General features: G+C 53.1%; 107 protein-coding genes, 1 tRNA gene, 4 pseudogenes, 1 riboswitch and 1 other annotated feature. Of the genes and pseudogenes, 56 read left to right on the top strand and 56 right to left on the bottom strand.

Annotated elements, in window-relative coordinates:
- The first annotated feature begins 68 nt into the window (after positions 1 to 68).
- Positions 69 to 338: a YciN family protein gene (locus DCH402_RS09935; protein ID WP_040000939.1), complete on the top strand. Its 270-nt coding sequence runs from the start codon at positions 69 to 71 to the stop codon at positions 336 to 338.
- A gap of 232 nt (positions 339 to 570) precedes the next feature.
- Here DCH402_RS09935 and sohB read toward each other — a convergent pair whose 3' ends face one another.
- Positions 571 to 1,617 (bottom strand): protease SohB, encoded by a 1,047-nt coding sequence (sohB, locus tag DCH402_RS09930; RefSeq protein ID WP_040003521.1) that lies wholly within the window; start codon positions 1,615 to 1,617, stop codon positions 571 to 573.
- Positions 1,618 to 1,909: 292 nt separating this feature from the next.
- On the opposite strand from sohB, the gene DCH402_RS09925 reads away from it, so the two are divergent.
- Together DCH402_RS09925 and cobO are read left to right on the top strand one after the other, a co-directional pair.
- The gene (locus tag DCH402_RS09925; RefSeq protein WP_040000938.1) at positions 1,910 to 2,671 is read left to right on the top strand and encodes a YciK family oxidoreductase; all 762 of its coding nucleotides are present in this window, start codon (positions 1,910 to 1,912) and stop codon (positions 2,669 to 2,671) included.
- Positions 2,672 to 2,692: 21 nt separating this feature from the next.
- Positions 2,693 to 3,283 carry a cob(I)yrinic acid a,c-diamide adenosyltransferase gene (cobO, locus tag DCH402_RS09920; protein ID WP_040000937.1) on the top strand — a complete coding sequence of 197 codons (591 nt, stop codon included), beginning with the start codon at positions 2,693 to 2,695 and terminating at the stop codon, positions 3,281 to 3,283.
- Positions 3,284 to 3,339: 56 nt separating this feature from the next.
- Here the strand turns inward: cobO and rluB are convergent, their stop codons facing one another.
- From rluB to rnm, 3 genes are all read right to left on the bottom strand, one after another.
- Positions 3,340 to 4,236, bottom strand: coding sequence for a 23S rRNA pseudouridine(2605) synthase RluB (gene rluB / locus DCH402_RS09915; protein WP_040000936.1), 897 nt, complete (start codon positions 4,234 to 4,236; stop codon positions 3,340 to 3,342).
- 208 nt (positions 4,237 to 4,444) lie between these two features.
- On the bottom strand, positions 4,445 to 5,065 hold the full coding sequence (locus DCH402_RS09910; RefSeq protein WP_040000934.1) for an L-threonylcarbamoyladenylate synthase: 621 nt from the start codon (positions 5,063 to 5,065) through the stop codon (positions 4,445 to 4,447).
- A 119-nt stretch (positions 5,066 to 5,184) separates the two neighbouring features.
- A complete protein-coding gene (gene rnm, locus DCH402_RS09905) occupies positions 5,185 to 6,057 on the bottom strand; it encodes an RNase RNM (RefSeq protein WP_040000933.1) in 873 nt (290 codons plus the stop codon).
- Positions 6,058 to 6,307: 250 nt separating this feature from the next.
- Positions 6,308 to 6,407 (top strand) — a sequence feature (Trp leader region).
- 22 nt (positions 6,408 to 6,429) lie between these two features.
- On the opposite strand from rnm, the gene DCH402_RS09900 reads away from it, so the two are divergent.
- From DCH402_RS09900 to DCH402_RS09870, 6 genes and pseudogenes are all read left to right on the top strand, one after another.
- Entirely contained in the window at positions 6,430 to 7,992 is a 1,563-nt protein-coding gene (locus DCH402_RS09900; RefSeq protein WP_040000932.1) for an anthranilate synthase component 1, read from the top strand.
- A pseudogene (gene trpD / locus DCH402_RS22870) lies at positions 7,992 to 9,587 on the top strand (bifunctional anthranilate synthase glutamate amidotransferase component TrpG/anthranilate phosphoribosyltransferase TrpD). Before DCH402_RS09900 ends, trpD begins: the two are co-directional and overlap by 1 nt.
- A gap of 8 nt (positions 9,588 to 9,595) precedes the next feature.
- Positions 9,596 to 10,981 (top strand): bifunctional indole-3-glycerol-phosphate synthase TrpC/phosphoribosylanthranilate isomerase TrpF, encoded by a 1,386-nt coding sequence (gene trpCF, locus DCH402_RS09885; RefSeq protein ID WP_040003520.1) that lies wholly within the window; start codon positions 9,596 to 9,598, stop codon positions 10,979 to 10,981.
- 14 nt (positions 10,982 to 10,995) lie between these two features.
- Entirely contained in the window at positions 10,996 to 12,189 is a 1,194-nt protein-coding gene (gene trpB, locus DCH402_RS09880) for a tryptophan synthase subunit beta (protein WP_200864885.1), read from the top strand.
- The gene (trpA, locus tag DCH402_RS09875) at positions 12,189 to 12,998 is read left to right on the top strand and encodes a tryptophan synthase subunit alpha (RefSeq protein WP_040000929.1); all 810 of its coding nucleotides are present in this window, start codon (positions 12,189 to 12,191) and stop codon (positions 12,996 to 12,998) included. The genes trpB and trpA overlap by 1 nt, the downstream gene beginning before the upstream one ends.
- Positions 12,999 to 13,665: 667 nt before the next feature.
- Positions 13,666 to 14,409 (top strand): oligogalacturonate-specific porin KdgM family protein, encoded by a 744-nt coding sequence (locus DCH402_RS09870; protein ID WP_040000928.1) that lies wholly within the window; start codon positions 13,666 to 13,668, stop codon positions 14,407 to 14,409.
- 117 nt (positions 14,410 to 14,526) lie between these two features.
- Here DCH402_RS09870 and ompW read toward each other — a convergent pair whose 3' ends face one another.
- Positions 14,527 to 15,159: an outer membrane protein OmpW gene (gene ompW / locus DCH402_RS09865; RefSeq protein WP_040000927.1), complete on the bottom strand. Its 633-nt coding sequence runs from the start codon at positions 15,157 to 15,159 to the stop codon at positions 14,527 to 14,529.
- 282 nt (positions 15,160 to 15,441) lie between these two features.
- On the opposite strand from ompW, the gene DCH402_RS21270 reads away from it, so the two are divergent.
- The 4 genes from DCH402_RS21270 to yciA all read left to right on the top strand — a co-directional run bounded on the left by DCH402_RS21270 (position 15,442) and on the right by yciA (position 17,902).
- Entirely contained in the window at positions 15,442 to 15,804 is a 363-nt protein-coding gene (locus DCH402_RS21270; protein WP_071604694.1) for a YkgJ family cysteine cluster protein, read from the top strand.
- Positions 15,805 to 15,918: 114 nt separating this feature from the next.
- A complete protein-coding gene (locus DCH402_RS09860; protein WP_040000926.1) occupies positions 15,919 to 16,671 on the top strand; it encodes a YciC family protein in 753 nt (250 codons plus the stop codon).
- A gap of 195 nt (positions 16,672 to 16,866) precedes the next feature.
- Positions 16,867 to 17,427 carry a septation protein A gene (locus DCH402_RS09855; RefSeq protein ID WP_040000924.1) on the top strand — a complete coding sequence of 187 codons (561 nt, stop codon included), beginning with the start codon at positions 16,867 to 16,869 and terminating at the stop codon, positions 17,425 to 17,427.
- A 52-nt stretch (positions 17,428 to 17,479) separates the two neighbouring features.
- Positions 17,480 to 17,902 (top strand): acyl-CoA thioester hydrolase YciA, encoded by a 423-nt coding sequence (gene yciA, locus DCH402_RS09850; protein WP_027712126.1) that lies wholly within the window; start codon positions 17,480 to 17,482, stop codon positions 17,900 to 17,902.
- A 79-nt stretch (positions 17,903 to 17,981) separates the two neighbouring features.
- On the opposite strand, the gene tonB is transcribed toward yciA, so the two are convergent.
- Entirely contained in the window at positions 17,982 to 18,731 is a 750-nt protein-coding gene (gene tonB / locus DCH402_RS09845; RefSeq protein WP_040000923.1) for a TonB system transport protein TonB, read from the bottom strand.
- Positions 18,732 to 18,933: 202 nt separating this feature from the next.
- Between tonB and DCH402_RS09840 the strand changes: the two genes are divergently transcribed.
- Together DCH402_RS09840 and DCH402_RS09835 are read left to right on the top strand one after the other, a co-directional pair.
- The gene (locus tag DCH402_RS09840; protein ID WP_040000922.1) at positions 18,934 to 19,230 is read left to right on the top strand and encodes a YciI family protein; all 297 of its coding nucleotides are present in this window, start codon (positions 18,934 to 18,936) and stop codon (positions 19,228 to 19,230) included.
- Between the two features lie 129 nt (positions 19,231 to 19,359).
- Positions 19,360 to 21,060, top strand: coding sequence for a methyl-accepting chemotaxis protein (locus DCH402_RS09835; RefSeq protein WP_040000921.1), 1,701 nt, complete (start codon positions 19,360 to 19,362; stop codon positions 21,058 to 21,060).
- Between the two features lie 67 nt (positions 21,061 to 21,127).
- Here DCH402_RS09835 and DCH402_RS22315 read toward each other — a convergent pair whose 3' ends face one another.
- Positions 21,128 to 21,304: a YciY family protein gene (locus tag DCH402_RS22315; RefSeq protein WP_152486910.1), complete on the bottom strand. Its 177-nt coding sequence runs from the start codon at positions 21,302 to 21,304 to the stop codon at positions 21,128 to 21,130.
- A 206-nt stretch (positions 21,305 to 21,510) separates the two neighbouring features.
- Here DCH402_RS22315 and cls point away from each other — a divergent pair, with 206 nt between their 5' ends.
- Both cls and DCH402_RS09825 read left to right on the top strand, forming a co-directional pair.
- Complete coding sequence (gene cls, locus DCH402_RS09830; RefSeq protein WP_040000920.1) at positions 21,511 to 22,971, top strand: cardiolipin synthase; 1,461 nt, start codon at positions 21,511 to 21,513, stop codon at positions 22,969 to 22,971.
- A gap of 53 nt (positions 22,972 to 23,024) precedes the next feature.
- Positions 23,025 to 23,348, top strand: a complete 324-nt coding sequence (locus DCH402_RS09825) for an HI1450 family dsDNA-mimic protein (RefSeq protein ID WP_012769899.1) — start codon at positions 23,025 to 23,027, stop codon at positions 23,346 to 23,348.
- Positions 23,349 to 23,659: 311 nt separating this feature from the next.
- Here DCH402_RS09825 and DCH402_RS09820 read toward each other — a convergent pair whose 3' ends face one another.
- A complete protein-coding gene (locus DCH402_RS09820; protein ID WP_040000919.1) occupies positions 23,660 to 24,172 on the bottom strand; it encodes a winged helix DNA-binding protein in 513 nt (170 codons plus the stop codon).
- Positions 24,173 to 24,354: 182 nt separating this feature from the next.
- Between DCH402_RS09820 and pxpB the strand changes: the two genes are divergently transcribed.
- Genes pxpB through DCH402_RS09795 form a run of 5 tightly spaced genes read left to right on the top strand, consistent with a single transcriptional unit; the run spans position 24,355 to position 28,851 of the window.
- Entirely contained in the window at positions 24,355 to 25,017 is a 663-nt protein-coding gene (gene pxpB, locus DCH402_RS09815) for a 5-oxoprolinase subunit PxpB (protein ID WP_233276346.1), read from the top strand.
- On the top strand, positions 25,010 to 25,954 hold the full coding sequence (locus DCH402_RS09810) for a 5-oxoprolinase subunit C family protein (protein WP_040000916.1): 945 nt from the start codon (positions 25,010 to 25,012) through the stop codon (positions 25,952 to 25,954). Before pxpB ends, DCH402_RS09810 begins: the two co-directional genes overlap by 8 nt.
- Positions 25,955 to 25,967: 13 nt before the next feature.
- Positions 25,968 to 26,723, top strand: a complete 756-nt coding sequence (locus DCH402_RS09805; protein ID WP_040000915.1) for a LamB/YcsF family protein — start codon at positions 25,968 to 25,970, stop codon at positions 26,721 to 26,723.
- A 33-nt stretch (positions 26,724 to 26,756) separates the two neighbouring features.
- Positions 26,757 to 27,998 carry an NRAMP family divalent metal transporter gene (locus tag DCH402_RS09800; RefSeq protein ID WP_040000914.1) on the top strand — a complete coding sequence of 414 codons (1,242 nt, stop codon included), beginning with the start codon at positions 26,757 to 26,759 and terminating at the stop codon, positions 27,996 to 27,998.
- Between the two features lie 49 nt (positions 27,999 to 28,047).
- On the top strand, positions 28,048 to 28,851 hold the full coding sequence (locus DCH402_RS09795) for a putative hydro-lyase (RefSeq protein WP_040000913.1): 804 nt from the start codon (positions 28,048 to 28,050) through the stop codon (positions 28,849 to 28,851).
- A 176-nt stretch (positions 28,852 to 29,027) separates the two neighbouring features.
- On the opposite strand, the gene oppF is transcribed toward DCH402_RS09795, so the two are convergent.
- The 6 genes from oppF to DCH402_RS09765 all read right to left on the bottom strand — a co-directional run bounded on the left by oppF (position 29,028) and on the right by DCH402_RS09765 (position 36,252).
- Positions 29,028 to 30,032, bottom strand: coding sequence for a murein tripeptide/oligopeptide ABC transporter ATP binding protein OppF (oppF, locus tag DCH402_RS09790; RefSeq protein WP_040000912.1), 1,005 nt, complete (start codon positions 30,030 to 30,032; stop codon positions 29,028 to 29,030).
- Complete coding sequence (gene oppD / locus DCH402_RS09785) at positions 30,029 to 31,018, bottom strand: ABC transporter ATP-binding protein (protein WP_040000911.1); 990 nt, start codon at positions 31,016 to 31,018, stop codon at positions 30,029 to 30,031. Before oppD ends, oppF begins: the two co-directional genes overlap by 4 nt.
- A 16-nt stretch (positions 31,019 to 31,034) precedes the next feature.
- A complete protein-coding gene (gene oppC / locus DCH402_RS09780) occupies positions 31,035 to 31,943 on the bottom strand; it encodes an oligopeptide ABC transporter permease OppC (protein WP_040000910.1) in 909 nt (302 codons plus the stop codon).
- Between the two features lie 12 nt (positions 31,944 to 31,955).
- Complete coding sequence (gene oppB, locus DCH402_RS09775; protein ID WP_040000909.1) at positions 31,956 to 32,876, bottom strand: oligopeptide ABC transporter permease OppB; 921 nt, start codon at positions 32,874 to 32,876, stop codon at positions 31,956 to 31,958.
- Between the two features lie 92 nt (positions 32,877 to 32,968).
- The gene (gene oppA, locus DCH402_RS09770; RefSeq protein WP_040000908.1) at positions 32,969 to 34,612 is read right to left on the bottom strand and encodes an oligopeptide ABC transporter substrate-binding protein OppA; all 1,644 of its coding nucleotides are present in this window, start codon (positions 34,610 to 34,612) and stop codon (positions 32,969 to 32,971) included.
- A 995-nt stretch (positions 34,613 to 35,607) separates the two neighbouring features.
- Positions 35,608 to 36,252 (bottom strand): YchE family NAAT transporter, encoded by a 645-nt coding sequence (locus tag DCH402_RS09765; protein ID WP_040000907.1) that lies wholly within the window; start codon positions 36,250 to 36,252, stop codon positions 35,608 to 35,610.
- Between the two features lie 545 nt (positions 36,253 to 36,797).
- On the opposite strand from DCH402_RS09765, the gene adhE reads away from it, so the two are divergent.
- Entirely contained in the window at positions 36,798 to 39,500 is a 2,703-nt protein-coding gene (gene adhE, locus DCH402_RS09760) for a bifunctional acetaldehyde-CoA/alcohol dehydrogenase (RefSeq protein ID WP_040000906.1), read from the top strand.
- Positions 39,501 to 40,103: 603 nt separating this feature from the next.
- Here the strand turns inward: adhE and DCH402_RS09755 are convergent.
- Positions 40,104 to 40,703: a thymidine kinase gene (locus DCH402_RS09755; protein WP_040000905.1), complete on the bottom strand. Its 600-nt coding sequence runs from the start codon at positions 40,701 to 40,703 to the stop codon at positions 40,104 to 40,106.
- A 384-nt stretch (positions 40,704 to 41,087) separates the two neighbouring features.
- Here DCH402_RS09755 and hns point away from each other — a divergent pair, with 384 nt between their 5' ends.
- The gene (gene hns, locus DCH402_RS09750) at positions 41,088 to 41,495 is read left to right on the top strand and encodes a histone-like nucleoid-structuring protein H-NS (RefSeq protein WP_012769908.1); all 408 of its coding nucleotides are present in this window, start codon (positions 41,088 to 41,090) and stop codon (positions 41,493 to 41,495) included.
- 118 nt (positions 41,496 to 41,613) lie between these two features.
- On the opposite strand, the gene galU is transcribed toward hns, so the two are convergent.
- From galU to rssA, 3 genes are all read right to left on the bottom strand, one after another.
- Complete coding sequence (galU, locus tag DCH402_RS09745; protein WP_027712134.1) at positions 41,614 to 42,525, bottom strand: UTP--glucose-1-phosphate uridylyltransferase GalU; 912 nt, start codon at positions 42,523 to 42,525, stop codon at positions 41,614 to 41,616.
- Between the two features lie 199 nt (positions 42,526 to 42,724).
- Positions 42,725 to 43,741, bottom strand: coding sequence for a two-component system response regulator RssB (gene rssB, locus DCH402_RS09740; protein ID WP_040000904.1), 1,017 nt, complete (start codon positions 43,739 to 43,741; stop codon positions 42,725 to 42,727).
- Between the two features lie 52 nt (positions 43,742 to 43,793).
- Positions 43,794 to 44,708, bottom strand: coding sequence for a patatin-like phospholipase RssA (gene rssA, locus DCH402_RS09735; protein WP_040000903.1), 915 nt, complete (start codon positions 44,706 to 44,708; stop codon positions 43,794 to 43,796).
- A 221-nt stretch (positions 44,709 to 44,929) separates the two neighbouring features.
- Here rssA and DCH402_RS09730 point away from each other — a divergent pair, with 221 nt between their 5' ends.
- From DCH402_RS09730 to DCH402_RS09720, 3 genes are all read left to right on the top strand, one after another.
- Complete coding sequence (locus DCH402_RS09730) at positions 44,930 to 45,397, top strand: YchJ family protein (RefSeq protein WP_040000902.1); 468 nt, start codon at positions 44,930 to 44,932, stop codon at positions 45,395 to 45,397.
- A 79-nt stretch (positions 45,398 to 45,476) separates the two neighbouring features.
- Positions 45,477 to 46,328 carry a formyltetrahydrofolate deformylase gene (gene purU / locus DCH402_RS09725; RefSeq protein WP_012769913.1) on the top strand — a complete coding sequence of 284 codons (852 nt, stop codon included), beginning with the start codon at positions 45,477 to 45,479 and terminating at the stop codon, positions 46,326 to 46,328.
- Between the two features lie 147 nt (positions 46,329 to 46,475).
- Positions 46,476 to 46,560: transfer RNA gene (locus DCH402_RS09720), tRNA-Tyr, on the top strand.
- Positions 46,561 to 46,770: 210 nt separating this feature from the next.
- Here DCH402_RS09720 and DCH402_RS09715 read toward each other — a convergent pair.
- Positions 46,771 to 47,391, bottom strand: a complete 621-nt coding sequence (locus tag DCH402_RS09715) for a trimeric intracellular cation channel family protein (protein WP_012769914.1) — start codon at positions 47,389 to 47,391, stop codon at positions 46,771 to 46,773.
- Between the two features lie 21 nt (positions 47,392 to 47,412).
- Positions 47,413 to 47,507, bottom strand: a riboswitch (glycine riboswitch).
- 233 nt (positions 47,508 to 47,740) lie between these two features.
- Here DCH402_RS09715 and xthA point away from each other — a divergent pair.
- Positions 47,741 to 48,547, top strand: coding sequence for an exodeoxyribonuclease III (gene xthA, locus DCH402_RS09710; protein WP_040000901.1), 807 nt, complete (start codon positions 47,741 to 47,743; stop codon positions 48,545 to 48,547).
- Positions 48,548 to 48,585: 38 nt separating this feature from the next.
- On the opposite strand, the gene DCH402_RS09705 is transcribed toward xthA, so the two are convergent.
- The 3 genes from DCH402_RS09705 to DCH402_RS09695 all read right to left on the bottom strand — a co-directional run bounded on the left by DCH402_RS09705 (position 48,586) and on the right by DCH402_RS09695 (position 51,540).
- Positions 48,586 to 48,978 (bottom strand): DUF1496 domain-containing protein, encoded by a 393-nt coding sequence (locus DCH402_RS09705; protein ID WP_040000900.1) that lies wholly within the window; start codon positions 48,976 to 48,978, stop codon positions 48,586 to 48,588.
- A 5-nt stretch (positions 48,979 to 48,983) separates the two neighbouring features.
- Entirely contained in the window at positions 48,984 to 50,909 is a 1,926-nt protein-coding gene (locus tag DCH402_RS09700) for a DNA topoisomerase III (RefSeq protein ID WP_040000899.1), read from the bottom strand.
- Between the two features lie 79 nt (positions 50,910 to 50,988).
- Entirely contained in the window at positions 50,989 to 51,540 is a 552-nt protein-coding gene (locus tag DCH402_RS09695) for an NAD(P)H nitroreductase (protein ID WP_040000898.1), read from the bottom strand.
- Between the two features lie 265 nt (positions 51,541 to 51,805).
- Between DCH402_RS09695 and sppA the strand changes: the two genes are divergently transcribed.
- The 3 genes from sppA (at position 51,806) to pncA (ending at position 55,481) form a co-directional block, all read left to right on the top strand.
- Positions 51,806 to 53,656, top strand: coding sequence for a signal peptide peptidase SppA (gene sppA, locus DCH402_RS09690; RefSeq protein WP_040000897.1), 1,851 nt, complete (start codon positions 51,806 to 51,808; stop codon positions 53,654 to 53,656).
- Positions 53,657 to 53,774: 118 nt separating this feature from the next.
- A complete protein-coding gene (gene ansA, locus DCH402_RS09685; RefSeq protein WP_040000896.1) occupies positions 53,775 to 54,794 on the top strand; it encodes an asparaginase in 1,020 nt (339 codons plus the stop codon).
- A gap of 45 nt (positions 54,795 to 54,839) precedes the next feature.
- Positions 54,840 to 55,481 (top strand): bifunctional nicotinamidase/pyrazinamidase, encoded by a 642-nt coding sequence (gene pncA / locus DCH402_RS09680; protein WP_040000895.1) that lies wholly within the window; start codon positions 54,840 to 54,842, stop codon positions 55,479 to 55,481.
- A 45-nt stretch (positions 55,482 to 55,526) separates the two neighbouring features.
- On the opposite strand, the gene DCH402_RS09675 is transcribed toward pncA, so the two are convergent.
- Both DCH402_RS09675 and msrB read right to left on the bottom strand, forming a co-directional pair.
- A complete protein-coding gene (locus DCH402_RS09675) occupies positions 55,527 to 55,802 on the bottom strand; it encodes a YeaC family protein (RefSeq protein WP_012769922.1) in 276 nt (91 codons plus the stop codon).
- Positions 55,803 to 55,867: 65 nt separating this feature from the next.
- Positions 55,868 to 56,284 (bottom strand): peptide-methionine (R)-S-oxide reductase MsrB, encoded by a 417-nt coding sequence (gene msrB, locus DCH402_RS09670; RefSeq protein WP_040003519.1) that lies wholly within the window; start codon positions 56,282 to 56,284, stop codon positions 55,868 to 55,870.
- A gap of 349 nt (positions 56,285 to 56,633) precedes the next feature.
- On the opposite strand from msrB, the gene gapA reads away from it, so the two are divergent.
- Together gapA and DCH402_RS09660 are read left to right on the top strand one after the other, a co-directional pair.
- A complete protein-coding gene (gene gapA / locus DCH402_RS09665) occupies positions 56,634 to 57,629 on the top strand; it encodes a glyceraldehyde-3-phosphate dehydrogenase (protein ID WP_040000894.1) in 996 nt (331 codons plus the stop codon).
- Positions 57,630 to 57,796: 167 nt separating this feature from the next.
- Positions 57,797 to 58,669 (top strand): D-hexose-6-phosphate mutarotase, encoded by an 873-nt coding sequence (locus tag DCH402_RS09660; protein ID WP_040000893.1) that lies wholly within the window; start codon positions 57,797 to 57,799, stop codon positions 58,667 to 58,669.
- Positions 58,670 to 58,723: 54 nt separating this feature from the next.
- Here the strand turns inward: DCH402_RS09660 and DCH402_RS09655 are convergent, their stop codons facing one another.
- Positions 58,724 to 59,575, bottom strand: a complete 852-nt coding sequence (locus DCH402_RS09655; protein ID WP_040000892.1) for an aldo/keto reductase — start codon at positions 59,573 to 59,575, stop codon at positions 58,724 to 58,726.
- Positions 59,576 to 59,762: 187 nt separating this feature from the next.
- On the bottom strand, positions 59,763 to 60,512 hold the full coding sequence (locus tag DCH402_RS09650; RefSeq protein ID WP_040000891.1) for a MipA/OmpV family protein: 750 nt from the start codon (positions 60,510 to 60,512) through the stop codon (positions 59,763 to 59,765).
- 451 nt (positions 60,513 to 60,963) lie between these two features.
- Here DCH402_RS09650 and yeaG point away from each other — a divergent pair, with 451 nt between their 5' ends.
- From yeaG to DCH402_RS09620, 6 genes and pseudogenes are all read left to right on the top strand, one after another.
- Positions 60,964 to 62,898 (top strand): protein kinase YeaG, encoded by a 1,935-nt coding sequence (yeaG, locus tag DCH402_RS09645; RefSeq protein ID WP_012769928.1) that lies wholly within the window; start codon positions 60,964 to 60,966, stop codon positions 62,896 to 62,898.
- 36 nt (positions 62,899 to 62,934) lie between these two features.
- Positions 62,935 to 64,212 carry a YeaH/YhbH family protein gene (locus tag DCH402_RS09640; protein ID WP_040000890.1) on the top strand — a complete coding sequence of 426 codons (1,278 nt, stop codon included), beginning with the start codon at positions 62,935 to 62,937 and terminating at the stop codon, positions 64,210 to 64,212.
- 195 nt (positions 64,213 to 64,407) lie between these two features.
- Positions 64,408 to 65,211 carry an ATP-binding cassette domain-containing protein gene (locus DCH402_RS09635; protein WP_050583288.1) on the top strand — a complete coding sequence of 268 codons (804 nt, stop codon included), beginning with the start codon at positions 64,408 to 64,410 and terminating at the stop codon, positions 65,209 to 65,211.
- A gap of 4 nt (positions 65,212 to 65,215) precedes the next feature.
- Positions 65,216 to 66,034 (top strand): ABC transporter ATP-binding protein, encoded by an 819-nt coding sequence (locus DCH402_RS09630; protein WP_040000889.1) that lies wholly within the window; start codon positions 65,216 to 65,218, stop codon positions 66,032 to 66,034.
- A 19-nt stretch (positions 66,035 to 66,053) separates the two neighbouring features.
- A pseudogene (locus DCH402_RS09625) lies at positions 66,054 to 67,569 on the top strand (ABC transporter substrate-binding protein).
- The gene (locus tag DCH402_RS09620) at positions 67,566 to 69,314 is read left to right on the top strand and encodes an ABC transporter permease subunit (RefSeq protein WP_050583287.1); all 1,749 of its coding nucleotides are present in this window, start codon (positions 67,566 to 67,568) and stop codon (positions 69,312 to 69,314) included. The pseudogene DCH402_RS09625 and the gene DCH402_RS09620 overlap by 4 nt, the downstream one beginning before the upstream one ends.
- An 85-nt stretch (positions 69,315 to 69,399) precedes the next feature.
- Here the strand turns inward: DCH402_RS09620 and DCH402_RS09615 are convergent, their stop codons facing one another.
- Positions 69,400 to 69,648 (bottom strand): GlsB/YeaQ/YmgE family stress response membrane protein, encoded by a 249-nt coding sequence (locus DCH402_RS09615; protein ID WP_040000888.1) that lies wholly within the window; start codon positions 69,646 to 69,648, stop codon positions 69,400 to 69,402.
- 317 nt (positions 69,649 to 69,965) lie between these two features.
- Here DCH402_RS09615 and DCH402_RS09610 point away from each other — a divergent pair, with 317 nt between their 5' ends.
- Entirely contained in the window at positions 69,966 to 70,655 is a 690-nt protein-coding gene (locus DCH402_RS09610) for a DNA/RNA non-specific endonuclease (protein WP_040000887.1), read from the top strand.
- 423 nt (positions 70,656 to 71,078) lie between these two features.
- Here DCH402_RS09610 and DCH402_RS09605 read toward each other — a convergent pair whose 3' ends face one another.
- Positions 71,079 to 71,417, bottom strand: a complete 339-nt coding sequence (locus DCH402_RS09605; RefSeq protein ID WP_040000886.1) for a YebY family protein — start codon at positions 71,415 to 71,417, stop codon at positions 71,079 to 71,081.
- A 234-nt stretch (positions 71,418 to 71,651) separates the two neighbouring features.
- Here DCH402_RS09605 and DCH402_RS09600 point away from each other — a divergent pair, with 234 nt between their 5' ends.
- Positions 71,652 to 72,050, top strand: coding sequence for a hypothetical protein (locus DCH402_RS09600; RefSeq protein WP_040000885.1), 399 nt, complete (start codon positions 71,652 to 71,654; stop codon positions 72,048 to 72,050).
- Between the two features lie 189 nt (positions 72,051 to 72,239).
- On the opposite strand, the gene ftnA is transcribed toward DCH402_RS09600, so the two are convergent.
- From ftnA to copC, 3 genes are all read right to left on the bottom strand, one after another.
- On the bottom strand, positions 72,240 to 72,734 hold the full coding sequence (gene ftnA, locus DCH402_RS09595) for a non-heme ferritin (protein WP_040000884.1): 495 nt from the start codon (positions 72,732 to 72,734) through the stop codon (positions 72,240 to 72,242).
- Positions 72,735 to 73,005: 271 nt separating this feature from the next.
- A complete protein-coding gene (gene copD, locus DCH402_RS09590) occupies positions 73,006 to 73,881 on the bottom strand; it encodes a copper homeostasis membrane protein CopD (protein ID WP_040000883.1) in 876 nt (291 codons plus the stop codon).
- Positions 73,882 to 73,905: 24 nt separating this feature from the next.
- Complete coding sequence (copC, locus tag DCH402_RS09585; RefSeq protein ID WP_040000881.1) at positions 73,906 to 74,286, bottom strand: copper homeostasis periplasmic binding protein CopC; 381 nt, start codon at positions 74,284 to 74,286, stop codon at positions 73,906 to 73,908.
- Between the two features lie 161 nt (positions 74,287 to 74,447).
- On the opposite strand from copC, the gene DCH402_RS09580 reads away from it, so the two are divergent.
- The gene (locus DCH402_RS09580; protein ID WP_040000880.1) at positions 74,448 to 74,678 is read left to right on the top strand and encodes a DNA polymerase III subunit theta; all 231 of its coding nucleotides are present in this window, start codon (positions 74,448 to 74,450) and stop codon (positions 74,676 to 74,678) included.
- Between the two features lie 509 nt (positions 74,679 to 75,187).
- Here the strand turns inward: DCH402_RS09580 and DCH402_RS09575 are convergent.
- Positions 75,188 to 77,239 carry a S9 family peptidase gene (locus tag DCH402_RS09575; protein WP_040000879.1) on the bottom strand — a complete coding sequence of 684 codons (2,052 nt, stop codon included), beginning with the start codon at positions 77,237 to 77,239 and terminating at the stop codon, positions 75,188 to 75,190.
- A gap of 268 nt (positions 77,240 to 77,507) precedes the next feature.
- Between DCH402_RS09575 and purT the strand changes: the two genes are divergently transcribed.
- A complete protein-coding gene (gene purT / locus DCH402_RS09570) occupies positions 77,508 to 78,689 on the top strand; it encodes a formate-dependent phosphoribosylglycinamide formyltransferase (RefSeq protein WP_040003516.1) in 1,182 nt (393 codons plus the stop codon).
- A gap of 75 nt (positions 78,690 to 78,764) precedes the next feature.
- Here purT and DCH402_RS09565 read toward each other — a convergent pair whose 3' ends face one another.
- Complete coding sequence (locus tag DCH402_RS09565; RefSeq protein WP_012769952.1) at positions 78,765 to 79,406, bottom strand: bifunctional 4-hydroxy-2-oxoglutarate aldolase/2-dehydro-3-deoxy-phosphogluconate aldolase; 642 nt, start codon at positions 79,404 to 79,406, stop codon at positions 78,765 to 78,767.
- A gap of 155 nt (positions 79,407 to 79,561) precedes the next feature.
- A complete protein-coding gene (gene zwf, locus DCH402_RS09560; protein WP_040000878.1) occupies positions 79,562 to 81,037 on the bottom strand; it encodes a glucose-6-phosphate dehydrogenase in 1,476 nt (491 codons plus the stop codon).
- Positions 81,038 to 81,402: 365 nt separating this feature from the next.
- Here zwf and DCH402_RS09555 point away from each other — a divergent pair, with 365 nt between their 5' ends.
- Both DCH402_RS09555 and pyk read left to right on the top strand, forming a co-directional pair.
- Positions 81,403 to 82,272 carry a MurR/RpiR family transcriptional regulator gene (locus tag DCH402_RS09555; RefSeq protein ID WP_040000877.1) on the top strand — a complete coding sequence of 290 codons (870 nt, stop codon included), beginning with the start codon at positions 81,403 to 81,405 and terminating at the stop codon, positions 82,270 to 82,272.
- Between the two features lie 184 nt (positions 82,273 to 82,456).
- Positions 82,457 to 83,899, top strand: a complete 1,443-nt coding sequence (gene pyk / locus DCH402_RS09550) for a pyruvate kinase (RefSeq protein ID WP_040000876.1) — start codon at positions 82,457 to 82,459, stop codon at positions 83,897 to 83,899.
- 166 nt (positions 83,900 to 84,065) lie between these two features.
- Here the strand turns inward: pyk and DCH402_RS21260 are convergent, their stop codons facing one another.
- The 5 genes from DCH402_RS21260 to znuA form a co-directional block, all read right to left on the bottom strand.
- Complete coding sequence (locus DCH402_RS21260) at positions 84,066 to 84,488, bottom strand: hypothetical protein (protein ID WP_012769956.1); 423 nt, start codon at positions 84,486 to 84,488, stop codon at positions 84,066 to 84,068.
- Positions 84,489 to 84,696: 208 nt separating this feature from the next.
- The gene (locus tag DCH402_RS22730) at positions 84,697 to 84,870 is read right to left on the bottom strand and encodes a hypothetical protein (protein WP_162531369.1); all 174 of its coding nucleotides are present in this window, start codon (positions 84,868 to 84,870) and stop codon (positions 84,697 to 84,699) included.
- Between the two features lie 33 nt (positions 84,871 to 84,903).
- The gene (gene lpxM, locus DCH402_RS09545) at positions 84,904 to 85,890 is read right to left on the bottom strand and encodes a lauroyl-Kdo(2)-lipid IV(A) myristoyltransferase (RefSeq protein WP_040000875.1); all 987 of its coding nucleotides are present in this window, start codon (positions 85,888 to 85,890) and stop codon (positions 84,904 to 84,906) included.
- Positions 85,891 to 86,039: 149 nt separating this feature from the next.
- The gene (gene mepM, locus DCH402_RS09540; protein ID WP_040000873.1) at positions 86,040 to 87,452 is read right to left on the bottom strand and encodes a murein DD-endopeptidase MepM; all 1,413 of its coding nucleotides are present in this window, start codon (positions 87,450 to 87,452) and stop codon (positions 86,040 to 86,042) included.
- 15 nt (positions 87,453 to 87,467) lie between these two features.
- Positions 87,468 to 88,490 carry a zinc ABC transporter substrate-binding protein ZnuA gene (znuA, locus tag DCH402_RS09535; RefSeq protein WP_040000872.1) on the bottom strand — a complete coding sequence of 341 codons (1,023 nt, stop codon included), beginning with the start codon at positions 88,488 to 88,490 and terminating at the stop codon, positions 87,468 to 87,470.
- Between the two features lie 75 nt (positions 88,491 to 88,565).
- Here znuA and znuC point away from each other — a divergent pair, with 75 nt between their 5' ends.
- Positions 88,566 to 89,324, top strand: coding sequence for a zinc ABC transporter ATP-binding protein ZnuC (gene znuC, locus DCH402_RS09530; protein ID WP_040000871.1), 759 nt, complete (start codon positions 88,566 to 88,568; stop codon positions 89,322 to 89,324).
- Complete coding sequence (gene znuB / locus DCH402_RS09525) at positions 89,321 to 90,106, top strand: zinc ABC transporter permease subunit ZnuB (protein ID WP_012769962.1); 786 nt, start codon at positions 89,321 to 89,323, stop codon at positions 90,104 to 90,106. The genes znuC and znuB overlap by 4 nt, the downstream gene beginning before the upstream one ends.
- A 156-nt stretch (positions 90,107 to 90,262) precedes the next feature.
- On the opposite strand, the pseudogene ruvB reads toward znuB, so the two are convergent.
- The 7 genes and pseudogenes from ruvB to aspS all read right to left on the bottom strand — a co-directional run bounded on the left by ruvB (position 90,263) and on the right by aspS (position 97,061).
- A pseudogene (gene ruvB / locus DCH402_RS09520) lies at positions 90,263 to 91,272 on the bottom strand (Holliday junction branch migration DNA helicase RuvB).
- Positions 91,273 to 91,279: 7 nt separating this feature from the next.
- Positions 91,280 to 91,897: a Holliday junction branch migration protein RuvA gene (gene ruvA, locus DCH402_RS09515; protein ID WP_040000870.1), complete on the bottom strand. Its 618-nt coding sequence runs from the start codon at positions 91,895 to 91,897 to the stop codon at positions 91,280 to 91,282.
- A gap of 258 nt (positions 91,898 to 92,155) precedes the next feature.
- Positions 92,156 to 93,187, bottom strand: coding sequence for a HoxN/HupN/NixA family nickel/cobalt transporter (locus DCH402_RS09510; RefSeq protein ID WP_040000869.1), 1,032 nt, complete (start codon positions 93,185 to 93,187; stop codon positions 92,156 to 92,158).
- A 255-nt stretch (positions 93,188 to 93,442) separates the two neighbouring features.
- Positions 93,443 to 93,964, bottom strand: coding sequence for a crossover junction endodeoxyribonuclease RuvC (ruvC, locus tag DCH402_RS09505; RefSeq protein ID WP_012769966.1), 522 nt, complete (start codon positions 93,962 to 93,964; stop codon positions 93,443 to 93,445).
- Between the two features lie 40 nt (positions 93,965 to 94,004).
- Positions 94,005 to 94,748 carry a YebC/PmpR family DNA-binding transcriptional regulator gene (locus DCH402_RS09500; protein ID WP_040000868.1) on the bottom strand — a complete coding sequence of 248 codons (744 nt, stop codon included), beginning with the start codon at positions 94,746 to 94,748 and terminating at the stop codon, positions 94,005 to 94,007.
- A 71-nt stretch (positions 94,749 to 94,819) separates the two neighbouring features.
- Complete coding sequence (nudB, locus tag DCH402_RS09495; RefSeq protein WP_012769968.1) at positions 94,820 to 95,269, bottom strand: dihydroneopterin triphosphate diphosphatase; 450 nt, start codon at positions 95,267 to 95,269, stop codon at positions 94,820 to 94,822.
- A 1-nt stretch (position 95,270) separates the two neighbouring features.
- Entirely contained in the window at positions 95,271 to 97,061 is a 1,791-nt protein-coding gene (gene aspS, locus DCH402_RS09490; protein WP_040000867.1) for an aspartate--tRNA ligase, read from the bottom strand.
- Positions 97,062 to 97,388: 327 nt separating this feature from the next.
- On the opposite strand from aspS, the gene DCH402_RS09485 reads away from it, so the two are divergent.
- The 4 genes from DCH402_RS09485 (at position 97,389) to cmoB (ending at position 100,629) form a co-directional block, all read left to right on the top strand.
- Positions 97,389 to 98,201 carry a DUF72 domain-containing protein gene (locus DCH402_RS09485; RefSeq protein WP_040000866.1) on the top strand — a complete coding sequence of 271 codons (813 nt, stop codon included), beginning with the start codon at positions 97,389 to 97,391 and terminating at the stop codon, positions 98,199 to 98,201.
- A gap of 169 nt (positions 98,202 to 98,370) precedes the next feature.
- Positions 98,371 to 98,766, top strand: a complete 396-nt coding sequence (locus tag DCH402_RS09480) for an MAPEG family protein (protein ID WP_012769971.1) — start codon at positions 98,371 to 98,373, stop codon at positions 98,764 to 98,766.
- Between the two features lie 151 nt (positions 98,767 to 98,917).
- Positions 98,918 to 99,661 (top strand): carboxy-S-adenosyl-L-methionine synthase CmoA, encoded by a 744-nt coding sequence (cmoA, locus tag DCH402_RS09475; RefSeq protein ID WP_040000865.1) that lies wholly within the window; start codon positions 98,918 to 98,920, stop codon positions 99,659 to 99,661.
- The gene (gene cmoB / locus DCH402_RS09470; RefSeq protein ID WP_040000864.1) at positions 99,658 to 100,629 is read left to right on the top strand and encodes a tRNA 5-methoxyuridine(34)/uridine 5-oxyacetic acid(34) synthase CmoB; all 972 of its coding nucleotides are present in this window, start codon (positions 99,658 to 99,660) and stop codon (positions 100,627 to 100,629) included. Before cmoA ends, cmoB begins: the two co-directional genes overlap by 4 nt.
- Before the next feature lie 85 nt (positions 100,630 to 100,714).
- Here cmoB and DCH402_RS09465 read toward each other — a convergent pair whose 3' ends face one another.
- Positions 100,715 to 100,972 (bottom strand): hypothetical protein, encoded by a 258-nt coding sequence (locus DCH402_RS09465; RefSeq protein ID WP_012769974.1) that lies wholly within the window; start codon positions 100,970 to 100,972, stop codon positions 100,715 to 100,717.
- Positions 100,973 to 101,087: 115 nt separating this feature from the next.
- Between DCH402_RS09465 and DCH402_RS09460 the strand changes: the two genes are divergently transcribed.
- Positions 101,088 to 101,336, top strand: a complete 249-nt coding sequence (locus DCH402_RS09460) for a hypothetical protein (RefSeq protein ID WP_040000863.1) — start codon at positions 101,088 to 101,090, stop codon at positions 101,334 to 101,336.
- On the opposite strand, the gene cutC is transcribed toward DCH402_RS09460, so the two are convergent.
- Complete coding sequence (gene cutC / locus DCH402_RS09455) at positions 101,333 to 102,097, bottom strand: copper homeostasis protein CutC (RefSeq protein ID WP_040000862.1); 765 nt, start codon at positions 102,095 to 102,097, stop codon at positions 101,333 to 101,335. The genes DCH402_RS09460 and cutC overlap by 4 nt on opposite strands.
- Before the next feature lie 204 nt (positions 102,098 to 102,301).
- Entirely contained in the window at positions 102,302 to 102,874 is a 573-nt protein-coding gene (locus tag DCH402_RS09450) for a VOC family protein (protein WP_040000861.1), read from the bottom strand.
- A 701-nt stretch (positions 102,875 to 103,575) separates the two neighbouring features.
- Here DCH402_RS09450 and argS point away from each other — a divergent pair.
- The gene (gene argS / locus DCH402_RS09445; RefSeq protein ID WP_040000860.1) at positions 103,576 to 105,306 is read left to right on the top strand and encodes an arginine--tRNA ligase; all 1,731 of its coding nucleotides are present in this window, start codon (positions 103,576 to 103,578) and stop codon (positions 105,304 to 105,306) included.
- 95 nt (positions 105,307 to 105,401) lie between these two features.
- Here argS and DCH402_RS09440 read toward each other — a convergent pair whose 3' ends face one another.
- From DCH402_RS09440 to rimJ, 5 genes and pseudogenes are all read right to left on the bottom strand, one after another.
- Positions 105,402 to 106,994, bottom strand: a complete 1,593-nt coding sequence (locus DCH402_RS09440) for a methyl-accepting chemotaxis protein (protein WP_040000859.1) — start codon at positions 106,992 to 106,994, stop codon at positions 105,402 to 105,404.
- Positions 106,995 to 107,379: 385 nt separating this feature from the next.
- The gene (gene murJ / locus DCH402_RS09435; RefSeq protein WP_040000858.1) at positions 107,380 to 108,915 is read right to left on the bottom strand and encodes a murein biosynthesis integral membrane protein MurJ; all 1,536 of its coding nucleotides are present in this window, start codon (positions 108,913 to 108,915) and stop codon (positions 107,380 to 107,382) included.
- A 309-nt stretch (positions 108,916 to 109,224) separates the two neighbouring features.
- Positions 109,225 to 109,335 (bottom strand): annotated as a pseudogene (locus tag DCH402_RS21950) (Gfo/Idh/MocA family oxidoreductase); the annotation flags it as partial.
- A 10-nt stretch (positions 109,336 to 109,345) separates the two neighbouring features.
- Entirely contained in the window at positions 109,346 to 109,990 is a 645-nt protein-coding gene (locus DCH402_RS09430) for a YceH family protein (RefSeq protein WP_040000857.1), read from the bottom strand.
- Between the two features lie 25 nt (positions 109,991 to 110,015).
- The gene (gene rimJ / locus DCH402_RS09425) at positions 110,016 to 110,600 is read right to left on the bottom strand and encodes a ribosomal protein S5-alanine N-acetyltransferase (RefSeq protein ID WP_040000856.1); all 585 of its coding nucleotides are present in this window, start codon (positions 110,598 to 110,600) and stop codon (positions 110,016 to 110,018) included.
- Positions 110,601 to 110,910: 310 nt separating this feature from the next.
- Here rimJ and mdtH point away from each other — a divergent pair, with 310 nt between their 5' ends.
- The 3 genes from mdtH to DCH402_RS09410 all read left to right on the top strand — a co-directional run bounded on the left by mdtH (position 110,911) and on the right by DCH402_RS09410 (position 113,695).
- Complete coding sequence (gene mdtH, locus DCH402_RS09420; RefSeq protein ID WP_040000855.1) at positions 110,911 to 112,116, top strand: multidrug efflux MFS transporter MdtH; 1,206 nt, start codon at positions 110,911 to 110,913, stop codon at positions 112,114 to 112,116.
- A gap of 239 nt (positions 112,117 to 112,355) precedes the next feature.
- Positions 112,356 to 113,003: a glutaredoxin 2 gene (gene grxB, locus DCH402_RS09415; RefSeq protein WP_040000854.1), complete on the top strand. Its 648-nt coding sequence runs from the start codon at positions 112,356 to 112,358 to the stop codon at positions 113,001 to 113,003.
- Between the two features lie 128 nt (positions 113,004 to 113,131).
- Positions 113,132 to 113,695: a lipoprotein gene (locus tag DCH402_RS09410; RefSeq protein WP_040000853.1), complete on the top strand. Its 564-nt coding sequence runs from the start codon at positions 113,132 to 113,134 to the stop codon at positions 113,693 to 113,695.
- Between the two features lie 47 nt (positions 113,696 to 113,742).
- Here the strand turns inward: DCH402_RS09410 and DCH402_RS09405 are convergent, their stop codons facing one another.
- Entirely contained in the window at positions 113,743 to 114,321 is a 579-nt protein-coding gene (locus tag DCH402_RS09405; RefSeq protein ID WP_040000852.1) for a TorD/DmsD family molecular chaperone, read from the bottom strand.
- Between the two features lie 46 nt (positions 114,322 to 114,367).
- A complete protein-coding gene (locus tag DCH402_RS09400; protein ID WP_040000851.1) occupies positions 114,368 to 115,105 on the bottom strand; it encodes a phosphatase in 738 nt (245 codons plus the stop codon).
- Between the last annotated feature and the right edge of the window lie 238 nt (positions 115,106 to 115,343).

The raw sequence follows: 115,343 nt of genomic DNA, 5'->3' as shown, positions 1-115,343 counted from the left end.
CGACAAATTCCATTCAGGCGCTACAATAGCGACAGCAAAACAAGGGTTATTTGCCGAAGAGGAATCCTATGTCTGTTTTTACACATATAAATGAAGAAAAAACGCCGATCAGCCGTGAAGCATTACTGCAAGAAGCGAACACGTTGATTCAGAATCATGACGACTACCTGCATGGCATGGTTGCCGATGCAGTAGAACAAAAGAACGGCGTTCTGGTATTCCGCGGTGAATACTTTCTCGACAGCGAGGGATTACCCACGCAGAAAACGACGGCGGTGTTCAATATGTTCAAACACCTGGCGCAAGTGTTGTCAGAAAAATACCAGTTAGTCGATTAATGCCAATACCGCCATCTCGCCGGGATGGTTTTCGGTTTGCTTAAAAACCGACACTCTTATTTGTACTCGCGGGCTGGCGTAGTTTCATCCAGAATCCAGATCCAACTGACCACTGCGAATCGATGAAACAGCTAATGAAGGCCCGCCCACCCGGCCGATGACTATGCACAGAGAGCATTGTCGAAAAAGGCAGGCACGGACAGGCAGGTTATACGGGTGACGGGCGGATGACTTACAACTGAGGATTGTTACCCCGTTGCCACCAGCGCAGCATCAGACGTTCCAGGGCATCGCCAGTGCTGCCGGTCAAACGGTCCAGCAGACGTTTGCGCCGGGTATAGCGCACCGCCAGCACTTCATGTTTCTCCATTTCGGCAATCAGCAGGTCATCGCTGGTGCCGATCGCATCCACCAGCCCCATCTCTTTGGCTTGTGTACCAAACCAGTGTTCACCGGTTGCAACCGACTCAATATCCAGCGAGGGCCGCATCTCACTGACAAACTGTTTAAACAGCAGATGCGTTTCATTTAATTCCTGACGGAATTTCTCCCGGCCTTCTTCGGTATTTTCGCCAAACAGCGTCAGCGTTCGTTTGTACTGGCCCGCGGTATGCAGTTCTACATCAATCTCTTTGCTTTTCAACAGCCGGTTGAAGTTAGGAATCTGTGCCACGACGCCAATGGAGCCAACGATAGCGAACGGCGCCGCCACAATGCGATCCGCCACGCACGCCATCATATAACCGCCGCTGGCCGCCACTTTATCTACCGCCACGGTCAGGCGAATGCCGCGCTGACGAAAACGCTGCAACTGAGACGCCGCCAGCCCGTAGCCATGAACCACACCGCCGGGGCTTTCCAGCCGCAGCAACACTTCATCTTCCGGCCGGGCCACCGCCAGCACGGCGGATACTTCCTCACGCAGCGAACTGACCTCCCCGGCATCCATGCTGCCGTTAAAGTCGAGGACATACAAACACGGACGGGCGGATTTTTCTTCCCCGCGTTTGGCACGTTTCTTTTCTTGTTTGGCGGTTTCCTTATCTTCTTTCTTTTGTTTTTTCTCCAGCAAGCCGCGCTCGGTATCGCTCATGGCAGCAGACCGCATCTCCTGCCGCATTTCACGGTATTGTTCGCCCAGATTAATTACCTGCAGTTCGCCTTTACGATGGCGTTTACGCTGCGTCATACCGACTGTCAGCACCACCAATGCGCCGATAGCGACGACAAGGGTGACGACTTTTGCCAGGAATAAACCATACTGAGAAAGTAATTCCACAAATACCGCCTTCATTAACCAATGTGATATATGACGTTGATTCTTCAACAACCATTACGGTTTACAGCGCGGTGCGCCGAGCTTCTAACCTAACGTATGACGGGCGTGATGGCGATGATCTTCATACATAAATTGTACTTTCCGCTGCTTTTTACCGCACAGCCTGTGAGAAAGCCGGACCTTCTGATTGAAAACACCTATTGTTTCAGGCATAACACACCCATTATGGCTTTTTCGGATACACCTCATCATTCGCGGGTTTCGCGGTCGATGACAGCCAGAGGACACCGTTTTGCATTACCAACCTAAACAAGACCTGTTACAACACCGCATTATTCTGGTGACGGGCGCCGGTGACGGTATTGGCCGCGAAGCCGCCCTGACCTACGCGCGCTACGGCGCACGATTGGTGTTGCTGGGGCGTACCGAAAGTAAATTGCAGGATGTGGAGCAACAGATCCTGCAGGAATGCGGTACCCACAGTTACCTGATTCCCTGCGATATGCTAACCGCCAGTCATCATGACTTCATTCAGATCGCCGGCCAGATCGGTCAGGCGCTACCTCGCCTGGACGGCGTGCTGCACAATGCCGGACTGCTGGGCGACGTCGTACCGATGGCGGAACAATCTGCCACCACCTGGCATCAGGTCATGCAGGTTAACGTTAATGCCACCTTTATGCTGACGCAGGCGCTATTGCCGTTATTACTGAAATCGGCCAGCCCGTCGCTGATTTTCACCAGTTCAAGCGTTGGCCGTCAGGGGCGCGCCAACTGGGGGGCTTACTCCGTATCCAAGTTTGCCACCGAAGGTATGATGCAGGTTCTGGCTGAGGAATACCGTAACCGTAGCCTGCGGGTCAACTGCATCAATCCCGGCGGCACGCGAACTTCAATGCGTGCTTCGGCCTTCCCCGACGAAGACCCGAATAAACTTAAAACCCCGGCGGATATCATGCCGCTTTACCTGTATCTGATGGGAGACGACAGCCGTCGCAAAACCGGCATGAGCTTTGATGCCCAACCAGGACGGAAACCCGGCCCGGCCGAGTGATTGAACGAAGGATACCCACTCATGAGTGATGATCGTCATCAGCAACGTCAGCAGCGCCTCAAAGAAAAGGTAGACGCCCGTATTGCCGCCGCCACCAACGTGCGCGGCATCCTGATGGTGTTTACCGGCAATGGTAAAGGTAAAACCACCGCCGCCTTCGGCACAGTAACCCGAGCCGTAGGCCACGGTCTGAAAGCGGGAGTGATCCAGTTCATCAAAGGCGAATGGCCGAACGGCGAAAAAAATCTGTTGCAACAGCATGGGGTGGAATTTCAGGTGATGGCGACCGGCTTTACCTGGGATACCCAGAATCGCCAGACAGATACCGACGCAGCCAGGCGTGTCTGGCAGCATGGCTTACGTATGCTGGCCGATGACTCGCTCGATCTGGTGGTGCTCGACGAGTTGACCTATATGCTCAGCTACGACTATTTGCCGCTTGAAGAAGTGATTACCGCTCTGCGACAACGCCCGACGCATCAGAGCGTCATCGTTACCGGCCGGGGTTGCCATCGCGATGTGCTGGAACTGGCGGATACGGTAACGGAGATGCGGCCGGTGAAACATGCCTTTGATGCCGGCATTCAGGCCCAACAAGGGATCGACTGGTAAGGGATAACGACGGAAGGCCGACGCTGTACCCGCGGGCGCAGCGTCGGCCAGGCAACTCAGCCGCCATTGCGCTTCGGCGCATTGCGACGGCTACCGGCCGGGCGATTATTACTACCGGCCTGACCACCATGACGTTTCACCGCACGGCGTATCTGGTTGGCTTTCACCCGGCGACGTTCACGCTCCACCGGCAGTTTACTGACGGTTTCCGGCGTCAACTGCACCAGTTCACGCAGATAGTTAACGTCGGTCAGTTTCATCTCCATCCAGCCGCCGCGCGGCAGCCCCTTCGGTAACTGAATGTCGCCGTAACGCACACGAATCAGGCGGCTCACTTGTACACCGACCGCTTCCCACAAACGGCGCACTTCGCGGTTGCGGCCTTCAGTCAGGGTTACGTTGTACCACTGGTTCAACCCTTCGCCGCCCTGATAGCGAATCGAACGGAATGCCGCCGGGCCGTCGTCCAGTTGTACACCTTTGCTCAACTGACGAATTTTGTCATCGCCCACCTCGCCGAACACGCGTACGGCATACTCACGTTCCACTTCACGACTGGGATGCATCAGGCGGTTCGCCAGTTCGCCGTCCGTTGTGAACAACAATAACCCGGATGTATTCACATCCAGACGACCAACCGCCACCCAACGGTATCCCTGAATACGCGGCAGACGGTCAAATACCGTTGGCCGCCCTTCCGGGTCGCTGCGGGTACAAAGCTCGCCTTCCGGTTTGTAATACATTAATACGCGGCAGACAGCCTCTTCGGTTTCACGTACCGATACCACATGCCCGTCGATACGAATTTTAGTCGCCCGGGTCACCTCGACACGGTCCCCCAGCGTAGCAATTTTGCCGTCGACGCTAATGCGCCCGGCTTCAATCATACTTTCAATTTCGCGGCGTGAACCGTGCCCTGCACGCGCCAGCACTTTCTGTAGCTTTTCGCTCATTGAGCAACCTCTGATGTCGCCTTCACAGGCGTCGGGGGGGGGAATGTCATGATGACTTAGAAATCGCGTTAACCCATGAAAAAATAAAGAGTTAACGCGTAATTTTGCGATTATACCCTGATTCGAGCCATTTGTATGCCAAATGTTAGAGCGAGATGAGTCGCCCGGAAACCGCGGGCCGCAGAGCTTATGTGTTACAAAAACGGCGTTACAAAAACGGCGTCACGTCGCCGGTGCCTTCACGGGCTACAACCGGCACGGATTCGGTCAGGTCGATAACGGTCGTGGGCTGTTGCCCCAGGAAGCCGCCGTGAATCACCAAATCCACCAGTTTACCCAGCCGTTCCTGAATTTCTTCCGGATCGGATTCGGCAAAATCATTGCCCGGCAACATCAGCGTGGTCGACATCAACGGCTCATTCAGCACCGCCAGCAACCCGAGAGCAATCGGGTTAGACGGCACGCGCATACCGATGGTTTTGCGTTTCTCATTCATCAGGCGGCGCGGCACCTCTTTGGTCGCCTTAAGAATGAAGGTGTAATTGCCTGGCGTATTATTCTTGATCAAACGAAACGCCGCATTATCCACATACGCGTAAGACGACAGCTCCGACAAATCGCGACACATCAGGGTAAAATTGTGATTCTGATCCAGAGAGCGAATACGGCAAATCCGCTCCATTGCGGCTTTATCTTCCAACATACACCCAAGCGCGTATCCCGAATCGGTGGGATAAACGATCACGCCGCCTTTACGCAAGATCTCCACGGCCTGGTTAATCAGACGCGGTTGCGGATTCTGCGGATGAATATAGAAAAACTGACTCATGCTACGTCCTCTGCCTTCTTAAAACGTACAGCCTCGGCAAACCGCCACAATCGGTGTGGCATCGCCGTAAAGTACTGTACGTATAACGAGCGGTACGGATGTTGTGGTGATAGGGGAACTCAGACGGCCAACGCCGGATGCTGCCAGACAGGTTCCACGCCTGCGGGCAACCATAATTTTCGTCCCAGCTCTATCCAGGCGCAGGGCTGGTGAAAATCCGACCCTTGCGACCCCAACAAGTGATAGTCCTGCGCATAACGCGCCAGTTGTGAACGCTCGTCCGGCGCCTGCTGACACTGGGCGATTTCCATTGCTTCTGCACCACAATCGGCAACGTGCCCCATCAGCCGTTTCAGCCATTTGGCGGTAAGATCGTAACGCCCTGGGTGAGCCAGCACCGCAACCCCGCCCGACTGGCGGATAGCGTCCACGGCTTGCTGTATTGTACACCACTGTGGCGGCACATAGCCGGTTTTCCCTTTAGCCAAATATTTTTTAAATACCTGTGCCACGGTATCGGCTTTCCCCAGTTCCACCAGATAGCGTGCAAAATGCCCGCGGGTGATCATTCCGCCGTCCGCCAACCGGGATGTCCCGACCAGCGCATCGGGGATCAGCGCTTTTTCCAGCCGCTGTGCAATCTGTTCGGCACGCTGCCGGCGGTACTGCACCTGCCGTTGCAGTAACGAGGTCAACGCCGGATGGTGGCAATCCATCCCCAGCCCAACGATATGGATCTCGTGATTTTCCCATACGGTGGAAATCTCGACGCCGGAAATCAACCGCAACGGCAACACCTGTTGCACAATAGCGGCACGCGCTTCATCTAACCCCGCCGTGGTGTCGTGGTCGGTGATCGCCAGCACGCTGACGCGCATACTCACCGCCCGCCGCACCAGTTCGGTCGGCGTCAGCAAGCCATCAGACGCGGTGGTATGGCTATGCAGGTCATACAGGGGAAACGCCGGTGATACCGGCAACTCATCTGGCACGGCAGGTGTCTCTCTGTTTCAGAAAATGTCAGGCGGCATGATGCCATCAACCTGGCTAAAAAGGAAAAAAGTTCGGTTGGTGCAGGCAAGTCGCTAGCCCGCCATCGCCAGCCAGACATCTCCCCGAAAAAATCGGATGGAATGTTATTGACTTCCCCGCCTCGTTCCAGTTTACTAGTACGCAAGTTCAACACGAAAGATAACGAGGATAATGGCGATGACGGTAACGACCCTGACACTGAAACATCATGCTGGTTGGTGGCGCTTCTCCCTGTTGCGGGTAAAGTGATGACGCATCGCCATTTTCTGACATGCCTATCCTGAAGCCCGCTGATCGCGGGTTTTTTTATGGACAAAATACGAGTAGACACCATGCAAACACCACAACCTGAACTTGAGCTGCTACGCGTCGGAGCCGAATACCGCAACGACCCCAGCGCGACGTTTCACCAACTGTGCGGCGCCCGTCCGGCAACGCTGCTGTTGGAGTCAGCCGAGATCGACAACAAGCAGAATCTGCAAAGCCTGCTGATAGTCGACAGCGCCTTGCGCATTACCGCCCTCGGCACACAGGTGTCGATTCAGGCGCTGACAGCCAACGGCGCAGCACTGTTGCCGCTGCTGGATAAGGCACTGCCTGCCGATGTCCGCGTGAATGCACACCCAAACAGCCGTGAGCTGACCTTCCCGGCTATAGATATCATGCAGGATGAAGACGCGCGCCTGCGTTCCCTGTCGGTGTTTGACGCGCTGCGCCAACTGCTGACGTTGGTGGTATGCCCGGAAAACGAACGGGAAGCGATGTTTTTCGGCGGGCTGTTTGCCTACGACCTGGTGGCTGGTTTTGAAAGTTTGCCGCCGCTCAGCCAACAGCAGCGCTGCCCGGATTACTGTTTTTATCTGGCGGAAACCCTGCTGGTCGTGGATCACCAACAACGCTCAACCCATCTGCAAGCCAGCCTGTTCACCCCCGACGCCACGGAGCGTCAGCGTTTGCAACAACGTTTGGAACAGTTGCAGCACCAGTTACGTCAGCCCGCTCCGGCGTTACCTTGTCAGACGGTCGACACCATGACGCTGACCTGCAATCAGAGCGATGAGGACTACGGCGCCGTCGTCAGCCAGATGCAACAGGCGATCCGCATCGGTGAAATCTTCCAGGTGGTGCCGTCCCGTCGTTTTTCATTGCCGTGCCCATCGCCGCTGGCCGCCTACCAGACGCTGAAAGACAATAACCCCAGCCCTTACATGTTCTACATGCAGGACCAGGATTTCACGTTGTTCGGCGCATCGCCGGAAAGTTCGCTCAAATACGACGCCGTCAGCCGTCAAATTGAAATTTATCCTATCGCCGGCACTCGCCCTCGCGGGCGCCATGCCGACGGTTCGTTGGACCGGGATCTGGACAGCCGTATCGAGCTGGAAATGCGTACCGACCATAAAGAGCTGGCCGAACACCTGATGCTGGTGGATCTGGCCCGCAACGATCTGGCGCGAATCTGTGAACCCGGCAGCCGCTATGTGGCGGACCTGACCAAGGTAGACCGTTATTCATTCGTGATGCATCTGGTGTCCCGCGTGGTCGGCACCCTGCGCGCAGATCTCGATGTACTGCACGCCTACCGCGCCTGTATGAACATGGGCACGCTGAGCGGCGCGCCCAAAGTACGCGCAATGCAGTTGATCGCAGAAAGTGAGAAAACCCGCCGCGGCAGCTACGGTGGCGCCGTAGGCTACTTCACCGCCCGTGGCGACCTCGACACCTGCATCGTGATCCGCTCCGCTTATGTCGAAGACGGCATCGCTACCGTGCAGGCCGGCGCCGGCGTGGTTCTGGATTCCCACCCGCAGGCCGAAGCCGATGAGACTCGTAACAAAGCCCGCGCGGTTCTGCGCGCGATTGCCAGTGCGCATCATGCCCGGGAGGTATTCTGATGGCCGATATCCTGTTGCTCGATAATATCGACTCCTTTACCTATAACCTGGTCGACCAGTTGCGCGCCAGCGGCCACAACGTGGTGGTATACCGTAACCAACTGCCGGCCGACATCATTATCGACCGACTGCAACACCTGGAAAAGCCGGTGCTGATGCTGTCACCCGGCCCCGGCACGCCGTCCGAAGCCGGTTGTATGCCGGCCTTGTTGCAACGTTTGCGCGGTCAGTTACCGATCATCGGTATCTGCCTGGGTCATCAGGCCATTGTCGAAGCCTATGGCGGCCATGTCGGTCAGGCCGGTGAAATTCTGCATGGTAAAGCGTCCAGTGTTGAGCACGACGGTCAGGCGATGTTCAACGGTCTTCCCAGCCCGTTGCCGGTCGCACGCTATCATTCGCTGGTGGGGAGCAACATCCCGGCCGAACTGGTAATTAACGCCAGCTTTAACGGCATGGTGATGGCGGTGCGCCACGATGAGCATCGCGTCTGCGGTTTCCAGTTCCACCCGGAATCCATCCTGACGACTCACGGCGCGCGTCTGCTGAATCAGACACTGGACTGGGCATTGGCCTGAATGGAAGGAGACACCACCATGCAATCGATTCTTGAAAAACTGTACCGCGCCGACATCCTGAGCCAGGCAGAAAGCCAGCAGCTGTTTGCCGCCATCATTCAGGGCGAACTGGAGCCGACGCAACTGGCGGCGGCATTAATCAGCATGAAGGTGCGGGGAGAACACCCGGATGAAATCGCCGGCGCCGCCACCGCACTGCTGGCGGATGCCAGGCCGTTTCCTCGGCCTGACTACCTGTTCGCCGATATCGTCGGCACCGGCGGAGACGGCTCCAACAGCATCAATATTTCCACCGCCAGTGCCTTTGTCGCTGCCGCATGTGGGTTAAAAGTCGCCAAACACGGCAACCGTAGCGTTTCCAGCCGTTCCGGATCGTCGGATTTATTGGCGGCGTTCGGCATTAAGCTTGATATGTCGGCGGAAGTATCGCGTCAGGCATTGGACGATCTGGGCGTGTGTTTTCTGTTCGCGCCGCAATACCATACCGGTTTCCGCCACGCAATGCCGGTCCGCCAGCAACTGAAAACCCGGACCTTGTTCAACGTATTAGGGCCGTTGATCAACCCGGCGCGTCCGCCGCTGGCGCTGATCGGCGTCTATCGTCCCGAATTGGTAACACCGATTGCCGAAACGCTGAAGGTGCTGGGATATCAACGTGCCGCCGTGGTGCACGGCGGCGGCATGGACGAAGTGGCGATCCATGCGCCGACCGAGGTGGCCGAGCTGCGTGACGGCAAGGTGGAAACCTACCAGTTGACGCCCGATGATTTCGGGTTGGATTCCTTCGCGCTGGATGACTTGCTGGGCGGCACGCCGGAAGAAAACCGTGATATTCTGGCCCGCTTACTGCAGGGTAAAGGCCAACCCGCGCATGACGCAGCCGTTGCGGCCAACGTGGCGTTACTGTTGAAACTGTTCGGACACGAAGATCTACGGCAGAATGCCCAACAGGCGTTGGATGTGATTCATAGTGGCCAGGCCTACCAGCGCGTGCTGGATCTGGCAACCAGAGGATGATGATACAAATGCAGGAAACCGTATTAACCAAAATCGTGCGAGACAAAGCGCAGTGGATCGCAGAGCGGCAACAACGACAGCCGCTCGACAGCTTCCAACTGCAGGTAACGCCCAGCTCGCGCCATTTCTATCAGTCGCTGAAACAGGTCAACCCGGCATTTATTCTGGAATGCAAAAAGGCCTCCCCCTCCAAGGGATTGATTCGCGCTGATTTCGACCCGGTGGCCATCGCGCAGGTTTATCAGGATTACGCCTCCGCGATTTCAGTACTCACCGATGAAAAATATTTTCAGGGCGACTTCGCTTTTTTGACCCAGGTGAGCGCAGCAGTAACCCAGCCGGTGCTGTGCAAAGATTTCATTATCGATCCGTATCAGATTTATCTGGCCCGTTACTATCAGGCCGATGCGATCCTGTTGATGCTGTCGGTGCTGGATGATGTGCAGTACCGGCAGTTGGCTCAGGTGGCGCACAGCCTGAACATGGGCATTCTGACGGAAGTGAGCAACGAAGCCGAACTGGAACGCGCGATTGCTCTGGAAGCACGTGTGGTCGGCATCAACAACCGTGACCTGCGCGATCTCTCCATCGATCTGAATCGCACCCGAACACTGGCGCCGCGCCTGCCGGCCGACGTCGTGGTGATCAGTGAGTCCGGTATTAGCCGCCATGCCCAGATTCAGGAATTGAGCCAGTATGCCAATGGTTTCCTGATCGGCAGTTCGTTAATGGAGGAAGAGGATCTGACGCTGGCGGTGCGCCGTGTCATTCTCGGAGAAAACAAAGTATGCGGGTTGACCCGGCCTGACGATGCCGCAGTTGCTTTTCAGGCGGGCGCCGTATACGGCGGGTTGATCTTCGTCGCCAGTTCCCCACGCTGCGTGACAACGTCACAAGCTCGCACAGTCATGGCCGGTGCGCCCTTGCGTTATGTCGGTGTATTCCGTGATGCGCCGCTGGCTGAGATTGCAGAAGTCGCGTCTTCGCTCCAACTGGCAGCGGTTCAGTTACACGGGCACGAAGACGCCACCACCATCGCGGCCTTACGCGCGCAGTTACCGGCGACTTGTCAGATCTGGAAAGCGCAAAGCGTCGGCGACACCCTTCCTTCACTGGCGCTCGCGCACGTTGATCGGGTACTGCTTGATAACGGTCAGGGTGGCAGCGGTCAGGCATTCGACTGGTCATTGTTGCAGGGCCACTCGCTGCAACAGGTGCTGTTGGCCGGCGGCCTCGGCCCGGATAACGCGGCGCAGGCCGCGAAACTCGGCGCCGCCGGGCTGGATTTCAATTCCGGCGTAGAGTCACAACCCGGCATCAAGGATCCGCAGAAAATTGCGGCAGTATTTCAGACGCTGCGTACGGCACAACCGCGCCGCACCTCTCGTCAATAACAAGAGACAGGCTGATTATGACGTTACTAAACCCTTATTTTGGTGAATTTGGTGGTCAGTATGTACCACAGATCCTGATACCGGCACTGCGCCAGTTGGAAGAGGCATTTGTCGACGCGCAACGCGACCCGGCTTTTCAGTCTGAATTCAGCGATTTACTGAAAAATTATGCCGGCCGCCCAACCGCACTGACACGGTGTAAGAACCTGACGGCAGGCACCCGAACCACGCTCTATCTCAAACGCGAAGACCTGCTGCACGGTGGCGCTCACAAGACTAACCAGGTGTTGGGGCAAGCCTTGCTGGCAAAACGGATGGGAAAAACGGAAATCATCGCCGAAACCGGCGCCGGCCAGCATGGCGTCGCCACGGCGTTGGCCTGTGCGCTGTTAGGGTTGAAGTGCCGCGTTTACATGGGTGCCAAGGACGTTGAGCGTCAGTCGCCGAACGTGTTCCGCATGAGGCTGATGGGAGCGGAAGTGATTCCGGTACACAGTGGTTCCTCCACCCTGAAAGATGCCTGCAACGAAGCGTTGCGCGACTGGTCGGGCAGCTATGAAACCGCTCATTATCTGCTTGGCACCGCCGCCGGCCCTCACCCTTACCCCACCATCGTGCGGGAGTTTCAGCGCATGATAGGGGAAGAAACCAAAATTCAGGTGCAAGAAAACGAAGGTCGTCTGCCCGATGCCGTGCTGGCCTGCGTTGGCGGCGGCTCCAATGCTATCGGTATGTTCGCCGACTTCATCGATGAACCATCCGTTCGGTTGATTGGCGTTGAGCCGGCGGGTCTGGGTATCGAAACCGGGCATCACGGTGCACCACTGAAACATGGTCGCGTCGGTATCTACTTCGGTATGAAATCCCCGATGATGCAAACCGACGACGGCCAGATAGAAGAGTCATACTCTATTTCAGCCGGTCTGGATTTCCCCTCGGTCGGGCCGCAGCACGCGCACCTGAGCAGCATCGGACGTGCAGATTATGTCTCGATCACCGACGATGAAGCGCTGAATGCGTTTAAGGAATTGTCGCGTCATGAAGGCATCATCCCGGCGCTGGAGTCATCACACGCGTTAGCTCATGCGTTGAAAATGATCAAAGCAGAACCGGAGAAAGAGCAAATTCTGGTGGTTAATCTGTCCGGTCGCGGCGATAAAGACATTTTTACGGTTCACGACATTCTGAAATCCCGGGGGGACATCTGATGGAACGCTACCACGCTTTGTTTAAACGACTATCGGAAAAACAGGAAGGGGCGTTCGTACCGTTCGTCACGCTGGGTGACCCTTCGCCTGCGCTTTCACTGCAAATTATTGATGCACTGGTCGCCGCAGGGGCTGACGCACTGGAGTTGGGCATTCCCTTCTCCGATCCGCTGGCCGACGGCCCAACCATCCAAAATGCTACGCTGCGGGCGTTCGCCGCGGGCGTCACCCCGGCGCAATGTTTTGAAATGTTGGCGACTATCCGCCAGAAATACCCTGATCTGCCGATAGGCTTGCTGATGTACGCCAATCTGGTGTTCAGCAATGGTATCGACGCCTTTTATCAGCGTTGCGCGCAAACCGGTGTTGACTCGGTGCTGGTGGCCGATGTGCCGGTGGAAGAATCCGCCCCGTTTCGCACTGCCGCAATGAAGCATGGCATTGCGCCCATTTTCATCTGCCCGCCGAATGCCGATGATGGCCTGCTGCGTGAAGTCGCTTCTTTCGGCCGCGGTTACACCTACCTGCTCTCGCGGGCGGGTGTAACCGGTGCGGAAACCCGCGCCCAGTTGCCGTTACATCACCTGCTGGAAAAACTGCAGGAATACCACGCGGCTCCACCACTGCTTGGTTTCGGCATTTCCGAGCCGACGCAGGTGCAGCAGGCGTTGAAATCCGGTGCCGCCGGGGCGATTTCCGGCTCGGCTATTGTCAAAATCATTGAGCACTATCATGCCCAGCCGGAGGTGATGCTGACCAAACTGACTGAGTTTGTCAGCACCATGAAAGCGGCGACCCGCACACACTAACCGCCCCACAGTTCCCGCTTTACGCCATAGTCGGTTATCCCAGCTATGGCGTTTTTTATTATCCATCACCGGTTCTCCCGCCCTGAATCTCAAACCTCTTTTATACCCGTCATACTTCAAGTTGCAGGTGTGTTGGCTGCCCTCGCTCACCCCAGTCACTTACTTGAGTAAGCTCCTGGGGGTTCACTCAGTTGCCGTCTTCCTGCAACTCGAATTATTTTGGGTATATCCATCACCGGTTTTTTTATTCTCCAGACGTCTTTTCAAACGCTCTCATCCCGTTCTCACAAACCGGCGCAGCGTCACAAAATGATAAATATGCTAATAATTATGAATTTATTGAGAAGAAAAAAATATGTGAATTTTTTATTTCAAAAAAATAAAGTCAACAGATTAATGATATTGAATTTGTTTTATTTGTAATACTTATATTCAAAAATAAAGTAATGATTTCCTTTTCTTGCTAAACAGGGTGTTAATTTCACACGCACAGTTACAAGGCGGTGTAAATAGACACACATCACATAATAAAATAGCTTTTCATTTTTTTGTTTTACCGATCCCGGTCACATAAATGTAAATAAGAATGAATAGAATTGAACTTGTGTCGAATCAGGCACCATTGCGAAAACTTCAAAAATAATTATCTCTGATGAGGGTGAGAACAATGAAATTTAAAATTCTGACATTGATGGTAGCGTCCGTTGTAAGTATGAGTTCCATGGCAGTCACATTCGACTATCGTCATGAGATGAAAGACACACAAAATGCAAACCATCAGGATCGCCTGCTGATTTCGCATCGTTTTGAAAATGGGTTTGGCCTGTCTTCTGAAGTGAAATGGAAACAGTCCAGCAATGACAATACGCCAAACAGGCCTTACAGCGAACAAGTCAGCAACGGCACTGAAGTCACTGCCAGCTATCTGTATAAATTTAATAAAATGTTTAATGCTGAAGCCGGTTTCAACCTGGTTTCTGATAACACCGGTAATAAATACCGTCCTTACATCAAAGGCGGCGTAAACTTTACCGACGATATTTACTACACTCTGCGTTATCGCCCTTTCTATCAACGTTATAGCAACACTATTAATGTTAACGGCTCAAATGGTCTCCCTGCCGAAGCCACGAATATGAAAGGCTATACCATTACCAGCGTACTGGGCTATAAATTCCTGGACAACTTCACTGTTGAATACGAACTGGAATACAACAAAAACACCAAAGCAGGTAACTTTGGTTACATTTACGACAATGATAACGACAACCTCACTCATGACGTGAAGCTGGCTTACAAGATCGACAAAAACTGGACCCCGTATGTTCAGGTTGCCAATGTTGAAGGCCCATCCAAAACGACTGACGAACGCCAGACTCGCTACCGTGTTGGTGTACAGTACAACTTCTGATAACTGTTATCACGGTTGTAACGGAACCCCCAGTCAGGCTAGGCTGGGGGGTTTCTATAGACAAAAAAGAAGGCGGAACCTCGGTTCCGCCTTCTTTTTTTGCTTTTACTGCTTTTATCAGAACTTGTAACCAAAACCAAACATAAATACCCAAGGGTCCAAACGGGTTTTGATGCTCTGATCCTGACCTGCCGCTTTGAATTTCACGGTAGTATCGATATCCATCCACCATACCGACATATTTAACAACCAGTCTTTATTCAGGTTGTAATCCAAACCTGCCTGCGCGGCAACGCCCCAGGAGCTTTTCAGGCTCAGATCAGTTAACTGAGCATTCTGACCCGTCTGGTTAAACTTCTCATCAAAGAAGGTGGTGTAGTTCAGGCCGACACCCAGATAAGGGCGCAGTTTATCGGCGCTCTGCCCGAAATAATACTGGGCCATCAGCGTTGGCGGTAAATGCTTCACTTCGGCGATCTGCCCAACACCGCCTACACCGATTTTATGCTGAAACGGCGTCGCAGCCAGCAGTTCTACACCGATATTATCCGTTGCCATGTAGCTAAAGGTCAGACCAAGCTGGGTATTGTTATTCACATTGAATGATCCCAGCCCCAGCACATCATCTGAACCCGCATTGGGGCGTACTGTTGCTGTTCCGGCACGTACAATCACATCGCCAGCCTGATGAGCCTCTGCCAGTGCAGGAATCATCGCCGCTGCTATCATCAGTAAAGCAACCTTTTTCATTATCCACTCCATTTGTAAGGTCAATATCCGTGCGAACTATACCCACTAAGGGTTAGGTTTGTTTGAAGCCAGATCACATCCTGACAGGATTTTTACAGCAAAACGATATTAATCAAATCGCGCCAAGTCACTAAAAAACAAAGAATTGATCCAAATCAAAAAGCACATCGAGCGCCACTTATCTGCCTGCGCAGAAAATAAGCAGCCAATTCGGATATTCCGGCGTAATGTTAGCTTTTAATCTGTGATTCAACGCCGAGTGAGGCCGGTAGATAATCAACTATGAGTAATGACGCGAATCCTTGTATGGCGTGCGGCGCATGCTGCGGTTATTTTCGGGTGTCTTTTTACTGGTCTGAAGCGAATGATGGCGGTGGCACCGTTCCTGCTGAGCTGACAGAACCGGTAACGCCATTTCTGCGCTGTATGGCGGGCACGAACAGCCACCCTATTCGCTGTTGTGCACTGGAGGGCAACATCGGTGAGTCGGTAAGTTGTCGTATTTATGCCCAACGGCCCACCCCTTGTCATGAATTTGAGCGCTCGGGAGAGTACGGCCAACGTAACGATGCCTGTGACCGGGCACGCGCCGCCTATGGGCTACCACCGCTTATTCCGGCTCATCTGCCGCTGCCGTGCTCATAAATCAGAATAAAAATAAGCGCATGGCAGAAAGTCATGCCGGGGTGCCACGGAACTCTCGAACGGGTTACAATAGCCGGATAATGTTCTATTGCTAACCTTTGCCAAGGAGTTTTCATGCCTATCACGGCCAGCAGGTTGTACCGTGACACCTTGAATTTTACACGTAACCAGTTTTTCAGCATTCTCATGCTGGCGCTGCTGACATCGTTAATCACCGTCGTTCTCGGGCACGCCTTTACCCCCGACAGCGAACAGTTGCAGCTTCTCAGCAATAGTAATGTCGATTTGTCTGCCATTGAGCAGCCCGGTATCAGTGACATCATCCAACAACTTTCTCCTGAGCAACAAATGGTGCTGTTGAAAGCGTCTGCTGCCGGTACCTTTGCTACATTGGTCGGTAATGCTCTGTTAACCGGCGGAATGCTGATGCTGATCCAACTGGTGTCGGCCGGCCATCAAACCAGTGCGTTGCGTGCCGTCGCCGCTTCTGCATCATTGTTACCCCGCCTGTTTCTGCTGATACTGATTTGCACGTTGTTAATTCAGTTAGGCATGCTGTTAGTCGTTGTGCCGGGGATTTTACTGTCTATCGCCTTTAGCCTGTCACCGGTCATCGCCGTCACCGAAAAGCGTGGCGTATTGGCTTCCATGCGTACCAGCAGCAAACTGGCATTTGCTCATTTCCGCCAGACAGCCCCGGCGGTCATGCTCTGGTTACTGGCCAAAGTTGCATTGCTGCTGTTGCTCGCGCGTTTACCGATGGTATCGCCTACCGCCATGGCGGTGCTCCTCAACGGCATCAGTAACATCATTTCCGCCATGTTGCTGGTTTATGTCTTTCGTTTGTACATGCTGATTCGCGGTTGAATATACCTGCCTTGTACCTGAGCGGCGTGAACGCCGCTCCTGATCAGACCGCCATGAAGAGTGATAACGTAATTTTCTGCAAATTGTTACGATAAATCGGGAATCACTCGGCGCAAACGGCGATAATAATTCAGATACGGTTCACTCTTTTTTGATATACGCGGCCCCGTACCGGATAAGCGATGGATTAACATAATGAAGCAAATTATTGATTTTATTCCTCTTGTTGTCTTTTTTGTTTGTTATAAACTGTACGACATCTATGTCGCCTCCGGTGCATTGATTGCCGCAACGGCGGCAGCATTACTGTTTAGCTGGTTCATTTACCGCAAAATCGAAAAAATGATGCTGTTGACTTTCCTGATGGTGGCCGTGTTCGGCACGCTGACCTTGGTATTCCACAACGATCAATTCATCAAATGGAAAGTCACCATTATTTACACACTGTTCTCCCTCGCCTTACTGTTCAGCCAATTTGTGATGAAAAAGCCGTTGATCCAACGCATGCTGGGTAAAGAGCTGACATTACCGGCAATGGTATGGTCCAGGCTGAATATTTCATGGGCGATATTTTTCCTGCTGTGCGGCCTGGCGAACATTTATATTGCGTTCTGGTTGCCGCAAAGTGTTTGGGTTGACTTTAAAGTATTTGGTCTCACCGGCCTGACTCTGGTATTTACATTGTTGTGCGGCGTTTACATTTATCGTCATCTGCCGGCCGAACCGGAAAAGACGGAAAGTGAAGGCGACAAGTAACCACCTGCACAAACTTGATTATTGACTACTCACAAGCGGATTCGTTGACCCTATGAGCAAACAAGACGTACTACCTCACGGCGAGCTGGTGCTACGCACGCTGGCCATGCCGGCGGATACCAATGCCAACGGCGATATCTTTGGCGGCTGGCTGATGTCGCAAATGGATATCGGCGGTGCGATTCAGGCAAAAGAGATTGCAGAAGGTCGCGTCGTCACCGTTCGCGTTGACGGCATGACGTTTCTCAAACCTGTCGCAGTCGGCGATGTGGTTTGCTGTTATGCCCGTTGTGTTCGCACCGGTCGGAGTTCAATGACGATCAATGTGGAAGTGTGGGTGAAAAAAGTGTCAACCGACCCGATCGGGCAGCGTTATCGCGCGACCGAAGCACTGTTTACTTATGTTGCAGTAGACGAAGAGGGGCGACCGCGGGAATTGCCGCAAGGAAAAAGCCATTTCGAACCAGACCAATAACCCCATCGGGATAATTCCATAAGGCACCGCTGCGGTGCCTTATGGGTTAGTGCAAATCGAACGACATCAATCGCTGCACTTACTCCATCGCCGCCCCGCCGTTGATCCTGAAAATAATCGTCACCACCAGATCTTTCCCCGGTTTATTCTCTTCATAGCGCCATTTTCGCATCGCCTGCTTAATGTCACGCTCGAATATATTGTTGGGTTCTGCCGACAGCACGCGGACATTATCCACCCGCCCGGATTCATCCACGTCAAACTGGATTTTCACCTTACCTTCAATACGCAAGGCGAATGCCCGGGCCGGATATTCCGGCTGAACGCGGCTCAGCGGCCGTGGACCGGAGGATTGGGCACGGGCCGGCGCCTGGCTAACCGGTGCCGGATTAGGGCTTACCGTCTGGCTGGATGACGGTGCCGTAGTCGGCTGTGGCGCAGTTTCGCGTGGCGTTTCCTTAGGCGGCTCCACCTTTTTCACCGGTTTGGGTTTAGGTTCCGGTTTTGGCTTGGGTTTGGGCTGAGGTTTCGGCTCCGGCAACGGAATCGGAACCGGTTTCGGCAACGGCGGCTCAGGCTGCACCTCCGGTTCAGGCACCGGTTCCGGTACATTTTCCCGTTCAGGCTGGGGAGCGGCGGCAGGAGGTGCAGCCTCCTGTGGCGCGGTATTCACCATCATCACCTGAATCGGTTGCGGGGGCGTCGGCAGTTTGACCGATGAATTAAATGAAGCAAACAGCAACCCGGCAATCAACGTACCATGAAACCCTACGGAAACCACCACGGGCCATGAATATCGACGGGTCAGGAAAAATGTTTTCTGCGGCATAGTTATATGATGTCCTCTCACCGCCCAAGTTTAAATGCAAATGACAATCATATTCAATAGAAACGGCCGAATTCGCTCTGCATACCGCTGATGCGACCCGGTTTTCCTCTCCCTCCGATAACTCCCGCAGATAGTCCCCGTCGGTATCATCGCGTATGATGACGGTTCGTCTCATCACGTTATGACAGACCGAGGTTTACTTATGCTGTATGTAATTTATGCCACTGATGTGCCCGGCTCGTTGGAGCAGCGTCTGGCAGCGCGCCCTGCACATCTTGCCCGTTTGCAAGCGCTACGCGATCAAGGCCGCTTGTTAACGGCGGGTCCACTGCCTGCCATCGACAGTGAGGACCCCGGCACCGCCGGATTTACCGGTTCCACGGTCATTGCCGAGTTCCAATCTCTGGAAGCCGCTCGCCAGTGGGCCGACGACGACCCTTATCTCGCCGCCGGCGTTTACGAGACGGTCAGCGTCAAACCGTTTAAAAAAGTATTTTAATCTAAAAATAATGGGGACTGTGGTTTTTTCAATAAACGCAGTCTCTGTTTCCACCCCAATAATCTGAAATATTTTAGTCATTTAATGATGTTATGTTGACGACAGTTTTTCTTTAGAGAGTAGATTGTCATGTCAACATCCACCCCATCACGTTCCCGTTTGCTGGGTAAACTGCGTCACTATCGCCTGAGTTTTCTCTCCGGTTTACTGCTGATCATCGGATTATTTTCTTTATTGCAGTTGTTGTCTGTGGGGATGATATCGCAAACCATGAGTGACGTGCGTCAGGATAGCGCTGCCAACGAAGCGCTGCGCCAGCAACAGGCGCTGATGGATCAAGCACGAATGGAAGTGATGAACGCCAGCGATAAGCTCAATCGCGCAGGTATTTACCTGATGTTTGATAAGGAAACCGGCTCTGTCGGCAGTTGGAATAGTCTGATGTCGGAAGCGGAAGCCTCATTGGTCCATGCCCAAGAGTATTACCAAAAGCTGGAGCGTTTCTCCGGCTCCGCCCGTAATGATGAGGTATTCACCGATCTCAAAAACAGCTATCAGCAATTGTATAACGGGCTGCTCGAGCTGGCGCAAGGCATTAAAAAAACCAGCGAAATCGATATTTTCTTTGCCGTTCCCATCCAGGCTTACCAAACGCTGTTTACCCAGAGATACGCGCGTTATCTGCAGGAAAACGATACCCGCCAGAAACAACACGCACAGCAGTTATTAAATAATCTCGATGCCGCCCACACCTTGTTTATTGTTATCCTGGGGTTGTTGCTGGTCATTTCACTGGTGGTATGGCTGGGCGTGAATAAAGTGATCATTAACCCGCTTCAGCGTATCACTGAACACCTGCGGCGGATCGCATCCGGCGATTTATCACATGATATCGTCATGGAGAAGCGCGCAACCCGTGAAATCGCCGTGCTGAATAACAGCGTGAGTCAAATGCAAAGCGGCCTGGTAGACCTGATTAGCCAGGTTCGTCAGGGTATGGAAACCATGATGCAGCAGGTCAGCCACGTCACGGACGATAATCGTCAACTGTCCGAACAAGCCAACCGCCAGTCTGCAGAGTTGAAAGTCACTACCGAGCATATCATCCAGATTAACCAGCATCTGGAGCAGAACGCCCAGTATACGGAACAAGCCAGTCATCATGCACAAGAAACCAGCCATATCGCGGAACAAGGCGAGGCCATGATGAGCGATGTCAGAAACGCCATGCAGAATATCTCCGGCCGCAGTAAAGAAATGACGGAAGTGATCTCACTGATAGAAAACGTTGCGTTCCAGACGCATATTCTGTCGCTGAATGCAGCGATTGAAGCCGCGCGGGCTGGAGAAATGGGCAAAGGCTTCTCTGTCGTCGCGCGGGAAGTCGGCACGCTGGCCTCTCAGAGCGGTCAGTCGGCACAAAACATTAATGCATTGATTCATGAATCAGACAGCAGTGTTGCCACAGGTGCTAAGCTGGTCGTTCACCTGAATGATAGCCTGCAGGAAATCATTCAGGCCGCCAAAGGCACCAGCACATTCCTTAACGAAATCACCGATATTTCACAGCAACAAAACCAGAGTATTCATGAAGTCACTAACCGCATCAGTTCACTTAACGATACGGTGAAACAGAATGCCCTGCAGGTGGAAGCCTCCGCCAGAACCTGTCTGCAACTGCTTGCACAGGCAGAACAACTCAATTTGTCGGTCTCGCTATTCCAACTCCCCTGCGCCGCTGAATCGCTTGAGCCAGCTATGCCCGGCACGACGGCGGCACAACACGCCAAAAGCTACGTTGCGCTGCCGCAACACTCGCCGGCATTGTAATGTTTCACCTCAATAAAAAGGCCCAACGACCTGACGACCGTTGGGCCTGGCACAGACGAACCGGTGGCTACCACTCGTAAGCTACGGCATACAATAACGCACGGCGCTGCTGTTTCTGGCGCAGGTAACGTACCTGATGGATATGACGGTAACCGCGCGACTGGGCCTCAAGCCAGCGACTCCGACGACGCTGCACCTGACGCTGCATACGCCAACGGCTGACTTCATTGCGGCTGCGTTTCATGGCACGACTCTTATAATAAGCATGATGGGCTCGCCTATTATATCCCCCTGTTAGCCTGCGCCAAGCGCCAGAACGGGATTTTCCCGCATCCGCAGACTTGTCCATCATCGCTAGCGTATTCAGAGTAAAGGACTTTCCCCTTTGGGGAACTATGCATACACTTGAACACGTAAACATTTCGCAACAGGGAACCGTGCATTGTTATTATGACAGCATTTTATACTGTACTAAGCGGATTACTGGTTTTCAGCTATTGGCTGCTCATTGCCAGTATTACGCTGCGTATTCTGATGAAAAGGCGTGCGGTCCCTTCAGCGATGGCCTGGCTGTTAGTGATTTATATTCTGCCGTTGGTCGGTATCGTCGCCTATCTGTTATTCGGCGAACTGCATCTGGGAAAACGACGCGCAGAACGCGCCCGACAAATGTGGCCCGTCACGGCCCAATGGCTGCGTGAGTTAAAGGAATATCGCCGTATTTTCGCCACCGAAAATAGTGAAGTGGCTCGCTCGTTATTTCAGTTGTGCGAGCGCCGTCAAGGCATTGGCGGTATCAAAGGCAATCAGTTGCATTTATTGACGTCCTTTGAAGATACCATCCGGACCTTGATCCGCGACATTGAACGGGCTCACAGTAATATTGAGATGGTGTTCTATATCTGGCAGGCTGGCGGCCTGGTGGATCAGGTGATGAATGCCCTGCTGTCAGCCGCACAGCGCGGCGTAAAATGCCGCATCCTGCTGGACTCAGCCGGCAGCGTGCAATTCTTCCACAGCACCTACCCGGAGCGCTTGCGCATGGCCGGCATCACCATCGTAGACGCGCTACAGGTTAACCTGCTTCGCGCCTTCCTGCGCCGCATGGATTTGCGCCAGCACCGCAAGGTGATCCTGATCGATAACCGCATCGCCTATACCGGCAGCATGAACATGGTCGATCCTCGCTATTTCAAGCAGGACTCCGGCGTAGGCCAATGGGTGGACCTCATGGTACGTATCGAAGGCCCGGTGACCACGACCATGGGCGTGATTTATAGCCTCGACTGGGAAATGGAAACCGGCCAACGCCTGCCGCCGCCGCCGCCCGACGTAACCATCATGCCATTCGAGCAAGAGCGCGGCCATACGGTACAGGTGATCGCCTCCGGCCCCGGCTACCCCGAAGAGATGATTCATCAGGCATTGCTGACCGCAGTTTACTCTGCCCGGCACCAGTTGATTATGACTACGCCCTATTTTGTGCCCAGTGATGACTTGCAGCACGCCATCTGCACCGCCGCCCAACGCGGCGTAGACGTCAGCATCATCGTACCGTACAAAAATGACTCCATGATGGTGGGCTGGGCCTGCAAAGCGTTTTTCACCGAATTACTGGCCGCCGGGGTCAAGATCTACCAGTTTGAAGGCGGGTTGTTACATACCAAAAGTGTGCTGGTTGATGGGCAGCTCAGTCTGGTAGGAACGGTCAACCTGGACATGCGTAGCCTGTGGCTGAATTTTGAAATCACCCTGGTGATTGACGACGATGAGTTTGGCCGCGATCTGGCCTGCGTGCAGGAAGATTACATGTCCCGCTCACGCCAGTTGAACACCAAAGAATGGTTAACTCGCCCCTATTGGCAACGGATTGTCGAGAGGCTGTTTTACTTTTTCAGTCCGCTGCTGTAATCGCACCGCCCTTCATGCTCTAATACCCCATCACGTTTTAACAGGAATGTTGTATGGACTTAAATAACCGCCTGACAGAAGATGAAACGCTGGAGCAGGCTTACGATATCTTTCTGGAACTGGCGCCGGATAATTTGGACCCAGCGGATATCCTGCTGTTTAATCTGCAGTTTGAGGAGCGCGGCGGTGCAGAACTGTTCGACCCGGCGGAAGACTGGCAGGAGCATGTGGATTTCGACCTGAATCCGGACTTTTTCGCCGAAGTGGTGATTGGGCTGGCCGAGCAGGACGGCGGGGAACTCACTGATATTTTTGCCCGTATTCTGATCTGCCGTGAAAAAGACCACAAGTTGTGTCACATCCTGTGGAAAGAGTAACAGTACTTCATCAGCAGGGTGGTTGTTCGCACGAACGGCATCAGAGTGAGGTATTCGCTCTGTAAGTGTGTAAGTGTGGCAGAGCGCCCCCTCTGGTGGGCCTCTGCGTATTTTCCCTCGCTTGTCGTCGTGCCGCCATGCAGCCCGTAACGCTTTCGACCGTTAGCGATAAAATCCACCGCGGTACAACTCAGTACAACGCGGTACCACACACCACCACAGCACTTAGCCTGACGGTTTTCAGGAAACGCGATACGTTAATAGTCAGGTAGTGAGCACAAAAATGGTGCATTTCGCCCCAAATCCATGCTTTAAAATGATGCCCCTGCACGAGCCGCCTGATCGTAAACCCCCGCAAGCATCCGCAAGAGTTGGGCGGTACTGCCGATATCATCGTTACTGATGCCCGTTTCTAATAAGATTTCTATCAGGCAACGTTCACGCACTTCTCGATAACGCTGGCATAACGCCACGCCACTCTCCGTTGCGGAGAAATACACTTCTTTGCCGATCTTCTCACTTGATAGATAGCCCATTTTCACCAGTTTTTTGAGTGCATAAGAAGCGACGTGAGTATCTTCGATATTCAGGACAAAACAAATATCCGCCAGCTTTTTCGCCTTCGACCGATGTGTAACATGATGAACTAATTGAACTTCCAGCGATGTCATCTCTTTCTCACCCGCAGCCGACATGCAACGGACCATCCAGCGGTTGAAAGCATTGTTTAAAACGGTGAGACCAAATTCAAATTCTGATAATTCTCCGGCCCGCTCTGAAACCAAATGTGAAGACGACACAATTTTGATGCTTTGCTCTGCCATAACGACTCCCTCAATTGGACCGTTAGTGTACCACCATGCGGTTTTCCGATTGTAGTTTATGCCGGTCGACCTGCATCTCATCACAATGATATCCATAAATTATCGATAAATTATTATTTTGGCCTCGAAATTGCTTTTCTGCTGGTGAAGGCGATGGATGTTGCACACGCGGAGAATCAGCATTGAAGAAAGAAACAGCCCATGTGTATTGGGTGAATGAACAAGCCATCACGATTCAGGTACCGGCACCGGTTTCATTGGCACAGCAACAGCGCATCTGGGCGCTGGGCGCATCATTTCAGGCACGTAATGGGATTACTGAAATCGTGCCGGCGATGAATAACCTGACACTGGCATTTGATGAATCGCTGGTTGATGGCGAACAACTTATTGAAGAACTGCAACAAGGCTGGAAAAGCCTTGTTGCAGAAACCCGGCCAGGCCGGTTAGTTGAAATTCCGGTGCGTTATGGCGGCCAATGGGGGCCGGACTTAGCCGATATCGTTGCCCATACCGGCTTGAGTGTCGATGAAGTCATCCGGATTCACAGCGACGCTGAATACACCGTCTTCTTTATCGGTTTTCAGCCGGGTTTTGCCTATCTAGGTGGAATGCCTTCGCAGCTAACTACCCCACGTCGTTCATCACCCAGGCAAGCCGTACCCGCCGGTTCTGTGGCCATTGGCGGCACTCAAACGGGGGTCTATCCGAAAACGTCTCCCGGTGGCTGGCAACTATTAGGGCATACCGATGCCATGCTGTTTGATCCGGCGCGTGAACAACCATCACTGTGGATGCCGGGCGACCGCGTGAGGTTTGTGGTGACGGAGGTGGACTATGTCTGAAATCAAACAGATAGAAATCATTCAGGCCGGTCCCTTGGTCACGGTGCAGGATTTAGGGCGTCATGGCTCCCGTCACCAGGGCGTGAGCCGTGCCGGCGCGTTAGATGGTCTGTCATTACAGCTTGCCAATCGTTTGGTGGGTAATACCGATGAGGCAGCCGGTTTAGAAATGCTCTTCGGCAATACCCGCATTCGTTTTTTGCAAGACGTTTGGTTTGCACTGGCTGGCTGTGACTGTTTTGCTACGTTAAAGGGTAAACCGGTTTACCCAGGCTGGGCGAAACACGCTGCTGCCGGTGATGAATTGATCATTAACATGCCCCGTAACGGCCTGTGCGCCTATCTGGCGCTGTCCGGCGGTATTGAGGTTTCCATTCTGTTGGGGTCACGGTCGACCGATGTGCAAGGTGGTTTTGGCGGTTGGCAGGGGCGCAAATTACAAACCGGTGATGTATTGCCGATAGGAAAACATGCGCAAAAACTGAAAAACCGAGGCGTGCTGTTGCCGGTGCCTGGTCAGGAAATCCGGGTTTTGGCGGGGCCGGAGGCGGAACAGTTTGATGCTCAAACACGCAAAGTCTTCTTTTCACACGGCTGGGAGATCACCGCAGACAGTAACCGGATGGGATTCCGCCTGAAGGGCGACATTTTGGTACGTCGTGAATCGGCTGACTTACTGTCGCACGGCGTCTTTCCCGGCACAATTCAGGTGCCGCCGAACGGGCAACCTATCATCCTGGCGGCGGAGGCGCAGGCAACGGGCGGTTATCCACGCATTGCCAGTGTGATTCAGCCCGATCTCTGGAAATTAGGGCAACTTCGCCCCGGTACGCGCGTTCACTTCACCTGCGTCGGCAAAGCGGAAGCTTTGCAGGCAAAACATCAGCAACAACACTATCTTGAGCGAGTCGCATACGCACTCACGACTCATAAATGAGAAGGACTATGACATGGCGTTCGTCGATGTAAATTGCGATATGGGCGAGAGCTTTGGCGCTTATCAAATCGGTACTGATTTGCACATCATGCCGCTGGTGAGCGCCGCCAATATTGCCTGCGGTTTTCATGCCGGCGATCCGGGTGTAATGCATAAAACACTGGTTGCAGCAGCGGCTCAGGGCGTGGCGATTGGCGCGCATCCGGGGTTACCTGATCTGGTTGGTTTTGGCCGCCGCAACATGCAGATTTCCGCGCAGGACGCCTATGACATGGTGGTGTATCAGGTGGGGGCGCTGGCGGGTTTTGCCAGGGCAACCGGGGTACGTTTGCATCACGTTAAACCGCATGGCGCGCTCTATAACATGGCCGCAAAAGACAATGTGCTCGCCGATGCGATTGCCCGTGCCGTTCGCGATATCGATGACTCACTGGTGCTCTATGGTTTAGCAGGCAGCGAGTTGATTCGTGCCGGCCGACATGTTGGCTTACGTGTTGCCAGTGAGGTGTTTGCCGACCGAACGTATCAGGCGGATGGCTCACTGACACCGCGTTCACAACCGAATGCACTGCTGGAATCCGACGAAGAAGCGGTTCGGCAAGTATTAACCATGGTGACGGAACAGCGAGTCAAAGCAGTAACAGGCGAGTGGGTCGATTTAGCGGCCGATACGATCTGTATTCATGGCGACGGCGCTCATGCACTGCGTTTTGCAAAAACAGTGAATGCAGCGCTGCAACAGGCTGGCATCGAAGTAAAAACCATGTAGTTGATTCATCCCTTTGACCAGAGAGACGTTATCATGAAACCAACAAATGAACCTGAAGCTGTATTGGAAACCCGTCAATCCGCAGGTCGCCCGGCCATTAACTGGAGTGTGATCCTCGGTGCGGCTTTCCTGATGGCGACGTCTGCCATTGGCCCTGGATTTTTAACCCAGACGACCGTTTTCACCGCTCAATTGGGGGCAAGTTTTGGTTTCGCCATTCTGATTTCCATTCTGCTGGATATCGGTGCCCAGCTTAATATCTGGCGAGTAATCGCCGTTTCTGAACGCCGCGGGCAGGATATCGCAAACCTTGTTTTACCGGGATTAGGAACCGTCGTCGCCCTTTTCATCTTGATGGGTGGACTGGCCTTTAATATCGGCAACGTTGCCGGTGCCGGTCTGGGTTTAAATGTCATCTTCGGCCTTGACCCGGTTACGGGAGCGATCATCAGTACAGTGATTGCGGTCGGGATTTTCTTAAGCAAAGAAGCCGGTGTGGCGATGGATCGTTTTGCCCAGCTCGCTGGTGTGGTAATGGTGGTGTTGACCTGCTATGTGGCTTTCAGCTCACATCCCCCCGTTGCGGCGGCGATTGTAAACACCTTTGTTCCGGAAAAGATCGATGCCATGGCGATCATCACCCTGGTGGGTGGAACTGTGGGCGGTTACATCACGTTTGCGGGTGGGCATCGTCTGCTGGATGCCGGAATTTCAGGGAAGCAAGCACTGGGGCAAGTCACGCGCAGCGCGGTATCCGGAATTTTGATCACATCCGTCATGCGTGTTGTTTTATTCCTGGCCGTACTCGGTGTGATCTATCAGGGGTTAGCCATTGATAAAACCAATCCGCCTGCATCCGTGTTCGCATTAGCGGCGGGTGATGTGGGTTACAGGATTTTTGGCATTGTGATGTGGGCTGCCGCTTTAACGTCCGTGGTAGGTGCGGCTTATACCTCGGTTTCATTTATACGTTCATTCAGCCCGGTAATCGAACGTAACCAGAAATGGATCATTATTGGTTTCATCGTCTTCTCAACACTGGTTTTTGCACTGGTGGGTAGACCGGTCAAAATTTTAGTGTTAGTGGGTGCAATCAATGGACTTATTCTGCCATTAGCCTTGATTCCAATGTTATTTGCCGCGTACAAAACATCGATTGTCGGTGATTACAAACATCCGGCCTGGATGGCTGTATTTGGCGGCTTAGTCGCTTTGTTGATGTCTGGATTAGGTATCTACACCTTGTTTACCTCAATCCCCACCTTATTCGCGTAATCCCCCCTGCCCAGCCGGTTCTGGGCAGAGAACATTTCGGGAGCCTCTCATGCAATTTGATACACATTCACTGGCTGCACTCAGCCCGCAACAAGCACGCTTGATGATTCGTCAGGGAGAATGGCTCAAGCCGACGGCGGGTTTATGTACCGGTTATACGCAGGCGAATTTAGCCATTTTGCCAAAAGCATGGGCATTTGAGTTTTTGTTATTTTGTCAACGCAACCCCAAGCCCTGCCCGCTGCTGGATGTGACGGATATCGGTAGCCCGATACCGAAAATGGTCGCGACCGATGCAGATCTACGAACAGATATTCCTCAATATCGGGTTTATCGACATGGCGAGCTCAGTGACGAAGTCACGTCGCTGGCCCCGCTTTGGCAAGAGGATTGGGTCGGTTTTTTACTCGGTTGCAGTTTTACCTTCGAACATCCGTTACTGGCGGAAGGAATTCCGGTTCGTCATATTGAGCAGCAACGAAATGTGCCGATGTATATCTCGTCGATACCTTGTCAGGAAGCCGGCCCTTTTCACGGCACCATGGTGGTGAGTATGCGGCCAATGACGCCAGCTCAGGCGATTCGGGCGGTTCAAATTACTTCCCGTTTTCCGTCGGTGCATGGCGCACCGGTACATATCGGCGACCCTGCTGCGATTGGCATTTCAGATCTTGATTCTCCTGACTTTGGCGACGCAGTTGACTGTAAGCCGGGCGAGATACCGGTATTCTGGGCTTGTGGCGTCACACCACAGGCGGTGGCGATTCAGAGTAAAATTCCGCTGATGGTGACTCATGCACCAGGCCATATGCTGATTTGCGATGTAAAGGATTCGGCATACGCCGTATTGTAATCATCACCCAAAAGCCATTGCGGCACGCAACCGCAGCGACGTTTATCCCCTTGTTATGGATAAACCTTTACAGTAATACCAATATGGCGAGGGCTTACCAAAAATCGTCATGATGTATTGACGATGTAATGGGAAGCCCTCTGCCCGTAACGGCGTTTTTTATCACCGCCCAATAATTACGGTAGCGGATCCACCTTCAGGCAGGATACGGCATGGCGGAAACTGCCTTCCAGTACCGGCCGGGTTTTGGTGCATTCCGGCCCGACAACCGGGCAACGGGTACAGAACACACACCCCGTAGGCGGATTAATCGGTGACGGCAAATCACCTTCCAGCAACTGAATCTGCTTATTGCGTTCCTTGTCCGGATCGGGAATCGGCACCGCCGACATCAAGGCACGGGTGTAAGGATGTTGCGGATTATGATACAGCTCATCATAGGTTCCCAGCTCCACCGCATGACCCAGATACATCACCAGCACACGATCAGAGATATGCTTCACCACCGACAAGTCATGGGCGATAAAGATCAGCGACAGCCCCATTTCACGCTGCAGTTGTTGCAATAGATTCACCACCTGCGCCTGAATGGAGACATCCAGTGCGGAAACCGGTTCATCACAGATAATCAGCTTCGGCTCCAGAATCAACGCACGGGCGATACCGATACGCTGACACTGACCACCGGAAAACTCGTGTGGATAGCGGTTGATCAGGTTCGGCAGCAAACCCACCTTCATCATCATGGTTTTGACGCGATCTTTTACTTCCTGACGCGGCATATTCGGATGATAGGTACGCAAGGGTTCGGCAATAATTTCACCGATGGTCATACGTGGGTTAAGCGACGCCAGCGGATCCTGGAAAATCATCTGGATATTGCTACGCACATCACGCCATTCGGTATCACGCATCCCCAGCAAGTCTTTACCCAACCAGCTAATGCGCCCGCCAGTGGCTTTGACCAGGCCAATGATCGCACGGGCCAGCGTAGACTTGCCGCAGCCAGATTCGCCGACCACGCCCAGCGTCTCCCCTTCGTACAAACGCAGGGTTACGCCATCCACCGCCTTCAGTTTTTTGGCCGGTTGCCAGAACCACTGCTTGTCGTCACGGATGTCAAAGTGAACTTTCAGTTCATCCACTTCGAGCAAGACTTTTTTGTTTTCCAGTTCGTTCATACTAATTCTCCCACACTCCGGAAACAGGCACGCAGACGGCCTTCACCAAACGGCGTCAATTCAGGTGCATGCTGGCACCGCTCCTGTGCATAGGGACAACGCGGCTGGAAAGGACATCCTTTCGGCAGGCGTAACAAGTTAGGCGGATTTCCCGGAATGGTGGCCAGTTCCTCATTCTCTTCATCAAGGCGAGGAATCGCTTTCAGCAAACCGAGTGAGTACGGATGGGTCGGCTCATAGAAAATTTCGCGCGCACTGCCGTACTCCATGGTACGACCGGCGTACATCACCAGAACCTTGTCGCAAATACCGGCGACGACCCCCAGGTCGTGGGTAATCATAATAATCGCGGTGTTGAACTCACGCTTCAGGTCATTAAGCAACGTCATGATCTGTGCCTGAACCGTCACATCAAGCGCGGTGGTCGGTTCGTCGGCGATCAACAATTTAGGGCGGCACAGCAGGGCCATGGCAATCATTACACGCTGACGCATCCCGCCGGAAAACTCATGCGGATACATGCGCATCCGCTTTCTGGCTTCCGGCATTTTCACCGCATCCAACATGCGTACCGACTCTTCAAACGCATCGCTTTTGCCCATTTTCTTATGCTGCATCAGCACTTCCATCAACTGGTCGCCGACACGCATATACGGATTCAGTGACGTCATCGGGTCCTGAAAAATCATGGCGATCTCTTCCGCCCGCAAGCGGTTCAGTTCACGCTCAGGCAGATTAAGAATTTCACGACCATTAAAGCGGGCGGAACCGCCAATGCGACCATTGGCAGCCAGCAACCCCATCAGAGCGAACGCGGTCTGAGATTTACCGGAACCCGATTCTCCGACAATACCCAGCGTTTCACCGGCGCTGAGCGAGAAATTAAGATCATTTACCGCCGTGACATCACCATCAGGCGTACCAAAAGTGACGCGCAAGTCTTTAACATCCAGCAGCGCGCCGCGGGTTTCTGACGTATTCATCATAATATGACGCGTCTCCTTAGCGGTCTTTCGGGTCGAGGGCATCACGCAAGCCATCGCCGATAAAGTTAAAACAGAACAGAGTTACCACCAGGAAACCGGCGGGATACAGCAGCAACCAGGGTGCTACTTCCATCGAGTTGGCGCCGTCGTTTAACAACGCGCCCCAACTACTCAGCGGCTCCTGGGTACCCAGGCCAAGGAAACTCAGGAAAGATTCAAACAGGATCATGCTCGGCACCAGCAACGATGCATACACCACCACCACGCCCAACACATTCGGCACGACATGACGCAACACGATGCTACGGGTGGAAACACCGCATACCAGCGCTGCTTCAATAAACTCTTTACGTTTCAGGCTTAATGTCTGGCCGCGAACGATACGCGCCATGTCCAGCCACGACACCATACCGATAGCCACAAAGATCAACAGGATATTTTGCCCGAACAGGGTGACCAGCAAAATAACGAAGAACATAAACGGAAAGGAGTTGAGGATCTCCAGCAGACGCATCATGACCGAGTCAACTTTACCGCCGATATAGCCGGACGCCGCGCCATACAGCGTTCCCACAATAACCGCCACTAACGCAGCGGCCACGCCGACCATCAGGGAAATACGCCCACCGATGGCTACGCGCACCAGCAGGTCGCGGCCGGAAGAGTCCGTGCCGAAATAGTGTTTCGACGCCATATCAGGCGCGCTGGACATCATATTCCAGTCGGTATCCGCATAATTAAACGGCGCCACCATCGGGCCGAGAACCACAAACAGCGTAATGAGCGCCAGGACAAACAGACTGGCTAGTGCCGCCCGGTTGTGCATAAAACGACGACGCGCATCCTGCCACAGACTGCGCCCTTCCACTTCCAGTTTTTCGCTGAAATTATCCAGCGCTTCGCGGTTACGTTTATTCCAGAACATCAGTGATTTACCTTAGTAACGGATCTTCGGATCGATGACCGCATACAGCACATCGATAATCGCATTAAACAGAATGGTCAGCGCGCCTACCAAAACAGTCAGGCTAAGCACCAGCGAATAGTCACGGTTCAACGCACCGTTAACAAATAACTGACCAATACCAGGTAAACCAAAAATGGTTTCAATCACCATGGAGCCGGTAATGATCCCCACGAACGCAGGTCCCATATAAGAAAGCACCGGCAACAACGCAGGTTTCAGTGCATGACGCAAAATAATCCGGCGCAGCGGCAGCCCTTTGGCGCGTGCGGTACGGATAAAGTTTGAATGCAACACTTCAATCATTGAACCACGGGTAATACGGGCAATACTGGCGATATAAGACAAGGAGAGCGCGACCATCGGCAGAATGATGTATTTTGGCGCACCGCCGTTCCAGCCGCCCCCCGGCAACCAACGCAGAGTTATCGCGAAGACCAGCACCAGTAGTGGCGCAACCACAAAACTGGGGATCACCACCCCGGTCATGGCAAACCCCATTACCGTGTAGTCCCATTTACTGTTTTGATTCAACGCGGCAATTACGCCGGAGGTCACCCCCAGCACCACAGCCAGCAGAAAAGCGGCGATCCCCAATTTGGCCGATACCGGGAATGCCCGCACGACCAAATCGTTGACCGAATAATCTTTGTACTTAAAAGACGGACCAAAATCGCCTTTCAGCAATTGCACCAGATAATTACCATACTGTTTGAGCATCGGGTCGTTCAGATGGTATTTGGCTTCGATATTCGCCATAACTTCAGGGGGAAGATTGCGTTCTCCGGTAAACGGACTTCCCGGGGCCAGTCGCATCATGAAAAACGAAATAGTAATCAGGATGAACAACGTCGGGATTGCTTCCAGGCAACGACGGAAAATAAATTTTAACATTGACCTTACCTATAAAACCGGTCTGAAAATTTCGCTTCTGTTTATCAAACCGAATAAGGGTCGGGTGCCAACCGACACCCGCCCCTTCATCATTAATGCTTGATAATATAAAGGTTTTTAACGTTGAGGTTATCCAACGGATCTTTGCCGGTCAGGCCACCCACATACGGTTTAACCAGACGGGTGTTGGCATAGTAATACACCGGAACCACGACGGCGTCTTTTTCCAGCAACGCTTCAGCCTGTCTGTAGACGTTAGCACGTTCTTCTTCGGTCTTGGCGGCCAGAGCGTTCGCCATCAACTTGTCGAAATCCGCGCTCTTATAATGCGAGGTGTTGCTGCTGCTGTTGGCGATCATGATGTTCAGGAACGTGGTCGGTTCGTTATAGTCCGCGCACCAGCCGGCACGAGCGACATCGAATGTGCCCTGATGACGGCTATCCAGGAAGGTTTTCCACTCCTGGTTTTCCAGTTTAGCTTCGACGCCAATGTTGTTCTTCCAGATAGAAGAGGCGGCAATGGCCAGTTTTTTGTGCAGATCGGACGTGTTATACAGCAGGTTGAACGTCAGCGGTTTTTCAGCGGTGAAGCCAGCTTCGGCCAGCAGTTTCTTCGCCTCGGCGTTACGTTTTTCACGTGACCAGCTCACCCACTCCGGCGGCGTCAGTTTGCCGTCCAGACCATCGATGTACGGCGGAGTGAAACCAAACGCCGGGGTATCGCCCTGACCTTTCACCTTGTTAGTCAGAATATCCTGATCCAGGCCCAGCACCAGCGCCTGACGCACGCGCGGATCGGTAAACGGCGCTTTCTGGTTGTTGATCTCATAGTAGTAGGTGCACAGATACGGATCCGCCTTCACTTCGTTGGGGATCTCTTTCTTCAACTTCTGGAACAGTTCGATCGGCAGGTTGTTATAGGTCATGTCGATCTCGCCGCTACGGTAGCGGTTAACATCCGTCACTTCGGAGGAGATCGGCAGATAAGTCACTTTATTAATGATGGTGTGGGCGTTATCCCAGTAATTCGGGTTGCGCTCCAGAACGATTTTTTCGTTCACGATCCATTCGTTCAGCTTATAAGCACCATTGCCGACCCAGTTGGCCGGTTGGGTCCATTTGTCGCCAAACTTTTCGACCACTTTCTTATTCACCGGGAAGGTAGACGGGTGAACCAGCAGTTTATAGAAGTACGGAACCGGTTCGCTCAGCGTCACTTCAAACGTGTGATCGTCGATTGCTTTCACGCCCAGCGCATCAGGCGATTTTTTACCGGCGACCACATCATCGATATTCACGATATGGCCAAACTGCAGGTAACTGGCATATGGAGAGGCGGTTTTCGGATCAGAAATACGCTGCCAGCTGTAAACGAAATCCTGAGCGGTAACCGGATCGCCGTTAGACCATTTGGCGTCTTTACGCAGATGGAAGGTCCAGACTTTAAACTCTTTGTTGTCCCAGCTTTCTGCCACACCCGGAGCCGGATGGCCGTCCGGAGAGGTAACCAACAGACCTTCCAGCAGATCACGCGCGATATTCGATTCCGGCACGCCCTCAATTTTATGCGGGTCCAACGAGGCAACCTCGGAACCGTTGTTACGTACCAGTTCCTGCTTCTCAGCCAGTTGAACGCCGGCCGGCACCGTAGCGGCCCAGGCGGAAACGCCGGCAGAGGCAGTAATAGCAGCGAGAATGCTGACCGCCAGTGTTTTTTTAATAGTGTTGTTTATCATTATTTACCTTGCTCCTGTTCTACTGTTATCACCCAATCAGGCCCATAACTTTTTGTACGTATTAAGCGGACAGACATCATCGCCGCCAGAGGAACGAATCTGGCAACATGGCCGCTCAATCACATCTAAATTGTTTTATCCACGCAACACAGCCAGATACCTACAGTGCCGCACCAACGTGTTGGAAAAATCAACAGAGATAAAAACAGCACATTTTTGGCAACCCAAAAACTGCCGTAGTCCTCTCCGAGAACCGGCAGTTTACAGCCATTTCCACTCTTCCCTGATGGTACGCCCCCCTGCAAAGAAAACCGTCTGGGATAACGCTCTAATAAAATTAACTTATCCGTAACGACCGAGGAGAATAGCGTGATGCCGAACGTATCAGAAGAACTCGTCTTCGCCAATAGATTTTGCAGGCTGTTACTTAAATTTCTTTTCCATCTCGGAAAGTCACAAAATGATCTAACTCCGCAAATGGATACAAAAACATCCGTACCCTGTGTCAGGGCGGTAAAATTTCGCACAACAGCAGATTGTCCAATAACTTGTAACTATGAAAGCATTAACAGTAGTTCGGGGTAAAAAATGCACGATAAAACACTTCTGCCCAACATCCCACCATTAATGATGCAATCCCTTGTGCATGTGAATAAATTAACAGCGAATAGGCGCTCACACGACGGAAGATCACCCACTTCGTATCGTGCCATATGCATTAGCTTATCTAAGGCATGAGATAACTCATAAATATAAGTTATGTAGCTCGGTGAGATAAATAATAGTAAGGGATAGGCTTTTTTCTACCGGCTATTGCCGGGAGATAACATAAGTAAACAATATTAATAAAAATAAGGTATGCGCTAAATACGATAAGGCGTGGCGCGGAATATCTGCGTGCGTTTTAATCAACGCCATATCCCCGTCATACTTCACGTTGCAGGTGCGTTGACTTTCCTGCAACTCGAATTATTTGGGGTATAGACCCGCGCCCGTTATAGCAAACCGGGAAATAGGGCGCGTACCCCCGTGACAATGAATTCAATACCGAGCGACATCAACAGCAATCCCATAATACGGGTCACCACGTTGATGCCGGTTTGGCCCAGCAATCGCACCAGCGCCGGTGCCGCCCGAAACAACAACCAGCAACAAAACGCAAACACGGCAATCGCGGCCGATAGCCCCAACAAATTTTGCCAGCCGTGATAGCGGGAACTCCAGACAATCGTAGAGCTGATCGCCCCCGGCCCGGCCATTAATGGCAACGCCAGCGGTACAACCCCCACACTTTCCCGATTGGCGGTTTCCGTTTTCTCCTGCTTATTCTGTTTATCCTCACCCAGTTTGCCGCTGATCATCGACATAGCGATAGTCGTCACCAGAATACCGCCTGCAATCCGGAACGAATCCATCGAAATACCAAACAACCGCAGAATAGCGTCGCCAAAGAACAGAGCGACCCAGAGAATGATCACCACAGAGACATTCGCGGTCAGGTTCGTTCTCGCCCGCCCTTCCCCCGGCTGATAGCTGGTCATACTAATAAAGATAGGAAGAATGCCCACCGGATTAATCAACGCAAACAACCCAATAAAAAACTTGATGTAGCCGGAGAAATCCAGCATAGGTTGAGTCACACATCACCTCTGAACATGATTGTCGACGCCAGTTTCCACTGCCGAGACGCCTCGCACCACAACATCCGCGACCGGCACAATCACAACGTGCGGTTCGTCTCCCACAGCCTTAATGATCATACTCTGTCTTCACGCCAATTCCCGATACAAATTCGCATAAAGCCGCCAATGAAATAGTTATTTATTTTTAACAAATCTTACTGAAAGATGATATTCGTTCTCAAAATCGCCATGCTGAATGGTGTCAGCTTGGCGATTTAGCGAAGGCGATCACAAAAAACCGCCCATTAACGGGGTATCCTGCTGTCATCTTAGAGGTAACCACTCACAGCAATGAACGATAGCGTTATGTCGGTGACAACGTTAAACACAGTATTAAGAAACCGACGAACGCGGCATTAACCGGTAACACGATTCATCAGGAGCGCTTTGAGTCAATGGATAATCGCCAGCGCCAAATTATCAGGCGCCGCAACCATTATCTATACTGCTTATTCAACGGGCTGACCATTGACTGAAAGAGTTTAACATTACAGGAGAGCATTATGGCCGTAACAAACGTTGCTGAACTTAACGCTTTGGTCGAACGCGTCAAAAAAGCGCAGCAGGAATTCGCGAATTTCACTCAGGAGCAGGTTGATCGGATCTTCCGCGCCGCCGCGCTGGCTGCGGCTGATGCCCGTATTCCACTGGCAAAAATGGCCGTCGCCGAATCCGGCATGGGTATTATCGAAGACAAGGTAATCAAAAACCACTTCGCCTCCGAGTACATTTATAACGCCTACAAGGATGAGCAAACCTGCGGCGTGCTGTCCGTCGATGATACCTTCGGTACCATCACCATTGCCGAACCTATCGGCCTGATCTGCGGTATTGTTCCGACCACGAACCCCACCTCTACCGCTATTTTCAAGGCGTTAATCAGCCTGAAAACCCGTAACGGCATTATTTTCTCTCCCCACCCACGAGCCAAAAACGCTACCAACAAGGCGGCAGACATCGTGTTGCAGGCAGCAATCGCCGCGGGCGCGCCTAAAGATATTATCGGCTGGATTGATGAACCCTCAGTCGAACTGTCCAATCAACTGATGCACCACCCGGATATCAACCTGATTCTGGCAACCGGCGGCCCAGGCATGGTGAAAGCCGCTTATAGCTCGGGTAAACCGGCTATCGGCGTAGGCGCAGGCAACACCCCCGTCGTGATTGACGAAACCGCGGACATCAAGCGTGCCGTCGCATCGATTCTGATGTCAAAAACCTTTGATAATGGTGTAATTTGCGCATCCGAACAGTCGGTTATCGTGGTTGATGAAATCTATGATGCCGTACGCGAACGCTTCTCGACGCATGGCGGCTACCTGCTTAAAGGTAAAGAACTGCAGGCGGTGCAGGCGATTATTTTGAAAAACGGCGCATTGAATGCGGCTATCGTCGGCCAGCCGGCCACCAAAATCGCGGAAATGGCGGGTATTTCCGTACCAGCCAGCACCAAGGTATTGATCGGCGAAGTAACGAATGCCGATGAATCCGAACCGTTTGCCCACGAGAAACTCTCCCCGACGCTGGCGATGTATCGGGCGAAAGATTTTGAAGAAGCCGTCAACAAAGCGGAAAAACTGGTCGCCATGGGGGGGATCGGTCATACCTCCTGCTTGTATACCGATCAGGATAACCAGGCGCGTCGCGTCAATTATTTCGGCGATAAGATGAAAACCGCGCGTATTCTGATCAATACGCCGGCTTCACAAGGCGGCATCGGCGACTTGTATAACTTTAAGCTGGCGCCGTCGTTGACGCTGGGCTGCGGCTCATGGGGCGGTAATTCCATCTCCGAAAACGTCGGACCGAAGCACCTGATCAACCGTAAAACCGTGGCTAAGCGAGCTGAAAACATGCTGTGGCACAAACTTCCTAAATCTATCTACTTCCGTCGCGGCTCCCTGCCGATCGCGCTGGAAGAAGTGGCGAGCGATGGTGCAAAACGCGCGTTTATCGTGACCGACCGTTTCCTGTTTAACAACGGCTATGTCGACCAGATCACTTCCGTGCTGAAACAACAAGGTCTGGATACCGATGTCTTCTTTGAAGTAGAAGCCGACCCAACGCTCAGTATCGTTCGCAAAGGTGCGGAACAGATGAACGCGTTCAAACCCGACGTGATTATCGCGCTGGGTGGCGGTTCGCCGATGGATGCCGCCAAGATCATGTGGGTTATGTATGAACACCCGGATACTCATTTTGAAGAACTGGCGCTGCGTTTCATGGATATCCGCAAACGCATCTACAAGTTCCCGAAAATGGGCGTAAAAGCCAAACTGATCGCCATCACGACGACTTCAGGTACAGGTTCTGAAGTGACGCCGTTCGCCGTCGTGACCGACGATGCCACCGGTCAGAAATATCCGTTGGCCGACTATGCGCTGACACCGGATATGGCGATTGTCGACGCCAATCTGGTGATGAACATGCCGAAATCGTTGTGTGCATTCGGCGGTCTGGATGCCGTCACCCACTCACTGGAAGCCTATGTTTCCGTACTGGCGAACGAATACTCCGATGGACAAGCGTTACAAGCGCTGAAACTTCTGAAAGAAAATCTGCCGGCCAGCTACCATGAAGGCGCCAAAAACCCGGTTGCCCGCGAACGTGTCCACAATGCGGCAACCATTGCCGGTATCGCGTTTGCCAACGCCTTCCTGGGCGTCTGCCACTCAATGGCGCATAAACTGGGGTCTGAGTTCCATATCCCACATGGTCTGGCCAACGCACTGTTGATTTGTAACGTGATTCGTTATAACGCCAACGACAACCCGACCAAGCAGACCGCGTTCAGTCAATATGACCGCCCACAGGCACGTCGTCGTTATGCGGAAGTAGCCGATCACCTCGGTCTGGGTGCCGCGGGCGACCGTACCGCTCAGAAAATCGAGAAACTGTTGGCCTGGCTGGAAAGCATGAAGAAAGAGTTGGGTATCCCGACCTCTATCCGTGAAGCCGGCGTACAAGAAGCGGACTTCCTGGCCAAAGTGGACAAACTTTCTGAAGATGCCTTCGACGATCAGTGCACCGGCGCCAACCCGCGTTACCCGCTGATTGCCGAACTGAAACAAATCCTGCTGGATTCATTCTACGGCCGTCCGTTTATTGAGCATGCCGCTGCCGACGCCAAAGCAACTCCGGCAGTTGCCAATGCCGCGGCTAAAGCAGAAAAAAACGAGAAAAAAGAGAAAAAAGCGGCCAACTGATAACTTCAGGTAAACATTTATGTCTCCACATGCCCTGTGCCCTTGGCACGGGGCTTTTTTATGCCCTGATATCACATTAATTATCAGCGTTTAGCCATGCTTATGACGGCAAAGAGGCCTACGTGACGCTACAGACTGGCACACGTCAAATAAGCCGGAAAACCGCGCAGAGCAGCTAATACGGCATCGTAGCGAAATTAAAGGACGCCCCCGCAGAAACGCGCCGCAAGGGGATAGATTTCCACTCGATAATCCAAACCTCGAAATAGCTGCCCATGTATTAAAACACCCGCACTAAACGGCTCTTGAGTAAACGTCTATAACCCATGGCGTCAATAGCAACACGCCCTTACGGCAGCCATGGCCCTTTACATCGGTTTTGATAGGCGTCTGAGACCGGAATCATGAAGAGATATCGGGAGAGTGTACTCAACGCTTCTCCATCCTGGCTTCTCCATCTTAGAGCAAGGCGGTTATACGCACCTGGTAACGAATATTTAATTTAAATTATCAATTTTTTCTGGCAATCAAAACCGGATAACGCTTCCGTACATCCGGTTATTAATAAGGCTGGCTAAACGCTTAACCTATTAACGATATGGATTATTCTGTTTCAGTCCGGGTCAATCCCAACGCAATTTTATAATGCTTACGACATACCGATACATAACTTTCATTTCCGCCGATGACGACTTGTTCGCCTTCAATGACGGGCTTACCCTGTGAGTCTACCCGCAATACGTGATTCGCTTTACGCCCGCAATGGCAGACGGTTTTAAGTTCTATCAGCTTGTCTGCCCAGGCTAATAAATAATGACTGCCGCTGAACAATTCCCCGCGAAAATCGGTACGTAAGCCATAACAAAGAACAGGAATGTCTAATTGATCGACAACATCGCACAGTGCATTCACTTGCTCACGCGTCAAAAACTGACTTTCATCAATTAACACACAGTGAATAGTTTGCTGGCGATGCGCCTGCTCAAGCACCCGGAATAAATCTGTCTGCTCGTTAAACAATAGCGCCGGTGAAGAAAGGCCGATACGAGAACTCACAACGCCGCTTCGCCCGATACGGTCATCTATTTCAGCCGTAAACACCAGAGTTCTCATTCCTCTTTCATGGTAGTTATATGATGACTGTAACAGTGCGGTGGATTTCCCTGCATTCATCGCGGAATAATAAAAATAAAGTTGCGCCATGGCTCCTCGTTCAACGGCATTCACCGGTCAGTAATCGTTAAAATTTATTGTAACATACCGATTGTCGCTGACGAGGGTTTAGTCATGTATGGCTGACCTGATGAGCAACACCAATCATTCTGTGGTTTTGTAATATACAAAGTTCCATCCTGTGTGCCTGAAGAAACTATCGGTACTTTCCGTACGGCTATTTTCACTGCAGAGCATGCTAACAGAATGTATTAGCTGGTTTGTTAGAAATTTATATTGCCCTGTCGACGCGTGATTTTCGTTTTAAATTTGCTAAATTTTAACAACCTGACAATTTTGCCTATTGCAGAAAATAAAACGGCACTCTATTATCTCTGTACTGTCACCAATAATATTTATTTTGAGATTAATCCAATGAGCGAAGCACTTAAGATTCTAAACAACATCCGTACCCTGCGCGCCCAGGCAAGAGAATGCAGCCTCGAAACGCTGGAAGAAATGCTGGAGAAGCTGGAAGTCGTGGTGAACGAGCGCCGCGAAGAAGAAAACCAGGCTCAGGCAGAAATTGAAGAACGCACACGCAAATTACAGCAGTATCGTGAAATGCTTATTGCTGACGGCATTGACCCGAACGAATTACTGCAATCCCTGGGTGCAAACAAAGTAGCAGGTAAAGCCAAGCGCGCTGCACGTCCGGCCAAATATCAATACACTGATGAAAACGGCGAACTGAAAACCTGGACCGGCCAGGGCCGCACTCCGGCAGTGATCAAAAAAGCTATCGAAGAGCAGGGTAAGTCTCTGGATGACTTCCTGCTGTAATTTTCGGTTTATGAATAAAACAAAAACACCCCTTTTAAAGGGGTGTTTTTTTATGCTTGTCTAACGACATTGAGCTCTCCCCTACACTAACCAAAAGTACAGGGGAGAGAGCTAATTATTATTTGGCGTCTTCTTCTATTGCTTCTTTCAGCCACTGGGTAAAATCTTCACCCAACGCATCATGCCGAATACCATATTCTACAAACGCGGTCATGTATCCCAGTTTATTACCGCAGTCATGGCTTACCCCTTTCAGGTGATAAGCTTCAACGGTTTCTTTTTCCATCAGCATGGCAATAGCATCGGTCAACTGAATTTCATTACCTGCACCGGGCTCTGTTTTCTTCAGCAGATCCCAGATCTGCTCAGATAGCACATAACGCCCAACAACCGCTAAATTGGACGGTGCTTCTGATGCTTTCGGTTTTTCGACTACGCCGACCATTGGCGCGCTATCACCCGGTTTTAATTCCACACCTTTGCAATCAACTACGCCATAACTGCTGACGTTTTCCACCGGCTCAACCATAATCTGGCTATGACCTGTGCTATAAAAACGTTGCAACATTTCACTGAGGTTGTCTTTCTTCAGATCCGATTCATATTCATCGATGATCACGTCCGGTAAAATAACCGCTACCGGTTCATCTCCCACTAAAGGATGAGCACAAAGCACCGCATGTCCTAATCCTTTCGCCAGTCCCTGACGAACCTGCATAATAGTGACATGCTCCGGACAAATAGATTGCACTTCGTTCAACAACTGGCGCTTAACACGTTTTTCCAACATGGCTTCCAGTTCAAAGCTGGTATCAAAATGGTTTTCTATTGAGTTCTTGGAAGAATGTGTAACTAAAATTATTTCATTGATACCGGCAGCAATGCATTCATTAACCACATACTGGATTAGCGGCTTATCGACCAGAGGCAGCATTTCTTTGGGAATTGCCTTGGTAGCAGGCAACATGCGCGTCCCCAACCCGGCCACTGGAATGACCGCTTTCCTTACTTTTTTATTAATAGTTGACATAAACAACCTCGTATATATCGTTCAAATAATGAGCTTTATTTGTCCGGTGCATAAAACCGCAAAAGTATATCAGGTTCAATGCGTGATGCTCGTCCAATCTGGATTCGTGATGAAAAATCATAGGCACATACTAGGGAATAAAAAATAATAACGATAGATAGGCCTAGTCTGAAGTGTGGGAACGTTCGCAGCTATCGGATTAATCTGTAGACAACATCAGACGCAGACGGCCTCCGCTCCCCCACATCTGACATTGCCATGACGCACACTGATAACTGATCTGATTAAGATAAGCGGCTTCCAGCGTACCCAACGGTACGCCATTATTCAGCGCGATATTCTGATCTTCAACACTTAATGTGGCGTGTAGCCCTGCTGAAATAAGGATGAGCCTTTTCAGTTCACGGTGGTAATACCCTACAAGCAGAGGAAACTGACCTTGCAGATTGGCCCGACGCAACAGCTGATTGACCTGATTCAGTAATACCGACAATTCAGGCAATCGACGTTGCTGGTGTACTAAATGCTCCTGTAACAAGCTGTTGAATAACGCCCGCAGCAGTAATGCCGCCAGTACACCGTGATTATTCGCAGCCTGCGTCACATCAAGACAGTAAAACGCCAGCTCATCGTCGGATAATGCGGCGATATCAAGTACCAGCCCAGGCCTGTCCACCGCCATCAATTGCCGATAATTAATACGGCAATGCGCCAGCGTCTGCTGCACCGGCGGCTGCAACTGCCCCAGCAGTTTCAACGCAGCGCCAGGTGATTGGTTCAGCGTATCCAAATCACGCATCAGTTGTTCAACTTCATTAGCCTGAGACGTGAACATGGTCGGATACAGGCAGGCCATGACGGACTCACGCAAACGCGTGTAATCGTGAAGGGGTTTGAGCAAAACATCCTGAACGCCAAGACGCAAGACTCTGGCAATATCCGCCAGATGACTGGTGGCGGAGACCACCAGCACAGGTGTCGTGATATCGTGTAGCCGCAGACGCTCGACGAATTCAAATCCCCCCATCATGGGCATATTGAGATCGCAGATAATCAAATCAGGCTGCCGGCCGGCCATTTTTTCCAGCGCATCCTTGCCGTTATCCGCTTCGCGAACCTCTGCGCCCAGGGATGTCAGATAGCCTGCCAGCACGGAACGGAAAACAGCCTCATCTTCAACAACCAAAATGTGTTTTCCCGTTAACGGTTGTGCCATCAGCGACCCCTTGCACCGCTTATCATCATTCGTTACTGAATCCTAAATCATCCTATATGCCGTGGTTTACCAGCGGCAACAACAATTCCCGCTGTTTTTCCACCGCCGCCCTGCCGGCTTCAATCGCCTCTTCCGCCCGATGAAAATCCAACATGGCGATTTGCGGGCAGTAGGGTTGAATCAATACATCCGGAGGATCGCCCGCCATACGGTTCATTTTCAGGCGATTCTCCAATATCTGTATGGATGTGCTCATGATCTCCATCGCGGTAGGAGCGACTTCCGTCTGCCGGCGAAAAGGCTGGGCTAATCGATGACGGATACGTTCGCGCCAGTTACGTGACGTCGCTATCGTATCCGCCTGCGTATCCGCCTGAACCGGTTTGGCAGACAATAAATTATGCGGCTGTAAGCTGGCGTCATGCTGTAAATCGACGGCAATCACCACATCGGCCCCCATCGCCCGCGTCAATGAAACCGGCACCGGATTAACCACAGCGCCATCCACCAACCAGTAACCGTTCAATTGTACCGGCGCCAATAACCCCGGCATGCTACAGGAAGCACGAATAGCCAAATGTAAGTCTCCCTGTGTGAGCCAAAGTTCCCTTCCCGTACTCAGGTTAGTCGCCACCGCACCATACTTGATAGCACACTCCTCAATATGTTGCGTACGTAGCAAATGCTTTACATGGTTGAAAACGCGATCCCCCCGCAATAACCCGCCACGACGCCAGGAAAAATCCATCAGCCGGATAACATCCCAATAACGAAAGCCATTCACCCAATGCGCCATGCTGTCCAGGCGATGCGTGGCATACGCCGCGCCGACCAATGCGCCGACCGAACATCCGGCCACAACTTCCGGCACGATCCCTAATTCTTCCAGCGCGTGTAACACGCCAATGTGCGCCCATCCCTTTGCTGCGCCAGAGCCCAACGCCAGGCCTATTTTTACCTTCCGCATGGTGTTACCTCCAATGTCTTATTCTAGGCGGTGCCCCACGATGATGCGCGATTATTGCCAGTGGTCATTCCATATAACGACACCGGCGAACGCCACCTTACTCTTATTCGTCCACAAAGCAGGGTGATTGCGACGGATAAACCGTATTGGGTAACATAGCGCACGCTTTATCAGTCGTGTCTCATTAATTAACGTTACGGCAGAATTTTGCAGGAGATATTGTGTCCGAATATTGCCCATGCGGCAGTGATCAGCCTTATGAGCGCTGTTGTCAGCCCTACCTACGTCATGATAGCCAGCCCTCCAGTCCTGAGCAGCTGATGCGTTCACGCTATACCGCTTACGTCAAACAGGATGTCGATTATCTTGTTGCCACCTGGCACCCGGATTGCCATGCGGAAAACTGGCGAGCCGACATCGCCGCCAGTTTCGCGGATACTCACTGGCTCGGGCTACAGATTCTGAATGCGGCGTCAGGGAAAACCGCGGATGAAGGGTATGTGGAGTTCGCCGCCAGTTATAGCACAGCCGGACATGCAGGGCATCGGGTGCTGATGAGGGAGCGTTCCCGCTTCCTTCGCTATCACGATCGCTGGTACTATGTTGACGGCGTTCACTTGCAAACCGGCAGGAACGACAGCTGTCCATGCGGCTCCGGCAAAAAATACAAAAAGTGCTGTGGACAATAACACCCTTGATTACTGCGATGATTCCGGCATCGCGTAACGGCAACATCTGAATTTATGTTTTGGACAGGATCCCAATTCCATGCAATCCCAGAATATCCAAAGAAAAATCTTACGGACAATCTGCCCTGATGCAAAAGGGCTTATCGCCAAGATCACCAACATCTGTTACAAGCACGAACTGAATATTGTGCAGAACTCGGAATACGTTGATCACCGTACCGGCCGTTTCTTCATGCGTACGGAATTGGAAGGCATTTTCAATGACACAACGCTGCTGGCTGATATGGACAGCGCCTTACCCGAAGGCTCAGCGCGTGAACTGAGCAGCGCCGGACGTCGTCGTGTCGTTATTCTGGTGACCAAAGAAGCGCACTGTCTTGGCGATCTGCTCATGAAAAGCACTTACGGCGGTCTGGATGTGGAGATCGCTGCGGTGATCGGTAACCACGACACGCTGCGTACGTTGGTAGAACGCTTTGATATCCCGTTCCATCTGGTCAGCCACGAAGGACTGACGCGCGAAGAGCACGACCTGAAAATGGTCGCACAAATCGACCAATACAAACCTGACTACGTGGTGCTGGCGAAATACATGCGCGTGCTGACGCCCGCGTTTGTTCAGAACTACCCTAACCGGGTTATCAATATCCATCACTCGTTTCTGCCGGCGTTTATCGGCGCACGCCCGTATCATCAGGCTTACGAACGCGGCGTGAAAATCATCGGCGCTACAGCCCATTACGTGAACGACAATTTGGATGAAGGCCCCATCATCATGCAGGACGTGATTCACGTCGATCACACCTACACCGCTGACGACATGATGCGTGCCGGTCGCGACGTAGAGAAAAATGTACTGAGCCGGGCGTTATACCATGTGTTGGCTCAACGCGTGTTCGTTTACGGTAATCGTACGATTATTCTGCGTTGATTAGCACGTCGCCGCCCTTCGCTTACAATTGCAGCGGGCGGCATAAAAAAACGGCAAACAAACTTGTTTTTGTTTTTTCTATCTTTACAGGGGCGCGGCATTTGATATTATGCGCCCCGCTCGACATGAAAGAGCAATCAGGCCAGTGGTGGGGTTCCCGAGCGGCCAAAGGGAGCAGACTGTAAATCTGCCGTCACAGACTTCGAAGGTTCGAATCCTTCCCCCACCACCATCTCTGCCACGTTTCCCCAATCTTGTTCTCAAAAACCACTCTGCAGTCACTTTCTGGTATCTGACGCAAACATAAGCGCAGACATGAAACCATGAACTAACCTGACGGCGCGTTCCGGTGTTTGTGATTCGCCTGACTCGTGATTACGTCCGCTTATCGACACCGACGCCACCGCATTCGTGCAGCATCAGGCGTCTCCAGACAAGGTCGTTACTCTTTCCAGCGCTCCGGCATATAACTGAATACCGGCAACTGCCAGGACCAAAAAATAGCGGCCAGCCGAAGCGCCAATCCGACTGAGAACGAGATCAACTGATTGAGATCGTGATTGATGCCAAGTTCACGCAGGCTAAGGTACACCAACGCGACCAGCAATGAGACGCAGGCGTACAGCTCCTTGCGCAATACCATCGGGGTCCGGTTGCAGAAAATGTCCCGTAAAATACCGCCGAAGATGCCGGTAGTAATCCCTGCCATCACCACCACCGTCGGCGAATAGCCCAGTTCAATCGCTACATTGCAACCGATAATCGTGAAGGCCACCAATCCCATGGCGTCCAGCACCAGAAACAGCCGGTGCAAATGGTGCATCACGCGTGCCGCCAGCACCGCCAGCAAACCGGCACCGATGGTGAGGTAGATATAAACAGGATGTTGAGTCCAGACGATGGGGTAATTGCCTAACAGGATATCGCGCACCGTGCCGCCGCCCAGCGCAGTAATAAAGGCGATCATCGAGACACCGAAAATATCCATATTACGACGACCGGCGGCCAACGCACCGGACATTCCCTCAGCGGTAATAGCGATCAGATAAATATAGGTCAGCACACACGTACCCTTGTGAAAGGTGCCCCTCCCTCTGTCCTTTTACCTGAGAGTTTACGCGGTCAAACCGCTTGCCCCTTCGGTGGGTTGTCTGGCAACCGCTCTCCAGTTGGCGTCATTGAGATGTGCAGTAAGGTGGCCTGAGCGATTATGGGAGTTTGCGCCTTCGGCGGGAAGGTCTGTCAGCGCCTTCCGCTCTCCTGCAAGCGGCGGAGTATACGGGCTATCGTTACCCGCTTCAACCAGCCATCACCCATAGTGATGACAGCCTATGCGATCGTATCGTCGTCGTGACTCGGTTCCCGCCTTTCTGCTAACATCGGAACACGTTTTTTTAACAACGGCAGCGAATATGAAGTTTGTCTCTTTCAATATCAACGGGCTGCGCGCTCGTCCCCATCAACTGGCCGCCATCATCGAACAACACCAACCTGATGTGATCGGCTTGCAGGAAACCAAAGTCCATGACGATATGTTTCCGCTCGACGAGGTGAAACAGTTTGGTTATCACGTGTTCTATCACGGGCAGAAAGGCCATTACGGTGTTGCGCTGCTGACCAAAGCCGAACCGCTGGCGGTCCGTCGCGGGTTCCCTACCGACGACGACGACGCTCAGCGCCGCATCATCATGGCGGACCTGACGACACCGCTCGGTACGCTGACCGTGGTTAACGGCTACTTTCCACAAGGTGAAAGCCGCGACCACCCGGTAAAATTTCCGGCCAAAACCCGCTTCTATCAGGACTTGCAGCATTATCTTGAGCAACATCATCAGTCAGAACAACCTGTTCTGATCATGGGTGATATGAACATCAGCCCGGCCGACCAGGATATCGGCATCGGTGAGGAAAACCGTAAACGCTGGCTGCGCACCGGTAAATGTTCTTTCCTGCCGGAAGAACGCGAATGGATGGAACGGCTGAAAAGCTGGGGATTAGTCGATACCTTCCGGGCGGCCAATCCCGAATGTCAGGACCGGTTTTCGTGGTTTGATTACCGTTCGGCCGGGTTTGACGACAACCGCGGCCTGCGCATTGACCTGATCATGGCGACGCCTCCACTAGCCAGCCGCTGTGCCGCCACCGGCATTGATTATGCGATTCGTGGAATGGAGAAACCATCCGATCATGCGCCGGTGTGGGCGGAGTTCACGCTCTAACGTTCTAAACGGGGCGGCCTCCGCCCCGTTATCAGCGCTTATTGCTGATCTTTGATAATCCGCCACACCAGATTATTGGTGCCCAGATTGCCTTTATCACGCAGACATTGCAGTAATACGCCTTCCGCCCTGACCACCGACCCTTCAGAGTAATTTTTGTTCTGGTAAATACAGCAACTCATGCAATTGACCTGAGTCTCGCGCTGTACATTGCCGCCGTTACCGTTACCCCAGATAACCTGGGGCGGAACCGGCACCACCACCTCGGTGTTGGTGTTACCGTGTGAGCCGGATACCGTGCTGTGTGTGCCGACATTCCCCGGCAGTACGACAGGATTTCCCTGCGTAATCACTGTCGTTTGTGTCGCCGCCTGCGTAGCGCAAGAAACCAACAGGCTTGTTGCCATCAGGAAGGTGCCCCATGCTTTCATCTGTGTTACTCCTTGGTGCTGGCTGAACGTGACTGACGGCGTTTCCGTTTTTCGGGCGTAGTGCGCTTAACCGCCGGTAATCCTCTGAATGCCTGGATATTACCACTTTGCCGGGCCTGCTGAATAAGTTCATACAACGATTGCGTCAATGGCTGCATGAAGTCCTGGTAGCGGCAACGCTTCTCGCTAATCTGCGTCAACGTCGCTTCCCAGTGTGCGGTCATATCCGGGTGAGCCGCTATCGGCGGCAATGCATGGATCAAGGCTTTGCCCGCATCGGTGGAATGAATAGAACGCCCTTTCTTGATTAAAAAGGCACGCTTAAACAGTAGCTCGATAATACCTGCGCGTGTGGCTTCAGTGCCCAGTCCATCGGTTTCGCGCAGAATTTTCTTCAACGCCTTGTCCTGAACGAAGCGGGCAATACCGGTCATGGCGGACAACAACGTCGCATCGGTAAACGGCCGCGGCGGCTGAGTCTGTCGCTCCACCACTTCGCCCCGTTCGCACAGCAATTCATCGCCTTTCGCCACCACCGGCAACGGCATGCCTTCGTTTTCCTCATCTCGCTCTTTGTTGCCGAGCAGCGTACGCCATCCCGCCTCAGCCAGAAACCGGGCCTTAGCGACAAACTTGCCGCCGGCAATATCCAGATCGATAACGCATTTACGAAATACCGCATCTGCGCAGAACTGCATCAGGTATTGCCGGGCAACCAGCCCATACACCTGACTTTCCTGTTCGGTCAACGACGTTCGGGCACTGCGTGCCGTGGGAATAATGGCGTGGTGAGCATCGACCTTGCCGTCATCCCAGCAACGATTGCGGCGTTCAGGATCAACCGCCGGTTGCGGCAATAAATCCGGCCGATGTGTCGCAATCGCGTTCAGCACCGCCTGTCGCCCGGCGAAATGCTCTTCCGGTAAGTACCGACAGTCCGAACGCGGGTAGGTAATCAGTTTGTGCGTCTCATACAGACGTTGGCAGATATCCAGCACCTGCTGGGCACTAAGGCCAAAGCGTTTGGCCGCTTCAATTTGCAAGGCGGAAAGGGAATACGGCAACGGCGCGGTTTCCGATTCCCGTTTATCACTATAGGCGGTCACCCATGCCGGTTGCCCTTCGATGCGCTTGACGACGTGCTCAGCCAGCGGGCGATGCAGTAAACGCCCCTCTTCGTCCTGATACGGCTCGCACGACTCACTGGGTTGCCACAACGCAACGAACCGCTCTTTGGCTGGGGTGACGATGTGCGCCTTAACCTCGAAATAGTCGCGAGGCACAAAATTGTCGATCTCTTCGTCACGCCGCACCACCAGGCCCAAAACCGGCGTTTGAACCCGACCGACCGACAGCACGCCTTCATAACCGGCATTCTTCCCAAGTAAGGTATAAGCGCGGGTCATATTAATGCCGTACAGCCAGTCGGCGCGTGAACGCGCCAGTGCCGAAACGCACAGCGGCACAAACTCCCGGTTTTCACGCAGACGCGACACCGCACGCTCTACCGCTTGCGGGTTTAAGTCGTTGATCAGACAACGGCGCACGTGCTGGCGTTTCTCTTCCGACAACGCCAGATACTCCAGCACTTCATCCACCAGTAACTGCCCTTCCCGGTCCGGGTCGCCGGCATGGATGATCTCATCCGCTTGCGTCAGTAATTTTTTAATCACATTCAGCTGCTTACTGACAGATGGCCGCGGCTGGAGCAGCCATTTCTGCGGCACTATCGGCAGGTCCGTCAGCGACCAGCGTGCATAACGGGCGTCGTAGGCATCTGGTTGAGCCTGTTCCAGCAGGTGCCCCACGCACCAGGTCACCGTATTCTGGTCGCCGCAGGCAATGAAGCCATCACCACGCCGATGCGGTTTCGGCAACACATCGGCAATGGCTCTGGCAAGGCTGGGTTTTTCTGCAATAAACAGTCGCATGTTACACCGCAAGGCAGAACGGATATCCCCCACTCACGGCCTGTGGAATGCGCAAGTCGGGGGAAACATCGTCAAGAAATTAGAAATAGCTGACAAACTTCGCGCTATCCACGGGCGTGATAGCGGCGGAGGCTTTAAGCTGCGGTGTTCCCAAATACAGGAAACCGACGATTTCATCCGATGCACGGCACCCAAACGCATCCCGCACCAACGGATGATGGGTCCAGGCGCCGCTGCGCCAGATACCGTTGAAGCCTTGCGCCAGCGCAGCCATTTGCATCGCCTGCACCGCACAGCCGGCCGATACGACCTGCTCCCAATGGGGAACTTTAGGATGATCTTCGCAATGAGCCACGACGGTGATAATCATCGGCGCGCGAAATGGCGCCTGACGCGCTTTATCAACCGCCGCATCATCCAGCTTATCCTGTAATGCCGCCCGGACCAGCAATTCGCTAAAACGGGACAATCCCTCATCCTGGATAAGAGAGAAACGCCAGGGCTGCAATGCGCCATGGTCCGGCGCTCGCAACCCCGCACGCAGGATATTCTCCAGTGCCTCACCTGCCGGCGCAGGTGCAGCCAGACGGGACGCCGAACGACGATTCAGTAGCAATTCCAGAGCATCCATCACCTCTCTCCTGTCATGAAAAATCTGCTGTCGGTAAATAAAATCCGGTTGCGCGCCACGGTAGCACAGGTAGAAGATTTGTTACAAGTTAGCCCCCAGCTACCGACCATAAGGCAAGATAAATAGCTGACTTTTATTCTATCGCTCATTAGGATACCGCCAGTGCCTGCATACGGATGCAATTGCGCAGATAACATTGGCAATGCCATCTTATCCGGCAATACGGAGCACAGCTTAAACCCAGTTTTCTTTTGACGGAGTGGACATGCGCACAATGTGGCGAATTTTCAGTGGAATATTCAGATGGGGGTGGCGCCTGCTGAATTTTACCCGCGAATTTATCCTCAACCTTTTTCTGATCTGTTTGATCCTGGTCGGTATCGGAATCTACAGCCAGTTAAAAACCCCGCAGGCTGAGCCGGCACGGGGAGCGTTACTGCTGGATCTGACGGGGGTCGTGGTGGATAAACCCGCCATGAATAATAAGCTGCGTCAGTTCGGGCGGGAGTTCTTCGGCGTGTCGGCAAGCCGTCATCAGGAGAATTCGTTGTTTGATATCGTTGATAGCATCCGTCAGGCCAAAGACGACAGCAATATTACCGGCATGGTGATGGACTTGTCTGATTTCGTCGGCGCGGATCAGCCTTCGTTGCAATACATCGGCAAAGCGCTGCGCGAATTCCGCGATGCCGGCAAACCGATTTTTGCCGTCGGCGACAACTTCAACCAGACGCAATATTATCTGGCCAGCTTCGCCAATAAAATTTACCTGACGCCGCAGGGTAATATCGATCTGCACGGTTTCGCCACCAGCAACCTGTATTACAAAACGTTGTTGGATAAGCTGAAGGTGACCGCCCATATTTTCCGCGTGGGCACTTACAAGTCCGCCGTCGAGCCGTTTATCCGCGACGATATGTCGCCTGACGCCCGTGAGGCCGACAACCGCTGGATTTCCACCCTTTGGCAACACTATCTCGACACGGTAGCGGCCAATCGCCAGATCACCCCACAACAGCTGTTCCCCGGTGCTGAGAAGATACTCGCCAACCTGCAAACAGTGGATGGCGATACAGCTCGCTATGCGCTGGAAAATAAACTGGTGGACGAAGTCGCCTCCCGTTCGATGGTTGAACAGGCGTTGATAAAAGCCTTTGGGTGGGACGCCAAGACCAAAAACTTCAATTTTACCAGCATCTATGATTACACACCGGCGCCTCCCGCCGTCAGTACCAACGAGATCGCCGTCGTGTTTGCCAGCGGGACGATTGTCGATGGTAAAGAAACGCCGGGGTACGTCGGCGGCGACACCACCGCCGCACAGATTCGCGATGCGCGTCTGGACCCGAAAGTCAAAGCCATCATCCTGCGGGTCAACAGCCCTGGCGGCAGTGTGACCGCTTCCGAGCTGATTCGCTCAGAGCTGATGGCCGCACGGCAAGCCGGTAAACCGGTCGTCGTATCGATGGGGGGTATGGCCGCCTCTGGCGGTTACTGGATCTCCACCCCGGCAAACACCATTATTGCCAGCCCCAGTACTCTGACCGGCTCGATTGGAATTTTCGGTGTGGTTACCACGTTTGAAAACGCGCTGGATAGCATTGGGGTACATACCGACGGCGTGGCGACGTCGCCATTGGCTGATCTGTCTCAAACTAAGGCCTTGCCGTCACAAGCCAGCCAACTGATGCAAATTAGCATCGAACGTGGTTATCAGAATTTCATTTCACTGGTTGCTCAGTCTCGCCGGAAAACGACGCAGGAAGTCGATGCCATCGCCCAGGGCCATGTCTGGGTCGGTAGCGATGCGAAAACCAATGGGTTGGTCGATCAGTTAGGCGACTTTGACGATGCCGTGAAAAAAGCCGCGGAACTGGCCAAACTGGAACAGTATCAGTTGAGCTGGTATACCGAAGAGTCGGACTTGCTCAATGCCATGTTCACTCAGGTCAGGAGCGCCGTCTACGCGATGCTGCCTTCCGCCTTGCAGGCGGTGATCCCCGCACCGGTTATTCAACTGGCGCAAACCGTTCACGCCCAGACATCAATTCTGGATGCCCTGAACGATCCGCAAAATCGTTATGCTTTGTGCCTGAATTGCGGCGACCTACGCTAACACACGCTTACACAGCCCGACGCCTGTCGGGCTGTCTTTACTACTGAAACCTTTTTATAATCCCATTTCCCAGGGCTATCCCTTTCGACAACCAACAGTGTCCCGACCAATCGCACCCATGCAAAAGAAATCCATCTACGTCGCCTATACCGGCGGCACTATCGGTATGCAGCGTTCCGCCCACGGTTATGTCCCGGTTTCCGGCCACCTGCAACAACAGTTGGCGCAAATGCCGGAATTCCACCGCCCGGAGATGCCCTCGTTTACTATCCATGAATATACGCCGTTGATTGATTCCTCTGATATGACGCCGTCAGACTGGCAATCGATTGCAAACGATATCCAGCAAAACTATGACCAATACGATGGATTCGTGATTCTCCACGGCACCGACACGATGGCGTTTACTGCTTCAGCGCTGTCTTTCATGCTGGAGAATCTTGCCAAACCGGTTATTGTGACAGGGTCACAAATTCCGCTGGCGGAATTGCGCTCCGATGGGCAAACCAACCTGCTGAATGCGTTGTACGTAGCCGCCAATCATCCGGTTAATGAGGTCAGCCTGTTCTTCAACAACAAATTATTGCGCGGCAATCGCACCACCAAAGCGCATGCCGATGGTTTTGACGCTTTTGCTTCGCCTAACTTCCCGCCATTACTGGAAGCCGGTATCCATATTCGCCGTCTGACGCCGGTTAATCCGGATCCGATCGACGGCTCCTTGATAGTTCACGCCATCACCCCGCAGCCCATCGGCGTGGTGACCATCTATCCGGGGATTTCCGCCGACGTGGTGAGCAATTTCCTCCGCCAGCCGGTTAAGGCACTGATTCTGCGCTCGTATGGCGTCGGTAATGCGCCCCAAAGCTCAGGTTTGCTTGACGAGCTCCGTCAGGCTTCAGAGCGCGGCATTGTGGTAGTTAACCTGACGCAATGTATTTCCGGGCGGGTCAACATGGACGGTTATGCCACTGGTAACGCGCTGGCGCAGGCCGGCGTCATCAGCGGGTTCGACATGACGGTTGAAGCGGCACTGACGAAATTGCATTATCTGTTAAGCAGGAACGATCTTTCTCCCGAACAGATCCGCCAGCTTATGCAACAGAACCTGCGCGGAGAACTGAGCGACAAAGACTGAATCGCCTGCAACAAACACATAAAACATCAATAAGAAGAAGATAATATGAACAGAGTACTCTTGCTGGTGGATATCCAAAATGACTTCTGTGCCGGCGGCGCGCTGGCCGTCTCGGACGGCGACAGCGTGGTCGCGATAGCCAATCAGGCTATCGCCGCTTGCCAGCAGGCCGGGGTGATGGTGGTTGCCTGCCAGGACTGGCATCCGGCGGATCACCGCAGTTTCGCCGTCAACTCCGGCACCCGTATCGGCGAGCAAGGCGAACTGGACGGTTTGCCGCAAGTCTGGTGGCCGGAACATTGTGTACAAGGCTCACCCGGCGCCGACTTTCATCACAAACTGAACCAGCAGGCCATAAATTGGGTCGTGCGCAAGGGAACACACCCTTTTATCGACAGCTATAGCGCCTTTTTCGATAACGGTCGCCGCACCCGCACCGAGTTACACGATTGGCTGGCGGCCAGAAACATCACCCGGTTGACCATCATGGGGCTGGCGACGGATTACTGCGTGAAATATACCGTGCTGGATGCGCTGGCGCTGGGGTATCAAACCGAAGTACTGGCCGACGGCTGCCGCGGCGTAAACCTGCACCCGAAAGATAGCCAGCAGGCGCTGGAAGTGATGGAGAAACACGGCGCCACGCTGGTTGACCTGCCGACGTTTATTGCATCGCTCGGTCACTAATTCACGTGCTCATCACGCCAGTCGACAACGCTGGCGTGATTGGGTTTAGTCTTGCGGTTTCAGTGTGGTGATGGTATCGCCGGCAAACCGCTGCTTGAGCTCCTGCTTGCTTTTCATTTCAATTTCACCGCGGGTGTTGATCGTCATGTGGTCGGCTTCGGCGTTATTGCGTGCCTGCCACAGCATCACCATCTGCAATGCATTTTCTTTTTGCTCCGCCGTCAGCGCTACACCGTCCGGCCATTTACCCAATTCCACCGCAGTGGTCAGACGCTGATAAATTTCCGGCGTCATGCTGTTTATTAAATCATCTAATTGCATGTTTTCTTTTGCCTGAAGTCAGATTTGGCTGAAACGTTTCAAGTCAATATAGTGTATTAACGCGGCTAACCATCCGTCTGCTGACCGTCTTCTGCATCGATAAAACTGAGCGACACAGAATTCACGCAATAACGCTCGCCGGTCGTCTCTTGCGGGCCATCCGGGAACACATGCCCCAAGTGCGAATCACATTGGCTGCAACGGATTTCAATGCGGTGCATATGATGGGAATAGTCATCAAGATAGCGGATAGCATTCGCGCTCACCGGACTATCAAAGCTCGGCCAGCCGCAGCCGGAATCATATTTATCGTCAGAATAAAACAGCGGTTGATGGCAACACAAACAGTGATAAACGCCGGTGCGCTTGTTATGCAGCAGTTTACCGGTGTAAGGACTTTCCGTCCCACGCTGCTGCGTGACCTGTCGCTGCAAATCGGTTAACTCATCCAGATTACGTTGGAAAACAGTTGTCTTGGTCATCAGATTCTCACTGAAACACGATTTTTTCGTCAGAATGACGATGCATAATTCTAACAAAAAGTTAACACCGCTACAGCCTATTTTGGCCTACACTTACCCCCACGCAGTAATGGCACTTTTAATTGTGATCACCATCACAATTACATCTATGGCAGGTGTTTCCATGCCTGTGCATTCCTCATATGATTGGGTTATGCCCTTTAATTAGGCTGATAGCTGTTTATCGTGTAACTGTTGAACGGACTTTTGACTTACCGCAACGATTGACACGATTCCGCTTGACGCTCAGTAAGGTTTTTGTAATTTTACAACCAACCTTTTATTCACAAACCAATAGCTGGTGGAATATATGACTATCAAAGTAGGTATCAACGGGTTTGGCCGTATTGGCCGTATCGTTTTCCGCGCTGCCCAGGAACGCACTGACATCGAAATCGTTGCCATCAACGATTTGCTGGATGCGGATTACATGGCGTACATGCTGAAGTATGACTCCACCCACGGTCGCTTCAAAGGCACTGTTGAAGTAAAAGACGGCCATCTGGTTGTTAACGGCAAAACCATCCGTGTTACCGCTGAGAAAGATCCGGCTAACCTGAAGTGGAACGAAGTGGGTGTTGACGTTGTTGCTGAAGCAACCGGTATCTTCCTGACCGACGAAACCGCACGTAAACACATTCAGGCCGGTGCCAAGAAAGTGGTTCTGACTGGCCCGTCCAAAGACGATACCCCGATGTTCGTCATGGGTGTTAACCACGAGTCTTACGCTGGTCAGGAGATCGTGTCCAACGCTTCCTGTACTACTAACTGCCTGGCACCGCTGGCTAAAGTTATCAACGACAAATTCGGCATCGTTGAAGCGCTGATGACTACTGTTCATGCGACCACCGCTACTCAGAAAACCGTTGACGGCCCGTCTCACAAAGACTGGCGCGGCGGCCGCGGCGCAGCTCAGAACATCATCCCGTCTTCTACCGGTGCAGCCAAGGCTGTAGGTAAAGTTATTCCGGCACTGAACGGTAAACTGACTGGTATGGCGTTCCGCGTTCCGACCCCGAACGTATCTGTGGTTGACCTAACTGCACGTCTGGAAAAACCGGCAACGTACAAAGAAATTTGTGCCGCTATCAAAGCCGCTTCTGAAGGCGAGCTGAAAGGCGTTCTGGGTTACACTGAAGATGACGTAGTATCCACCGATTTCAACGGCGAAAAACTGACCTCCGTGTTCGATGCCAAAGCCGGTATCGCACTGAGCGACACATTCGTGAAACTGGTTTCCTGGTATGACAACGAAACCGGCTACTCTAACAAGGTTCTGGATCTGATCGCCCACATCTCCAAATAATGTGGCGATGAATAGATGATAAAAGGGCGACATAAGTCGCCCTTTTTTATTGGGTATATACCCGTCATACTTCACGTTGCAGGTGCGTTGCTCAACACGCGAGCGTGTTGTCCTGAAACTCGAATTATTGAGGGTATACAACAAGACCACCAAGGCAAACCAATACCATGAACGATAAAATTTATTCACTTCCCATCGATAATGCGATCACCACACATCTGAGCCAACGCCAACTGGATCAACTACCGGTTATTGTGGTGGATCATCCACAGGTTCGCGCTGCCGTTGCACTACAGGGGGCGCATCTGCTCAGTTGGCAGCCCACAGGCGAACAGCCGGTACTCTGGCTAAGCGATAACACACCATTCGAAAACGGCGTGGCTATTCGTGGCGGCGTACCGATTTGCTTCCCCTGGTTCGGCCCGGCGGCACAGCCCAACCACGGCTTTGGCCGCCTGCTGGCATGGGAGTTCACCTCTCACAGTGAAGATGCAAATGGCGTAACCCTCGCCTTCACATTGCGTGACTCCGAGCAGACTCGCGCCAGTTGGCCGCATGCCTTTACCGTTCTTGCACGCTTCCATTTCAGTGCCGAGGAATGCCGTATGGAACTCGAATGCCACGGCGACTACAGCATCACCAGCGCGCTGCACACCTATTTCCAGATTGGCGACATCAGCAAAATTCGTATCAGCGGGCTGGGCAATACCTTTATCGACAAGGTTAACGATGGCAAAACCGATACCCAACAGGGTGATCTGACCTTCACTACACGTACTGATCGTATTTACACCCAACCGGCACCAGTCAGCCTGATTGAAGACCCGGTACTGAAACGCACCATTGAAGTGCACCACGCTCATCACAGCGATGTGGTGGCCTGGAATCCGGGCGCAGAACTGTCGCGCACCATCAGCGACATGACGGATGACGGCTACCAGACGTTTGTTTGTGTTGAAACCGCGCGCGTTACTCAGCCGTTCATAGCAACCACACAGGCGCCGGCACAGTTGACTACAACGCTTCGCCTGCGCAAATAACCTTATCGCTTTCGTTCATGGCTGGCTTGTGCCAGCCATGCTGCAACGTCTCGTCTACACCACATCCAACGGTTGTTTGCGATGTGGCGCAGGATACGCCGCATCCAGAATGGCAAGATGCTCAGGTGACAACGTCACCTCAAGTGCCGCGGCATTCTCTGTGACATGCGCCAGTGTGCTGGCTTTCGGAATAGCAATAACGCCAGACTGGCGAATTACCCAAGCCAACAGCACCTGTGCCGGCGTCAGTGCCTGTTGTTGCGCCACCTGCACGACCGCCGGGTGTGTGAGCAGGTCGTAACGCAGTTGCCCGGCCTGAGCCAACGGACAATACGCCATCACGGGCAGTTGCCGCTGCTGACACCAGGGCAACAAATCATACTCAATGCCTCGTGAACCCAAATGATACAGCACCTGGTTGGTCTGACACTGTTCGCCTCCCCGATATGACCACAGCTCCGCCATATCATCGGTATCCAGATTGGATACGCCCCAGCGCCTAATTTTACCGGACTGTTGCAGTCTCTCCATCGCAGCGATGGTATCGACCAGCGGAATACCGCCACGCCAGTGCAACAAATACAGATCGATATAATCGGTTTGCAGGCGTTTCAGGCTACGCTCGCAGGCGGCAATCGCCCGCTCTCCGCCCGCATTATGCGGATACACCTTAGAGACCAGATAGACTCGCTCGCGGCGACCGCGAATCGCTTCCCCCACAACGTCTTCCGCACCGCCGTCAGCATACATCTCCGCGGTATCAATCAGCGTCATGCCCAGATCGATACCAGCCTGTAACGCCCTGACTTCGCTGCCCTTTCGTTGAGCGCTTTCGCCCATAAACCAGGTCCCCTGTCCAATCGCGGGGACCGTTTCTCCACTCGGGAACTTTACCTGCTTGATCATGCGTTTACCCTCCTGCCTTCAGGGTAGCAAACCTCAGTTGCGCCATTAATGTGCAAATGGGGTGAATCCACCCCATTTTTGTGCAGCCGATGCACAACCTTTTGACATTAAAGCCCCTGCCATACGTCAGCGGGTCGGCTTGCTTACCCAATCCCCATTTGGGCGATCGTCCCGTCTCAGGTATCGCTTAGAAACGATAACTGACGCCGCCCCCCAGCATCAGGTTATAGCTTTTATCCACCATCGGGCTGTCTTTGACTTCATCCGATAGCCGGATATAGCGCCCGCTCACCCAGGAACTCCAACTGGCATTGATTTTATACCCGGCATTCAGCTCGACGTACGGCGACCAGCTATCATTCGGCTGGTAATTACGTAATCCGGAACGCGCCGATTCATCGCCAGTGACGCCATAATAGTAACGATTCTGGTTTTCACTCGACCAGGTAATCCCGACGCCCGGCGTCAGGCTCCAGTCGCCATCATTGAAACGGTACAGGTAGGCGGAATCCCACACCAGGCCGTTGCTGTAATCCAGCGTGTCTCCCGCAAGCGTAGTCCGCAACGTTCCCCACCGGGCGTCATAGCGGTAAGCCACCCCCGCCATCAGCGTGCCGCGTCGGCGTTCAAGCTGCTTCATCTGGTTATCATCGCTATCGCCCGGTTTAAAACCGAAAGGGCTGTAATAGGCGGTCAGCGATAACTTGTTTTGCTCGTCGTTCCACAGGTAATACCCTCCCTGCAAACCACGCAGATAAAGGCTCTCGCTGTCGTAATTCACCATAGGAAAAGGATAAACGTGCCCGCTATCGCCACGGTATATCGGCGTTTCGCCGACAGCGCCCAGCCCCAGGGAAAACTCGTCCGCCGACGCAGTGGGAACTGCACCGGTTCCCGCCAGCATCGCCGCCAGGGCGGTTAATACGTATTTTTTCACGGTGGTCGTACTCCCTTCAATGTTACGTATTTGATCACATTCAGCACAATAGCAGCACCGGAGTCCTACATACATCACATTAATGTGAAAGATACATAAGTTATAACGATTTCATCTGTCTGCCGTCACCCCGCATCGGGTCTGCGTTGGGCGATAAAGAAACCGGGTTTTGCGCTGTCATGCCGAAGTGAGTCATTGAAATATCTTAAAAATGCGACGTAAGAATAGAGGCAATTTTATGGATGCAAACTACGCTTTAAACAAGGCAGAGGATTTCTACTGATTACAACGGGTCGTCGGTTATCCGATGATCAGTGACCAGTCAAGTTGGCATAAGGGTTGCTGTATTTCAGTACGAAGTCTTCTTCCGGGAGAGCCATCCATTACATAGGCTTTATACATACCATTCGCTCTCTTACTCTGTGTTAATCGACGAAGGACGGGCAACGCTATGAACATATTTGATCATTATCGTCAGCGTTACGACGCTGCCAAAGACGAAGAGTTCACTCTGCAAGAGTTTCTTACCATCTGTCAGCAAGATCGCAGTGCGTATGTGAACGCTGCCGAGCGATTGTTAATGGCTATCGGTGAACCTGTCATGGTCGACACCGCTCAGGAACCGCGTCTGTCTCGTTTGTTTTCCAATCGGGTAATTGCCCGCTACCCTGCGTTCGAAGAGTTCTATGGCATGGAAGAAGCCATCGAACAAATCGTTTCTTATCTGAAACACGCCGCGCAAGGGCTTGAAGAGAAGAAACAAATCCTCTACCTGTTGGGGCCGGTGGGCGGTGGTAAATCATCGTTGGCCGAACGGCTGAAAGCGCTGATGCAGCGCGTTCCTATTTATGTTCTCAGCGCCAATGGTGAGCGCAGCCCGGTCAATGACCATCCGCTCTGCCTGTTCAACCCGCAGGAAGATGCGTCTATTCTGGAGAAAGAATACGGTGTTCCACGCCGCTATCTGGGCACCATCATGTCACCCTGGGCAGCAAAACGGTTGCAGGAATTCGGCGGCGACATTACCAAGTTCCGTGTCGTCAAAGTATGGCCGTCTATCCTGGCCCAATTGGCGATTGCTAAAACCGAGCCGGGCGACGAAAACAACCAGGACATTTCAGCGCTGGTGGGTAAGGTGGACATCCGCAAACTGGAGCATTTCGCACAAAACGACCCGGATGCTTATGGTTACTCCGGCGCGCTGTGCCGCGCCAACCAGGGCGTGATGGAATTCGTGGAAATGTTTAAGGCGCCGATCAAGGTGCTCCACCCGTTGCTGACCGCCACGCAGGAAGGTAACTATAACGGCACCGAAGGCATCGCCGCCCTGCCGTTCAACGGGATTATTCTTGCGCACTCCAACGAATCCGAATGGGTGCAATTCCGTAACAACAAAAACAACGAGGCCTTTCTCGACCGTGTCTACATCGTCAAAGTGCCTTACTGCCTGCGGGTTTCCGAAGAAGTCAGAATTTATGACAAGCTGTTGGTAAACAGTGAGCTGAGCCGCGCCCCCTGCGCTCCTGGTACGCTGGAAACGTTAGCGCGTTTCTCCATCCTGTCGCGGCTCAAAGATCCGGAAAATTCCAGTATCTACTCAAAAATGCGGGTATACGATGGCGAAAGCCTGAAAGATACCGACCCGAAAGCCAAGTCGTATCAGGAGTACCGCGATTACGCCGGTGTCGATGAAGGCATGAAAGGGCTTTCCACCCGTTTTGCCTTCAAGATCCTCTCGCGCGTGTTCAACTTTGATCACAGCGAAGTGGCGGCCAACCCGGTCCATCTGTTCTATGTGCTGGAGCAGCAAATTGAACGGGAACAGTTCCCGCAAGATGTGGCGGAGAAATACCTGGAACACCTGAAAGGCTACCTGATTCCCAAATATGCCGAGTTCATCGGTAAGGAAATCCAGACGGCTTACCTTGAATCTTACTCGGAATACGGCCAGAACATCTTTGATCGTTACGTGACCTACGCCGACTTCTGGATTCAGGATCAGGAGTACCGCGACCCGGATACCGGCCAGCTGTTTGACCGTGAATCTCTGAACGCTGAACTGGAGAAAATTGAAAAACCGGCGGGCATCAGCAACCCGAAAGATTTCCGCAACGAGATCGTCAACTTTGTATTGCGCGCCCGCGCCAGCAACAACGGCCGTAATCCGAACTGGACCAGCTATGAAAAACTGCGTACGGTCATTGAGAAAAAGATGTTCTCCAATACCGAAGAGCTGTTGCCGGTGATTTCGTTCAACACCAAAACCTCGACGGAAGAGCAGAAAAAGCACGACGACTTTGTCGATCGCATGATGGAAAAAGGCTACACCCGCAAACAGGTGCGTTTGCTGTGCGAATGGTACTTGCGCGTGAGGAAGTCATCCTGATGCCGGACATCGACAGGCATGTCGTTTGGGGGAAACATGGCCTATTTCATTGATCGGCGTTTGAACGGCAAAAACAAAAGCGCGGTTAACCGCCAGCGCTTTTTGCGCCGTTACAAGTCGCAAATAAAACAGTCGATTGCCGGGGCCATCAACAAGCGGTCGGTCACCGACGTGGAAAACGGGGAGTCTATCTCGATTCCCAACGCGGATATCAGTGAACCGATGTTCCATCAAGGGCGGGGCGGAGTCCGCCACCGGGTACACCCCGGTAACGATCATTTCGTTGAAAACGACAAGATCGAACGCCCTCAAGGTGGCGGCGGTGGCGGTGGCTCAGGCCAGGGCGATGCCGGCCAGGATGGTGAAGGTCAGGACGATTTTGTGTTCCAGATCTCCAAAGATGAATATCTTGACCTGCTGTTCGAGGACCTGGCGCTGCCCAACCTGAAAAAAACCGAGCACCGGCAACTGAACGAGTACAAAACCCACCGTGCGGGGTACACCGCCAATGGCGTCCCCGCGAATATCAGCGTCGTGCGTTCTTTGCAGAACTCGCTGGCGCGTCGCATGGCGATGACAGCGGGTAAACGGCGCGAGCTTCACCAGCGCGAAGAAGACCTGGCATTGCTGGAAAACACCGAACCGGCTCAACTGCTGGAGGAGGAACAGCTACGTCAGGAGATCGCCGAGTTACGTCAGCGCATCGCCAGCGTACCGTTTATCGATACCTTCGACCTGCGCTACAAGAATTACGAGCGCCGGCCGGAGCCGTCGAGCCAGGCGGTGATGTTCTGTCTGATGGATGTTTCTGGCTCTATGGATCAGGCCACCAAAGACATCGCCAAGCGTTTTTACATCCTGCTGTATCTGTTCCTGAGTCGAACCTACAAAAATGTGGAGGTGGTGTATATCCGCCACCATACGCAGGCCAAGGAGGTAGATGAGCAGGAATTCTTCTACTCTCAGGAAACCGGCGGCACCATTGTCTCCAGTGCCCTGAAACTGATGGAGGATGTCGTCAAAGAGCGTTATAACCCTGCGCAGTGGAATATTTATGCCGCGCAGGCTTCCGATGGCGATAACTGGGCGGACGATTCGCCGCTCTGCCGTGAGTTACTGGCCACCCGCCTGCTGCCGGTGGTGCGTTACTACAGTTATATTGAAATCACCCGCCGATCTCACCAGACGCTGTGGCGGGAATATGAAGCGCTGCGAGAGAGTTTTGATAACTTCGCCCTGCAGCACATCCGCGATCAGGACGATATTTATCCCGTCTTTCGCGAAATCTTCCACAAACAAACGGTCGATAACTAACCTGACCTGTACAGCCGGCGTGTTACGCGCTGGCTGTTTTTTCCTGTTGTCATTGCCTCCCAAACCGTAGCCACGCGGTACGCCGAACGTCTGGTTCACGCTCATCTGATTTCCACATCGACCGACGGGTTTTTATTTTAATTGATATGTTATAACATATTATTTGAAATAAATATTCACATTCCGGGGTGCCGTGTGCTGGATGTCAAACAATTAACACTTTGTATTGACGGTAAAAACAAGATTGATGACGTCAGCTTCTCTCTGGCGCCCGGTGAACGTGTCTGTCTGCTGGGTGGGTCCGGCTCCGGCAAATCGCTGACTGCACGTTGCCTGCTGGGGGTGCTGCCCGTCGGCGGCCAGCTCAGCGGCAGCATTCGACTTCAGGGTAAAGAAGTGGCCAATATCGCCTTGTCACAGCGCCCGCCCTGTGAACGTCCGGCCGCGATTTTTCAGGATTCCGCCACATCGCTTAACCCGTTGTTCAGCATTGAAGCCCAATTTCGCATGGCGCTCAGGTCTCAACCCGCCCCACAGGTATTACCCGACCTGCTGCGTGCCGTCGGCTTTACCGATCCGCAAACCGTGCTGATGCGCTATCCCGGCGAACTTTCAGGCGGCCAACGTCAGCGTCTGTGTATTGCATTGGCGTTGCTGTGCGAACGGCCGTTGCTGATCGCCGATGAGCCCACGACGGCGCTGGATGTCGTCACGCAAGCGCAGGTTCTGCAAACCTTACAGACCAGGCTGCAACAATCGCCGCGCACCAGCTTGCTGTTCATCACCCACGACATCACGGTGGCCGCCATGATCTGCCAGCGCGCACTGGTTATGGAAAACGGTCGTCTGGTTGAACAAGGCGACATGCGCCAATTGCTGAATGCGCCCCGCCATACTTATACCCGCGCTTTGATTGCAGCCGCGCGGCAATCCTCTGTCGGCAACCGGCACGATCCCCATACGGTCACACCGACCATCCCCTGGTCACAGGCCAGTTGATACCATGAGCAATAATACGATTGGCGAACTACGAAACGCCCCTTTTTTACAGTTGCATCGCATCAGCCATCAGTATCGGGCTGCCGGTGGCTTTATGCGCCGAGCCACCGTCACGCCGACACTGCAACATGTCAGCCTTGATCTTCACGCCGGAGAACGCGTGGCATTGGTTGGTGCATCCGGCAGCGGCAAATCCACCTTACTGAAAATCTTGCTGGCGCTGGAAGCCCCGTCGCAGGGCGAAGTGTGGTGTCAGGAACAGCAAGTACACCCGGATCGGGTCTCCCGCTTGCGCTGGTATCGGCGACTGGTGCAGTACATCCCGCAAGACCCGGCAAGTTCGCTGGCGCCACATGCTTCGGTATTCGCGCTGATCGCCGAACCGCTGCGGCAACTAGGAGCAACGGAGAACCTCAAACAGACGGTCTGTACCGCGCTGGAGCAGGTTGAACTGCCACTCACCGTGTTGCACCAGCGCGCGGAATCACTCTCCGGCGGTCAGGCTCAGCGGGTCGCGATTGCCCGGGCAATTGCGCTCCGCCCGGCATTCCTGCTGGCCGATGAGCCGGTCAGCGGGCTCGACCTGCCCTTGCGTCAACAAATCACCACGTTGCTCGATTCGCTATCGCGCCGCCACGGGATGGGATTGTTACTGGTTTCTCATGACCTGTCGGTGGTGACATCGCTTTGTCAGCGAGTGCTGGTTATGTACCACGGCCGCCTGGTGGAAGACCGCCCATTACCCGACCTACTCGCCGAGCCGTTTCATTTTCACACTCAGGCATTACTGGCAGCCGTGCCGACGCTGCCCGTTTTTGATTGAACTTTCACCATCATAAGGAATGCGTATGTTTCACTCCCCCACGCTGGTCGCCATACTGGCATCCGCCCTGTTACTCACCGGCTGTTTTGACAAACAGCAACCCGCCGCTGCCGGTGCGGACGGGCTGCGTATTCGCCTGGCCATGTTATTGCCGCCCCGTTCAGCGCTGTCGCCATTCAGCGATGACGCCTTTAAGCTGTCGCGTTGGCGTACCGGTGAGACACTGGTCGTGCTTGATGCTAACGGTGACGCACAACCTGCACTGGCTACGCGATGGCAACAGTTGGATGAACTCACCTGGCGTTTTACCCTGCGCGACGGCGTGAAATTCCACGACGGCAGCGATTTCACTGCCGGCGCGGTGGTTAAAGCGCTAACGGCCGCCATGCATGCCGCCCCCAAACCACGCATCCTTGATGGCGTAACACTTAACGTAACGGAGGATGACCCTCACACAGTGCGGATCACTACCACGACCCGCGATCCGCTGTTACCGCAGCGCTTATCCAGCCCCCAGTTGACTATTCTGTCTCCCGCCGCTTACGGTGCCAACGGCGTGGTCAGCCCGATTCGAACCGGCACCGGCCCTTTCGTGCTGACGCAGCTTAACGGCACCAGCAGCGCCAGGCTCGACCGGTTTGACGGCTACTGGGGCAACAAAGCCGCCGCGCCGGGTATCGATGTTGATTTTGTTCCGGATAGTGCGGCGCGTACCGCGGCGTTGCGTACCGGCGCGGCTGATCTGGTAGAAGCCATACCGGTTTCACAGGCGCCGCTGCTGGACCCTGGCTTGGTCCATGAGGTGCCGATGCCTCGCACCAATACGCTCTACCTCAATACCCGTCGCGGTGCATTCAGCAATCCCGCTCTGCGTGCGGCTGCACGCGATGCGATCCAGCGGGATATCCTGGTAAAAAAACGTTTACGAAAACCGCGCCGATGCGGCGAGTGGGCTGTTAGGCCCGGCGATTCAATGGGCGGCAGCGTTGCGCCAGCCAGTCAACGCCCCTGTCGCCACCTCAGCCCCGAACGGTGCAACCATCACGCTGGCGACATTCAGCGACCGGGCGGAGTTACCGGAAGTCGCGGTTTATCTGGCACAACAGTTGACCGCCGCCGGCTTCACCGTGAAACAAGAAGTCCGCGAATACTCGCAGATAGAAGCGGATGCGTTAGCCGGCCATTTCGACGCCTTTATCTTGTCTCGCGCCACGGTATTGGATTCCGGCGATCCGGTCGCTTATCTGTATAGCGACTTTTCCTGCAAAGGCTCATTCAATATTTCGCAGTTGTGTAATCCGGCGGTAGACGACGCCCTGAAGCAAGCTGCCGCGACCCCGGCCGGTGAATCCCGACGTCAGGCGATCATGACTGCCGAGCAGTTGATTCTCTCGACCAATGCCGCTATTCCGCTACTGCACGAGCGGGTGATTCAGGGTGAATCTGCGCGTTTGCGTCAGGCCATTCGGGACCCACGTGAGCGCACATTGATAGACGTACAGACGCACATCGACGGAGCCTATACCAAACCATGAGTAACCCGCAGGCCCTGCTACCGCCAATAGCCATACTGTCTTCGTCGCTGTTGGTTATGGCTTCCCGTCTGCTGACGACGCTGGCCATTATCGTACTGGTCGGGTTGCTGCCCTGGCTATCCGACGCCGATCCGGCACTGAGCCTGTTGCGTGCCCGTTCCAGCGAGCAGGAAGCCACGGCGGAAGCGCTGGAAGCCATTCGTCAGCACCTCGGCCTGTCGCAAGGGCCGTGGGTCTTTCTGAAACAATGGCTAAACGGTTTAGTGCAGGGCGATGTCGGCGTATCCTGGGTATCCGGAAAACCGGTATTGCCCGGTATGCTGGAGGCTGCCGGCGTATCGCTGACGCTGATGTTGGCGGCGTTAACGGTAGCCGCCGTACTCGCGCTGTTACTGAGTTGGCCGACCCTGAAGCGTGGGCTGGCCGGCGATAACCGGCGCAGTAACGGCATTCTGGCTACCGCCCTCACCGCGATGCCGGAATTTCTGTTGTCGTCGTTTTTACTGATCATCGGTGCGGTCTGGTTACAAATCCTACCGCCCTATGGCTGGCAATCATGGCAACATCTTGTTTTACCGGCACTGGCGCTGGGCATACCGGCCGGCGGCCTGCTCGGTAAGTTATTCAGCGATGCGTTAGCCGCCACCTTCAGCGAACCCTGGTTATTAACCTGGCATATGGCCGGTTTTTCGCGGCGCGACTGCCTGTCCGGCGTCGTACGTCGCGCCCTGCCGGCGATTTTGCCTCAGGTTGGTCTGGTACTGGTTGGGCTAACCGGAGGCGCAGTCGCGGTAGAAAAAGTGTTCGCGATACCGGGGCTGGGGCGAGCAACATTAGGCGCCGCCGCCGCGCAGGATTTGCCGCCGTTGCAATGTGGCGTGTTGATTCTGCTGGTGATAGCCGTCATAACGGGCAGCATTATCTCTCTGCTACACCGCATCCTGCTTGGACAAGCATTGGATAACGGCTCGCTGTCCACACCTGCCAGCGCAATTGCCGTGATAAACCGCCATTATCGCCTGCCGTTCATGATCATGCTGTTGCTGGCGGTCATCGTCCTTAGCGGCCTGCCACGCGATCCGTTTAGCTCCGATTTTACCCGGCTGCAACCACCCGACGGGTCATTGCCGTTTGGTGCCGATGCCACCGGCCGCGACATGTTGGCTCGGGTTGCGCATGGTGCGCTCGCAACCTTGCTCACTGCGGCGGCGGTGACAGGTTGTTGCTTGTTGCTGGGGGTGTTCATCGGGTTGTTTCCCCGCCTGCTGAGCGGCCCGGCCGAAGCGGCCAACGCCATACCGCCGGTTATCGCGGGTATGGTCGTCGCTGCGCTGTATGGCCCTTCTACCTCCGGTGCGGCGTTCGCGGTGGCGCTGGTGGCCTGGGCACCGCTGGCGGCGCATACTGCGGCGCTGGTCACTGAAATCAACGCTCAGCCATATATCCGCCTTACACCGCTATTTGGCCTAAGTCGTTTCACCTGCGTCATTCGCTATATTATTCCGGCATTGATAGGCCCCGTCACACGCCATGCCATGTTGCGCCTGCCCGGTATCGCACTGGCACTGGCATCGTTGGGTTTTCTGGGGTTAGGCGAACAACCGCCCTCCCCGGAATGGGGGCGCGTTCTGGCCGAAGGCATGCCTTACGTCGAACGTGCGGTCTGGACGGTTTTACCGCCTGTTTTCGCGCTCATCCTCTTATCCGTATTGGCGGTATCACTCAGCCAATCCTCTCGCCGTTAATAGCCGGCATCAGGTAGCTGATAACACGCACCTGATGCCGCCCCCCACAGGCGGAATACCAACGGGGAATAGATGAAAGATAATCTTAGTCGCGTACCCGACGGTAAATCCACAGTGCGACGATCGCACCAACCACCGCCACGGCAAAGCTACCGATATTAAAACCATCCACTTTACCGAAACCAAAAAAGGTGCTGAGCCAACCGCCGACGACCGCCCCGACGATGCCCAGCAATACCGTCATGATAAAACCACCACCGTCTCTGCCCGGCATAATCCATTTAGCCAGAATGCCCGCAATGAGACCGAAAATAACCCATGAAAGAATTCCCATCGTACCCTCTCTGTTAGTATTGACCCTGCTTCAGCAAGCGTAGCACATGATTTTTCGTTTATTTTTTCCTACTGTATACATCTGTGTCACGGCATATTGCCGCAGGTACCGTATTGCCCCTGCATAATCGCTTTCCGTCGAGAGAGATTGTTCGGTGACAGAGAGATGAACCCGACGCACGCGATTATTCGGGCGGTAAACAGAATAATTATTCGGTCGCACCAAGGCGAATATCAACATGCTAACCAGCGAGGTCGTTACCGTTGATATTCCGCCAGATGATGTTTCCCACTGAATATCGATAAGAGAGCAAAATAATGGCAATAGCTTCGATGACCCGCTATTTATTGGTATTAATACTGATAATAGCCAGCTCACCGGGAATAGCCGGTCGTTCGCTATGTCCTGGAAATTTTATTCATGATGAGACACCGGACATTCATTATGATGAAGAAATCTGTTTTACAGCTTTTGCTGTCTTGTATAGCTATGCGAATAAAGGCCCCGTTATTTCTGCTGAGCATTTAACGGCGGAGAGGGTCAAAGCGGCAGACAAACTTCCCCGGCGGAATGCCTTTCATCGTGAGCAACAAATCCCTACAGCAGCACAATCATCAAGTAGTGATTATGAATACTCCGGGTACGATCAGGGCCATATGACGCCGGCTGGAGATATGCCTGACGCTCAAACACAGCATGAGTCATTTTCAATGTCGAATATGACACCGCAATTACCGAAACTGAACCGACTATCCTGGCGTAAAACAGAAGCATTTGTTCGTAAACTGGCGTTACAGGATGGTGAAGTCTGGGTAATTACCGGAGCCCTGTTCGGTAACGAACGTATTGGTAACGGTGTATCCGTCCCAACGCTGATTTATAAGGCAGTCAGCAGCCAATCCGGCCAACAGGTTTTTGTCGGTGACAATACCTCCGGCGAGGTCACCTCGCTTTCCATCAGAGATTTTTATACGCAATACGCCATCGCCCCGTTTCCGCACCAATAAATCATGGCCGCCAGCGCTTATTTCTTGTTACAACATTGTTATTGAAAGGCTGGTGTTGCGACAGATAATGGTGATTATCTGATCGTTGCGATTTACACCGGGTACGGATTTTCGGAAAAATTTCGGACATTTTCGGGCCAACTGATATTTTTTATTTAAAAATCAACAAGATAAAAAAAGACCGAACACGATTCCTGTGCCCGGTCTAGGGAAATGGCTCTTAGGAGAGAGCCGTGCGCTAAAAGTTGGCATTTGTTGCAGGCGTCATTTCAGCCTGCACTTTAAGCGTAGACGACTCACTTTCGTTTTCCAGTCTGGCCCATTTTTTGAACAGTCAATTCCGAAACAATCTGTACACTTTGTGACAACCAACGCAAACCCGCGCATTCAGGATCCACAGTCGTCTTCGGCGTGCTATGCGCACTACTGACAGAGGCTTTGCGCCCGGTCGATAAAAGGTTGCAGACTCATCTTTTGCCCTGGGTGCTGCGGATCTTCCAGCAAGATAGTTTCCAGCGGGCTGGCGTTTACCTTACCGGCTTTGACCTGCTCGCGCGCAACCTCATTGAGGGGATACTGCACCAGTGTGCTGGGGTTAATCACAAACATGGCGTGACCAGGGCGACAAATCAACTGAACTTCCTCACGGTTAAATGCCCAACGCGAGCCATATTCCAGCTTGCTCAAATTAGCCAACTGCGGGGCAGCGAATGCCTGGGCCGACAGCACAGAGACAATAAGTGACAGCACTACTTTTTTCATCGTGATATTCCATGTAAAGCCCCCAGAGGCTGTACCACCGGGGGCAGCGATGTGCTATGGGTGATGTAAGCGGTAAATCCGTCTTTCCAAAACCGGGATCATAGCGACCCGCATTGATGAAGTCGAGTTGACGATACCAGCACAGTAATCAGGGAAATACGTTGATGGTTAATACGCCGTTGATATTGCATTCGGCATACTGCGGCGGGGGTATAACAGACGAGATCATCAATAATGAGAAAAATCATTTTCGCCGTTGCTACATCGTTAGTATTGGCAGGCTGCGCAACACAGCAACCACCCACACCGATACAGATCCAAACCGCTGATTATGGGACATTGCCGGCAGATTATAAAAAGCAAATACACGCGTATTGCAGTTTTGCACTTAAAGATCCCTATAGTGCTCGTTATGTATTCATGACGCCATACAAAGGTTATTTGGAAGAGGGGTCGAAATTATCATCCAAATATAAAGTTACGTTTGGATGGGTGGTTCCTGTCTGGGTAAATGCGAAGAATGGATTCGGTGCTTACATGGGAAAAAGCAAGGTGTTATTTATGTTCGCTGAAGGAAAAGTTTATAATTCTTCGATTAACAAGTCATTTGGTAACGTCGTGCCTGTTATTTAAATGTTATACCCTAAATTAAATAGTTCGGGTTGCAGGGCAAAACCCAGGTATAGCCGAGTAAGAAAGCCAACGCACCTGCAACTTGAAGTATGACCGGTATATATCAATAAACCCAAGCTATGGGCGATGGGAAAAACGGCAGCTAAACACCCTATCGGGCAGCAGGTCATCCTGCTGCCCCAGTGGCTATCAGGCCGACGGTGCTACCGAGGTTGCCATTTTTTTCAGGTCCTGATCAATGAAGAACAGGCCGCCTTCCTGAGCATTCACCATACCCAGTTTGTCGAGAATGGATTTGAACAGCTTTTCCTCTTCATGTTGTTCAGCGACATACCATTGCAGGAAATTGAAGGTCGAGTAATCCTGCAATGTCATGGCCGCATGAGCCAGTTCATTGATTTTCTGAGTAATCAATTGCTCATGTTCATAAGTCAGCTTGAATACATCCTGCAGCGAATCGAAATCCACCGGCGGCGCAGCAATCGCCCCCAACACCGGCAGACTCCCCGTATCGTCCAGATAATCGAACAGGCGCTGCATGTGATCCATTTCTTCGCGAGAGTGTGATTTGAGAAAAGCCGATGCCCCTTCAAAACCTTTGTCGCCACACCAGGCGCTCATCTGCAGGTACAAATTAGCGGAGTAAAACTCGAGGTTGAGCTGTTCATTCAGCTTTTGAATCATTTCTTTTTTAACATGACCGTTCCTTATTTTACTGGCAGATGATGGTTCTGCTTTATATTATGCATGCAAAAAAGGAGATTTGAAACATCGCATTAACACAATATGAAGGTTGTTTCTTTATAAATTCAACGCATTATCATTTAATCATGATAATGATTTTCATTATTCAGTACATATTCGGAGATTGGTTCTGATAACTATTTTCATTATCTAAATATGATTAAAAATAACAGTACTGCGCTTTGAAAGCGGCTTTCATTCCACACACGATTTACACCGGAGACAATGTCGCCAGAAAACTGACCAACGCAATAACCAAAACAGATAACCCACACTCTACCCTGGTTACCCGCAAGAAATAATCATAAGCGACGGTATTGGTTTGCTGAAAACGCGGCACCACCCGGTAGCGATTGAATAATGCCAGCAACACCATAACGGCAACCAACAGAACTTTGATGATGAGCAAGACACCATACAGCCCTATTTCCGGTAACGGCCAACCGAGAATTAATCGGGTATTGATCAACCCGGTCAGGATCGCCAGCGCCACCGCCCAATGGCCGTAACGAGAAAAACGCATCATCGTCAGAATGGCATCCGCTCGCATCGGCCCTCGTCGTGCATCCCGCAGCACCTGTAGCAAAGGCAGCAGCCCACCAACCCAAAATGTCACAGCCAACAAATGCACAGCCTGATTGATACCATGCAATAGGCCGAGTTTTCCTTCCAGCATCGCGGCGTGCCCCAGCCAGGCCATGCCGCACAGCTGTAATACGCCGAACAGCAACACGCTCGCCAGCCATACCGGATGACGCTGGAACACCAGCACACAGGCCACTAACGCCAGCACCGGTTGCCATACCCAAAATGCGCCGAAGCGGGTACCCAACACCGCACGCCAGGTAGCAGCATCACTCATATTATGCCAGTTACCACTCATCAGCCCGGTCTGTGCCGCCAGTATGGCAATCGCCGTTAAAAATGCCGCCACACTGCTGAACGTCATCACCCCACGCAGTCGTGAAGCCAACCGAGCCCGGTACTCGCGGGGAGCCAGTAACTCACTGAACCCTGCTGCACCGACTAACAACATGAGGCTGGAAAAATGCCCGAGGCGCAATAATGCGTACACACTTTCCAGCATCGTCACAGAATCCGCATTCTTATGTTACTCAACAACGAAGCGATAGCTTCCCTTAGTCTTATGACCATCAACAGAGAGCACATGCCAGTTAACCTGATAGTTACCACTGGTCAGCGGCTTCTCAAGCGGAACAACCAGAATATTGCGGTGTTCATTGTCTACCGTTACCTTGTCCACCGGCACGGCCTGCTCCGCCAGCTTCAGTTCAACACCGCTGAAAGCAGCCTCAATATCTTCAGAAAAATGCAACGTCAGAAATAACGGAGCCTGTTGTACTGAAATTGTTTTATCCGCAATCGGCGTCTGGCTTTTAAGATGCGCATGCGCCAGCGCTGCATGAGAGATAACCAGGCTCCCTACAAGCAACGCCGTATTCAAAGCCGGAAAAATAATACGTTTCAACATTGTCTTATCCTTGTATTGCTTTGCTGTCACACCCGGTTCACCCCAAAACAGCGGCAAGAATACGAGTCACCTGATGACTTGTCGAGAAGCGGGAAGTAACAGGATTTGCCAATTCCGCACTTCTGCTTTACTTTTGTGGCGCAACACAGAAGGAGGCAATCATGGGATACAATTTGGCCGACCTGCCTTATGAAGAAATGGAAAAGGTCAATGTGGATCTGGCAGCATCCGGCGTAGCATTTCGCGAACGCTACAACATGCCGGTGATCCCGGATGAAATCGAACAGCAGCAACCCGCGCATCTGCGCACCTATTTTCGGGAAAGGGTCAGTTACTACCGGGAGATCTCCCACCAGTTCTCCACCTTACCGTACGACCCTAACAGTAAATAAAATATTCCTCAGCACAAGTTGGCAAGGACGCTCTCCAGCACTAAGGGATAGCGTCCGATTATCCAGCCGCACATTGGTTTTCGTCACTTTTTCTGTTCCGCCATTTTTTGGTCAAAAAAAAGCATTTTTTCGCTTGCATCTCCTCACAAACAGGGGGTTAATGGATAGGCAACCAACCTTTTACCTAGCGAGGCACAAGATGAGTAAAGGAATGGACAGCAAGAAAAACGCCAAGAAAAAACCGCTGAAAACCGCCGAGCAAAAACGGGCGGAGAAGCGGGCCAAACGGGCTCAACCACAGCCTGAAATTAACTGAAACTAACCGCGTTGCCACAAATTTCGTTGTTCACCTAACAGAGCACCATTAAGGTAACATCCTGCGATCACCCTCTGCCTCCTGACACCCGGTGATCGCAGTTCCAGTCTCCCTGCTATCGTTTCCTGTCTTTTATGGTAATCCGGCGCCAAAACAGGCCGCTCTTTTCTCGCGTGATACCCGAACCCTATTTCTACGCGGGCAATACCTGCTGCTCGAGTACCATCAGCAAGAAGGTAAACTCCTGTGCAATATCCTCAAACTGAGCCAAACGACCGGATTTACCGCCATGACCGGCTCCCATGTCGGTATGCAGCAACAGCAGGTGATCATCAGTTTTTATTTCACGCAGTTCCGCTACCCATTTAGCCGGCTCCCAGTACTGAACCTGCGAGTCATGCAGGCCGGTCGTCACCAACAGATGGGGGTACGCTTGTGCCGAAACATTGTCATAAGGGCTATATTGTTTAATGTACTGGTAATCACGCTTATTGTCCGGGTTACCCCACTCGTCGTACTCCCCCGTGGTAAGCGGAATAGACTCGTCCAGCATGGTAGTGAGCACATCGACAAACGGCACCTGCGCCACTACCCCATAAAACAGCGAAGGAGCCATGTTTATGACGGCCCCCATCAGCAACCCACCGGCACTGCCGCCCATCGCGAAGGTTTTCGCCGGATCGCCATAACCGCTTGTCAGCAGGGCCTGCGTGACGTCGATGAAATCCGTAAAAGTATTCATCTTGTTGGACAGGCGTCCCTGATCATGCCATTGCTGTCCCAGCTCACCGCCGCCGCGAATATGCGCCAGCGCATAGACGAAACCACGATCCAGCAAGCTAAGACGGCTACTACTGAATTCCGGATCCATGCTGCTGCCGTAAGCGCCATAGCCATAAACCAGTAATGGGCTTTGAGCCAGTTTGCAGTCTTTATGATACACCAGCGATACCGGCACGGATTCGCCATCGCGAGCCGTTACCCACACACGCTCGCTCCGGTAATTCCCGGCATCAAAATTTTTCACTTCAGATTGTTTGAGCACCACCTGAACGCCGGTCGCCATGTCCAGCTCATAGATAGTCATCGGCGTGGTCATGGAGGAATAGCCATAACGCAATCGCGTACTTTCCGGCATTGGGTTATAACTCAGCCAGGTCACATAAGCGGGATCATTAAAGGCGATCTGGTGAGATTCTGCCGTCTGCCAGCGAATATAGCGGATATGGGTTAATCCATGCTCGCGTTCCTCGACCACATACCAGTCGTCAAACAGCGAAAATCCTTCGAGTACGCGTTCCGGACGTGGGGCAATCAACACTTCCCATGCTAATTCGCCGATATCCTGGGTCTGGTAAAAACCAAAGGTTTTACCGTCTTTGTTGGAACGCACATAAAAGGCGTCGCGGAAATGATCGATCACATACTCATGATCCGGCCGCCGCGGTACAAACACGCACGGTTTGGCATTAGGGTCTTCGGCATCCAGCAACAGAATTTCGGTACTGGTGGTACTCTCCAGATAGAGCAGGATATAGCGCTCGGACGTGGTTTTATCGAGGCTGAGATAAAACGTATCATCTGTTTCTTCATACACCAGCTCATCCTGCTGCGGATCCTCCCCCAGCCGATGGCGATACACCTGATAAGGCAGCAACGTCTGCGGATGTTTACGTACGTAATAAAGGGTACGGGAATCCGCCGCCCATTCACTGCCGGCGGAGACATTCTCCAGCCGGTCTGCCAGCCACTCGCCGGTGGTGAGATCGCGAAACGTCAGCACATACTGGCGGCGAGACAATAAATCCTCCGCGACGCTCATCAGTCGATTGTCCGGGCTAACGGCCAGCGCGCCAAGGTTGTAGAACTCTCTGCCAGTCGCTCGTTGATTGCCATCCAGTAATACCTGCCAGGCGCCGCTTTCTGTTTCCTGCTCCGGCTGACGCTGATAGATAGCGTAATCTTTACCCGGCTCATAGCGGCTCTGGTAGCGATAACCGCGTTTAACATAAGGTACTGAAACATCCTCCCCGGGGATCCGCGCGACCATCTCCTCATACAAGGTATGACGCAGCGCAGCATAGGGTGCCATGACATGTTCGCAATAACGATTCTCCTCCTGCAACCAAGCCAGCACCTCCGGATTATTGCGTTCATCATCTCGCAGCCAATAATAATCATCGATGCGGGTATCGCCGTGCATCGTCATCCTATGCGGGCGTTTTTCGGCTTGCGGCGCTTTCATCCACGTCACTCCTTTCCATTCATTGATCAGGTTCTGCCTTACACCCAGCTTTACGCCGGCGAGACGGCAAATGCCCAAAGCCTGTCATGAATCATCCGCGGAATCCAGCGTGCGCCGAGATCTGCAAGGATTTTCACGCGCTTTTGCGTACCGCTACGCGAATGATGCCAAACGCAAACGTTTTCGTTTATACTTCGGCTACGTTCGGGCGGCCAATCCGCCCATTTTTTCTACACCTCTTTTTTACAACACCATCAGGTATCAGGTTATGTTAACAATCGGAACAGCCCTGCGTCCCGGCGCCACACGCGTTATGCTGCTAGGCTCCGGCGAGCTGGGAAAAGAAGTGGCGATTGAATGCCAGCGACTGGGTATCGAAGTTATTGCGGTTGATCGCTACGCCGATGCCCCCGCGATGCAGGTCGCTCACCGCAGCCATGTCATCAACATGCTCGATGGCGACGCGTTGAAACAACTGGTGGCGCAGGAACGCCCGGACTATATCGTGCCGGAAATCGAGGCTATCGCTACGGATATGCTGGTCGCGCTGGAACAGCAAGGGCAACGAGTCGTGCCATGCGCTGAAGCCACCCGACTGACCATGAATCGTGAAGGCATTCGTCGATTGGCGGCGGAAACGCTGGGCCTGCCGACGTCCAGTTACCGGTTTGCCGCTGACGAAACGGCGTTCCGTCAGGCGGCCCATGAGTTAGGCTTCCCTTGTATCGTCAAACCGGTGATGAGCTCATCGGGGAAAGGCCAGAGCCTGATCCGATCGCCGGAGCAGTTGGATCGCGCCTGGCGCTATGCGCAAGAAGGCGGTCGCGCCGGCGGCGGAAAAGTGATTGTAGAAGGGCTGGTGAAATTTGATTTCGAAATCACGTTATTAACCATTCATGCAATTGACGGCCTGCACTTCTGCGAGCCAATCGGCCATCGTCAGGAAGACGGCGACTATCGCGAATCCTGGCAGCCGCAACGGATGAGCGAGCTGGCATTGACGCGCGCCAAAGAGATTGCCGGAAATGTGGTAAAGGCGCTGGGTGGTTTCGGTCTGTTTGGCGTCGAGCTGTTTATTTGCGGCGATGACGTCATCTTCAGTGAAGTGTCGCCACGCCCGCATGATACCGGTATGGTGACACTCATTTCGCAGGATTTGTCCGAGTTCGCCCTGCATGTTCGTGCTTTCCTGGGCTTGCCGATCGGCGCAATACGGCAGTACGGCCCATCGGCTTCTGCGGTCATCCTGCCGGAGCTGACCAGCAATAATGTGCAGTATCAGGGACTGGAACAGGCGCTGCTCCCCCATACCCAGATTCGACTGTTCGGCAAACCCGACATCAACGGACGTCGGCGCATGGGCGTTGCACTGGCGACGGCCGATAATACCAATGCGGCCGTACAACTGGCGAAAACGAGCGCGGTTGCCGTCAACGTCAGCGCAAGATAAACCTGCCGGCTTGTCGATAAGGTACAAAAAAGCCCGCAGCGCGGGCTTATGAAATGACTTAGAGACAAATGCCGATCAGGCTGTCGCTCCTGCAACCGCTTCACGCGCCAGCGCGGTGATGCGATCATAGTCGCCGCTTTCCAGCGCATCGGCCGGTACCAGCCAGGAACCACCGACGCACAGTACGCTTTTCAGCGCCAGATACTCGCGGTAGTTCTTCAGGGAGATGCCGCCGGTCGGGCAGAAGCGAATTTTACCAAACGGACCGGCAATCGCCTGCAACGCTTTCACACCACCGTTAGCTTCAGCCGGGAAGAACTTAAATTCACGCAACCCGTAATCCATCCCCAGCATCAGCTCGGAAACGGTGCTAATCCCGGGGATCAACGGAATGGTGCCTTCCGTTGCCGCTTTCAACAACGGCTCGGTCAGACCGGGGCTGATAGCAAACTGCGCCCCCGCGGCAGTCACTTCCGCCAGCTGTTGCGGATTGGTTACCGTACCCGCACCGACGATAGCGTCCGGCACTTCCTGCGCGATCAGGCGAATGGCCTCAACCGCACAGTCGGTACGCAACGTCAGTTCCAGTACGCGCACGCCACCCGCTACCAGGGCTTTCGCCATCGGCACCGCGTGTTCCAGTTTGTTAATCACAATCACAGGAACAACCGGACCGGCTGTCAGAATCTGTTCCGCACTGGTTTTCCAGTTTTTCATCGAGGGTAATCTCCAGTCATGCCCAACGGGCATCGATTAATGATCTGGCGCGCCCCTGCCACAGGGATCCGCAGTTACCCACGGATGTCCGACCGCACCGTCAGCCAAAAAAAACGCTAACGGCTTCGCCCCGCTTTCCGGCAGGGCAAAACCGCTTATTCCACTTCGTTCCAGGAACGCCCATCGCGGGTAATCATAGCGACGGACGCCACCGGTCCCCAGGTCCCGGCCTGATAAGGCTTGGGAGAGTCATTGTCCATTGCCCAGGCTTCCATAATCGAGTCCACCCATTTCCAGGCTTCTTCCACTTCGTCGCGGCGCACAAACAGCGCCTGAATACCGCGCATGGTTTCCAGCAATAATCGCTCGTAAGCATCCGCCAGATGCTGTTGGTTAAAGGTTTCGGAAAAACTCAGGTCAAGTTTGGTGGTCTGCAACCGATGTTTGTGATCCAGCCCTGGGATTTTGTTGAGAATCTGAATTTCCACCCCTTCATCGGGTTGCAGACGAATAATCAGCTTGTTTTGCGGCAACTGCTGATAGGAATCGTGGAACAGGTTGAGCGCCGGGTTTTTAAAGTACACCACCACTTCCGAACATTTTGACGGCAAGCGCTTACCGGTACGCAGATAAAACGGCACGCCGGACCAGCGCCAGTCGTCAATATCGACACGGATCGCCACGAAGGTTTCGGTATTGCTGGTCTTGTTGGCACCCTCTTCTTCCAGGTAACCCGGCACTTTCTTGCCCTGCACAAAACCGCTGGTGTACTGACCGCGCACCGTTACCTCATGCACGTTGGAACGATCGATACGGCGCAGCGAGCGCAGCACTTTAACTTTTTCATCACGGATGCGATCCGTGCTCAGGTCCGCCGGTGGAGACATGGCGATCATGGTCAGAATCTGCAATAGGTGGTTCTGGATCATATCGCGCATTTGCCCGGCCTGATCGAAATACCCCCAGCGCCCTTCAATACCCACCTCTTCGGCCACGGTAATCTGCACGTGATCGATAGTACGGTTATCCCAGTTATTGACAAACAGGGAGTTGGCAAACCGCAACGCCAGCAAGTTCAGCACGGTTTCTTTGCCGAGGTAATGGTCGATACGATAGACCTGACACTCGTTAAAAAACTCCGCCACCTGATTGTTGATCACCCGCGACGATGCCAGGTTGGTGCCTAATGGTTTTTCCATCACCACGCGCGCCGGTTCTTTGTTCAAACCTGCTTTGCCCAAGCCTCGGCAGATAGCGCCGAAAGTGCTCGGCGGCATGGCGAAATAATTGATGGTGGTACGATTTGGTTGATCGAGCATCGTACCCAGACGATTGAACCCCTCGGTGTCTTCTACATCAAGATTGCAGAAATCGAGTCGGTTGCTCAATGTCGCCCACAATGCCGGGTCGAGCGGTTCCTTAAGAAAGGTGTCCAGGGCTTCACGCACCACTTTGATATAGGTGTCTCGGTCCCATTCCGCTCGTCCTACGCCGATGATGCGGGTTTCCGGATGAATATGGCCTGCTTTTTCCAGTTGATACAGTGAAGGCAGCAATTTACGACGCGCCAGGTCGCCCTTCGCACCGAAAATAACCAGGTCACACGCCTGGGCTGTTGACGTTACCGCCATTTTCAATCTCCTCATTGCAGGACGCTGTAATTTTATTACATCAATAATGTACTCTTTTTGACACAAACCAGTAAACCCGTAAGAAAACCACATTATCGGCTGATTCTGATACCACAAGGCCTTAGAACCTATTGTGCCGATGAGGAAAACGAGTCTGGCATCTGCCTAAAAGAGAAATTTCCCATCGTTTCTGACAGCCAGTTACCGTTCTGAAAGTTAGACACACGTCATGTTCTGACAAAAAAATCAGATGACTTGTTGTGTCCACCTCTGCCAACCGTTGCGGGCTCGTAGTATATTTCACAAAATCCGCATCGGTTTCACCTTTGGCTGAAATCCAAAATACCATAGATGGTCGTTGTCATATGAATATGCTGGAAAAAATCCAGGGTCATCTGGAGCTGTTGAGTAAATCAGAACGAAAGGTGGCGGAGGTGATTCTCGCGTCGCCGCAGACAGCCATCCACTCCAGTATCGCTACCCTCGCCGGTATGGCGGAAGTGAGCGAACCTACGGTCAACCGCTTCTGCCGTCGTCTGGATACCAAAGGCTTTCCCGATTTTAAACTGCATTTGGCGCAAAGTCTGGCCAACGGCACCCCTTACGTGAACCGCAACGTAGAAGAAGACGACTCGGTTGAGTCTTACACCAGTAAGATTTTCGAATCCACCATGGCCGGGCTGGAGCATGTGAAATCCTGCCTGGATATTCAGGCCATCAACCGTGCGGTAGACCTGCTCACGCAGGCACGCAAGATCTCTTTCTTTGGTTTTGGCGCGTCGGCAGCCGTCGCTCACGACGCGATGAACAAGTTTTTTCGTTTTAATATTCCGGTGGTGTACTTCGACGACCTGGTCATGCAGCGCATGAGTTGCATGAACTCCGGCGACGGCGATGTCGTGGTGCTTATTTCACACACCGGGCGCACCAAAAGTCTGGTGGATATGGCTCGGCTGGCGCGGGAAAATGACGCCACAGTGATCGCCATTACGTCGGATGGTTCTCCTCTTTCACGGGAAGCCTCGCTCACGCTACGGGTTGAAGTCCCTGAAGATACCGATGTGTATATGCCGATGGTATCGCGCATCGCTCAGTTGACACTGATCGATGTGCTGGCGACAGGTTTTACTCTGCGGCGCGGAGCAAAATTCCGCGATAACTTGAAGCGGGTCAAGGAAGCATTACGCGAATCGAGATTTGATAAGGAAGAACGATTCAGCAACCCGTTTAATTAATTATGCTATAACATCAACACGGACGGCGAGGCGTAAGTACCATGGGACAACTCCCCGCCATTCAATCATAATTACAGGCGCAGCATCCGGGCAGTACAGAGCGGCACAAAAGGCGCTATTACCGTCCCCCTCGCCTGACGGCATTACTACATTACAACAGCTTCACCAGTCAACGGAGTTATACATGTCCAGACGGCTCAGAAGAACCAAAATCGTTACCACGCTGGGACCGGCTACGGACCGCGACAATAATCTGGAAAAGATCATTGCCGCAGGCGCAAACGTAGTCCGCCTGAACTTTTCTCACGGCACGCTGGAAGACCACCTGCTGCGTGCTAACAAAGTTCGCGAAATTGCGGCTAAACTTGGCCGCCACGTTGCTATTCTGGGCGATCTCCAGGGGCCCAAAATTCGCGTGTCGACCTTCAAAGAAGGGAAGATATTCCTCAATATCGGTGACAAATTCCTGTTGGACGCCAACCTTGGAAAAGGCGAAGGCGACAAGGAAAAAGTGGGGATCGACTATAAAGGATTGCCCAGCGATGTGGTTCCCGGCGATATCCTGCTACTCGACGACGGCCGTGTGCAGTTAAAAGTTCTGACAGTCGATGGCATGAAAGTGTTCACCGAAGTGACCGTCGGTGGTCCGCTGTCTAACAACAAAGGCATCAACAAATTGGGCGGTGGCCTCTCGGCTGAAGCCTTAACCGAAAAAGACAAAGCCGACATTGTTACCGCCGCCAAAATCGGCGTGGACTTTCTGGCGGTGTCATTCCCCCGCACCGGTGAAGACCTACACTATGCGCGCCGCCTGGCTCGCGAAGCCGGCAGCAATGCTAAAATCGTTTCCAAGGTAGAACGTGCGGAAGCGGTATCAACTGACGAAGCAATGGATGATATTATTCTGGCTTCCGACGTCGTGATGGTAGCTCGCGGCGACTTGGGCGTAGAAATCGGCGATCCGGAATTGGTGGGTATCCAGAAAAAATTGATTCGCCGCGCTCGTCAGTTGAATCGCGCCGTGATTACGGCAACGCAGATGATGGAGTCGATGATCACCAACCCGATGCCGACTCGCGCTGAAGTGATGGACGTCGCCAACGCCGTACTTGATGGCACGGATGCAGTGATGCTCTCCGCGGAAACGGCTGCCGGTCAATACCCGGCGGAAACCGTCGCCGCGATGGCGAAAGTTTGTCTGGGAGCAGAAAAGATCCCCAGCATCAACGTATCTAAACATCGCCTCGACGTGCAGTTCGATAATGTGGAAGAGTCGATCGCCATGTCCGCCATGTACACGGCCAACCACCTTAATGGCGTGACCGCGATTATCGCCATGACAGAGTCTGGCCGTACCGCATTGATGATGTCGCGCATCAGCTCCGGCCTGCCGATTTTCGCTATGTCTCGTCATGAGCACACGCTGAATTTGACCGCCCTGTACCGCGGCGTTACCCCGGTACAATTCACCAGCTATACCGATGGTGTGGCGGCGGCTAATGATGCCGTGCTCCTGCTGCGCGACAAAGGTTTCCTGGTCTCGGGTGATTTGGTCATCGTTACCCAAGGTGACGTAATGGGAACGGTCGGCACAACCAATACGGTACGTGTACTGCGGGTGGAATAGTTTCCCACTGCAATAGCGAAACAGCGTTAAGAAGCATAAAACGGGGCGATAACAGTGCCCCGTTTTTTATTGCCGTCTGCCGTATTCTCTCAGGACATCAATGCCATCTACCTTATCGCGCAGAATCCACACAGCGCGCACTCACTCTGAAAGATGAACGCTCAGGTTAAGGCGCATTCACCAGATGATCTCCGTCCAATCCGCCAGACAGATTGGCGCGGCTGGAACCAAACCGTCCATTACTGTAATGAACGTCATAACCGCCAGAAAGGTTGCTACGGCTGGAGCTGTTTGAACCATCGCTATACCGGGTATCTAACCCGCCTGAAAGATTCGCGCGGCTGGTGCTATGAGTGCCATCACTAAACTGGGTGTCATAGCCTCCCGACAGATTAGCCCGGCTGGTACTGGTCCGCCCATTGCTATACCGGGTATCAAACCCACCAAACAGATTGGTTCGACTGGTCGATGTCGAGCCATCATTATAACGACAGTCCTGACCACCAAATAGATTGGCTCGACAACTGTCAGCCTGAGAAAAAGAAATGTGTGCAGTCATTAATGCAAGACATAAAAGCGGTTTGTTCATAAAGCCGAACCTTTCTCCAACAGGAGTATACCCTTCATATTTCCCGGTCAGGAATAACGTTCTGATTATATGGCGGTATGCAACTTATGCCATCACACAGCCCGTTATTTGCTGACTGGTCAATTACTATTGCCATCTGCGCGAATACTACTATTTACTTTATTATCGCGCGATGAGCATCTTATTGTAGGTTGACTGACGGACGGTTTTATTGAGTATCGTTACTCTTGTTTTTTGTGTTGTCCTTTTCTTCTCCGGTGTCGGCTTTCATTTTTTCATTGGTATGGGTGCTCTGAGCATGAGGTTTTTTCACCACCTTTTTTGCTGATTTATCTTCACATTTTCGGTGATGGGCTGACAAAAAAGGCGACGCCATCGGCATCGCCCTTCTTGTTAACGTACTGACTCTTTGATTTTATTTTTTACGTGGATACAGGTCCTTACGTAGATAGGGCTCCGTTTCTCCAGGCTTACGGGTCTTCAACAACTTCAAAATCCAGGTGTATTGCTCTGGATTAGGCGTCACCAACTGTTCAACTTCATCATTCATGCGACGGGCAATAGTCTGATCATCGGCGTTGTTAATATCGCTCATCGGCGGGCGAATATAGATATCCAATTGTGATGTTTTGCCATCATACACCGGAAACAGCGGCACGATTTCAGCACGGCAGACCTTCATCAAACGGCCAATAGCCGGCAATGTCGCTTTATAGGTCGCAAAGAAATCAACGAACTCGCTGTGTTCCGCACCATGATCCTGATCCGGCAGATAATATCCCCAATACCCTTCACGCACGGAGCTGATAAAAGGCTTTATGCCGTCATTGCGGGTATGCAGGCGGCCGCCAAAACGGCGCCGCAGGGTATTCCACAGATAATCCTGCAGCGGGTTTTTCTGATTGTGCATCATGGCAGCCATTTTCTGGCCTCTCCAGCTCATCAGCATTGCAGGCACATCAACAGCCCAACCGTGCGGTACCATGAAGATAATATTACGCTGCTGTTCCTGCAATGCTTCGACAATCTCCATGCCATGCCAGCGAACGCGACGGTAAGCGCGACTGGCGGGCAATATCGCCAGTTCTACCATCATCAACATCGCTTGCGGCGCAGTCGCAAACATCTGATCGATAATATGCTCGCGTTCGGTTTCCGACAGTTGCGGCATACACAACAGTAAATTGATACGGGCCCGTCGCCTGGCGCCTTTGGAAAAGCGCCCTACCCATCGTCCTAACGCCCCCAGCAGCGGATCGCGTACGCGTGCGGGAATACATGCCAGCAACGCCGTCACTACCACAACCAACCAAATTCCCCAGTAACGCGGATGCAAGAAGGCAAGCGTAAACTGTGGGATAAATTCAGCGTTGGTCTTCCTCTCTTTTTTCTCTTGTTCCATGCCGCCACTCTTCATTACAAAATCGGGTTAATAATAATAGCCATCCGATGTTTTGCAATTGAACACGCACTGGCCTGACGTTTGGCAGTGCAATATAAAAAAACAGCCGGCAGCGCTGACTGCCGGCTGTCGCTTATCCAGAACGTCGATCAGTCCAGTTGCAATTGCGGCAGCACTTCACGCACATGCGCCAAATAATCGCGACGTTCTTTACCCATCAACCCCTCAGAACGCGGCAGTTTAGCCGTTAGCGGATTGACGGCCTGCTGATTAACCCACAGTTCATAATGCAGGTGCGGCCCGGTTGAACGTCCGGTATTGCCGGATAACCCGATGCGATCGCCGCGTTTTATCTTCTGCCCCGGCTTCACCAGCAAACGGTTCATATGCATATAACGGGTGGTGTACTGGCGCCCGTGACGCACGGCGACAAAATTACCGGCTTCGCTATCCCGCTCCGCCACCACCACTTCCCCATCGCCTACCGCCAAAACCGGCGTCCCCACCGGCATGGAAAAATCAACGCCACGGTGCGGCGCAATACGACCGGTTACCGGATTCAAACGGCGCGGATTGAAGTTGGAAGAGACCTTAAACTGTTTCATGGTCGGGAAACGCAGGAAACCGCGAGTCAGCCCGGAACCTTCACGATCGTAAAATTTGCCATCTTCTGCACGGAACGCATAGTAATTCTTCCCGCCGGTACGCAGACGAACGCCTTGCAGCTCACTCTGTTCACTGTGTCCATCCAATATTTCACGGGAAATCAGCACGGCAAAACTATCGTCTTTGCGCAATTTGCGAAAATCCAGTTGCCATTGCAACGCCCGAATCACTTCACGCACTTCGCTGCTGGTTAAACCCGCTGCCTGAGCGCTACTGGCGAAACTGCCGTCCAGACGGCCAGTCAGTACTTTGTTCTGCCAGTCACCCTCTACGTTCTCGATCTCCTCACGGAATATATCGCCGCTACGGGTATAAGTACGGGTTTCACGTCGGGAAACCTGCCAGGTCAAAGTCTGCAATGCGCCATCGGTATCCAGCGTCCAGGTTAACTGCTGGCCGATCTTCAGATTCCGCAACGCCGCATTTCGCTCCGCCAACGCGCTAATATCTGACATATCAATGCCGTACTGGGTCAGAATACTACTCAGCGTATCGCCAGTAGAGACGACATATTCATGCGTATTATCAGATTCTTTGTCATCCAGCTCGTCACCGGCAATACCATTGGTGGTTGACGGCTGATCCAGCGGTTCGCTGTTGGCTTCGGAAACATCTGCCGTCGGCGCTGTGACGGCGGTTTGTTGCGCCGTTACAGGCGGCAATGGATTACTGTCCAGGGGTTCACTTGCCGGGGGATTCAGAGCCTGGCTCTGCGTTTGGTTTTTCTCGCTTTCCGCGTCTCTTACGATAACAGGTGCGTCATTAACCGGGGGATATGTCATTGGCCGCCAGACAGCGGCGGCCAGTGTGACAACAGTCAATGACCCCAGCATCACGCGGTGAGGCCGGGGCAGGCTGTTATACGCCAGAGCGATAGTTCGGACTATCTGCTGCACTTGTTCCTATCCTCATTATTTTTCCTTCAGGCAGCTTAAATACTGTTCAGACAGTTGCGACAAAAAACGCACGTAGCTGTCTTGATCCGGCACAATGTCACTTCCCAACGGGTCCAGCACGCCGATGCGTACGTCAGTTCCCTTGGCGACAGCATTGATGACCGCTGGCCTGAATTGTGGCTCAGCAAAAACGCATACCGCTTTGTGCTCAACCAACTGTGTTCGTATCTGGTTTAAACGCTGTGCGCCGGGCGCAATAGCCGGGTTGATAGTAAAATGCCCCAGTGGGGTCAACCCATAATGCCGCTCGAAGTAGCCGTAAGCATCGTGAAACACGAAATAGCCCCTGCCACGCACAGGCATCAGCATATTAACAATATTTTTATCTGTCTGTGCAAGTTTCTCAGTGAATTTACGCAGATTTGCATCCAGTTTGTCTTTATTCTGCGGCATGCGTTCCAATAATTTTGCATGAATCGCCACGGCAGAAGCCTGGGCCATTTCAGGCGACAGCCAGAGATGCATATTGAACTCACCATGATGATGCCCGTCATCATCGTCATCCTGATGATTTTCAGGATGATGACTGTGATCATGCCCATCACTTGCCTGGCCGTCATGATCGGCATCATGTGGCGTATGATTTTCTGCGGCAACCTGCTCAGGATGTGATTCCCGTAACAATAGAGAATGAATCGTTGATTGCTGACTTAAGGCAAGTTGCCGCTCAGCGGGCAATGATTGCAGTGCTTTGGGCAAAAAGGCTTCCATCTCCGGCCCAACCCAAATCACCAGATCGGCTGATTTAAGGCGCTGTACATCGGAGGGGCGTAGTGCATAATCGTGGGGGGATGCACCGTCCGGTAATAACACCTCCGTCGGCGTAACGCCATCGGCAATTGCCGTCGTGATAAATGCCAGAGGGCGAATAGACGTCACTATAGCGGCGGAAACACCCGTCGCCGCAGATAGTGAAGCCAGCAATGTACCGGTAGTCAGTACAGCATTTAGCCATTTATAATGCGTGACTCGCAACATACCCAATCATCCGTCGATTTATTAATATAAACGCGTTATATTATAACGTCACACACCCTCTGCAAATAGAATTCTATGTCAACGCTGGTTTCACTGGAAAATATTGGCGTGCAGTTTGGTAACAAAGCTGTACTCAGTGATATTTCGCTTACATTGCAGGCTGGTCGCATTCTGACGCTGCTCGGGCCGAACGGTGCGGGGAAATCCACACTGGTTCGAGTGGTGTTAGGATTGCAGCCACCCACCCGCGGTACACTGACGCACGCAGCGCATCTCCGTATCGGCTATGTACCGCAAAAACTGCATCTGGACCCCACCCTCCCTCTGACGGTTAAACGCTTTATGCTGTTACGCCCTGGTGTGAATAAACAGGACATTATGCCGGCATTAAAGCGCGTACAGGCGGGACATTTGCTGGAACAACCGATGCAAAAACTCTCTGGCGGCGAAACCCAGCGTGTTTTGTTGGCCCGCGCTATTCTTACACGCCCGCAATTACTGGTACTGGATGAACCTACCCAAGGGGTCGATGTCAACGGTCAACTGGCACTGTATGAATTAATTAATCAGTTGCGGCAGGATTACCAGTGCGGCGTGCTGATGGTTTCCCATGACCTGCATCTGGTGATGGCGAAAACCGATGAAGTCCTGTGCCTTAATCAGCATATCTGCTGTTCCGGTACGCCGGAAGTGGTGTCGCTGCACCCGGAATTTTTAGCCATGTTCGGCCATCGCGGCGCCGGACAGTTGGCGATTTACCGCCACCATCATAATCATCGCCATGATCTGAACGGGAAAATCATTTTAAAACGACAGGATGGTAATCACGCATGATTGAGTTGTTGTTGCCTGGTTGGCTGGCGGGAGTGTGTCTGGCGCTGGCGGCAGGGCCGCTCGGTTCCTTCGTCGTATGGCGGCGCATGTCTTATTTTGGTGATACCCTCGCCCATGCATCCTTGCTGGGCGTCGCGCTGGGATTGCTGTTAGACATCAACCTGTTCTATGCGGTTATTGCTATTACGTTACTGCTGGCCGTCGGGTTAGTCTGGCTGGAACGCCGGCCAGGGCTGGCGATCGATACCTTGCTCGGTATCATGGCGCACAGTGCGCTGTCGTTGGGGCTGGTGGTTGTCAGTTTAATGAATAATGTCCGTGTTGATTTGATGGCCTATCTATTTGGCGACCTGCTTGCCGTCACCAGTGAAGACCTACGGCTGATCGCCCCCGGCGTACTGCTGGTACTTGGTGTGCTGGGATGGCAATGGCGTGCACTGCTCTCCATGACGGTCAGCCCGGAACTGGCGCACGTCGATGGTGTCGCGATAGCACGAACCAAACTGTTATTGATGCTGATCACCGCATTAACCATTGGCCTGGCGATGAAGTTTGTCGGCGCGCTGATCATTACCTCATTGCTCATCATTCCCGCCGCTACGGCTCGTCGATTTGCCCGCACGCCGGAGCAAATGGCTGTTTGTGCGATGGGAGTCGGTATTTTGGCCGTCACCGGGGGGCTCGCTTTTTCAGCAGAGGTCAATACGCCTGCCGGCCCTTCCGTGGTGTTATGTGCGTCGCTGCTGTTCATGCTCAGCCTACTGAAAAGGCAAACAGCCTGACGTCGTGATAGGTTGGCAACGCCGGGAAAAAGCGAATTAACCTGTTGGTGGGTTACAGCGTAATACGATTTGCCGCCAGTCAATCGGCTGGCGGCAACGATGAAAAACGATGAAAGGCGACCAGTGACTGTTCTTCCGGTGCTCTCTTCGGGGTTCCTACTCTTCCTGCTCGCGGGTCAGGCCGAAATGGCGATAGGCATGTTGCGTCGCGATGCGTCCACGCGGTGTGCGTTGCAGAAACCCTTGCTGAATAAGATAAGGCTCCAGCACATCTTCAATCGTTTCACGTTCTTCGCCAATCGCCGCCGCCAGGTTGTCCAGACCCACCGGCCCCCCCATGAACTTATCGATAACCGCCAGCAGCAGCTTGCGGTCCATATAATCGAACCCTTCGGAGTCTACCGCCAGCATATCCAACGCCTGAATGGCCACCTCTGCCGAGATCGCACCGTCTGATTTCACTTCGGAGAAATCACGTACCCGGCGTAACAATCGGTTGGCGATACGCGGCGTACCACGCGACCGACGAGCCACTTCCAGCGCGCCGTCAACCGTCATCTCCAACCCCAGGCACTGAGCGCTGCGCTGCACAATATGTTGTAAATCAGCAACCTGATAGAACTCGAGTCGCTGCACGATACCGAAACGGTCTCGCAGCGGCGACGTCAACGATCCGGCTCGGGTCGTCGCCCCGATAAGCGTAAAAGGCGGCAAATCCAGCTTGATGGAACGTGCTGCCGGCCCTTCACCGATCATAATATCCAACTGATAATCTTCCATCGCCGGATAGAGCACCTCCTCTACGACCGGCGACAGCCGATGAATCTCATCAATGAATAACACGTCATGCGGCTCGAGATTGGTCAACAACGCGGCCAGGTCGCCCGCTTTTTCCAGCACTGGACCGGAGGTTGTCCGCAGATTGACCCCCATTTCGTTAGCAACGATATTCGCCAGCGTGGTTTTACCCAATCCCGGAGGCCGAAAATCAACAAATGGTCAAGTGCATCACCCCGCCTGCGCGCGGCCTCGATAAAAATCTCCATCTGTTCGCGCACCACCGGCTGCCCGACATATTCGGATAACAGCTTGGGACGAATAGCGCGGTCCAGTATTTCCTCATCGGAGACTACACTGGGTGAAATCAGGCGGTCGGCTTCAATCATATCTACCTCACAGCGCAGCGCGTAGCGCATCCCTGATCAGGGTTTCACAATCAGCACCCGGTCGAGACACTTTATTCACCATCCGGCTTGCTTCCTGTGGTTTATAACCGAGCGCAACCAGCGCGGCTTCCGCTTCGGCTTGTGGATCCGCTTCCGGTGCCGCCTCACCGGTTTGCGCCGGCAAGGCAATATCACTGGCGGCATTGAACAGATCGCCGTTCAATCCTTTAAAGCGGTCTTTCATTTCCACCACAAGCCGCTCTGCCGTTTTCTTGCCCACGCCCGGTAATTTCACCAACGTGTTGATTTCCTGACGTTCTACCGCACTGACGAACTGCTGGGCCGACATACCGGATAAAATCGCCAACGCCAATTTCGGCCCGACGCCATTGACTTTGATCAGTTCGCGAAACAGAGAGCGTTCTTGTTTATTGTTAAAACCAAACAGCAATTGTGCATCTTCGCGCACCACAAAATGGGTAAAAATCACCGCTTCCAGGCCAAGATCCGGCAGTTCGTAAAAGCAGGTCATCGGCATATGCACTTCATATCCCACGCCGCCGGCTTCAATCAGTACCAGTGGCGGCTGTTTCTCTAATACAATGCCTCTGAGACGACCTATCACGTGGTGTTTTCCTTTATCTGGCTGATGTCAACATGGCGCGGATACCCGCCATACGTCATGGTTGCGGGTGCGTTGGCACTCCTGCAACCCGAATTATTTTGGGTATAGCTTATAACACAAAAAAAGAGGCGGATACAGAAAAGCTGGATGCATATCCAGATATCGGGCGTCGAGGGGTGAAAGCCCCCCGACAATCAATGAAAACGAGATAATACCGGGGAAACCGCTGGGATACGACTCCAGTTAACCATGCGGCTATTACGCCGCCGGGCTATTCATGGCATCGTAATTTCGCCAGCGATAATTGGCTAATGAGACTATCCAACATACGATAAACAGTGCCACGACATAAAATCCGGCGTTGCCCAACTGCTCATTAAACGTATCGATGACTCCCCATAAACCCGTATGTAGATCCAGTTTATCCGCCAGTAATCCGAGTGCTTCCATACCGCCGATAAACACAGCCACCACCACCGATGTCGCGGTAATGGTCAAATTGTAGTAGAGCTTACGTTGCGGTTTGCTGAATGCCCAGCCATAAGCGCCGACCATCAACACATTATCCAGCGTATCCACCAGTGCCATACCGCAGGTAAACAACGCCGGGAAAATCATGATCGACCAGATCGACATCCCCTGCGAAGCACCAGCGGCGGAAATGCCCAATACGCCGATTTCGGTAGCCGTATCGAACCCTAAACCAAATAACAGCCCCACCAGATACATATGCCAGCTTTTGTTCACCAACCGAAACGTGGCGCGGAATAGCCATCCCATGATACCGGCGGTCGGCACACCATCAGCCTGGCCGAGTATTCCTCGATCACCCTGTTTGAACTGCTGAAAACGTTTCCAGACGCCACGTAAAATCACCAGGTTCACCAACGCCATCAGCAGTAAAAAACCGGCGGAAACCGATGTGCCGATCACGCCGCCAACCTCGTGAAACCATGCCATATCGTCCTGTAATGCGGCGGCTGTTGCCGCCAGCGCCAGCGATGCCAGAATGACAATCGAAGAATGTCCTAACGAAAACCATGCCCCGACACCCAACGGCATTTTGCCTTCCTGCATCATTTTACGGGTAACGTTATCGATAGCCGCGATATGGTCAGCATCCACTGCGTGGCGCAAACCGTAACACCACGCCAGCAGGCAAGTAGCCATCAGAGCCGTATGGTTGTGAAATACGGCCCATGCCAGCAGCCACACCAGCACATTGACCACCACCAGACCACTCAGTATTGCCACAGCTCGCGGATTATTTTTGAGAAGTGAAGACAGCATACAAAGACTCGGTATCAATCCGGCGGGTTATCGCCGTCGGGTAAATTGTGGGTATGAGATTTTATGAATTGTTCATACACCGCCGTGTTATTCCAGATCAAAACAAAAGGCGGTTATGACAGCGAAAGACAGGTAAGACACCTGAACACAGCGCCAGAGGGGGTCCATCAAAGAAAGCAGGTAATCAGGCTGCTTTCTGACAAAAGCGGTAGTTTGCTTGGTCAAACCGCAGCCGGGATTAAAACATAATATCGATTAGCGAATACGCCCACGCGCCAGCGTCAGCTTGTCGTGGCTAATTCGTGAGAAATTCTGACTAAAATGACAGTGCGTAATGGCAATCGCCAGGGCGTCGGCGGCATCAGCCTGCGGGCTGGCTGGCAGTTTGAGTAGTGTTTTCACCATATGCTGAACCTGGCTTTTTTCGGCAGCGCCGGTGCCGACCACCGTTTGCTTTACCTGCCGCGCCGCGTATTCAAATACCGGCAATGACTGGTTAACCGCCGCCACAATCGCTGCACCTCGCGCCTGCCCCAGCTTCAACGCCGAGTCGGCATTGCGAGCCATGAACACCTGCTCGATAGCGAAAAAATCAGGTTGAAACTGCGTGATGATTTCACTGACGCCGGCATAAATCAGCTTGAGACGCGTGGGCAGATCATCCACCGCGGTGCGGATACACCCACTCCCCAGATAGCTGATCTGCCGCCCTTGCTGACGGACAATGCCGTAACCGGTCACACGGGAACCGGGGTCGATGCCGAGAATAATACTCATCACGCCTCCCCGGTTGTCGGCTGCAATGAACGGGCGGCCATTACAGCAGCGCCGCTACCTCATCGGAGATCTCACCATTGTGATAAACCTCCTGCACGTCGTCGCAATCTTCCAGCATGTCGATCAAACGCATCAGCTTCGGTGCGGTTTCAGCGTCCATGTCCGCTTTGGTTGACGGAATCATTGAAACTTCAGCGGATTCAGCCACCAGACCAGCTGCATCAAGCGCATCTTTTACCTGCCCGAAGCTTTCCCACGGCGTAAACACGTCGATCGCGCCATCGTCGTAAGACACTACGTCATCGGCACCGGCTTCTAGCGCCGCATCCATCACCGTGTCTTCATCCAGACCCGGTGCATAAGAAATTACGCCTTTCTTGGAGAACAGATAGGACACCGAGCCGTCGGTTCCCAGGTTGCCGCCGCATTTGGTAAAGGCATGACGCACTTCAGACACGGTGCGGTTACGGTTGTCACTCAGGCATTCCACCATCACCGCTGTGCCGCCAGGGCCGTAGCCTTCATAAATGATGGTTTCCATGTTGGCATCTTCATCGCCACCCACGCCGCGCGCAATCGCCCGGTTCAGGGTATCGCGCGTCATGTTGTTGGACAGCGCTTTATCAATGGCGGCACGCAGGCGGGGGTTGGAGCCGGGATCGCCGCCGCCCAAACGGGCCGCGGTAACCAGTTCGCGGATAATTTTGGTGAAAATCTTACCGCGTTTAGCGTCCTGTGCTGCTTTGCGATGCTTAGTGTTGGCCCACTTACTATGACCTGCCATAAAAATCTCCGAAAAAAGCCTGTTATACCCTTAAGTTATCGGGCCGCCACCTTGCGGCGCCCCGGGAATCGTCAGGGCCTGGCTGGACAAATAACAAATTCTTCAATCGCCTGCCGGTTGCTCCAGGATTTGGTCAACCGCGCCGCATCGGGCGCATCCAGCCATTGGTAAGCCAGATGTTCACTGATCTCTACCGGGCGTTCATCGGGCAATGCCAGACAGAACCAGTGTTCCAGGTTATGCGTCACGCCAGGGGCATAGCGACGTCTCAAATGAGCAAAAAGCTCGAATTCCACACTGCGTTGACAGTCAACCAACGACAACGCCTCAGCGGCGATGTCGATGTTAACTTCTTCTTTCACTTCACGCTGTGCGGCACATCGCGCGCTTTCATCCTCTTCCAGGCTGCCGGTCACCGACTGCCAGAAATCCGGATCATCACGTCGCTGAAGCATGAGCACCCGCCCAGTATTCCCGGCATAAATCACCACCAGCACCGAGACGGGTCGCTTATAGTTCATCTTACTGATTCTCTGCATCCTGAGCGGCTTTGCCTTTACCTACCACCGCGATGGACAATTCTTCCAGCGCCGACGGATTGGCGAAGCTCGGCGCTTCAGTCATCAGGCAGGCCGCCGCCGTCGTTTTCGGGAAGGCGATGACGTCGCGAATATTGTCGGTACCAGTCAGCAACATCACCAGACGATCAAGGCCGAAGGCCAGACCGGCATGTGGCGGCGTGCCGAATTTCAGGGCATCCAGCAGGAAGCCGAATTTTTCGCGCTGCTGCTGTTCATCAATGCCGAGAATGCGGAATACCGTCTGCTGCATTTCACCATTATGGATACGCACCGAGCCCCCACCAACTTCATAGCCATTCAGCACCATGTCGTAAGCGTTGGCGATAGCGGCTGTCGGGTTGGCCGCCAGCTCCGTCGGCGACATATCGCGCGGTGCGGTGAACGGGTGATGCATCGCGGCCAGTCCGCCTTCGCCATCCTCTTCAAACATCGGGAAGTCGATGACCCACAGCGGCTGCCAGCTATTTTCATTGGTGATTTTCAAGTCGCGGCCTAATTTCAGGCGCAGCGCACCCAACGCATCCGTAACGACTTTAGCGCTGTCGGCGCCGAAGAACAGAATATCGCCATCATCGGCAGCGGTACGTGCCAGCAAGTCAGCCAGAATGCCGTCATTCAGGAACTTGGCGACCGGGCTCTGAATGCCCTCAAGCCCGTTAGCTTTCTCGTTAACCTTGATATAAGCCAGCCCTTTGGCGCCGTAGATCTCAATGAATTTGGCGTATTCGTCGATCTGTTTGCGGCTGAGTTGCGCGCCGCCCGGCACGCGAATCGCCGCTACACGACCTTTCGGATCGTTGGCCGGACCGGAAAACACCTTAAAATCCACGTCTTTAAGCAGGTCGGCCACGTCTACCAGTTCCAGCGGGTTACGCAGATCTGGTTTGTCGGAACCGAAACGGCGCATGGCTTCAGCGAACGTCATGATCGGGAAGTCGCCCAGATCCACACCCTGCACCTCCAGCCACAGTTCGCGCACCAGTTTTTCCATCACTTCCCGCACCTGCGGCGCGGTCATGAAAGAGGTTTCCACATCGATCTGGGTAAACTCCGGCTGACGGTCGGCGCGCAGGTCTTCATCGCGGAAGCATTTGACTATCTGATAGTAGCGATCGAACCCGGACATCATCAGCAACTGTTTAAACAATTGCGGCGATTGCGGCAATGCGTAGAATTTACCTTTATGCACACGGCTCGGCACCAGGTAATCGCGAGCGCCTTCCGGCGTAGCTTTGGTCAGCATTGGCGTTTCGATATCGAGGAAGCCGTGGCTGTCCATGAAACGGCGTACAAAGCTGGTAATCCGGGCGCGGGTTTTCAGGCGCCGAGCCATCTCCGGCCGACGCAAATCAAGATAGCGGTACTTCAGGCGCGCTTCTTCGGTATTGTTTTGATTGGAGTCCAGCGGCAGCGGTTCAGCACGGTTGATGATAGTCAGCGCCGTCGCCAGCACTTCCACCTCACCGGTCGCCATCTCTTTATTAATTTGATTGTCCGGGCGCGCGCGCACCACGCCGGTCAGTTGAATGCAGAATTCGTTGCGCAGTTCAGAAGCCAGTTTGAACGCATCCTGACGATCCGGGTCGAAGAACACCTGCACCAGACCTTCGCGGTCACGCATATCAATAAAAATCAACCCACCCAGATCGCGGCGGCGATTGACCCAACCGCACAACGTCACTTCCTGGCCCACATGGGACGAATTCAACAGCCCGCAATATTCAGTACGCATTACGATGTCCTTTTACACCGCCGCCGGTGCTCTGTTCCACTCGCCAGTTGGCGACGATACAGAATCGGTGAACCGGTCGGCATGGTTTTTCTGGATTACAGTCCAATGAAAAAAGGGGAGCATTATAAAGGAATTTCCCCATAACGATAAGTCTGATGGTAGCGGTCTGCGGGCCGCCCCGCATACTCTTTTTTGCTTTTTGCCGCGCTTTTGCCTGCGAGTTACACAATTGCGGGGGATTATGCTAAAACCTTGTTACATCAGTCGTTATGATGACTGACCATCAAGGGCGTTAACTCGCAAAGAAAGCTATCGGGACAAAGGCTTATGTATATCGGTTTACCGCAGTGGCAGCATCCGGGTTGGGTCCGGCTGGGTCTGCGCGATCTGGCGGATTATGCCCGCTACTTCAACTGCGTGGAGGGAAATACCACCTTTTATGCGTTGCCATCGGCGGAATCGGTGTTGCGCTGGCGCGATATGACCCATGACGATTTCCGTTTCTGTTTCAAATTCCCCTCCGCCATCAGTCATCAGGCCGGGTTGCGTCATTGCCAGCAGCAAGTAGCGGAATTTTTCCGCTGTCTGGAACCGGTCCACCATCGGTTAGGCCAATTGTGGTTACAGTTGCCGTCTGCGTTCGGGCCGGATCAGGAAGAGACGCTGTGGCAATTTCTGGATACGTTACCGGCGGGCTTTTGTTACGGAGTCGAAGTGCGACATCCGTTGTTTTTCGCCAAAGGTGATGAAGAGCGGCGACTCAATCAAGGATTACATCAACGCGGCCTGAATCGGGTGATTATGGATAGCCGACCGGTGCATCATGCCGCACCGGTGAGCGACGTGTTGCGGGATGCGCAGCGTAAAAAACCTAAAATCCCGCTGCATGTGGTGCGCACCGCCGACGCGCCACTGGTCCGGTTTATCGGCAATGAAGACCCGGACGATAATCTGCACTGGTTCATGCCGTGGGTCGCCAAACTAGCGCAATGGCAATCGCATTCGCCGTACCTGTTCATCCATACCGCCGGAACGACCAGCGCGCCTGAACTGGCACAACGCTTGTGGCCACACCTGAGCGCCGTTATCGCCGACATGCCGCCCAGCCCCGACTGGCCGCAACAAACCTCGCTGTTTTAACGCTGTTTCACAACCATGAAGGCAGACGCAATCGTTGTCGCCATTATCACAATTTCTTATCAACGGTATTGGCTATCTGTCAATTTTACCTACAATATCTTCATGTTATGCCGGTGACAGACAAGCTATGATAGCGGTTGCCGTTTCTGGTCGGGCAATGGAGTAAAAAATGGTAAGCGCGCTTTATGTAGTGCTCAGCGCATTGTTGTTAGTGAAATTGTCGGTTGATGTGATGAAACTGCGGATGCAATACCGGGTGGCCTACGGCGACGGCGGTTTTTACGAGTTGCAGACCGCTATTCGCGTTCATGGCAATGCCGTAGAGTACATCCCTATCGGTGGTCTTCTGCTGGTGCTGATGGAGATGAACGGCGCGATGAATGCGATGATCCATCTGTGTGGCACCATGCTATTACTCGGTCGTTTGTGTCATTACTATGGCCTGCGGCATCGCGAATTGAACTGGCGGCGTTCGGGCATGATGGCAACCTATCTCTCGCTGTTGCTGATGATCCTGTTCAATCTCTACTATCTGCCCTGGGATTTGGTACTGACCGTACGGTAACCTCATCTCGCTGTTTACGGTAAGGCTCAATACCTCAGGCTAACCCAGGCCTTCGCCTTACCCCCTTCTTCATCATACATCTTTGCACCATTTCGCCCCCTCTTTCTGTTAGAATGCACCTTTGTTCTTCCCTGTATGTATTTTTCCTGCTATGTCAAACCGCGATATGCTTTTCTCCGCTCCCATTGCCAACCTGGGTGACTGGACGTTTGATGAACGCGTGGCTGAAGTGTTTCCAGACATGATCCAGCGCTCGGTTCCCGGCTATTCGAATATTATCGCTATGATCGGCATGCTGGCGGAGCGCTTTGTTCAGGCCGATACCCAGGTTTACGATCTGGGGTGTTCTCTGGGCGCCGCGACCCTATCGATGCGCCGTAATATTCGTGTGCCCGGCTGCCGTATCATTGCCGTCGATAATTCACCTGCGATGGTGGCTCGTTGCCGCCGCCATATTGAAGCTTTTCGCGCGGAAACGCCGGTTGAAGTGCGTGAAGCCGATATTCTGGATATCGACATTGAAAACGCATCGCTGGTGGTGCTGAATTTCACGCTGCAGTTTGTCCCGCCGGCACATCGTCTGGCGCTGCTACAACGTATCTGGCAAGGGCTGCGCCCCGGCGGGGCGCTGGTATTGTCGGAAAAATTCAGTTTTGATGATGCGTCGATCGGCGAATTGCTGTTCAACATGCATCTGGACTTTAAACGCGCTAACGGCTACAGCGAGCTGGAAATCAGCCAGAAACGCAGCATGCTGGAAAACGTCATGCTCACCGACTCGGTCGAAACACACAAAGCCCGGTTGCGCGAGGCCGGCTTTAGTCACAGTGAAATGTGGTTCCAGTGCTTTAACTTTGGTTCCCTGCTGGCGCTGAAAGCGGAGCCGCATCCATGATCGATTTCGGCAATTTCTATCAGTTGATCGCCAAAGGGCCGCTCAGCCATTGGCTCAATACGCTACCGGCCCAAATCAGCCAGTGGCAACAGGACTCATTACACGGTGAATTCAAGCATTGGCTGAATACCGTATCTCACCTGCCGGCCTTAACCCCCGACCAGCTCGATCTTACTCACAGTGTAACGGCGCGCCTGAATACACCGTTGTCGATTGGCCAGCAAGCCGGGATTGAACGCTTGTTACGCAACCTGATGCCCTGGCGTAAAGGTCCGTTCTCGCTCTACGGCGTCAATATCGACACGGAATGGCGCTCTGACTGGAAGTGGGAACGCGTCTTACCGCACATCAGCCCATTGCAGGACAAACTGATTCTGGATGTGGGTTGCGGCAGCGGTTACCACCTGTGGCGAATGATCGGCGCCGGTGCCCAGCTCGCTGTGGGTATTGATCCGATGCAATTGTTCCTGTGTCAGTTTGAATCGGTACGTAAGCTATTAGGCGATGATCAGCGCGCCCACTTGTTACCGCTGGGCATCGAGCAGCTACCGGCACTGGCGGCATTTGATACCGTCTTTTCAATGGGCGTGCTCTATCACCGCCGCTCGCCGCTCGACCATTTATGGCAGCTAAAGAATCAGTTGGTGGCTGGCGGAGAGCTGGTACTGGAAACACTGGTGGTGGAAGGCGACGAGTACAACGTCTTGCTGCCGGGAGAACGCTACGCCCAGATGCGCAACGTCTATTTCCTGCCTTCCGCCGCCGCACTGGCTCGCTGGCTGGAAAAATGTGGTTTTGTTGATATTCGCATCGTAGACCAATGTGTGACGACACTGGAAGAACAACGCCGCACCGACTGGATGACCACGGCTTCGCTGGCGGATTTTCTTGACCCGAACGATCATAGTAAGACCGTCGAAGGCTATCCGGCGCCTTTGCGCGCTGTGCTGGTCGCGCGAAAACCCTAGGGAAAAACACGACATCCGGAGCCAGGGCGGCACGGTATGGTGGCAATCTCGCTAACATGCCCCGCCGCCCATGATGCTCACGACATTAATTGCGATTCTTGACGATCAGCTCAATAGCAGCGTCTTCGGTCATGTCGGTACTCAGGATCTCGACATCAATATCCTGATTGCTGACCTCATTAAAAAGCGTCGTCTTGCCGACGGTATGAAAATCACCCGTTATCGCATCCCCTCTTTCCACCTCATAAATATCCAGCAATTTAGCAACGATGAACCTTTCTTCAGGATCGCGGATAACGATGCAACCTATGCGATGCTCATGATGAACAACGATTCCACGCATGACAGGATTCCTTTTTGTTGACTGTTGGGATAATAAGCAGCATATCACCGGCTTAAGGCGATAAAAGATAAGCGTATAACAATTCAGCGCATTTTTGGCGGCAGATCACGTTCAAATGATGAAAAATCCCCACAACCGTGATTTTATCATCGAGGTTGATCAGGTAAGCGGCCGCAGAGCGATGCACGACGGAAAATATCCGCGAGAGTGGCGACGAAAAGACGAAAAAGAAAAAAGAGAAAAAAAGCCCCGGCAAGGTCGCCGGGGCCTGGTACTCGCAAGCAAACCGAAAAGGGAATGCTGCGCGGCAAAGGGCATCGGAAGAATACCAGACAGCGCCAATCTTCTTATGGGCACAGTCTAGAAAGCGGATGTCGCAGAGGGAACCGTTTCCGGGCTCAGGGCATTTTTCATAGCCGCTACGACATCGCCATCAACACAGTAATGCTGGAACTCGTCCATTTCGGTTTCAGAGCAGAGCGTGACACCCAATTTACGATAACGCATCGGCGATGGCAGCCACTGGCCCGCCGATGTATGCAATTCCTGAATGCCGCAGGCGCGGAATTTGTGCAAGTTGGTCAAGCGCACCCCCGCACCGGCCATAATGATTGGACCACAATCGGCCTCATTAAGTTCCCGTAACAGCGTTAATCCATTTTCGGCGCTTTGCTGTTGGCCGGACGTGAGGATACGCGCGACCCCCAAATCCGCCAGTTGATGCAGCGCCAACCGTGGATTCAGGCACATATCAAATGCGCGATGGAATGTTACCGCCAATCCCTCGCATCGCGCCATAATCTGCCGCATACGGGCGATATCGATATGTCCCTCCTCATCCAGAACCCCTACCACCAGCCCAGGAAACCCCATCGCCTTAATCTGATCAATGTCATACAACATCGCGGCAAATTCTTGCTGGTTGTAGCAAAAATCCCCCCCGCGCGGCCTTACCATCGGGTGTACCGGAATTGAGATCATATCCCCGGCGCGGCGCAACACACCGTACCCCGGCGTTAACCCACCCTCGCGTTGTGCGGCACACAGTTCAATCCGGTCCGCCCCCGCCTGTTGTGCCGTCAGCGCGCAGTCCAGGCTGTAGCAGCAGACCTCCAACATCGGCATACCCCCTCCTTTGCAAAAAAATAACGAAACCGGAAAAACACCGTATTTCCGAAACATTCATCCGTTCATGACAGCATAACGCCGTGATACAGGGCCTAATACTGGCATCCCCCTGACGGTGGGGAAGAGAGGCGTGTCACACTGGCGACAGGATTTGCGCGTGGAATATGACACGCCACACAATTTACATGACCATGCGTTAACTTACTGAGCGGCCGACTGTTCGCTGGCGACGATCGCTTGTATGCGATAGGGATGAAATTTCAGGGTGATGCGGCCATTCGTTACCGCTAATGTCGGATTAGGCAGGCGCTCACCCTTTCCCTGAGGATGACTGAATTTCAGCTTAATGCCGGGCGTGGTCAGGGCTACGTCCGACAAGCAGGCCAGCGCGCGAGGATGTAATGTCGCCGGATCACCGGGCAATACCAATTCCACATGTTCCCATCCTTCATGCGGGTAATATCGGCTACCAGGCCATGGAAGTTCTATGCAATCAATCCGCCAGGGGCCGACGACCAACGGCTGGTGTAGCGTAAACAGACAAATTTTCCGGCCATTGATAAGGTTTTCCGACAACAGCGAACCGCACTCTAGCAACGCAGAGTACCATTGTTCCGCCGTGCTGTTTTGATGACAGCGTAAAGAGATGTGGTCGGCCTCAAACGCGGTCAAGTCAAGTTCGAGCTGCTGTGCGAATTGCTGAAGTTCAGCCGTAAAACGGGAAAGATCATTCATTAAGGCGGAGGGAAGCGTCGACGGTAACAAAGCGGTCATTATTTTCTCATTAACCTGAATAATAGTTTATTCAGCCTAATTTAACATAGACAGAAATAACCTCCATCTTTTTGCAGTTTTTGTATCATACCATGCTGACATTAGCCTTACTTTCTTGTCTTTTCATACAACCATTCGCGATGACAGACAAACTTCATTCCAATCAAATAATAATAACATCGGATATCGTTAACAAAATGACAGAAATATAATAAAAATTACAATTTATTGATTTTAAATGATTTTAAAAAACTGATGAGAGTATTCTTAAATATCCTCTGTAACATTGAGAAATAAACAAAAAAACGATAACTTCGAAACTCCCCAATCTCCATTAAATGACCAAAGGGCATTCACCATGTTACTAATAACGTTCTCTATGCTAGTTGTCATTGCCGGCTATTCACTGTTCCGTCATTTCAAAACGATACAGAGCACACGATTGAGCACGGATCGCCGCCACAGACGACGCTAAGTTTTTTTTATATACCTCCCCGCCTTTATTTAGGCTTGCCGGCAAGCCAGGTCTTTCACCTTAATTTTATTATCGATAATGACAGCACCGGTTTTGCTGCATTGTCCGGCGCATTATTTTATTTTTACTGCCGCCCCGCACGGGGCGCTTGTTATAACCGCTCTGCTGACTCTCCCCCCCAAATATGGTATAAGGAAAGGCTTGATTCGTCATTTAGGGTAAACCGGTGAATATTCAGGCTCTTCTTTCAGAAAAAGTCCATCAGGCAATGATTGCGGCGGGCGCGCCCGCTGACAGCGAAGCAATGGTTCGCCAGTCAGCAAAAGCGCAATTTGGTGATTATCAGGCAAACGGCATCATGGCAGTCGCCAAGAAACTCGGCATGCCGCCGCGCCAGTTGGCCGAAAAAGTGGTTCAAACGCTGCAACTGGATGGCATTGCAGCCAAGACGGAAATTGCCGGTCCCGGTTTCATCAATATCTTTCTCGACCCTCAGTGGTTGTCCGCTCAACTGGAGCATGTGCTGGCCGCCCCGAATCTGGGGGTTTTGCCCGTCGAGCCGCAAACCATCGTCGTTGACTATTCCGCACCTAACGTCGCCAAAGAGATGCACGTCGGTAATCTGCGCTCCACCATCATCGGTGATGCAGCGGTGCGTACGCTGGAGTTTCTCGGTCATCGCGTTATCCGCGCCAACCATGTCGGTGACTGGGGTACCCAGTTCGGTATGCTGATTGCCCATCTGGAAGACGTGCAAAACGGCAGCGCCAGCGATCTGGAATTGGCCGACCTGGAAGCCTTCTACCGCGAAGCGAAAAAACAGTATGACGAGGATGCCGCCTTCGCGGAACGCGCCCGCGGCTATGTGGTGAAGCTACAAAGCGGCGATGAGTACTGCCGCTCAATGTGGCGTAAGCTGGTAGACATCACCATGGTCCAAAACCAGCGTAGTTACGACCGTCTGAACGTCTCGTTGACGCCAAACGACGTCATGGGTGAAAGCCTTTATAACGAGATGCTGCCTGAAATCGTCGCGGACCTGAAAGCCAAAGGGCTGGCAGAGGAAAGCGAAGGCGCCATCGTGGTCTATCTCGACGAGTACAAAAACAAAGAAGGCGAAGCGATGGGCGTCATCGTCCAGAAAAAGGATGGCGGCTACCTCTACACCACCACCGACATCGCCTGCGCCAAGTACCGTTATGAAAAACTGGGTGCCGACCGCGTGCTGTACTATATCGACTCCCGCCAGCATCAACACCTGATGCAAGCCTGGAGCATCGTACGTAAAGCCGGTTACGTGCCGGAGTCCGTCAGTCTGGAACATCACATGTTCGGCATGATGCTGGGTAAAGACGGTAAACCGTTTAAAACCCGCGCCGGCGGCACCATCAAGCTGTCTGAGCTGCTGGATGAAGCCTACGAACGGGCGCTGGCGCTGATTGCAGGCAAAAATCCGGAGATGGATCGCACCGAACTGGAACAACTGGCGCAGGTGGTATCCATTGGCGCCGTCAAATACGCCGACCTGTCGAAAAACCGCACTACCGATTACATATTCGACTGGGACAATATGCTGGCGTTCGAAGGCAATACCGCGCCGTATATGCAGTACGCTTACACTCGCGTGTCGTCTATCTTTAAACGCGCCGGTGTGGAAGAAAACAGCCTGACTCAGCCAATCGCCCTGACTGCCGAGCATGAACAAGCTCTGGCTACCCGCCTGCTGCAGTTCGAAGAAACGGTGACGACGGTGGCCCGTGACGGTACGCCGCATGTGATGTGTGCTTACCTGTACGATCTGGCCGGGCTGTTCTCCGGTTTTTACGAAAACTGCCCCATCCTCAACGCCGACAGCGAAAGCACACGCCAAAGCCGCCTCAAACTGGCGCTGCTGACGGCCAAGACGCTGAAAACCGGCCTGGATACGCTGGGTATCCAGACGGTCGAGAAAATGTAAGCCTTATCTGGGCCGACGTCAGGTTTCAGACTGTCGGCCCGCTCGCCTCCTGCGCCAAAACACACCTCACCAGCGTCGGCTTCTCTGTCGCTCGGTTATTTCATCCCCAAAGACAGCGTATTGGTCGATGCATTATCCAGTCGTTGATGACCTGCTCCAGCCTTCAACCGGAAAATCTCTACCAGTTGGCGCAACCTCGCCGCCTGATCATTGAGCGACTCCGCCGCCGACGATGCCTGTTCCACCATAGCCGCGTTTTGTTGCGTGACGGCTTCCATTTGGTTGATCGCCACGTTGATCTGGCTGATACCCCGGCTCTGTTCCTCCGATGCCATCGACATTTCGCCTACCAGCGACGACGCATTGGTGATCAGCGCTTTAACGTTGCTGATCGCATTGCGTACATCATCGGCTTGTTGCGAGCCGTTTCTTACGGCGGTTATGGCATTATCGATCAGCGTTTTGATTTCTCTGGCGGCCGAAGAGGAGCGCTGCGACAACGTACGCACCTCACCCGCCACCACAGCAAAGCCACGGCCATGTTCACCGGCACGCGCGGCTTCCACTGCTGCGTTAAGCGCCAGAATATTAGTCTGGAAAGCGATCCCTTCAATCAGATTAGTAATCTCCGCCACTTTCTCCGAACCGGAAGCAATCGCTTTCATCGCCTGCATCATGCGTTCGACGGAATCATCACCATGGGTCACGGCGTCCGCCGCCTGCTGACCAAGGCTATTGGCCTGCCGGGCGTTATCGACATTGCTTTCTACCGTGGAGGAAATCTCATGCATGCTGGCGGCGGTTTGCGCCAGGGATGAGGCCTGTTCTTCAGTCCGCGCGGACAGATCGATATTTGCCGCGGCAATCTCGTTAGACGCCGTCGCCACGCTTTCGCTGGCCATACGCACATCCGCCAGCACCGTGGCGAAACGCTCGGTCAGGTTATTGAGCGCCTGCGCCGTCTTACCGATTTCATCATGATGGCTATCATCGGCCCGCAACGTCAGATCCAGATTGTCGCTGATCGTCAACAACGTGTGTTGCAAGTGATTCAGGCTACGGCGAACGTAGAGCAGAATCACCCACGCCAGCGTACCAGCTACCCCAACGGAAACAACGATCAGGCTGACCAGCGTATAGAGTGCGATGTTGTAGCTTTCTTTATTCGCCTTTTCCTGATTACTGGCCAGCGTCAAATTGTATTCTCGCTGATCCTGCAACAATTTTATCAATGCCTGCTCGGTTTGTTTTTTAGTATTTTCTGCTGCTGCATCGGTACTTTTCTGAATAGTGCCGCCTTGATAAAGGCTATCGATAGACTGACGGTAAGACGCCAACAATTGAATGGTGTTATCGGTCATCTGTGCGTCACGATCGTCGGAAATATAATTTTGCTTATAATCCGCCATGAATTTATCTACGTTCGCCAGTTGTCCCAGAATGGTTTTTAACTGACTCACGCGCTGCGCTTGATCCTCAATCTCCGACAGCATCGAGAGCGATGCCCGTACTTCACGCATATTGATATTCGAGTTAGATAATAACGTCAGGCTGGGTAAGGTATTGCCGGTAACGTATTCAACCCTGTCTTTCGAATCCCCCAGTGCTTTGATGCCGTACCCGCCCACCCCACCGAGCGCCAGTACAAAAATCGCGATAGCTATGGCTAACTTCTGGAAAATCGTCATCTTTTTTTCCTTTGTTTACTAAAGGTTATTGTGTTTTTATTTGAAGCATCAGTAATGTATTTACCGATAATTTATTATCGGCAATATACGCAAACACATTAATAAAATTAACATATAAAACAGCAACATAAATAACATCAATTGGCCGGAAAACACGTAAATCCAGGTCCATATTGTGCGATTGACTTCCATCATTCGGTGTGTAACCAATCAGAAACACTGAACAAAATGGTAAAATTCAAGCAATATGCTATTTTTTTAAGAAACGACGAAATAAAGGGGGGATACTAAAGATGTCTCAATAAGCAGGCCCGCAGGCGGCCTACCAAGCAAGCCGACCGCGAACCATGAAAGAAAAATCAACCAATGAGGAATCAGGAAAAAATCAGACGCTACGGCGGGAAAAATCTCCCGGACGGAATCCCAGTGTGACCAGCGAGGCAAAATAGCTGACGACACCTGCCGCCACTACCATCAGCAAACGCAACAGCCGCTCCGTCATATTGCCTTGCTCCCAGGGGGGCATCCACAGATTCAGCGTGATCAGCACGGCAGACATCACCACGACGGCCGTCACCAGTTTCACCAAAAATACCGTCCAGCCCGGTTGAGGGGCAAAGATACGCTGGCGACGCAACTGCCAGAATAACAACCCGGCGTTGAAGCAAGATGCCAGACCAATCGACAGCGACAGCCCGGCATGTTGCAACGGACCGATAAATATCAGGTTCATCAACTGGGTCATCACCAGTGTCGCCATGGCGATTTTTACCGGCGTTTTAATATCCTGCCGTGCATAAAATCCCGGCACCAATACTTTCACCAGGATTAACCCCATCAAACCGATGGAGTAAGCGACCAGCGCACGCTGCGTCATCATGGCGTCAAACGCGCTGAATTTACCGTACTGGAACAGCGCCACCGTCAGCGGTTTCGCCAGCAGTCCCAACGCCACCGTCGCAGGCAATGCCAGCACGAAGCATAGCCGCAACCCCCAGTCCAATAACCGGGAATACTCCTGGTGGTTGCCGCTGGCGACGCTTTTCGACAACGACGGCAGCAGAATCGTCCCTAATGCCACACCCAGCACGCCGGAGGGAAACTCCATCAATCGATCGGCATAGTACATCCACGAGACAGCGCCCTGGCTGAGGAACGAAGCAAAAATGGTGTTGATGATCAGAGAGATCTGGCTGACCGATACGCCAATAATCGCCGGCACCATCAGCTTCATCACCCGGCTGACGCTGGGATCGCGAAACTTGATGCGCGGCAACACCAACATGCCGATTTTTTTCAAATACGGCAGTTGATAACCCAGTTGCAGCACCCCGCCGACTATCACCGCCCAACCTAGCGCCATCACCGGCGGGTCAAACCAGCGGGCACCCAGCAACGCAAAACCGATCATACTGATGTTTAATAAGGTTGGCGCAAACGCCGGAACCGAAAATCGGTTCCAGGTATTGAGCACCGACCCAACCATTGATGTCAGCGAAATCAGCAGGATATAAGGAAAAGTCACCCGCAGCAGCGCAGAGGTCAATTCAAAACGCTCCGGCGTCGAGGCAAAGCCCGGCGCGGTCACCATGATGACCCAGGGGGCGGCAATCATCCCGGCTACCGTCACCAGCGCCAGAATCAGCGTCAACATGCCGGCGACATAGGCCATAAAAGTGCGCGCCGCCGCCTCGCCTTGCTGACTCTTGTACTCAGCCAGGATCGGAACGAACGCCTGAGAAAACGCGCCTTCGGCAAAAGTACGCCGCAACAAATTAGGTAGCTTGAACGCCACAAAAAAAGCGTCGGTTGCCATACCGGCGCCAAACACGCGAGCGACGATCGCATCGCGCATAAATCCCAACACACGAGAAAGCATGGTCATGGAACTGACCGCTGCCAGTGATTTCAGTAGATTCATTCAGTTGTTCTGACTATGGGAAAGAAATGGATGGCGGGGAAAAGCCGTTCGACCGCCATGCCCAGGACGGTCACACCGCCCGCAACGCCTCACGCCATAGCGGCGGCACTCACTGCCGATCGCTCACTGCGCGGGTTATCGCGGCACACAGCCTAGTCGATTGCCCCGCCAATAGCCACATGAGCAACCGATGGCCGCTGTTTTTTTCAGCATTCTCTCAATAGCATCTCGATCACCCGTTGCGCATACAACGCCTGATCACCTGAGCTTAACGGCGGCGTATGTGAAACCATCGCCGATCACCTGCACCACCAACGCTTCTGCCTGCGCCAGCGGTTTATCCACATAAACGTGTTTGCCCGCCAATAACAGCGTATTAACCATCTCATAATGGCTGGCGGTACTACTGTGGACAAATATCGGAACCACATCAGGCAAGACGCGCCTGCAACGCCGCCAGTTGCGCCCGTAATTCAGCAACATCATTTTCCAGTACCGACACCCGGGCAGCCAGGCCGTCATCCGGCGGCGCATCACCCGACACAGAAGGCGCCGCCTCGGCCACTTCGCCGCTAAACAGATGCATAAAACGGCTTTCGCGTTTACCCGGCTCGCGCGCCAGCCGCACCACAAACGGCCCGTCCTCACGCTGTTGCAGGTGCTGCAACACGTTCTCCACCTCTTCCATATCGGCAAATTCGTGCAGACGAGCGGCACGGGTGCGCAACTCGCCCGGCGTCTGAGCACCGCGCAGCAACAAGGTCGTCACCAGCGCCACTTCGGCCGTGGAGAATTTCAGGTCGCCGAATTCAGAGTTGCAAAACCGGTGTTCATATTTCATTACCCGATTGCCAAAACCGCTGACGGTACGCAGAAAATGTCGTTTCACCAGCAAGTCCAGCGTTTGTTGCACCTCGTTTTCGGTCAGATCCATCACCGGCTCGCGGTTGGTCTTCTGATTACAGGCGGCGGTCAGGCCATTCAGGGACATCGGATACTGCTCCGGGGTCGTGACCTGCTTTTCCAGCAGGCATCCGATTACCCGCGCTTCCTGGGGCGTCAATGAGTATTTCATGGCTTCTCCTGATTTATCCGTGCATTCAGCGCATCGGCGTCCATTCATTGTTCGTCAGAGCGGTCAGCACATGATCCTGCCACTTGCCGTCAATCAATAAATAATTTTTGGCGTAACCTTCTTTCTCAAACCCCAGCCGGGCCAGCAGGTTGCCGCTACGATGATTATGCGGCATATAGTTGGCCATAATGCGATGCATATGCTGCTGGCACTGCATGTAACGCAATGCCGACTGCAATGCTTCGTACATGATCCCCTGCCTCTGCCATTTTTCACCCAGCGAATACCCCAGATAACAGGCATGAAAAGAACCGCGCAGCACATTACTGAAGTTAGCCACGCCGCGCACTTCGTTTTCATCCGGGTCCAGCAGCAAAAAATAGTACGCGCTCCCCTGTTTGTGCATATCGCAGATCACGCTCAGCCGCGCCTGCCAACCGGAAGGATAACAGTGGCTGGCATCGCGCACCGGCTCCCAGGGTTTTAAAAAATCACGGTTCTCCGCGTAATACTCAGCCAGACGCCAGGCATCGCGTTCGTGCGCCAGACGGACCACCAGCCGATCCGTAATCAGACGGACTCTGGGTGTCGTTGAGCGATAGCCAAACATGCCTTCCCCCTCAGGTGACGAATTATCGATAAATAAATTTTATTAATGCGATCAACGCCGATACGGCGGACGCCATAACCGGATAACAAGCCAATAGCGCTTACTATAACCACATAAATTCCATAGCGTAAAATCATGACCGCCGAGTTATTGAACAATCGATACGCCGCACTGACTTTTTTTCTTAAACTGTTCGACAGATAACAGTTGAACGATAAAAAAATTTATTAGCAGGATCCCCTATCACGATGACGCAATCGGCGAGAGAATAGACAAGCTGCATTCCTTTCTTTTTTCCTCGTGGTGAAACATGTCATTAATGACACAGGCCCGCAGTCTGGGTAAATATTTTCTGCTGCTGGATAACATGCTGGTGGTATTGGGTTTCTTCGTCGTGTTCCCGTTGATCTCCATTCGCTTTGTCGATCAGATGGGCTGGGCGGCGCTCACCGTCGGGATTGCACTCGGCCTGCGTCAATTCACCCAACAAGGGCTCGGCATTTTCGGCGGCGCCATCGCCGACCGTTTCGGCGCCAAACCGATGATCGTCACTGGCATGTTGCTGCGCGCGTCTGGATTTGTGTTCATGGCGCTGGCTACGACACCGCTGATGCTGATGCTCTCCTGCGTACTGTCGGCACTGGGCGGCACCTTATTCGAACCACCGCGTAACGCGATGGTTATCAAGCTGACCCGGCCGCACGAACGCAGCCGTTTCTTCTCGCTGTTAATGATGCAGGACAACGCCGGCGCAGTGATCGGCGCGCTGATCGGTAGCTGGTTGATGCAATATAACTTTTCGGTGGTGTGCTGGGCCGGCGCGGCGGTATTCGTGCTGGCGGCCGCGCTGAACGCCCTGCTGCTGCCCGCCTATCGCATTTCCACCATTCGCACCCCCATCCGCGAAGGGATGATGCGGGTGATGCGCGACCATCGCTTCGTCGTTTATGTGCTGACGCTGACCGGCTATTTCATGCTGGGCGTTCAGGTGTTGTTGATGATGCCTATCATGGTGAATGAACTGGCCGGCACGCCGTCTGCAGTGAAATGGATGTACGCCATTGAAGCTGCGCTGTCGCTGACGCTGCTTTACCCGATAGCACGCTGGAGCGAAAAACGTTTCCGCCTGGAACAGCGGCTGATGTTCGGGCTGTTCATCATGACCCTGAGCCTGATCCCGATGGGCATGATCACCAGCCTGCAATGGTTGTTGGGTCTGATCGGGCTGTTTTACATTGGTTCCATCATCGCCGAACCGGCGCGGGAAACGCTGGGCGCATCGCTGGCCGATGCCCGTGCCCGCGGCAGCTATATGGGATTTAGCCGCATGGGGCTGGCACTGGGCGGCGCGCTCGGTTACAGCGGTGGCGGCTGGCTGTTTGATACCGGAAAGGCGCTCGGCCAACCGGCCTTGCCCTGGGGTATGTTAGGCATTATCGGCATGCTGACCCTGGCCGCCCTGTACTGGCAATTCCATCTGAAACGGATCGAACCGGCAATGCTGAACGAGCATTGATCAAGGCTATCAATCACACTCAGTCCACATCATCTGCGGGGCGCCGTCATCGCCCCATTTTTACCTGCTATTTCCAACCGTTGCTGCGCACATTTGTTTCGACGTACATTTGTTTCGACGTACATTTGTTTCGACGTACATTGCACATGGACGCACAGCGGCTGACAATGGATAATTTCCCCGACATCATGATTACGGCTGCGTCTGATCCCGGCGTCGCTCAACCAGGGAGTGCCCATATGAAATTGTTTGTCTATGAACATTGTCCTTTCTGCGTGAAAGCACGCATGATTTTCGGCCTTAAACGGTTGCCGGTGGAACTGCATGTGTTGTCTAACGATGATGAAACCACGCCGATTTCAATGGTCGGCCAGAAAGTGGTACCGATCCTGCAAAAAGACGACGGCAGCTACATGCCGGAAAGTCTGGACATCGTGAAATACGTTGACGAGCTGGACGGCAAACCGGTGCTGACCGGCCCGACCAACCCGGCTATCGACACCTGGATTCGCGGCGTGTATGAATACGCGCCGCGCCTGCTGATTCCCCGTTTTTCCCGCGCGGATTTCGACGAGTTCACCACTGACGCCGGCCGCAACTACTTCATTCACAAGAAAGAGGGGCAAATCGGCAGCTTCGATACTCATTTCAGCCAGAGCGCTGAGCTGATCAGCCAGTTGGAAAGCGACCTGCAAGCGCTGGCGCCGCTGATAGTACCGCCACAGGCGTGCAACGGTACGTTGTCGCTGGATGACATCAACCTGTTTGCCCTGCTGCGCTCGCTGACCATCGTTGCCGACGTCAATGTCCCGGCGAGTGTCGCCGCTTACTGCGACACCTTGTCTCAAAACGCCAACGTCGACCTGCTGCTTGAACAGGCACAATAATCCCCTTGTCGCCGCCGCCCGACGGCGGCGTTTAGGCGTATTCCGATTGGCGATGTGAGCGGAATAACGCACCCTGCCGGCATTCCTCGCCTAGCGAGGTCTATTACGGAAAACAAGAGGTTATAACAATGAAAAAATCGGGACTGGCCGCTCTGGCGCTGCTGGGTACATTGCTGATAAGCGGTTGTAACCAACTGGCGCAATACAGCCTGAGCGAGCAAGAAATTAATCAGTATTTGCAGCAACATAATGACTACCAGAAGCAATTGGGCGTTCCCGGCGTGGTGGATGCACATATTACGCTGACCGAGCTGACCAGCCAGATTGGTCGCACAGAACCCGGCAAAGTGACGCTGAGCGGTACCGCCAAGGTCGATATCAGCTCGCTGCTGGGTAAACAGCAGGCAGACATGAAACTAACGCTTAAAGCCCAGCCGGTGTTCAACAAGGATGAAGGCGCCATCTACCTGAAAGAGATGGAGTTGGTGGATTACAGCGTTCAGCCGGAGAAATTACAAACAGTGATGCAAACGCTGACGCCCTACCTGAATCAGTCGTTGAAAAGCTATTTTGACCAGAAGCCCGCTTATGTGCTGAACCCGGAGCACAGCAACAAAGAGGCGCTGGCGAAGAAACTGGCCAAAGGCATCGAGGTGAAACCCGGTCAACTGGTTATCATGTTGACCGATTAAGACTTGATCGATTAAGACAAAAAGGGGTGGCATCCGCCACCCCTTTTTCACTCTTCAGGCGTCTCATCATCCATCTCGCCGTTTTCCGCTTCCGCCAGTTCGTCACGCATCGCGTCCAGTGCTTCACGGCAAATGATCGCCAGAGTGCGATAAAATGCACTGGTAGCATGGCTTTCCACCTTGCCCAGAAAACGATCACTCCACGGCAATAAATAGTTATCGAAAAACGCCGACTGCGCCGCCGTTTCATCTTCCTGTGCCTGATCTTCCAGCCAGGACGCCGCCAGCAGCAAAGCACCAAAGTGATCCACCGGCCCGTCGCCCAACGGCATACCACGTTGTTGTAAAAACGAGCGGATTTCAGCTTCCGGCGCGTCCGGCTCCCAACTGGAGCGCCACGGCGCTACCGAGGGTTCTGCGCCGAACAATGCCTCATAATCAGCACTCATCGCCGGTAAATCGACGTTGCGCTGCCAGCGCGCCATCAGCTCGTCTTGCGCCAGCGGCCATTGCTGCGCCAGCTTGCCTTGCTCAATCAGGGTAAACAACGGCGCCAACAGCGGATCCTGCGGCGAGCGGTTAAACAGCGTGCCGAGAATGCGGCACACCACGGAAAATTCATTCATCTCATCAACCTGTAAAAAGACATGACGGCGCGATTAAGTGACAACGTCACAGATCGGCAAACTCCGGGATCACCGGCTTACCGCGCTGCTCCAGAAAATCCAGCACCCGGCGCGGGCTGACATTCAACACGCGATCCTGCGGAAAATCAACGTCCCGCATAATACGCTCACAATGTGGAAATTCCCCCAACGACCAGGCGATATGCGAATCCGACCCCAGAGCCAGATAACCGCCGGCGTCACGCACCGCTTCGGCTATCGCCCGGCAATTCACCTCGCTGCCTTTGCGGGAATGGGTGAAAGAGGAGTTATTCAATTCCAGCGCCACGTTATATTTGGCCGCCGCTTGCGCCACCGCACGGATATCAACAGGGAATTTCGGGTTACCGGGGTGGCTGATGATATGTACCACCCCTTGTGCCATAGCGGCAATCATCGCTTCGGTATGGGCTTCACGATTTGAAGGGGGAAACACCGGCTCATGAAAACCGGCGATAATCAGATCCATGCTTTCCAGCATCGGCCCGGTGCAGTCGATATCGCCCGCCAGATTCTTAATGTTAGCCTCAATACCTCGCAGAATACCGATACCGTCCACTACCCGCGGCCAGACACGCATATTAATGAAATGCCAGTGATGCGGCGCATCCGCCATATCCGGGCCATGATCGGTAATGGCGAACAGGCGGATCTGCTTAGTTTTAGCTTCGGCCACATAGTCATGTAAGGTGCTGTAGGCGTGGGTGCTGGCGACGGTGTGCATGTGTAAATCGACGGGATACATGGTTTCTCCTGACTCGGCATTGATAAGCCAGCATAGCATTTATCCTGCACCGGCACAGCCGAGGAGTCGGCACCACAACCGCAAATTAACAGAAGTGAAACATACGCCGTCTTGTTGCACACCCGGACTACGAGCCGACAAGACGGACTGGCGAGTAAAGCAACAGATTGCGCTAAGTTTGGCTAAACGCACGTTTTTATGAAAGAAGTGTGTTGACGCTGCGGCGGATTTTCCCTAG

Origin of the sequence: Dickeya chrysanthemi NCPPB 402 (assembly GCF_000406105.1) — a bacterium.
Lineage (GTDB): Bacteria > Pseudomonadota > Gammaproteobacteria > Enterobacterales > Enterobacteriaceae > Dickeya > Dickeya chrysanthemi.
This window is presented reverse-complemented; position numbering and strand designations above follow the sequence as displayed.

Bases quoted from the DNA above. Each gene is read 5' to 3' on its own strand.
- DCH402_RS09935 (WP_040000939.1), top strand. From the start codon at position 69: ATGTCTGTTTTTACACATATAAATGAAGAAAAAACGCCGATCAGCCGT.
- cobO (WP_040000937.1), top strand. From the start codon at position 2,693: ATGAGTGATGATCGTCATCAGCAACGTCAGCAGCGCCTCAAAGAAAAG.
- rluB (WP_040000936.1), bottom strand. From the start codon at position 4,236: ATGAGCGAAAAGCTACAGAAAGTGCTGGCGCGTGCAGGGCACGGTTCA.
- DCH402_RS09910 (WP_040000934.1), bottom strand. From the start codon at position 5,065: ATGAGTCAGTTTTTCTATATTCATCCGCAGAATCCGCAACCGCGTCTG.
- DCH402_RS09900 (WP_040000932.1), top strand. From the start codon at position 6,430: ATGCAAACACCACAACCTGAACTTGAGCTGCTACGCGTCGGAGCCGAA.
- trpCF (WP_040003520.1), top strand. From the start codon at position 9,596: ATGCAGGAAACCGTATTAACCAAAATCGTGCGAGACAAAGCGCAGTGG.
- trpA (WP_040000929.1), top strand. From the start codon at position 12,189: ATGGAACGCTACCACGCTTTGTTTAAACGACTATCGGAAAAACAGGAA.
- DCH402_RS09870 (WP_040000928.1), top strand. From the start codon at position 13,666: ATGAAATTTAAAATTCTGACATTGATGGTAGCGTCCGTTGTAAGTATG.
- ompW (WP_040000927.1), bottom strand. From the start codon at position 15,159: ATGAAAAAGGTTGCTTTACTGATGATAGCAGCGGCGATGATTCCTGCA.
- DCH402_RS21270 (WP_071604694.1), top strand. From the start codon at position 15,442: ATGAGTAATGACGCGAATCCTTGTATGGCGTGCGGCGCATGCTGCGGT.
- DCH402_RS09860 (WP_040000926.1), top strand. From the start codon at position 15,919: ATGCCTATCACGGCCAGCAGGTTGTACCGTGACACCTTGAATTTTACA.
- DCH402_RS09855 (WP_040000924.1), top strand. From the start codon at position 16,867: ATGAAGCAAATTATTGATTTTATTCCTCTTGTTGTCTTTTTTGTTTGT.
- yciA (WP_027712126.1), top strand. From the start codon at position 17,480: ATGAGCAAACAAGACGTACTACCTCACGGCGAGCTGGTGCTACGCACG.
- tonB (WP_040000923.1), bottom strand. From the start codon at position 18,731: ATGCCGCAGAAAACATTTTTCCTGACCCGTCGATATTCATGGCCCGTG.
- DCH402_RS09840 (WP_040000922.1), top strand. From the start codon at position 18,934: ATGCTGTATGTAATTTATGCCACTGATGTGCCCGGCTCGTTGGAGCAG.
- DCH402_RS09835 (WP_040000921.1), top strand. From the start codon at position 19,360: ATGTCAACATCCACCCCATCACGTTCCCGTTTGCTGGGTAAACTGCGT.
- DCH402_RS22315 (WP_152486910.1), bottom strand. From the start codon at position 21,304: ATGAAACGCAGCCGCAATGAAGTCAGCCGTTGGCGTATGCAGCGTCAG.
- cls (WP_040000920.1), top strand. From the start codon at position 21,511: ATGACAGCATTTTATACTGTACTAAGCGGATTACTGGTTTTCAGCTAT.
- DCH402_RS09825 (WP_012769899.1), top strand. From the start codon at position 23,025: ATGGACTTAAATAACCGCCTGACAGAAGATGAAACGCTGGAGCAGGCT.
- DCH402_RS09820 (WP_040000919.1), bottom strand. From the start codon at position 24,172: ATGGCAGAGCAAAGCATCAAAATTGTGTCGTCTTCACATTTGGTTTCA.
- DCH402_RS09810 (WP_040000916.1), top strand. From the start codon at position 25,010: ATGTCTGAAATCAAACAGATAGAAATCATTCAGGCCGGTCCCTTGGTC.
- DCH402_RS09805 (WP_040000915.1), top strand. From the start codon at position 25,968: ATGGCGTTCGTCGATGTAAATTGCGATATGGGCGAGAGCTTTGGCGCT.
- DCH402_RS09800 (WP_040000914.1), top strand. From the start codon at position 26,757: ATGAAACCAACAAATGAACCTGAAGCTGTATTGGAAACCCGTCAATCC.
- DCH402_RS09795 (WP_040000913.1), top strand. From the start codon at position 28,048: ATGCAATTTGATACACATTCACTGGCTGCACTCAGCCCGCAACAAGCA.
- oppF (WP_040000912.1), bottom strand. From the start codon at position 30,032: ATGAACGAACTGGAAAACAAAAAAGTCTTGCTCGAAGTGGATGAACTG.
- oppD (WP_040000911.1), bottom strand. From the start codon at position 31,018: ATGATGAATACGTCAGAAACCCGCGGCGCGCTGCTGGATGTTAAAGAC.
- oppC (WP_040000910.1), bottom strand. From the start codon at position 31,943: ATGTTCTGGAATAAACGTAACCGCGAAGCGCTGGATAATTTCAGCGAA.
- oppB (WP_040000909.1), bottom strand. From the start codon at position 32,876: ATGTTAAAATTTATTTTCCGTCGTTGCCTGGAAGCAATCCCGACGTTG.
- oppA (WP_040000908.1), bottom strand. From the start codon at position 34,612: ATGATAAACAACACTATTAAAAAAACACTGGCGGTCAGCATTCTCGCT.
- adhE (WP_040000906.1), top strand. From the start codon at position 36,798: ATGGCCGTAACAAACGTTGCTGAACTTAACGCTTTGGTCGAACGCGTC.
- DCH402_RS09755 (WP_040000905.1), bottom strand. From the start codon at position 40,703: ATGGCGCAACTTTATTTTTATTATTCCGCGATGAATGCAGGGAAATCC.
- hns (WP_012769908.1), top strand. From the start codon at position 41,088: ATGAGCGAAGCACTTAAGATTCTAAACAACATCCGTACCCTGCGCGCC.
- galU (WP_027712134.1), bottom strand. From the start codon at position 42,525: ATGTCAACTATTAATAAAAAAGTAAGGAAAGCGGTCATTCCAGTGGCC.
- rssB (WP_040000904.1), bottom strand. From the start codon at position 43,741: ATGGCACAACCGTTAACGGGAAAACACATTTTGGTTGTTGAAGATGAG.
- rssA (WP_040000903.1), bottom strand. From the start codon at position 44,708: ATGCGGAAGGTAAAAATAGGCCTGGCGTTGGGCTCTGGCGCAGCAAAG.
- purU (WP_012769913.1), top strand. From the start codon at position 45,477: ATGCAATCCCAGAATATCCAAAGAAAAATCTTACGGACAATCTGCCCT.
- xthA (WP_040000901.1), top strand. From the start codon at position 47,741: ATGAAGTTTGTCTCTTTCAATATCAACGGGCTGCGCGCTCGTCCCCAT.
- DCH402_RS09705 (WP_040000900.1), bottom strand. From the start codon at position 48,978: ATGAAAGCATGGGGCACCTTCCTGATGGCAACAAGCCTGTTGGTTTCT.
- DCH402_RS09700 (WP_040000899.1), bottom strand. From the start codon at position 50,909: ATGCGACTGTTTATTGCAGAAAAACCCAGCCTTGCCAGAGCCATTGCC.
- DCH402_RS09695 (WP_040000898.1), bottom strand. From the start codon at position 51,540: ATGGATGCTCTGGAATTGCTACTGAATCGTCGTTCGGCGTCCCGTCTG.
- sppA (WP_040000897.1), top strand. From the start codon at position 51,806: ATGCGCACAATGTGGCGAATTTTCAGTGGAATATTCAGATGGGGGTGG.
- ansA (WP_040000896.1), top strand. From the start codon at position 53,775: ATGCAAAAGAAATCCATCTACGTCGCCTATACCGGCGGCACTATCGGT.
- pncA (WP_040000895.1), top strand. From the start codon at position 54,840: ATGAACAGAGTACTCTTGCTGGTGGATATCCAAAATGACTTCTGTGCC.
- DCH402_RS09675 (WP_012769922.1), bottom strand. From the start codon at position 55,802: ATGCAATTAGATGATTTAATAAACAGCATGACGCCGGAAATTTATCAG.
- msrB (WP_040003519.1), bottom strand. From the start codon at position 56,284: ATGACCAAGACAACTGTTTTCCAACGTAATCTGGATGAGTTAACCGAT.
- gapA (WP_040000894.1), top strand. From the start codon at position 56,634: ATGACTATCAAAGTAGGTATCAACGGGTTTGGCCGTATTGGCCGTATC.
- DCH402_RS09660 (WP_040000893.1), top strand. From the start codon at position 57,797: ATGAACGATAAAATTTATTCACTTCCCATCGATAATGCGATCACCACA.
- DCH402_RS09655 (WP_040000892.1), bottom strand. From the start codon at position 59,575: ATGATCAAGCAGGTAAAGTTCCCGAGTGGAGAAACGGTCCCCGCGATT.
- yeaG (WP_012769928.1), top strand. From the start codon at position 60,964: ATGAACATATTTGATCATTATCGTCAGCGTTACGACGCTGCCAAAGAC.
- DCH402_RS09640 (WP_040000890.1), top strand. From the start codon at position 62,935: ATGGCCTATTTCATTGATCGGCGTTTGAACGGCAAAAACAAAAGCGCG.
- DCH402_RS09630 (WP_040000889.1), top strand. From the start codon at position 65,216: ATGAGCAATAATACGATTGGCGAACTACGAAACGCCCCTTTTTTACAG.
- DCH402_RS09620 (WP_050583287.1), top strand. From the start codon at position 67,566: ATGAGTAACCCGCAGGCCCTGCTACCGCCAATAGCCATACTGTCTTCG.
- DCH402_RS09615 (WP_040000888.1), bottom strand. From the start codon at position 69,648: ATGGGAATTCTTTCATGGGTTATTTTCGGTCTCATTGCGGGCATTCTG.
- DCH402_RS09610 (WP_040000887.1), top strand. From the start codon at position 69,966: ATGGCAATAGCTTCGATGACCCGCTATTTATTGGTATTAATACTGATA.
- DCH402_RS09605 (WP_040000886.1), bottom strand. From the start codon at position 71,417: ATGAAAAAAGTAGTGCTGTCACTTATTGTCTCTGTGCTGTCGGCCCAG.
- DCH402_RS09600 (WP_040000885.1), top strand. From the start codon at position 71,652: ATGAGAAAAATCATTTTCGCCGTTGCTACATCGTTAGTATTGGCAGGC.
- ftnA (WP_040000884.1), bottom strand. From the start codon at position 72,734: ATGATTCAAAAGCTGAATGAACAGCTCAACCTCGAGTTTTACTCCGCT.
- copD (WP_040000883.1), bottom strand. From the start codon at position 73,881: ATGCTGGAAAGTGTGTACGCATTATTGCGCCTCGGGCATTTTTCCAGC.
- copC (WP_040000881.1), bottom strand. From the start codon at position 74,286: ATGTTGAAACGTATTATTTTTCCGGCTTTGAATACGGCGTTGCTTGTA.
- DCH402_RS09580 (WP_040000880.1), top strand. From the start codon at position 74,448: ATGGGATACAATTTGGCCGACCTGCCTTATGAAGAAATGGAAAAGGTC.
- DCH402_RS09575 (WP_040000879.1), bottom strand. From the start codon at position 77,239: ATGAAAGCGCCGCAAGCCGAAAAACGCCCGCATAGGATGACGATGCAC.
- purT (WP_040003516.1), top strand. From the start codon at position 77,508: ATGTTAACAATCGGAACAGCCCTGCGTCCCGGCGCCACACGCGTTATG.
- DCH402_RS09565 (WP_012769952.1), bottom strand. From the start codon at position 79,406: ATGAAAAACTGGAAAACCAGTGCGGAACAGATTCTGACAGCCGGTCCG.
- zwf (WP_040000878.1), bottom strand. From the start codon at position 81,037: ATGGCGGTAACGTCAACAGCCCAGGCGTGTGACCTGGTTATTTTCGGT.
- DCH402_RS09555 (WP_040000877.1), top strand. From the start codon at position 81,403: ATGAATATGCTGGAAAAAATCCAGGGTCATCTGGAGCTGTTGAGTAAA.
- pyk (WP_040000876.1), top strand. From the start codon at position 82,457: ATGTCCAGACGGCTCAGAAGAACCAAAATCGTTACCACGCTGGGACCG.
- DCH402_RS21260 (WP_012769956.1), bottom strand. From the start codon at position 84,488: ATGAACAAACCGCTTTTATGTCTTGCATTAATGACTGCACACATTTCT.
- DCH402_RS22730 (WP_162531369.1), bottom strand. From the start codon at position 84,870: ATGCCGATGGCGTCGCCTTTTTTGTCAGCCCATCACCGAAAATGTGAA.
- lpxM (WP_040000875.1), bottom strand. From the start codon at position 85,890: ATGGAACAAGAGAAAAAAGAGAGGAAGACCAACGCTGAATTTATCCCA.
- znuA (WP_040000872.1), bottom strand. From the start codon at position 88,490: ATGTTGCGAGTCACGCATTATAAATGGCTAAATGCTGTACTGACTACC.
- znuC (WP_040000871.1), top strand. From the start codon at position 88,566: ATGTCAACGCTGGTTTCACTGGAAAATATTGGCGTGCAGTTTGGTAAC.
- znuB (WP_012769962.1), top strand. From the start codon at position 89,321: ATGATTGAGTTGTTGTTGCCTGGTTGGCTGGCGGGAGTGTGTCTGGCG.
- DCH402_RS09510 (WP_040000869.1), bottom strand. From the start codon at position 93,187: ATGCTGTCTTCACTTCTCAAAAATAATCCGCGAGCTGTGGCAATACTG.
- ruvC (WP_012769966.1), bottom strand. From the start codon at position 93,964: ATGAGTATTATTCTCGGCATCGACCCCGGTTCCCGTGTGACCGGTTAC.
- DCH402_RS09500 (WP_040000868.1), bottom strand. From the start codon at position 94,748: ATGGCAGGTCATAGTAAGTGGGCCAACACTAAGCATCGCAAAGCAGCA.
- nudB (WP_012769968.1), bottom strand. From the start codon at position 95,269: ATGAACTATAAGCGACCCGTCTCGGTGCTGGTGGTGATTTATGCCGGG.
- aspS (WP_040000867.1), bottom strand. From the start codon at position 97,061: ATGCGTACTGAATATTGCGGGCTGTTGAATTCGTCCCATGTGGGCCAG.
- DCH402_RS09485 (WP_040000866.1), top strand. From the start codon at position 97,389: ATGTATATCGGTTTACCGCAGTGGCAGCATCCGGGTTGGGTCCGGCTG.
- DCH402_RS09480 (WP_012769971.1), top strand. From the start codon at position 98,371: ATGGTAAGCGCGCTTTATGTAGTGCTCAGCGCATTGTTGTTAGTGAAA.
- cmoA (WP_040000865.1), top strand. From the start codon at position 98,918: ATGTCAAACCGCGATATGCTTTTCTCCGCTCCCATTGCCAACCTGGGT.
- cmoB (WP_040000864.1), top strand. From the start codon at position 99,658: ATGATCGATTTCGGCAATTTCTATCAGTTGATCGCCAAAGGGCCGCTC.
- DCH402_RS09465 (WP_012769974.1), bottom strand. From the start codon at position 100,972: ATGCGTGGAATCGTTGTTCATCATGAGCATCGCATAGGTTGCATCGTT.
- DCH402_RS09460 (WP_040000863.1), top strand. From the start codon at position 101,088: ATGATGAAAAATCCCCACAACCGTGATTTTATCATCGAGGTTGATCAG.
- cutC (WP_040000862.1), bottom strand. From the start codon at position 102,097: ATGCCGATGTTGGAGGTCTGCTGCTACAGCCTGGACTGCGCGCTGACG.
- DCH402_RS09450 (WP_040000861.1), bottom strand. From the start codon at position 102,874: ATGACCGCTTTGTTACCGTCGACGCTTCCCTCCGCCTTAATGAATGAT.
- DCH402_RS09440 (WP_040000859.1), bottom strand. From the start codon at position 106,994: ATGACGATTTTCCAGAAGTTAGCCATAGCTATCGCGATTTTTGTACTG.
- murJ (WP_040000858.1), bottom strand. From the start codon at position 108,915: ATGAATCTACTGAAATCACTGGCAGCGGTCAGTTCCATGACCATGCTT.
- DCH402_RS09430 (WP_040000857.1), bottom strand. From the start codon at position 109,990: ATGAAATACTCATTGACGCCCCAGGAAGCGCGGGTAATCGGATGCCTG.
- rimJ (WP_040000856.1), bottom strand. From the start codon at position 110,600: ATGTTTGGCTATCGCTCAACGACACCCAGAGTCCGTCTGATTACGGAT.
- mdtH (WP_040000855.1), top strand. From the start codon at position 110,911: ATGTCATTAATGACACAGGCCCGCAGTCTGGGTAAATATTTTCTGCTG.
- grxB (WP_040000854.1), top strand. From the start codon at position 112,356: ATGAAATTGTTTGTCTATGAACATTGTCCTTTCTGCGTGAAAGCACGC.
- DCH402_RS09410 (WP_040000853.1), top strand. From the start codon at position 113,132: ATGAAAAAATCGGGACTGGCCGCTCTGGCGCTGCTGGGTACATTGCTG.
- DCH402_RS09405 (WP_040000852.1), bottom strand. From the start codon at position 114,321: ATGAATGAATTTTCCGTGGTGTGCCGCATTCTCGGCACGCTGTTTAAC.
- DCH402_RS09400 (WP_040000851.1), bottom strand. From the start codon at position 115,105: ATGTATCCCGTCGATTTACACATGCACACCGTCGCCAGCACCCACGCC.